The sequence below is a fragment of the Bacillus sp. T3 genome (assembly GCF_033449965.1).
In the GTDB taxonomy this organism is placed as follows: Bacteria; Bacillota; Bacilli; order Bacillales; family Cytobacillaceae; genus Bacillus_BU.
The window spans coordinates 4094677-4210019 of the sequence record NZ_CP137761.1; the positions used below are offsets into that span (position 1 = coordinate 4094677).

Consider the following 115343-nt stretch of genomic DNA (forward strand, 5'->3'; position numbering starts at 1 on the left):
TCCCTTAGTCCAAGTTTCAAGAATGCTGAGTAGGATCGATTTTAGTTCTCCATCTTTAAAGCTTTTTTCTGACACGATAGTAAACATGGTTTCAATCTTATCTCGAGTGATTTCAGATGAGCCCCATTTTTGATCCGCTTCTACCTTCTGATGAGTCATTCCATGAACCTCATTCAATAACTCTTTCTCAGACATTGATTCATATTTAGGCATATCCTCCTTTGGAGTAATTGCTTCAAAGCTTTGCTCCAATTCCAGCTTTGCCTCTTCTTGCTCTGCATGAGTGGCATCTGCTCCGGCCTTTGAATCAGAGCCCCACTTATCTAGATATATATATGTTCCAACATAAGTAAAAAATAAGATTCCAATCCCAATAAAAAGCATCCTTTTCAACATCTGTTCCTCCCACAAATAGCTATTTATATCCTCTTCTAAGCAAGAAATGATATTCACCAACTGAACTGACAATTATTTCATGAAAACAACTCAAAAATTATTATCATAATTTTTACCTTAATAATGTAAATTATAACAAAATTCAGAAAATAGTTTCAACCAAACAAGTAAGGGATCAAACCCTATCCCATTTAATAAATTATTTTCTTATAATTATCAATTTTCCATTTTTGTTAATTTACACAAAATAAATATACCCTAAAGAGAAATTTTTTTAGTGTTAACTCAATTGGGTACATTTATTTTATTGGTATTTTCTTACTATTTTCTGGCTAGAACCTAACTAATGTAGATTTATATTTTAAACCTTCCTATTAGCATTTTTAATTCTTGTGCCATTTTGGTTAAATATCCTGAGGCAGTTGTAATTTCTTGCATAGCAATCAATTGTTCTTTTGACGAGTATGCTACATTTTTGGAAGTTTCCGCCGAATTCCTGGCTATTGATGCAACTTCTTCCACCGAAGAAGAAACTTTATCTGTACTTTCAGTCATTTGAACTGTTACAGTTGATAGCTCATGTGTTTGAGATGCAACATCTTGAGTAGCTATTAGAATCTTCTTAAATACCTCTTCAACATTTTTAATTTGTTTGATTCCTTCGTTCATTTCATCTGTTACTTTATCTATGGATCGAATTGTATTAGCAGAGTCTTTTTTCATAATTTCAATTAATTGCGAAACTTGCTTTGCCGAATTGGAAGTTTTATCAGCTAATTTACGTACCTCGTCGGCTACTACAGCGAACCCTCTACCTTGGTCCCCAGCCCTCGCAGCTTCAATTGCGGCATTTAATGATAGTAAATTTGTTTGGTCCGCTATATCGGATATTAAAGACGCAATCTTAGCTATTTCATTTGAACTTTCAGCTAATTGATTTACATAATTTGCTGATTCATTAAATGACAAATTAATGTTTTCCATTTGTTGTGCCGTTTTCTTTATAGATTGGTTTCCTTGTTCAACTTGTACTTCTGTTTTAGTGGAATGAACGGAAATTACTGAAACGGTTTCCGTAACATTTCGAATGCCTTCTACCATTTCCTTAACTTCATTTAAGGATTCAATTGTACGTAAAAGTTGCGTCTCTGAACCACTCGCTACTTGTTCAACGGATGTTGATATTTGATGGGAAGCTTGCGTTGTCTCCTCAGAACTCGCAGAGAGTTGTTCAGCCGAAGTAGCTGCCTGTTCAGTTGTTTGAGCTACAGCTTTAATTAAAGCTTTGAAATTATTTATCATGATATTTATTGAATTACCTAATTGGCCTAATTCATCTTGCCGGTTGCTAACTTTATCCTTCACAAAATATGTAAGATTTCCATCTGATATCTCTTTTGATATGGAAACTAAGTACTTTATTGGTTTTAAAATTGATCGATTAATCAATACAGATAATAAAATTAACACTAAGATTAATATTAAACCAATATTAATCGTTAATTTTAATATTTCACTTTTTACCTTGGTAGTTGTTATGTGCTCTTGATTTAAATATAAAACACCAATCGGTTTACCAGATATATCTTTAAGGGTAGTACTCATTTCAGCATATTCCACGGAATTACGTTGAAATGTTTGAAATAACTTTTTCGTTGGATACTTATTTAATTCAGCTAAATTTTTGGAGAGTTTATCCAATGTAATATTATTAGAACTGGATAAGAAGGTCCCGTTATTAGTCAATAAAGCAATATTGTCTTGTAACGTATCCTGAATATCCCCTAACGCTTTATTATCAAGTATTCTTCCAAAAATCAATATACCAGTTGGTTTAGCATCCCCGTCTTCATTTGTGATTTTAGATGCAGCGATTACAGCTAAGCCTTTTTCCGTTTCCATTAATCCCGTAATTTCATTCTTAGTTTCTAAACTTTCAATAATTGTTTTATTAGATAACCTACCAACAAACTCTTTTACATCTCCAACTTGAGAGATGACATTACCCTTTAAATCAGTAGTGGTTATAAAGGAAACATTTGGGATAACCTCAACGCCAACATTAACATTTTCCTCAATCCAAGGAATATCTTTATTTTTCACAGCTTCTCTATTTTCTTCCCAATTGGAATTAGTCTTTATAACTCCAAGTAGATTTTCACCAAAATTTTCAAATATCTTTTGAGATATCTCGTTTGCTACAAGGACTCGTTCTCGTTCCATTTTAGTCAGATCTTTTTCAATACTGGTATGTAGAAAATACCCAAGAATTAATATAGGTATTACTAAAAATATGATAAAGAAACCTATCATTTTAGTTAGTAAAGATTGGGGAATTTTATTTTTTTTCATATACGCCTCCACATAATAATTAATTAAATAAAACTTACTTCTAATACTTTTTTATCATGATTAACTTAAACATCATTCATGCTATGCACGGAATTTTTAATTACCTTTATAAATGATTAATTTGAAATCACCTCATAGTTTAAAATACAAAGAAAATCCTTGAAATTTTATATTACAATAGTCCTAAAACAAATGTTATTCAATAGTGAATTTGTCATAGAATATTCGAATATTTTAAACTTTAAAAAGTTATTTATTATCAAATTAAGAAAAATCTAATTATAAATGGGATGTGTATCTATTCTCTATTGCAGATGAAAACTTGTATCAGCCTCTCAGGTCAATCATTTCCACAAAGGCTCCAGGGGATCGCGGTAGGGTTGTTGAAACGTTACAATGATCAGTTACTAAACAATCTTTAATCAGTTGAATTTAGGTCTTTTGTTGGGGAATTAGTAAATATGGATGTATGAGGTCTTAAATTTCTAATTTTGCGACCATCAAAAAAATTATGCACCATTTTATGTATACGATATTTTTGTAGGAATCAAACTTGAGATTAATAAAAAAACGTTTCTTACACATTGTAAGAAACGTTTTTTTATCGCAATAACATGCGATGAGTTGATACCGGTGGTCGGGGTCGAACCGACACTCCAGAAGGAACACGATTTTGAGTCGTGCGCGTCTGCCAATTCCGCCACACCAGGCGCGGTATTATTAACTTTTTAAATGCCGAGGGCCGGAATCGAACCGGTACGGTAGTCACCTACCGCAGGATTTTAAGTCCTGTGCGTCTGCCAGTTCCGCCACCCAGGCGTAAAAATCTAGCTAAAAGTTATTTATCAAATAAATGGAGGCGGCAACCGGATTCGAACCGGTGGTAAAGGTTTTGCAGACCTCTGCCTTACCACTTGGCTATGCCGCCATGTTAATTAAAATTGGAGCGGAAGACGGGATTCGAACCCGCGACCCCCACCTTGGCAAGGTGGTGTTCTACCACTGAACTACTTCCGCGAAAATGGCTGGGCTAGCAGGGATCGAACCTACGAATGACGGAGTCAAAGTCCGTTGCCTTACCGCTTGGCTATAGCCCAATATTAATTAATTATAATGGGGCGACTGATGGGAATCGAACCCACGAATGCCTGAACCACAATCAGGTGCGTTAACCACTTCGCCACAATCGCCACTATAAAATTTGGCAGGGGTAGTAGGAATTGAACCCACACCAAAGGTTTTGGAGACCTTCGTTCTACCTTTAAACTATACCCCTATAATAAATGGTGGAGGGGGACGGATTCGAACCGCCGAACCCGGAGGGAGCGGATTTACAGTCCGCCGCGTTTAGCCACTTCGCTACCCCTCCACATATAATAATCATTTTTATTTTAAGTCATATAACTATAAATGGTGGCTCAGGACGGAATCGAACCGCCGACACAAGGATTTTCAGTCCTTTGCTCTACCGACTGAGCTACTGAGCCATAAATGGCGGTCCGGACGGGACTCGAACCCGCGACCTCCTGCGTGACAGGCAGGCATTCTAACCAACTGAACTACCGGACCGTTATTGCGGGGGCAGGATTTGAACCTGCGACCTTCGGGTTATGAGCCCGACGAGCTACCGGGCTGCTCCACCCCGCGACGGTAAAAATTATTTATTCTTTTAAAAATATGGTGGAGGATGACGGGCTCGAACCGCCGACCCTCTGCTTGTAAGGCAGATGCTCTCCCAGCTGAGCTAATCCTCCACAAACATTTAGATAATGGTGACCCCTACGGGATTCGAACCCGTGTTACCGCCGTGAAAGGGCGGTGTCTTAACCGCTTGACCAAGGGGCCATATTGTTTAAAGTTATAATGGCGGAGAGCAAGGGATTTGAACCCTTGAGACAGGGTTACCCGCCTACACGATTTCCAATCGTGCTCCTTCGGCCACTCGGACAGCTCTCCAATATGGCTCCGCAGGTAGGACTCGAACCTACGACCGATCGGTTAACAGCCGATTGCTCTACCACTGAGCTACTGCGGAATAATAAAATTTTGTAACAGCCCAGGCAACGTCCTACTCTCACAGGGGGAGAGCCCCCAACTACCATCGGCGCTGAGAAGCTTAACTTCCGTGTTCGGTATGGGAACGGGTGTGACCTTCTCGCTATCGCCACCAGACTATTATTTTCATAAAGACATTATTTATTATAATAATGTTTTTATATTTTTGCAAGAGAATTTTTATTTCATTCCCTCAAAACTAGATAATGTAGAAGAAGTAAAACGTTTTTTGGTTAAGTCCTCGATCGATTAGTATCAGTCAGCTCCACATGTCGCCACGCTTCCACCTCTGACCTATCAACCTGATCATCTTTCAGGGATCTTACTAGCTTGCACTATGGGAAATCTCATCTTGAGGGGGGCTTCATGCTTAGATGCTTTCAGCACTTATCCCGTCCGCACATAGCTACCCAGCTATGCCTTTGGCAAGACAACTGGTACACCAGCGGTGCGTCCATCCCGGTCCTCTCGTACTAAGGACAGCTCCTCTCAAATTTCCTGCGCCCACGACGGATAGGGACCGAACTGTCTCACGACGTTCTGAACCCAGCTCGCGTACCGCTTTAATGGGCGAACAGCCCAACCCTTGGGACCGACTACAGCCCCAGGATGCGATGAGCCGACATCGAGGTGCCAAACCTCCCCGTCGATGTGGACTCTTGGGGGAGATAAGCCTGTTATCCCAGGGGTAGCTTTTATCCGTTGAGCGATGGCCCTTCCATGCGGAACCACCGGATCACTAAGCCCGACTTTCGTCCCTGCTCGACTTGTAGGTCTCGCAGTCAAGCTCCCTTGTACCTTTACACTCTACGAATGATTTCCAACCATTCTGAGGGAACCTTTGGGCGCCTCCGTTACTTTTTAGGAGGCGACCGCCCCAGTCAAACTGCCCACCTGACACTGTCTCCTACCCCGATTAGGGGTATGGGTTAGAATTTCAATACAGCCAGGGTAGTATCCCACCGATGCCTCCACCGAAGCTGGCGCTCCAGGTTTCTACGGCTCCTACCTATCCTGTACAAGCTGTACCAAAATTCAATATCAGGCTACAGTAAAGCTCCACGGGGTCTTTCCGTCCTGTCGCGGGTAACCTGCATCTTCACAGGTACTATAATTTCACCGAGTCTCTCGTTGAGACAGTGCCCAGATCGTTACGCCTTTCGTGCGGGTCGGAACTTACCCGACAAGGAATTTCGCTACCTTAGGACCGTTATAGTTACGGCCGCCGTTTACTGGGGCTTCGGTTCAAAGCTTCGCTTGCGCTAACCTCTCCCCTTAACCTTCCAGCACCGGGCAGGCGTCAGCCCCTATACTTCGCCTTGCGGCTTTGCAGAGACCTGTGTTTTTGCTAAACAGTCGCCTGGGCCTATTCACTGCGGCTCTTCTAGGCTTTAACACCCAAAAGAGCACCCCTTCTCCCGAAGTTACGGGGTCATTTTGCCGAGTTCCTTAACGAGAGTTCTCTCGCTCACCTTAGGATTCTCTCCTCGACTACCTGTGTCGGTTTGCGGTACGGGCACCTTTTATCTCGCTAGAGGCTTTTCTTGGCAGTGTGGAATCAGGAACTTCGGTACTATATTTCCCTCGGCATCACAGCTCAGCCTTTACGGAAACGGGATTTGCCTCATTTCCAGCCTAACTGCTTACACGCACATATCCAGCAGTGCGCTTACCCTATCCTCCTGCGTCCCCCCGTTGCTCAAACGATAATGAGGTGGTACAGGAATATCAACCTGTTATCCATCGCCTACGCCTTTCGGCCTCGGCTTAGGTCCCGACTAACCCTGAGCGGACGAGCCTTCCTCAGGAAACCTTAGTCATTCGGTGGATGGGATTCTCACCCATCTTTCGCTACTCATACCGGCATTCTCACTTCTAAGCGCTCCACCAGTCCTTACGGTCTAGCTTCAACGCCCTTAGAACGCTCTCCTACCACTGACATCGTAGATGTCAATCCACAGCTTCGGTGATACGTTTAGCCCAGGTACATTTTCGGCGCAGAGTCACTCGACCAGTGAGCTATTACGCACTCTTTAAATGGTGGCTGCTTCTAAGCCAACATCCTGGTTGTCTAAGCAACTCCACATCCTTTTCCACTTAACGTATACTTTGGGACCTTAGCTGGTGGTCTGGGCTGTTTCCCTTTTGACTACGGATCTTATCACTCGCAGTCTGACTCCCACGGATAAGTCTTTGGCATTCGGAGTTTGTCTGAATTCGGTAACCCGATGAGGGCCCCTAGTCCAAACAGTGCTCTACCTCCAAGACTCTTACTACGTGAGGCTAGCCCTAAAGCTATTTCGGAGAGAACCAGCTATCTCCAAGTTCGATTGGAATTTCTCCGCTACCCACACCTCATCCCCGCACTTTTCAACGTGCGTGGGTTCGGGCCTCCAGTTGGTGTTACCCAACCTTCACCCTGGACATGGGTAGATCACCTGGTTTCGGGTCTACGACCACATACTAATACGCCCTATTCAGACTCGCTTTCGCTGCGGCTCCGTCTTCTCAACTTAACCTTGCATGTAATCGTAACTCGCCGGTTCATTCTACAAAAGGCACGCCATCACCCATTAACGGGCTCTGACTACTTGTAGGCACACGGTTTCAGGATCTCTTTCACTCCCCTTCCAGGGGTGCTTTTCACCTTTCCCTCACGGTACTGGTTCACTATCGGTCACTAGGGAGTATTTAGCCTTGGGAGATGGTCCTCCCTGCTTCCGGCCGGATTTCACGTGTCCGGCCGTACTCAGGATCCACTCAGGAGGGAACGAAGTTTCAACTACAGGGTTTTTACCTTCTTTGACGGACCTTTCCAGATCTCTTCATTTACCCCGTTCCTTTGTAACTCCATGTTGAGTGTCCTACAACCCCAAGAGGCAAGCCTCTTGGTTTGGGCTATGTCCCGTTTCGCTCGCCGCTACTCAGGGAATCGCGTTTGCTTTCTCTTCCTCCGGGTACTTAGATGTTTCAGTTCCCAGGGTGTGCCTTCAATACCCTATGTATTCAGGTAAAGATACTACTCCATTACGAGTAGTGGGTTCCCCCATTCGGAAATCTCCAGGATCAAAGCTTACTTACAGCTCCCCGAAGCATATCGGTGTTAGTACCGTCCTTCATCGGCTCCTAGTGCCAAGGCATCCACCGTGCGCCCTTTCTAACTTAACCTAAAGGTTAATTCTCTTATTATTAAGAGAGAAAAAACTAATGTGGTGTTTCTTGTTTTCTTCTTTTACGATTATCTAGTTTTCAAAGAACGAAATGATACAGAGGAATTGATCCCTCAAAACTAAACAAACAAAGCGGTCAACAGTACAGACCAGAAGGTCTGCATTCCGATTGTCTTTACGACAATATCCTTAGAAAGGAGGTGATCCAGCCGCACCTTCCGATACGGCTACCTTGTTACGACTTCACCCCAATCATCTGTCCCACCTTAGGCGGCTGGCTCCTTACGGTTACCCCACCGACTTCGGGTGTTACAAACTCTCGTGGTGTGACGGGCGGTGTGTACAAGGCCCAGGGAACGTATTCACCGCGGCATGCTGATCCGCGATTACTAGCGATTCCAGCTTCATGTAGGCGAGTTGCAGCCTACAATCCGAACTGAGAATGGTTTTATGGGATTGGCTCGACCTCGCGGTTTCGCGACCCTTTGTACCATCCATTGTAGCACGTGTGTAGCCCAGGTCATAAGGGGCATGATGATTTGACGTCATCCCCACCTTCCTCCGGTTTGTCACCGGCAGTCACCTTAGAGTGCCCAACTAAATGCTGGCAACTAAGATCAAGGGTTGCGCTCGTTGCGGGACTTAACCCAACATCTCACGACACGAGCTGACGACAACCATGCACCACCTGTCACTCTGTCCCCCGAAGGGGAACGTCCTATCTCTAGGAGTGTCAGAGGATGTCAAGACCTGGTAAGGTTCTTCGCGTTGCTTCGAATTAAACCACATGCTCCACCGCTTGTGCGGGCCCCCGTCAATTCCTTTGAGTTTCAGCCTTGCGGCCGTACTCCCCAGGCGGAGTGCTTAATGCGTTTGCTGCAGCACTAAAGGGCGGAAACCCTCTAACACTTAGCACTCATCGTTTACGGCGTGGACTACCAGGGTATCTAATCCTGTTCGCTCCCCACGCTTTCGCGCCTCAGCGTCAGTTACAGACCAAAGAGCCGCCTTCGCCACTGGTGTTCCTCCACATCTCTACGCATTTCACCGCTACACGTGGAATTCCGCTCTTCTCTTCTGCACTCAAGTTCCCCAGTTTCCAATGACCCTCCCAGGTTCAGCCGGGGGCTTTCACATCAGACTTAAGGAACCGCCTGCGCGCGCTTTACGCCCAATAATTCCGGACAACGCTTGCCACCTACGTATTACCGCGGCTGCTGGCACGTAGTTAGCCGTGGCTTTCTGGTTAGGTACCGTCAAGGTACCGTCAGTTACTCCGGTACTTGTTCTTCCCTAACAACAGAGCTTTACGACCCGAAGGCCTTCTTCGCTCACGCGGCGTTGCTCCGTCAGACTTTCGTCCATTGCGGAAGATTCCCTACTGCTGCCTCCCGTAGGAGTCTGGGCCGTGTCTCAGTCCCAGTGTGGCCGATCACCCTCTCAGGTCGGCTACGCATCGTCGCCTTGGTGAGCCGTTACCTCACCAACTAGCTAATGCGCCGCGGGCCCATCTGTAAGTGACAGCCGAAACCGTCTTTCAGCTTTCCCTCATGAGAGGAAAATGGTTATCCGGGTATTAGCTCCAGGTTTCCCGAAGTTATCCCAGTCTTACAGGCAGGTTGCCCACGTGTTACTCACCCGTCCGCCGCTGATATCAGGGAGCAAGCTCCCATCAATCCGCTCGACTTGCATGTATTAGGCACGCCGCCAGCGTTCGTCCTGAGCCAGGATCAAACTCTCCAAGAAAGTTGATTTAGCTCAAAAATGTTACGTTGGCTAGTGTATTATAACCAAAGTTATAATCACTAAAATTTAATATTGTTGACGTTTGTTTGTTTAGTTTTCAAAGAACAATTTATTTGTTTTCGCTCGTAAGCGACTTTCTTAATATATCATGTGGTATCTATTAAGTCAACACCTTTTTTTAAAACCGCCAACCGCGAATGTCTTCGTTTTTAATTTCGTTCGCAGCGACGGTTATAAATATAACAAGGATTAAAAAAAAGGTCAATAGTTTTTTTGAAAAAAATTAAAAGAATCGATTAAACACGATAATAGCGATGGAAAATCCCTTGTCCTTTCGTTTCTTTCGTTACGACTGAAATGTATTTCTTTTCAATTAAATACTCAAGCATGACACCTAAATCCACAGAATACAAACTTAAATCTGGATGATTTAACATTTCATCAAATGACCAGACTTCCTTTTCTTGCAGTACATCAATGATATGAGTCGATCCAACTTCTGTCCGAGAGTGTATAAGGAATTCACCAGCAAGGAATAAAAGCTCTAATCTTTTTTCAATTGTTTCCTCACTTGTAATTAGCTCCTCGTACAATTTATAGATTTCAGGCTCCATTTGTTTGACTTGATTCCAAACTGTAACTTCTGGATGAAATCCATGTTCGATGACGGATAATCTTGCTAAATGATGCAATGAGTGAACGATGTGGTTATAGGCATCCATGTATTGTTTATTTTCAAAAAAGGTTTTGCCGTCTAAATAACGACGAATTAATTTTGAAAACTCGATACCCATTTTTATTTTTCGACCATAAAAAGGGAATTCTCTTAACTCTTGCTTTAAATTCTGAAAATAATCATTACGATCAAAAAGGATTTTTCCCGAGAATATCCATTCTATAACCTTGCGATTACTCCCCATTAATAGCCATTCGTTTAATTGGTCCTCTCTTACGATATTTAAAGCGGCTTTTTTATCTTCATAACTGTAATGTTTAATATGAAGTGGATGCTCAGCTTCCTTTACGATGATTAAAAGCACTGCATCGAAGGTATCTGTGCTTGCACTCGCTTTTTCTCGTTTTTCTATTAGTAAAACTCCGAGTGTATTGGTTTGGCTCGCTCGTTCTTGGTATATTGGCCGAAGAATGTGTTCCATAGTCATTCCTCCATAAAATTCAGATAGCGTATATATTTCGACAACTCCAAAAAAAATCCTTCCGTGAGAGAAACATTTTCATCGCGAGCAATCATTACCACATAAATCCATTACGATGATATAATAAATTGAAGCTTTAGGAGGGGAACGATGATGGCAAAATACTCAAGTAAAATTAATAAAATACGATCTTTTGCTTTGAGCTTAATTTTTATCGGCTTTATCGTTATGTATGGGGGAATATATTTTCGATCTTCTCCAGTGGTGATGACGATATTTATGTTAATAGGCTTACTTTTTATCATCGCAAGCACAGGGGTATATTTTTGGATAGGGATGCTTTCAACAAAAACAGTTCAAGTCGTTTGTCCTAATTGTGGTAAGCAAACGAAAGTTCTTGGACGAGTTGATATGTGTATGTATTGTAATGAACCATTAACACTAGATCGCCAACTTGAAGGGAAAGAGTTTGACGAAAAGTATAATCGAAAGAAAACTAACAATTAATATCCTCGATTACCTTTTTATTTTTCCAACAAAAAAGAAGGCTGCTGCATTTAAGCAACAGCCTTCTTTTTTTATTAATGTGTTTCCTTAATTGAACACTCTGGGCAACTTCCGTATACTTCTAAACGATGATGACTTATTTTAAAACCAGTTACATGAGAAGCTAGGTTTTCCACTTCATCTAATCCTGGGTAATGAAAATCGACTATTTTACCACAATTTTCACAAATCACGTGGTAATGATGAGTGGTTACGAAATCAAAGCGACTGGATGCATCTCCATAAGTTAATTCCTTTACAAGACCTACTTCACGAAATACTCGCAAATTGTTGTAAACTGTAGCCACACTCATGTTTGGAAATTTTCCTTCTAAAGCTTTATAAATATCATCTGCAGTAGGGTGTGACATTGAGTTTATTAAATATTCAAGTATCGCATGACGTTGAGGAGTAATTCGAACTCCCGTATCTTTTAAGGTATCCAACGCTTCTTTTAGCGGATTATGTGACACCGTCATGCACCTCTTTTCTAAAAGAATTTTTACTTTATAATATTTATAATTAGTGTACTCAATAACAATTACTTTTGTCAATATAACAAACTTGAAATACTATTTTTGTTCACTATTTTGATGCAAGGTCTTTTCAACTGCTCCTAGTTGATAGTTTACAAATCTTGCCGTAACAAATAGTAGGTCGGAAAGGCGATTTAAGTAAGCTAATACGAGAGGATTAACTTCTTCCTCCAGGCTAACCGAACAACGTTCTGCTCTTCTAACAATCGTTCTTGCTATGTGAAAAGCAGCTCCCGAAGGATGTCCTCCTGGAAGAACAAAATTGGTTAATGGCGGTAAGTCTTTATCCCATTGATCAATTAACCCTTCCATCTCGTCTATTTCTGTTTTCTCCAGCTTCCATTTCACTTCTTTTCCCTTCGGAGTTGCCAGTTCTGCTCCAACATGGAATAAAATTGTCTGTATTTTATGATATGCTGTTTCTAATGAATCTTTTCCTTGGAAATTTTCCCCTTTTAAATAGCTTAGCGCTAACCCAATCATAGAATTAGCTTCATCGCAAGTTCCGTATGCTTCTACCCGAAGATCGTCCTTCCGAACCCGTTGGCCATAAACCAGTGAGGTTGTCCCCTTATCCCCTGTTTTCGTATATATTTTCATTAGTATTATCCCCTCTCAAGATTTATTTTTATGTAATCTTCATTTTTCCCTAATAACATTTCTACTTATAATCACTATAATATCAGAAAATACAGAATTCGATAACATACTTTCACAGAATGTAAACAAAAAAAGAGCGAATCTGTGACGATTCGCTAAAGAACTTCTGAGGAGGTATGCCCTAATATAATGATATTCAAATCGAAAATGAATGAATTGGACAAATGCCTTTCTTGTAAAAAATAGGCTCTGCTAAATCAGGTATACTAAAAAACCTATAAGTTTTCCTTTATGTATTGCAAAGCCGCTTCGACATGCCCTTTCACCTTGACTTTACGCCATTCCTTTACGAGTACTCCATTCTTATCAATGATAAAAGTAGAGCGCTCAATTCCCATATATTCTTTACCAAAGTTTTTCTTAAGAGTCCAAACTCCATAGCTCTCCGCCATTTTATGTTCTTCATCTGCTAATAAATGAAACGGCAGTCCATGTTTTTCAATAAAAGTAGCATGGCGCTTAAGCGGATCAGGACTAACTCCGAGAATAACCGCATTTACTTCCTCAAATTGAGTGTGATAGTCGCGAAAATCACATGCCTCCGTTGTACATCCCGGTGTCATATCCTTTGGATAAAAATAAAGCACGATATTTCGGCCACGAAAATCTGCCAGCTTAACGGCTTTCCCTTCAGTAGAGGGCAGTTCAAATTCAGGCGCTGCTTGACCTACAGTTAATGACATTCACTATTCCTCCCAACAACCAAATTTGCTATGTTAAGCCTATCCCATTTTTTTAAACAAAGTCAAATGAAAGCCTGTTTATTCACGGTCAAATACAGCTCTTGCTACAAAGGCAGCAGCAATTGTATGCCCAATTAGCGCTTCTGTTATCGCAATTACCCTGCCGATCCCGATAGGGGTAATGTCACCATAGCCAACTGAAAACAATGTCATACCGCTAAAATAGACAAAGGTTTTTAGCCTGGTTAAAAAGCTAATGTGATCTATTTCCGGCAAGTCAATGATTAACGCAATTCCCTTCATCTCTAGCATCATATATAATAAACCAAAGCCAATCATAATCGTGGCATAGAGCATGGCTAGCATAAAAAAATTCTCTAATGAAACAGGATTGCTTCTAACATTCCGTGGCAAAAAAAGCACTCGTAAGCTCATCAAAATACAAAGGATGACACATATAAATAAAACGTAAAAGGCCATGGAATCCGCTCCCTTATCTTCCTAATAAAGAATACGCTCCATAGCCTAACTGTATGCTAGCCTGTCTTATTTAATATCATTAATTCCCTGCACCACGGTACCTCTTTACCCCTTCATTCCATACAAAAATAGAAAGGCTAAAAAATGCAATACCGATAAATGGTGTAATAAAGGCATAAAGGTACCATTCACTTTTCCCAAGGAAAAAAGAAGCTGGGTAAACTCCAACAAATGCAAACGGTAATATCCAGGTTAAGATAAACCGGATAATTTTGTTATAAATATCAACTGGATACCGCCCGTAGTTACTAATATTGTACATCATTGGCATAATCGAGGATTTCGCATCAGACCAAAAGCTGACACAGGCAATGAGTACAAAAATTCCCGCATAAACCATTACGCCGCCGATGATAAAAATCACAAAAAGAAGCGGATCATACCAGTGCAACTCTAATCCTAGTTTTCCACCTGCATAAAACATAATAGCTAAGCCAGTTATCCCACCAAAAAGCGATTCCAATTCCATCCGTTCTAAAATAATTTGAAACAAACTATGGATCGGTCTCGTAAGGATTCGATCAAGCTCCCCTTTAACTATATAACGTTCATTGAAATCCCAAATATTAAAAAAAGACGAAAATAATGCAAAAGGAATTAGAAAAAATCCATAGATAAAGATAATTTCCTCCCTAGACCAACCTGCTAACGCATGAGTATGACCGAAAACTATCAGGATAAAGACAAAATTTACAGCTTGTTGTAAAAAATCCGTTAAGATTTCGACGATTAAATTACTCCTGTATTCTATTCTTGTTTTCAAGTATTGGGCGACATATTGGAAAAAAATTGATACGTAGAACATGCGTCACCCTCCTTGGATAACCAATTGTTTTTTTGCGAGAACCCATAACAAATAAATTGGTAGTATCAAAATTACAACCCAAATAGCTTGCGATAAAATGGCATGGGTGGCCTGGTTATTGGTGAAGCCCCCAGTAAAAATCATACTAGGTAAGTAGCTAATACCTTGAAATGGAAGAAATTTCATTATGTCCTGTGCCCAGATAGGAAAAAAACTTATCGGCAGCAATAAACCAGAAAACAGATCAATTACAACTCGTTTAGCTCGAATTAACCCAGTATTATTATATAGAAAGAACGTTGCTAGTCCGGTCATTAAATTAATTTGCGTATTAATGAAGAAACTTAATAGGATCGAAACGAAAAATAACCCCAGGGTATAGGGGGAAATCGAAAAATCGAGCCGGAAAATAAACGCTACGATTACCATTCCGGGCATAGAAAACAGAAACAAACGGAAGATTCCTTCACCTAATCCCTGCATCACCTTCATTCCCAAATAGCTATAGGGTCGAATTAATTCTATCGCAACTCTTCCATCCATAATCTCCACCGCCATTTCCCGATCGAGATTATTAAAATAAAAAGCTCGTGCCATCCAGGCAACGGCGATATAGGTCGTCATTTGCGCAACCGTTAACCCTTGTATTTCCCCTTTATCCCCATAGATTCCATTCCACAAAAAATAATAAGCACCGATATTAATGCTATAAATCAGGATTCCCGTATAATAATTGGTTCGATATGCAAGCATCATTAAGAAGCGAATACGAATCATCTCTAAATATTTACCCATTCGAATCGCCCCCTTACGCTGTCCCTTTTTCATATATGTTTCGAATGATTTCTTCCGTTGATAACTCGTTAATTTTAAGGTCCTTAACTTTGAAAGCCGCAACGACCTTCGCAATAATTTGGGAGATCAACTCATCATTATCATCAGCAATGTGGACCGTATAAGTTTGACTCTCTTCATTTTCTTCCCACTTTAGCTCGTACTCTCTCGTTAGACTCTCTAATTCCAGTAAATTAACAGGCTGTAAAAATTGGAATTGTATATCCTTTCCATCGCCCCATTTTTCTTTTAGGCTGCGAAGTGCGCCATCATAAATAATTTTACCTTCATCTAACATGATTACACGTTCACATAAAGCTTCAATGTCGGTTAAATCATGTGTGGTAAGCAGAATCGTCGTATTGTACTTTTCGTTGATTTCCTTTAAAAACTCTCGAATCTTAAGCTTTACTAAAACATCCAAACCAATCGTCGGCTCATCAAGAAAAAGAAGCGGCGGATTATGGATTAATGCGGCAGCAAGTTCACAGCGCATTCTTTGTCCTAGCGATAATTTACGAACAGGTTTATCCAATAATGGCTCTAAATCTAGTGTTTTGATAACATGGCCCATATGCTCGTTATATTGTTCATCTGAAACTTTATAAACCTTTTTCAGTAGGCGAAACGATTCTTGAACGGCGATATCCCACCAAAGTTGAGAGCGCTGACCAAACACGACTCCGATTGTTTGCACGAATTTTTCCCGTTCCTTATGAGGGTTCATTCCATTTACTGACACACTTCCAGAAGTCGGGGTTAGAATTCCTGTTAACATTTTAATGGTTGTCGATTTACCTGCCCCATTTTCACCGATATAGCCAACCATCTCCCCCTGCTTTATTTGAAAGCTAATATCGTTAACAGCCGGAACTACTTTATAATTTCGCATTAACAAATCTCGAAAAGCACCTTTCAAACCTGAACGGCTTGAATAGGACTTAAATTCTTTGCGCAAATCGTTAACTAGTATGGCATCCTTCATCTATATTCTCCTCCAACATCATTCACAGTCCTAAATACATAGTGTAACGAAACAATTATACTAATACAACCTAGACGATTGATTACATACATAATAGATTCGAAAACCAATCGTCTTCATTCTTTTTCTGTTAAAATGAATAGGCAGTAACAAATGGGAGGTTTTTATAATGAATTTTACTAATTCTGAACGATTACATAATGAAGCATTACAGCATATTGTTGGCGGAGTTAACAGCCCGTCACGTTCGTATAAAGCGGTTGGTGGAGGCTCACCGGTTGTGATGGAACGTGGTCATGGGGCCTATTTCTGGGATGTCGATGGCAACCAATATATCGATTATTTAGCAGCCTATGGACCAATTATTACGGGACATGCGCATCCACATATTACAGAGGCAATAAAAAAAGCAGCGGATTCAGGTGTCCTTTACGGAACCCCAACTCCCCACGAAGTAAAGTTCGCGAAAATGTTAAAAGAGGCGATTCCTTCATTAGATAAGGTCCGGTTTGTGAATTCCGGAACCGAGGCCGTCATGACAACGATTCGTGTCGCTCGTGCCTATACGGGACGAGATAAAATCATTAAATTTGCTGGCTGTTATCACGGTCATTCCGATCTTGTCCTTGTCGCAGCTGGTTCAGGTCCATCTACACTTGGAACCCCTGATTCTGCTGGTGTGCCAAAAAGTATTGCTCAAGAAGTCATCACTGTCCCATTTAATGACATTGACGCTTATAAGGAAGCACTTGATAAATGGGGCGATCAAGTTGCAGCAGTACTTGTTGAGCCAATCGTTGGGAACTTTGGAATTGTCGAGCCTAAGTCAGGATTTTTACAAGCTGTCAATGACTTGACCCATGCTGCCGGGGCACTTGTTATCTATGATGAAGTCATTACTGCATTCCGGTTCATGTACGGTGGTGCGCAAGATTTACTTGGAGTAAAGCCAGATTTAACCGCCTTAGGAAAAATTATAGGAGGCGGCCTACCAATTGGTGCTTACGGTGGACGGATTGATATTATGGAGCATGTTGCACCGCTCGGTCCAGCCTATCAAGCAGGTACGATGGCAGGAAACCCTGCTTCTATTTTATCTGGAATAGCTTGTCTAGAGGTTCTCGGGCAAAATGGCGTTTACGAATATTTAGATCAATTAGGTGCATTGCTCGAAGAGGGAATTTTAGAGGCTGCAAAGGATTTCGAAATTCCAATTACGATTAATCGACTCAAAGGAGCATTAACGGTTTATTTTACAACAGAAAAAATTGAAAATTATGTTCAAGCTGAAAATACAGATGGTGAAATGTTTGGTAAATTTTTTAAGCTGATGCTCCATCAAGGAATTAATTTGGCTCCGTCAAAATATGAAGCGTGGTTCCTTACAATCGCTCATACACAAGAGGACATTGAAGCAACAATCCATGCAGTTCGCAATGCATTTTCCTCACTAAAGAATGAATAATTATACAAAAACCAGATTAATCCAGGAGCGATCCATTTCTCCTGGATTTCCTTTCAAACCCTTATGTAAGCGCTTTCCTTAAGCTTTTCCTTCTATAAAATGCCACTTTGTTTTCCACCTATTACTATGCATGGATAATTGATTTCTGAAAATTCCTATGATAATATTAAAATACAATTTTATTAAAAAATGCCATTCGTTCGCAACTATTATAATTAAATGATTTTAATGGTTCGTTACCATTTGTTCATTTGTAAATAAAAATTGAATGGAGCACTATTTATTACAGGAGGTGAAACGGCTTTTTGAGGTAACCCTTTAATAAAGCCGAAACACATGGATCAACAATGGAGTCCGTCTCTATTTACAGATTTTCATCGTCAAGAACACGATGCTTGCGGAATTGTTGCAAGTCTTGAAAAAAAGAAAATACCTACAAGGGAAAACATTTTCCATTGTATCGATGCCCTTGTCCTGATGAACCACCGCGCTGGCTTTATTAACGGCGAAGGTGACGGCGTTGGGATTCACATCGATATTCCACAGCAATTGTGGAAGGAAAAATTATCGAGTGCTGGCAAGGATCCAGAAGTAATCAACAGCGACCGTTTTGTTGTTGGTCACTTTTTCATTACGAAAAATGCCGGACCGAAAGCGATTATTTCCGAGCTACAATCAAAGCTTAACCAAAACGGATTTGAAATATTATTTGAATCCGATAAGGTGACCGATTCAGCTGCACTAGGTCCAATTGCAATTCAGGAAAACCCTGTATTTTGGCAAATAGCCTGTCTTGCTCCTCTTTCTGGAAAAGAGTTATCTCAAAAGCTGTTTAGCCTAATTGTTGAATTTGAAAAAAATGAAGCCGTTCATGTAGCCTCTTTGAGTCAATATCACGCAGTTTATAAAGTAATGGGTGCTGGTGACATCCTTCCAAAATACTATCAAGACCTTGCTAGCCCACTTGTTGCATCTACCATTACACTTGGGCATAATCGTTATTCTACAAACACATTATCCAGCTTCTTCAGAGTACAGCCATTCAGTGTACTTGGACATAATGGCGAAATCAATACGATTGCAAAACTACGTGATGAAGCAAGAATGATCAATGTACCACTTGTAAAAGATGGAAGCGACTCACAAGACTTAAGCAGAATTATTGAAACCTTTATCTGTCGTGAAGGATATTCTCTATTTGAGGCAATGGATGTTTTATTCCCGCCAATCGTTAATGAAATTAAAGCATTCCCTGAACATTTACAGGATTTATATACGTATATTCGTGAAGCATGGGGACATTTTGCGCAAGGTCCAGCAGGGATTATTTCTAGATTTGCCGATGAAGCAGTATTTAGTGTCGATTCACTCGGTCTTCGTCCACTTTGGATGCTTGAAACTGAGAAATCATACTTATTCTCCTCTGAACCAGGTATCATACCAACAACAGAATTCATGAATGATCCGAAGCCGCTTGCACCTGGCGAAAAAGTGGGCTTCAAATGGAATGGTGAAGATCTTGAAACCTATTTCATGAGTGAATTCCATGGTGAGGTATATAAGCGTTTCGCAAATCGAATTAGCTTTAAAGATGCTAGAAAGCGTATTAATCCACCTAAGGTTGAAAAGACGGTAACCGTTAATTATCCGTCAAAAATCACTAATGGTCAGTATAAGGCATTTGGTTGGGAAAGAGACCATGTACAATTAGTGGAGCAAATGGCTGAAAAAGGCGTTGAGCCAATCCGTTCACTAGGACATGATGCACCACTTGCAGCTTTAAATCTGGAACGTAAAAACATTCCTGATTTTATTAAAGAAAGCGTAGCGGTTGTTACCAATCCAGCAATTGACCGTGATCGTGAAACAGAGCACTTCTCAACACGAACAATTATTGGCAAACGCCCAACTCTGTTCGCTGCAGAAGAAACTAGTGTGGTTGTGGAGCTTAGCACGCCAATCCTTATCGAAGGAAAAGTTGGCTATGACTGTTCTGAAGAACTCAACCAACCAAGCTTTGATCAATTAGTCAACATTTTCCAAACCGCTAAATTAGTTTCATATTTACCAACAACATTTGCAAAAAATGAAACAATTCCTGAGGCATTAACAAGAATTACGGAAACAGCGATTGAAGCAGTGAAATCTGGAAAAACGCTTTTGATCTTAGATGATGCAGATGCACATCAACAGGATTCGTTCTGGATTGATCCACATCTTGTAACATCAGCTGTAGATCAGGCATTAGTAAAAGCAGGTGTGCGTAGAGACTGTTCTTTATTAGTTCGTTCCGCTGCCCTTCGTTCGTTACATGATATTATGATTGCATTTGGTTTAGGGGCAGATGTTGTTTCCCCATACTATATGTTTATTACTGTACTAGATGACACCACCTTAAAAACGGTGAAAAATTTATACAGCGCCCTTACAAAAGGGGTTGAAAAAGTCATTTCTACAATTGGAATTCATGAGCTGCGCGGATACGGCAGACTGTTTTCGGCAATCGGCTTTAATGACGAGATTGCACAATGCTTAAATATTACGAACTTCTTTGGTTCAAAGGATCTAGCTTTCAATTTCGAATCACTTAAAGAAGATTCTTTACTAAGAGCCATCGATTACCATAATGAAAAAGAGCGGATTGGCAAAACATTTAATTTGTTCCCAAGAATTTGGAAATCAATTGGTGAAATGGCTTCGACAGGAAGCTATGATGCTTACCGAGAAAAAATCACGGAGCAGGAAGAACAAAATCCTACAACCATTCGTCATTTAATCGAATTGAAGAAAACAAATCCGATTGGGACTGCTGATGAGGTCGATTTACATGTCGGTGAGCATGATTTACCGTTCGTCATCTCTTCTATGTCGTTTGGATCGCAAAATGAAATCGCGTTCCGCGCCTATGCAGAAGGAGCAGATCGTCTCAATATGGTCAGCCTTAACGGTGAAGGCGGCGAAATTAAGGATATGCTTGGAAAATATCCAAAGACACGTGGCCAACAGGTTGCATCAGGTCGATTTGGGGTAAATGCTGAGCTATTAAACTCATCAAATCTACTTGAAATCAAAATTGGTCAAGGGGCGAAGCCTGGTGAAGGTGGTCATCTGCCTGGATCTAAGGTTACAGCTAAAATTGCCGAAGCCAGAAATGCAACAATCGGATCTGATTTAATTTCACCATCAAATAACCATGATATTTATTCGATTGAAGACCTGGCACAAATGATCCATGAGCTTAAAACAGCAAATGATAAAGCAAAGGTTGCTGTTAAAGTACCAATCGTACCAAACATTGGAACAATCGCGGTTGGTATCGCTAAAGCAGGTGCCGATATCATTACTTTGAGTGGTTTCGACGGCGGAACTGGAGCGGCAAGAATTCATGCCCTTCAGCATGTTGGTTTGCCAGTTGAAATTGGTGTAAAGGCTGCACATAACGCTCTATTAGAGGCTGGACTTCGTCACCAAGTAGAGCTTTGGGCTGATGGCGGTATCAAGAGTGCGCAGGATGTATTAAAAGTTATGTTACTTGGCGCTAACCGTATTGGTTTCGGAACATTATCGATGATTGCAATTGGATGTACAACTTGCCGTGGCTGTCACTTAGATACTTGTCACGTTGGAATTGCCACTCAAATCGAATCTGAAGCACAAGCAAAAGCGCATGGTTTGCGTCGTTTTGTGCCAAGACAATCAGAGCTGGCTGTTCAGGCTATTATTAACCTATTTACAGCGATTGGTACTGAATTAAAGAGCTTAGCTGCCTCCATTGGCGTACGTAATCTCCAGGACGCAGTTGGTCGCTCAGACTTATTACAACAATTAAATGGCAATGATCAATTAGATCTAACCTATTTATTAAAAGCATTGGATATTAGTCCATTAAGTGCAAAAGAAGCCGTCGCATCAATCGAATCATCACAGCTTCAAGTTGCTGTAGGTGCGGAATATCTTGATGCAGACGTTGCTGATTTACAGCATTCACGCGAGTTCCATTCAGTAAGTTCAGAACAACGTGTACTTGGAAGCCGTGTTTCATGTCACCGTGTTCGTGGGCGTCTCGATGGTTCTTATCATGATCTGCCGCCGGTACACCTACAATATAAAGGATCTATTCCAGGTAACGGCCTTGGTGCTTACAACTGTGATGGAATCAATATTGATATTAGCGGTGGGGCCCAGGACGGAATCGGTAAAACTTCCTTCGGTGGAAAGATTCAAGTGTTCAAATCAAAAGGAAAAGACGGCAAATTCTATAATGGCTCTGTTGGTAAAGGCTTTGGCTATGGCGCTCAAAAAGGATTGCTTGTTGCTCAAGGTGATGCTGATGCCCGTGCAGGAATCAGATTATCCGGAGCTGACATGATTATTGGCGGTCAATTAAAGAAACCAATTCCACAGGATGAAGCTGGAAACATTGGTACGAACGCTAATATTAAAGGCTTTGCTTTTGAATACATGACCAATGGTCGCGGACTTGTTTTAGGTGACCCAGGTCCATGGATTTGTGCTGGGATGACCGGTGGGGTTGTATACCTACGTCATCAACCTGAATTAGGTTTTACAAAAGAAGCGATTCAACGAAGAATTGCTAAAGGAGCAAAGGTGACTGTCACTTCTCTAAATGAGAAAGGGATTGCTGATGTGAATGAATTACTTGGCTCCTATGTTGACGCACTTAAAGCTCAAGGACAAACTGAGGAAGCAGACAGCTTAGCTTTTCTATTGGCTAAACCGGAAGCACACTTTGTTCAGGTTGTTCCAGTAAAAGAACAAGCCGATCCATCTGTCTCTACAGAGTGATGATCGAAATGCGGAAGCTACTTGCTTGAGAGTTAGAGCTCTAAAATTTCATAAGACACATAACGAAAGTGCTCGCATAGTTTTGCGGGCACTTTTTTCTTTTTCGAAAAATATCCCTTGAACTTCTGAAATAATCATTGTATAGTACATAATTGTTTGGCTTTTACGAAAAGGTATAGACAAGGATTTAACCCCTTGGACGCCACTTAGAAAAATGTATATGAAAGGAAAATACCATGAAACTTGGTGCCCGCATTTTTAAAACGGGAATCGCAATTATTCTTGCACTTTTATTATCAGAACTACTTCAATTACCTTCACCAGTCTTTGCTGGAATCGCAGCCATCTTTGCCATACAGCCAACCATTTATCGTTCGTTTTTATCCATTATTGAACAAATTCAAGGTAATTTTATTGGAGCGGCTATTGCCATATCCTTTGTTTTACTTTTTGGCAACGAAATCATCATTATTGGCCTGGCCGCTATCATCGTCATAACGATCAATTTGAAATTAAAAATTGAAAACACGATTGCTCTTTCTCTGGTAACATTAATTGCAATCATGGAAACACCTGGGGATGAATTTATTCATTTTGCTATCATTCGTTTTTCGACCATTATGCTTGGGGTATTATCATCATTTATGGTGAATTTAATTTTTCTACCACCAAAGTACGAAAATAAGCTGTTTACAGGTGTGACTGAGGTGACAGCAGAAATCATCCGCTGGATTCGGTATAGCATTCGCCATGCATCAGAGCATCGACTTCTAAAGAATGATATCATCAAAATTAAAGATTCCATGATTAAAATAGACCAGTTGTTTCTCATGTATACAGAGGAACGGAACTATTTTAAAAAAACTACCTTAGTTAAATCCCGTAAGCTGGTCGTATATCGCCAGATGGTATCAACCGCAAAAAGGGCTCTTGATGTATTAAAACGTCTTCATCGCTATGAAAATGAGCTACAGCAAATGCCAGTAGAATTCCAAAATGCGATACAAGCCCAGCTTGATTGCCTAATTAATCATCATGAACAAATGCTGCTTCGATTTATTGGAAAAATTAAACCCAATGCTGCATTGGAGAAACAAGACGTTTGTATGAGTAAGCAGGATTTATTTGATCTGTTTTTAGCTCAGCAAAAAGGCATTGATGAACCATATGCGCCAATCCTATTTCATTCCATGCAGGTAATCGCCTCAATTATAGAATATAGAGAACAAATCGAGCATCTAGAAACATTAATCAATAGCTTCCAATCATTTCATAAAGGTGCAAACGAGGTTGAGTTTGAGGAAGCAAAGTAATAAGTGGCTGACACTGATGTCAGCCACTTTTTATTTTGCCTTACCACTTTACTTAGATGATGGGAGCGGAAATCAACGTTTAACAAGTCCTGTTTATTCAGTAAGGAAATTGCGAAGAATAACCGTTAAATTGTTGATAGGCTTGGTCAACTTTTTGTTGTTCTGCTGCTTCTAGCTTATACCAGCCTTCTTTAAACATTAAGTTAAACAAATCACGAGCACTTTGATGTGTTTCCGTCAAAATCTGCATAAAGTCAGCATGTAATTGAATATGACTTGCTTCACGTACGGCACTATTTAAACTATCAGTTAAATATTTGCATGTGCTTAATCCATCGTTAACAAAGTCACGATCGTTCATTTCTGGCCCTTTTACTTGAGGTAATTGTCCAGTTTGCGGATTAGCAATTTGATTTTGTTGATTTTGCATGGATTTTCTCCTCCATTCAAAAATTGGAATTACTGCATTTGTTGCATGCTAGGCATATTTGCTAGTGCGGTATTATTATCAACTTGTAGATGAGATAGTATTTTTTGATAATGGTTTTGGTGCATCTGCCCTGCTTTTTCAAGCGCTTGTTTAATTTCATTGTTTTGAACCTGGCTTGCTAAGTGGTGGAATTTTTTAAAGGCAAGCAGTTCCCATGATAAGGCATCCTTAATATAATCTAAATCCTTTGTTGTAATCGCAGTCGGAGGTGTCTGCATCTGTGCTTGATTTTGCATAATCATGCTCCCTTCATAAATGACTTGTGACATCCTATAGATTTTACTAATGGGTATATGTTTATGTAGATAAAAGTAGTAAAGTTGACGAAAAAAAACCAGACTCCTAAAAAGTCTGGGTTTCCTCGTGAACTTTCGGTTCCAGTTGTTGAACCTGAAATAAATTATAGTAGCTGCCCTTCTTCTTCATCAATTCATCATGACGACCCATTTCCACTATTTCTCCGTGTTCAATTAGAACAATACGGTCTGCATGTGTAATCGTTGATAAACGATGTGCAACGATAAATGTAGTTCTTTGCTCAGCAAGCGTTTCAAGTGCCGCCTGAATTAGGTGCTCACTTTCTAAATCAAGTGCTGAAGTAGCTTCATCCAGTACTAAAATTGGGGGGTTTTTAAGAAAGACCCTGGCAATGGCGATTCTTTGTTTTTGACCACCTGATAGCTTAACGCCTCTCTCGCCCACTTTTGTATGGTATCCTTCAGAAAGTCCCATAATAAAATCATGTGCATTCGCTTGCTTTGCTGCTTGGATAACTTCTTCTTCTGATGCAGTTGGGTTACCGAGTAAAATGTTGGTCATGACCGACTCGCTAAATAAAATATTATCCTGAAGCACCATGCCAATTTTATCCCGTAATGACCGAACCTTTATCGAGGAGATGTCCACACCATCTAGAAGAATCTTTCCTTTTGTTACATCATAAAATCGTGGTATTAGGCTAATAAGCGAGCTTTTCCCACCTCCACTCATCCCAACTAAAGCTAATGTTTCTCCTTTTTTCACATTGAGCGATATATCTTTTAGTACGTAATCCTCATTGTCATTATAGGAAAAGGACACATGATCAAAAATTAAGTTCCCTTCAACTTCTTTACATTCGACTGCATTAGCAGCGTCGACTATATCATATTCTTCATCCATGAATTCGAATACCCGATCCATTGATGCGATTGATTGTGTAATGGTTGTTGAGGAGTTCACTAATCTTCTTAATGGACTATAAAGCTTCTCGATATATGAAATAAATGCAACCATCGTTCCTAATGATAAATCATTCTGAATGACCTGATAAGCTGAAAAGCCAATTACGATTAAAGGAGCAACATCAGTAATCGTATTAACCACTGCAAAAGACTTTGCATTCCATCTCGTGTGATCTATTGCCTTTGTTAAGAAATTTCGGTTTTGTTTATCAAATTGCCCCTGTTCAAAATCCTCAATTGCAAAGCTTTTAATAACCGGCATCCCCTGTACACGTTCATGTAAATAGCTTTGAACTTCTGCTAAAGCTTGGGACCGAACTCTCGTAAGCTTCCTCAGGTTCCCAAAGAAATAACGAACAGAAAAACCGTAAAAAGGAAACAAGATAAGCGAAACTAGGGTTAAAGATATATCCATTGAGAACATAATAAAGATGGCAATCACGATTGTAGCTATGTCTAACCAAAGATTCATTAATCCAGATATAACAAATGTTTTGGTTTGCTCAACATCGTTGATGACCCTGGAGATCACTTCACCAGATCTTGTATTGGCATAGTATTTAAAGCTTAATTTTTGAATATGTGTAAATAACCGATCACGAATATCATAAAGGATGCGATTTGCGGTCCACTGGGCAAAATATTGACGATAGTATTCTACTGGCGGCCTGAGAATCACAAATACAACAATCATTAAAGCCATTAGGATGAATAACTGATCTAATTTTTCCTGTTTGGATAGAATTTCGCTACCAATAACATCATCAAGGACAAACTTAATTAATAGCGGGGTAATTAACGGAATGGAGAATTTTATTACGCCGATCAAAATCGTTCCAACAATTTGAAATCGGTATGGTTTGACAAATTGTAAGTATCTTAAAATGTTGTTCAAGTATTCGCCCCCCTATATGGCGGGAACTCATAGTAAAACCTGTTGATTAACATCAACAGGTCTTTATTTTGTACCCACTGTATTTATTTTAACATTAACGTCTGTAAGTTAAATACCTTTCATACCAAATATCAATAAAATCAGGTGCAAATGGGCCTTTTCTTTGACGGATCCATTGAATTAGCTGATCAACATTGCGTTTCAGAATTTGATCAATGATATCGGGATACTTCATTTCTTTACGATGACGTTCATACTCATCTTCATCCAGTAAATTAAAGGTCATATCTGGAAATACTTTAATATCTAAATCATAATCAATATACTTTAATGCTTCATTGTCAAAAATATAGGGTGAACTAATATTGCAATAATAATAAATTCCATCCTCACGGAGCATACCAATGACATTAAACCAATATTGAGAATGGAAATATACAATGGCAGGCTCACGTGTAATCCACGTTCTTCCATCTGATTCTGTTACCATGGTTCGATCATTGCCACCAATGACCAAGCTTTGCGTCCCTTTTAAAATGGTTGTTTGTTCCCAGACGCGATGGATGTGCCCATTGTGTTTATAGCTATGAATTTGTACTGTTTCACCTTCGATGGGAACGCCCAATAATCTCCCCTACTTTCGTTCCAGAACGCTTTGTAACCTAAACACTATGTTATCAATTATTTTTTATTAAAATAAAAAAGGTACAAAGAACAATTCCTATTTTCTATTATTATAACGGTAAAACACAGAATTTAAAACAAAGAGCCATTGAAAATGCATCAATGGCTTGATTTTGGTGGTATTTTTTAAAAGAATTGTACCTTTATTTACACATTACGTTCAATTCCTGATAGGAGCGTATCACTTCTTCTGTTTGCTGCTCAAATATTTGATGTATTTCCCTTAGCTCTTCCTTCATGCGGATGATATCGGCTTGAACATCTTCTATTTTTGTTTCTTCTTGAAGCTTTACCAGTTCTTGTTCAATTTCTTGACATCTTTCTAGCTCAGACTGAATCTCTAACAATTTATCCATTGTTTTCATTTGCTCCGAGATTAAACGGTTAAAGTTGTTCATTTTCCTCCACCGTCCTCATATAGATTGGTAGTTATATGAATTCGAGATGCTAGAGGAAAGTCCTTTGACTTTTTCTGTTGATTAACGGGTTGTTTTGTCGAAAAGATAAAAATAGATAAAAATATTTTTTGATGTGACTGATTTTTTCATTTAAAGGGGTTATGTAATCGTTAATTATGTTTGGATGGATTAAAAAAGGCACTCTTCACGAATGAAGAATGCCTCTTTGTTTAATCTGTTATTAGCTTTGGCCGCCAAATTGACCTGAGCCTTGAGATTTATTAGCTTGAGATTGTTGATTTTGACGTCTAACTTCAGCAGCATTTGTTTCGCTCGCAAACTCTGTTCCAAATTGGCCAGCGCCTGCGCTTGCACCTGCTCCAAAGCTTGATCCAGCTACAGAGCTTGCTCCTGACTTATTGCGTGCAGATTGAGCGTTTTGTTGTCTCACTTCTGCAGCGTTTGTTTCACTAGCGAATTCGGTTCCGAATTGGCCAGCTCCACCTTGAGATTGAGCGTTTTGTTGTCTTACTTGCTGAATATTAGTTCCAGCAGATGTTTTGTTTGGCTGATTGAAATTTGCCATTGATATCACCTCCACGCTAATTAATATAACCAGCGTAACAGGTTCAAATCATGGGATTTATTTCCAACCAAAAAACTAATTAGTCCTAAATATCAATTACAATAGTAATGAAATTCCACCATCAACGATAATAGTTTGCCCTCTAATCATATCGGCATTTCCTGAAAGTAAAAACATGACTGTGTTAACGATATCTTCTATTTCAACCATTTTTCCTGCAGGTGTTTTTCGTTTAGCCTCTGCTAACATCCATTCACGATTTGGAAAATGTTTTAGAGCATCTGTATCGATAGCTCCACCAGAAACTGCGTTAACAATGATATTTTTTGAAGCCAACTCAACCGATAAATATCGTGTTAAGGCTTCAACAGCTGCTTTTGAAACACCTACTACTGTATAATTTTCTAAAGCACGAATGGATCCTAATGAACTAATGCTGACGATTCTACCGCCGCCATTTCGTTCCATCAGCTTAGCTGCTTCTTGGGCACAGAAAAGCAATGCTTTACTATTAATATTTAAAGTCCAGTCCCAATGCGATTCTTCAAGCTCCATTAATGGGCGTTGAACACCTGAAGCCGCATTACTCACAAATACATCTAAACGACCAAATTCTTGATCTATATGCTCAAACATTGCTTTAATTTTGTCGACATCGCCGACATTTGCCCGTACGACTAATGCTTTCCTTCCCAATGCCTCAATCTCAGCAGCTACTTCGAGTGCAGCCGTCTTACTTCTTGCATAGTTTACAACAATATCATAGCCTTCTTTTGCGAGACGAAGTGCCGTTGCCTTTCCAATTCCTCGGCTACTACCAGTTACTAAAGCTACCTTTTGTGTCATTCTTTATTTTCCTCATTTCTAATACAGTGTCTTTTTTAATTTTAGCTTTTCCTAGTATAGATGACAATGATAAGAACAAACTAAATCGAAAATCATCCAAGTCGGAAAAGGGGTAATGATATGACAATTAGACGTGACATGACTGAATTGTTAATGATGTCTAAAACAGAATGGAATGACCATGAACTCTCCTTCTACCATCAATCACTGCAACAAATGGTGCCCTATTTAAATGTTGAGGGCCAATCCATCCACACTCAAATCATTAAAGAGATTGAGCGCCGCGGTAGCACCAACCATTAGCATTTTACCGCGATAAAGTAGCGGGGGACAGTCCCCCAGTACTGTGACGCGTTAATGTTGTAGGTGTTTTTGCAACATTTTTTGGTGGGAGACTGGGAATGCATATTGCTTTAGTTCTTCTGGTGTTACAAGAATTAGGTCGGGTCTTTCTAAAACAGGAGAGGTAATTTCTCCACGATAAATGTGAATATTCCACTCTAAATGTGAAAATACATGATCAATTTGGCCGATTGTTTCTGTTAGAATGGCATCTACAGAGTATTCATCCTTCACAAATTGCAGATAATGCTGTTTTTCATTTTTAAAGGAAAGATGGGTTTCAACATTCGGGAATTCCCATAAATTTGCTAACAAGCCTTCACTAGGGCGTTTGTGTATTAAATACCTTCCCTCCTTGTCAGTTAGCACAGCTGCAACGAGGGAAACAAGTCGTTGTTTTTTCTTTTTTGTTTTAATTGGCAGTTCTGTCTGTACCCCTTCGGCGAAAGCTTGGCAATGTTCTCTTACAGGACATAATAAACAGGATGGTGAAGTCGGTGTACAGATTAGCGCGCCCAGTTCCATAAGGGCTTGATTAAAATAAGACGGATTATCATGAGAGATAATCGACCTCACTGCTGCTTCAAAAATTTTTCTTACTGACGGCTTGGCTATGTCCTCCCGAATTAATAAAATACGTGATAGCACACGCATAACGTTGCCATCAACTGCTGGTTCTGGTACGCCGTAAGCGATGCTTAAAATAGCTCCAGCTGTATAGGGTCCAACTCCTTTTAAAGAGGATATATCTTTAGGAGAGTTAGGTACAGTTCCTCCATATTGTTGATGGACCTCCTTTACTGCACTGTGGAGATTACGAACTCTTGAATAATAGCCTAAACCTTCCCATGCCTTTAATACTTTTTCCTCATCCGCCTCAGCCAAGGCTTGGATTGTTGGAAATTGTTCGATAAAACGATTAAAGTAGGGAATAACAGTATCTACTCGCGTTTGTTGAAGCATGATTTCAGAGACCCAGACACGATATGGATCCTGGTTTTCACGCCATGGTAGTTGTCTTTGCTCTTTCTTAAACCAATTTATTAAATCAAACTGGAATACTTCTTGATCAAAATGCTCAAGGACAGTCAAGCTGTTATTCTTCACTATTGAACCTCCGTAGGTAATAAGATAATCGTAGTTGCATACTCTAAAAGGGAACGAGGACATCTCGATAAATATTTTTCCTCAGCCACAAAAAGGGAGCTTTCTTGCTGTTAAAAACTGTGTTTTATTGGTAAACTAAACGTGAAGGTTACCCTATCGTCCAAATGAGTATACAAGGAGGTCTTCCTTTTGGATACAGGTACTCATGTTGTAATGGGACTTGCTCTAGGCGGATTAGCTACATTAGATCCAGTTGTAAGTGCTAGTGCTGCAACTGCAACGAGCGTTTTCATTGCAACAATAGTAGGCTCACAAGCACCTGATATTGATACTGTCTTAAAGCTAAGGAATAATGCAGTCTATATACGGAATCACCGCGGAATTACCCATTCAATCCCTGCAGTATTATTATGGCCGATTGTGATTACAGCTGCAATCTATCCTTTTTTCCAGAAACAAATTTGCTTCATTTATGGATGTGGACGTTTTTAGCTGTTTTCCTACATGTGTTTGTGGATATTTTTAATGCTTATGGAACCCAAGCCCTAAGGCCCTTTTCATCAAAATGGTTAGCATTAGGGGTTATTAATACTTTTGATCCAATTATTTTTGGCTTACATGTAGTCGGTTTATTATTCTGGGCCTTTGGTAGTCATCCAGGTTACACTTTCCTAGCCATTTATGCAGTACTAGTTGCCTATTATATTATCCGATTTATTGCTCAAAGAAGAGTCATGCAGGAAGTGAAAAAAATCATCCCTGATGCAACCGAAATTATTATTGCACCGACGATGCGCTTTACTCAGTGGCGCCTAGCCATCATGAACAAACATCAATTTTTTGTAGGTAGAGCCCATAATAATGAGGTTCACATCATCGATCAATTTAACCGAATTCCTGTACCGGATTCACCGATTCTCGAAGCAGCAAAAAAGGATGATAATCTATCCGCATTTTTATCATTTTCTCCTGTTTACCGATGGGAGCTTGATGAATATGATGACTACTACGAGGTTCGATTCATAGATTTACGATATCGTAGTAATGATCATTATCCGTTTGTTGCGGTCGTACAGCTAAATTTAGAGCTTGAGATTATTAAATCCTATACGGGCTGGATTTTCAGCGAAGAAAAGTTAAGAAAAAAATTGGATTTAATACCTGGTTCTTGAATAAAAGTGCGCGACTGTCCACCCTAATCGGACGTTACAAAGAGTAAAGCGATGCTTTGAGGCATCGCTTTTTTAATGAAGAATTTTTGGTTTTTGGTTTAAGAAATCTTTATATTTAGGATTTTTTGCTACAAATTCATGCAGTTTTGTTCCGTATAGATCAATCCATTGCCGTACAATTCGTTCTGTTGTTTCACTTCCCATATACTCTTTACCGGCTTTTGCATAGGTTGTTTCAAAATCATCCCAAAGTAGCTCCACCCAAGTAATGGCCTGGTCATATGAAAGCTGATCGTTCTTTTCAAGTAATAACGTTGCTAGACGTTGATGATAATCATTCATTTCCCATTCCCCCTTTTCCAATGATTAAATGACATACATCGTTCATTTATCCAAATACTATGAATACGTGTGAAAAGGATCTTACATTCTTTTAACACGTTTCAATCACACACGTTTGAGGAGGGTATGATTATGCGAAATAAAGCGAAAGGCTTCCCCAATCAAAATAATCAAAAGCTCGAAGGTGAACCTCGAGCAAAAGCAGAATTTGCATCCGTAAGAGCTGATGGGACGATAAATACTCATCCTCAGGAGCGCATGTACGCATCCAGTCACCGCGAAAACGGTACAATTGATTTCAAAAATAAATAACAGGTTATGCTTTTGGCTTGAAGCCTGCCTTACAGGTTTCGAGCCTCTTCTCTTTGTAGCATGGATATTGGGATGCCTTCCTCTTTTCCATCACCACTGATTCGATATCCCCAAGCAAAAACTCCATTTAGATAGTCTACTTTAAAGAAGGAACCTGGCGCACCAATAATCTCATAAATTTTGCCTGGATGATAATCGTCCGGATTCAATAAGTATGCCTTCGCCATGATGGCTTTACGTTCTAATACAGCATATTCATTCACAATCCCCAATTGCTCAGCCTTTTTTGCCTTTTCATTTAGTAAAGCTATTTCCTGCCTTAATTCATATTCACTCATTTCACTATACCGTTTTTCCTGCTGCATTTTCCCCACCCCACGATTAAGTAATTCATACTTTAAGTATAGACATTTTTTGTCGATTAATAAAGAAAGTTGTCTTCATTTTATGATTCGTCATTTCCTTGATTTTCGGCTAAATACTGGTCAATTAGATCCATAGGAAAACCTTTACGATACAGAGCTTGTTTCATTTTTTGCGTAAACTCATAACCGGAGTAGCGCGAATACTTGCCAAGCAGTTTGTCACCCTGCTTCCTTAACGCCTCCATTTCCATATCTTCACCCTTATCAAAATCAATATCACGTATCGTTTCCTGGATAATATCAAATGGATAGCCTTTACGAATCAGCATTTGCTCAAGCTTTTGCTTTAGAAATTTGGCTGATTCCTTCTTGTTTTTTTCAACAAACTTCTTTGATAAATTGAAGCATTGTTCAAATTGACGCTCATAAGGATATTCAAGTAGGGATGTCTCAAGGATTTCATCTTTTATTCCTTTTTCCTTTAGCTCTTGACCAATGACGATGGTTCCTTTGTCAGTCGTATTCATTTGTGTCCTGACAAACGCTACTGCAAATTCATGGTCATTTAAAAATTGATATTGATAAAGTTTATGAATGACCTCATTGATGATGTTTTCATCAAGTTCCTTTTTCTGAAGATGCTGTCTTACTTCAAGCTCTGATCTCATTCTTGCCGCTAAGTATTGGACAGCTTGCGAATAGGCCTTGCGGATATCATCCTGATAAAATATCTCAGAAACCGCAAAATCATCTAGGTTTTGCCCTTTTTTCAGTTGGTACTTTATTAATACATCTTCATCTACACTAAATCCGTATTTTTCACCGTCGCCATTGTCGACAAAGATATTGTATCGATCCTTTTGTTTTTGCTGGACGGTAATTTTCGTAATGATTGTTGGCACATAAATCACCTCCTCCATACTGTACCATTTTTTTAAAAAAAATTAATATGTATGCTTGTTTTTAATTCGGGAAAAATAGGAAGTGTGTTTAAAATTTACCTATGGAAGGATGCATTCTAACATGGAAAAGAAAAAACGTGAAAAAATGAGAACCACTTTAACAAGTTCACAAGAGGTCAACTATCAACGGGAATTTAGAATGGCTGATCGTGCCGGTGGCTTTACTTCAAAGCGACCACGCTCATAATTTTTCCATTCATATCACCCATTCAATCAACAAATGCTATAGAGGGAAACAATTTGGTTTCTTAAACTTATGCATTGAGAGGGGTATGACGAATGGGCAGAATGCATGGCCGTCATAAAACACGTGATAGCAATTCAGGATCATTACCACAAACACCAAAAAACATGAAATCTGATGGTATTGATGTAGAGTACTCACAAGAGCTTGCTGATCAAGCAGACTTAGAAGCTCAAGCACGTGCAAATGCGGCAAATCAACGGGTTAATACGAAACGAAAAAAGAAATAACGCCTGCTTTATCCACAAGGAAACTGCAGAATTTGCCAAAAAATTAAAACCGGGTAATCACCCGGTTTCTTTTGTATTATTATAATTTATTTTTTATTCACAATTTAGTGAATTGTGCACAGCCTTATCCACAATACTGTTTATAATGTGGATATTTTTTAAGAAATCCTGTATTGAAGTACTCACTTCTGGCTCATGCATGTGGATAAACGTTGCTTAAACACACACAGAGGTTGTGGATATTGTGGATAAAAAAATTACCTGATAAACTGTTGATGATATTCTCAATTATGATATCCGCTTTTCACATTTCAATGATGTAAGGTGTTTCGTTTTCATTAATACATTTAAATAAACGATCTTTAAAATTTTTTAATGTAATTTTGCTCATTGCCTCATCATACGTGAAAAAACTTACAGCATCATTTTCAGCGGAAGTAGCAAGTGTTCCGCCAATCATCTTTCCTTCAAACACAAACACTGAAACGGACCGATTCATATCATGCTCTACTCCTAAAGTCCGTTTTAACTGAATATCTAGCCCAGACTCTTCCCTCACTTCTCTAATAGCCGCAGCTTTTATCGATTCTCCTCGATTAACATAACCACCAGGAAATTCCCATCCTCTTCTAAAGCTTTTTACCAGTAGAATGTTGTCGTCATCATCCAATACCATTACAGCAACAGCTAAACTATGACTATGAATTTGAATCACCACCTTTTAATCCATTTAAATAGATTTCAAGCAGGTCGATGAAACGTTCCATATCCTTATAGGTGATCTCTCCTATATTCGCGACACGAAAGGTATTGCGCTGATCGAGCTTACCAGGATAAATCGTAAAGCCTTTTTCGTAAAAGAAATTGTGCATATCGAGAAAATGATAACCTTTTTGCTCCGGTTCAATAATCGAGGTAATAATTTTTGAATGACTTGATTTCGGCACAATATAGTTGAGTCCAAGGCGGGTTACGCCCTTGATTAATGTTTCCCAAGAACGTGAATAACGTTCATACCTTCTCGGAATTCCTTCCCATTTTGTTTCAATTATTGCTTGCTTTAATGCATACAAGGTTTGGACTGGTGGTGTAAACCGCATTTGCCGATTTTGAACGAAGCTGCGGTACTGTTCATATAAATTTAAATAGAGGTTTCTTGGTTTAATTTGCGCTGTTTTCTCTAAATGATCCTTGTTTGCGATGACAAACGATACGCCGGCCATACCTTGGAGATTTTTATTAGAGCTAGCTGCTAAGTAGCTAATGTTCATTTGCTTTAAATCGATTGGAATAGCAGCAAACGAACTCATGGCATCCACAATTAGCGAAAGTTTATATTTTTGGCAAAGGTTACCAACTTCTATAATCGGATTAAGCAAACCTGTTGTTGTTTCGCAATGAACAATAGCAAGATAGGCTATTTTATCCGGCTTGTCATTAATAAAAGCTTCCAAATCCGAAATATTAAGGGGCTCATCTGGTGCACTTCTAAATTCAATAAAATTCAGCTCATAAATTTCGGCCATTTGGCACATCCGCTTCCCGTAAGCTCCATTATTAACAATTACAAGCAGCTCTTGCTCCGAAATAACCGAGCTTATGATTGCTTCAACAGCAGCTGTACCTGATCCTCCGAATAGAACAGTCGTGTACTGGTCCGGGCTACCTGCTAGTAGTGTTAGCTCGGTCGAGATGGTTTCCATAATATCGCCAAATTCCTCTTCTCTTGGACATATATCGGGTACAACCTGAGCAAATTTGACCGTATCAGTCGTTGTTGCTGGGCCAGGATTTAATAAACAATTTCGTTTAATTGATTGTCGAACCTGTTCTCGAGCTTTGATGATAGGGTAAACAACCGAAACTGCTCTTATCCAATGCTGTTCGTCATCAACCTCACACCAAGCCAAATTGTCATGTTTAAAAACCGCTATTTCCTCAGTTTTTGCTAATGAAATCAGTCCCTGTTCATAATCAATCTTAATATTTGTTGCAATCCACTTCTCGACTAGACGACAAAGCTGTTGAAAAGAGCGATAAGAAAGCTTTGTAATTCCTACTAATTCGGCATATATACGATTTAATACTGCTCTATCTTTTGACATTTGCAGTAGCTGTCCTGTCTCATCAACTTCAATAAATACTTCATCACCAGAATTGGTAAATTGGCTCCCTAAAATAACATTTGTCTTTTCATGATTAATGATTTCGCTTAATGCTTTTTTTTCATAAATTAAGTCAGATTCTAAAAGAAGAAAGTCTTCTTGGACCACATTTTTAAACTGATAAAGGGTGTACAAGCTTCCAGACGAAGCGTATTTCGGATTGTGGACACACTGAATTTGTGGATATTTTTGAGCAAGCTGCTCGTAATCCTCTTTCTTATAGCCTGTGCCAAGATAAATTTTAGTCATTCCAGCCTCAAGCAAATTCAGAATCGATAGCTCAATAATAGAGCAATTTTCAAGCTGCAAAAATCCTTTCGGATGTTCTCCGCTTCGTTCCCGAATCCGACTGCCTAACCCGGCTGCTAAAATGACGGCTGTTTTAATCACTCAAAAACACCTGCAATCTTTTTTTCACTTCGTAAGGTTTCATTTTAGGTCTCCCCAATTCTTTTTTTGAACCCTTCGCTATTTTTAAATAAATAAAAGTTAGCTTTTGATCAAGCTTCCAGTTTTCAATCGCTGATACCAGTTCATCAAGATTATGTGCATAGATCACATTGTAATAACCACATGCAGCTGCAATGTCCGTAAAATGGACATTAGGGGATACCGTCTGCTGACCACCAGTTGAATCGTGACTATGGTTATCGAAGAGGATGTGAAGTAAATTAGGCGGCGAATAAGACCCAATTGTTGCTAAATTTCCAAGTCTCATTAATAAGGCTCCATCTCCATCGATAGCAATAATGGATTTATTAGGTTTTGCCATTGCCATACCTAAACCAAGTGAGCTAATACAGCCCATCGAACCGACCATATATAAGTTGTGTTCCGAATCCTCAAGATCATACAATTCGCGGCCGGTCTTACCTGTCGTTGCCAGTTGAATCGTCTGTTCATCCTTTAAGGAGTTGATTACCGATAAAGCTTCATATCTCGTTGGTAGGTCATCCTCAGCACTTTTTATTTGCTTTCTTGCATTGCTTTTTTTCTCAATTGGCTGTTCTTGAAGTATGACCGTGTCAAAAGTTCCTTTTTTTACAACAAAGAAAAAGGATTCATTTCTTTCAATGCATTGGTTAGCTTGATCCAATTGTTTTTGTGCTTTTGTAAAATCAGCGGAAAGATAGTCCCATTGAATTTTCATGACAGAAAGCATTTCTGAAGTAATTTTCCCCATTAGCTCATGCTGTGGCTCATCTTTAAGTCCGGGTTCCCCGCGAAGACTGACAAAACCTAGAATTGGAATTTGAAATGGATAAGTGAGAGAAATTAGAGGGGAGGTTGCATTAGACAAACCTGAATTTTGCATTAACACGACAGATTTTTTTCCAGCTAAATTGGCACCAGCTGCGATGGCAACCGCATCTCCTTCATTAGTTGCCATTACATATTCACAATCATTAATCGCAAAATTTATTAGATTTTTTAAATAGGAGCACGGAACACCGCTAAAAAACTCAAAGCCTCGTTTCTTAAGTTCAGATCCAAAATCTTTTGTATCGATCATGATTGTTCACCAGTATTTTGAATTACATTATATGTGTCAAGGTCAAGCCATGAGCCTTTAACATATTTTACATAAATTTGATGGATGGGTTGAACATGATTAAATAGATCACAAAGCGTAAGATCTTTGAAATCATCTCGCTTAGATAGTTCTTCCAATGCTGCCTTTATTACCTTGGAACCATTTCCCGATACTTTCCAAAGGCCAATAAATTCACCATGAATGTTTTCATCTGCTGTAGCTTGGGTCATATTAATCAATTCAACATTTTTTGAATAAAGCATTTTTGAATAGGGACTTTGGGTAGTGACAAGGTTTTTCCCGTTTTGTTGTTTATCATAGTCTGGATCGACAATGATTGTAATATCACCTTGATCTTCCACAAGCTCACTAAGAAGGTGTGGCTTATAAATCATTTCACCATAGCTGATTAACGTATTCTCCCCAAATTTCTCACGAGCTTTGTATAATCCAGTTAGTTCGCCTTCATCCGTTTTTATATCTGTCCCGTCTAAACCATTCGTTCCAACCCCAATTTTTACGATATCACTCATACCATACTCCTTGAGACCATTCATTTGTTCAGTAATGAGTGGCTCTGCTTCTACGCGTCTGACAAGAATAATCGAGTTATGATTTTTGCTAGCGGTATTCAAGTAGATTTGTTCTGCACAGGCTAGCTCTTCAGCGCCTTGAAGGCGAAACACTTCCTCTAATGGAGTAACATTCTTCTCTACATTAACGAGGCTTTCATCTTGATAAATTTGACTAGTTGTTTGTTTAATGGCCTTAATTGAGGCTCGGAGGTTGTGATTGGCCCAGATACAAAGACCTACTCCCAATTCACGGAAACGATTTGTCGGTACCGAATAGTATTTAGTCGGCACGATTACAACTGGAAGCCTGCCAGCCCATTCCTTCATAAATGCCTCAATTTCAGTTAAATCTGACCGCTTACTGTGCATAAGGATGGCATCTGTTCCTGCCTGGCGATAGGCTTCTGCCCGTTTTAACGCTTCCGTTAGACCCCATCCGGCAATAAAGGCCTCAACACGAGAAACGACAACAAAATCGTCATCGTGCTGGCTATCCTTCATTGCTTTGATTTTTCCGCTAAATTCATCAATATCAGCTAGTGGCTGCGCTTCCCCTTTAATAAAAGAATTCGTTTTCGGAAAAATTTTATCCTCAATGCAGACACCACCGATTTGGCGTTGCTCGAGCTTTTTTACCAATCTCCGCGCATTATTAAAATTCCCATACCCTGTGTCCCCATCTAGTAAAATGGGAATGGAGGTTGCATCGCTCATAAACTCCAAAACATCTAAAACTTGAGTCCATGAGGCTTCGTTATTATCGCGAACACCCATAGAGGCTGATATCGATAATCCACTGCCCCAAATTCCCTTAAAGCCAGCTTCTTCCACGATTTTGGCAGACAAAGCATGATGTGCCTCCATGATGAATTCAAGCGGTTTACTTGTGATTAAGTTCCTAAGTTGAGTTGTTTTCTTCATGGCCTACTCTCCTTGATTTTTCACTTATCCTCAGCTGGGATTAGTTTTTTTCTAAGCTCTTGAAAGCTTGGTTTTTTCATAACGCGATGGGTAACCTTAAGAAGAACATTTGTATCATCCTTTAGGTGTGGTTCGATGACCTCAAACACTTCTTCACCCGTTTCGCAAAAATAAAGCTTATCTTGCGGGTACCCTAGTTTTAATGCAGATTCTCCGATTACACGCGCTTTTTCACCAACAATAACCAAGAGATCGATATCTGCCTCAAATGCCGCTTTTCCCATTTCACTATATTGTTCAAAAGCATGTGTCCCACTCCCTAACTGCGGCATATAGCCTAAGAGGGCAATCGATTTCTTATTAGTTGAAACATTTTTCAACACTTGAAGTGCCGAAATCATTGAAAGCGGAGCGGAATTCCAAGTATCATCGATCACGGTGCATCCATATACGCCATTATTTAATTCTAAATGCGATTTCACTTGTTTAAATGACGAAAGTCTTGAAATAGCAGTAGGAATCGTTATTCCCACATATGAAACTGCGGCGATAGCTGCTAAAGCATTGTATACATTGTGTTCTCCATAACCCGGAACAAAGGCATGGTAGCTCTGATCATCATGTTTAAAAGTGAAGTTCATGCCACCGGTACCAAAGTGAGATTTCTCAATTTTATAATGCGACTTTTGATCCTTTCCCACATAGATAACATTTTTATATGGTTGTGGATCAATCACCTTTTTAATATTTTCATCATCAGCATTCAGGATCAAGATGCCATTCTCACGATCAAGACCTTCGACGATTTCCCCTTTCGCTTTCATATAAATCTCAGGTGTTTCACAATCGGCCAAATGGTGAACCCCGATATTTAGAAGAATTCGAATTTGTGGTTTAAAGGCCCTACAGGCTACTCTTAAATAGCCCGGATAGGCGACTGGCATTTCAAAGACGGCAACCTCCGTATCCTCATTTATCCCGGTCACATATCGCAAATTAACTGACATTGAATTCATACTCTTCCACGTCGCCTTAACGTTAAAATCATCTTGGAGGATTTGCTTCATCATTTCCTTGGTCGTTGTTTTCCCACAAGTCCCAGTGACTCCAATGACTGGGATATCAAACATCCCACGATAATACTCAATAAAATTCCAGTAGGCTGCATCTAAATCTTCCGTCTCAATCAGCACTATTTCATTGCTAAGAGCCGGTACAAAGCTCTGGCTTATCTGTGATGATCACAATCGCTTTATTATCTTTCCAGGACTTACCTCTAATTCTTTCATGGTCCATATGAAAGACCAAAGTATGGTCGTCGATTTCTTTGGAAGTCCAATCCATTGCCCTTTTAATGATTAGGTTTTGGTCTCCTTGACCGTGAACGATATATTTACCAATCTGTGCTAGTATTTCTTCAAGGCTTAAGCTTTTCATTTGAAATCACCTCGCCATTTTATACTTTAAAATCCTCACCCTCATATCCAGCTAATGATGCCGCGTAATTTAGGAGTCGGACTCCAGCTAAATTCCGTAGTTGATATGCTCCTATTTGTGAAAAAAGATTATCGGGTTTTGAATTAATTTCAAGGAGTTTAATTGAATTATATTGGTCTATGCATAAGTCAACGGCCATTTCCCCAAAAGTTCCGATTTTATGTTCTACTGTTGTTACTATATTCCGAGCAATCTTGCCTAACATTAATGTCATCGCTCTACGCTCATTTGGGTCGATATATAACTGATTGAACACCTTGCTGATTCGAAGATTTAATTCCGTCTCTTCTGTCATTACGTCCTCTGTAGTTAGTCGTGTCACCATTCCTGTTCGAAACCATCTTTGCTGTCCGTTTTTTTGCATATAGACTCTAATTTCGAGATTTTTTCCATTGTACTGCTTTCGCCTTATCCCTTCCTGAATAATATAAGGTCTTTCATTTATTAAAGTGCTGACTGTTTGCTCAAGCTCTTCTATACTTTGAAGTGTATGGGTTTGCTTTTGTTTAATATTCATCCACAGTATTCCGGTTGGGCGCCTGATGACACGAATAACTCCCTTACTCAAGGAGCCACCGACTGGCTTTAGGTAAATCTCGCCATACTGATTTAGCATCATGGTTAATTCAACTGGATTTTCTAATAGACAAGTTTTGGGCAAATATTGTTCATATTCATTGATTAGTAGTTGATGAGTTTCCCATTTGTTACGAGTGAGAATGGATAGCTTGGTAGGATTAATAAAGGGAATATGGCAGGAATATTGAAGCTTAGCACGAATCTCATCGACTTTTTGGTTTTTTCCAGTTACTAAACGATCGTAGATAACAGCTGGAAATGGAAAAAGCCCTTCACCATAACTGGTTTCACCTTTAATCATTTGTTTTTCCCAATCAATGTCCTTTGGTTCAAACATGTAAATAAGCATTTGCTTATCTGTAGCAAGTCGTTCAAGGTGATGAAAATACGTTGTTTGGCGATCAAAAGGCCGAAGTGCAAGAATGCCAATAATCGGTCCGAGCGAAATCACTCCATTTTCAGATGTGATTTTCGGATTCCATCCGGCAGGGACAGATAATTTCTCACGAAGTTCCCTTGAAAGCTGTACCATGTTTGAATTACGGAAAGAAAATGGATAAGGGCGCACTATCGCTTGAGAAATTCGATTTCCTGCTCGAATATAAGTGGTCTCTCCTTCTTTTAGACCGTACTTCAATCTTGTTTTCTTCGGAATTAAGACTACCATTCCACGACTATATTGCTGTGTTGATATAGTAAGACCCCAATTAAGGCGGATGTCACTCGCTTCTGAATATGGATAGCCTTCTTCAATTGCCTCAAATAAAAATTGAAGCTCACTCTCAAATTTGTGATAACTAGATGTTTTTACTAAATTCCCCTTTATTTCTGGCCAAAATTCCTTTAGGAACACAGAGTTCCCATTGTAGTAGGCGCGTTGAATGATAGGGTCAAACAAAAAGAGATTCGGTAATTCTTGATAATTTTCCGCAACGAGTCTTGCTAAACTTAAAATTCCAAGCGATAATTTAGGATCGAGTATCCAAGAGCTTAATGAGATATACTCAAATCCATAAGGCTTTTCCCGAAATCTACCCAAGCCTCCATGATTGGTTCTTCTTCTTAGCTTTGCTGTTTTTGGATTTTCAATCATTGCAAACGGAATGGCCATATATTGATCCAGGGCTCGAAGCAAGGATAGTGATACATCCATCCCAAAATGAATGTGTCCCCCACACTGATATCCTGTAAAGGGCATACTTCCAGCCCTGAATTGTACATTTTCGTAAGGAATCATTTCAGATGCTTTTTTTATCACATTTTTAAGATGTTCGAACAGTTGCAGATGTGTATCAGCTTTTTCAGGTCTAATTTCAATTAATGCATAATCTCCACTATCCTGTTCAATTTGTCTCTCATCACACCCTATCTCTCCACCTGATGAGAAAAAGGTGGATGCAGGTAAAAGCTCATCATCATGACTTAGCATAAACTCAATATCTGCCCCCATTGTAAACGATCGTTTTGGTGTAAATTCAGGTTCGCGATAAGTGGTATCAGCTGGGTTAATGTCAGTAATAATGATAGATTCATTGTTTAATACCCCAAGCTTCACAAAACCATTGCTTAGTCCCGTCACATATAGTGCTCGTATCGCAGCTGAGCACCACTCAGCCGGAATAGTACTTTTGTCTACCCGCGTCCATTTCCACCCAAATGCTTTTGTACGAATTTGTATATCATGGAAGATAACCTGGTCGCCAACAGCCATTTGAACACCTTTTACAGATAGTCCCTCAATTTCTAACATGTATTCTGATCCAATTGCATACATTTTTGTAAAAAAATCTATATCCTCGCTTTCTGCTTGCTCCTTGGAATGGATAATCGTCACATCTTTTCCGTTATGGTCGCCAAACTTTCTTCCGATGATAGGAAACTTACATCTTTTTGGATCAACAAGTTCAATACATGGTACATTATTCAAAAGTAGAATTTGAAGCAATTGCTCTGTGTCTTTTACCATATAGAATCGCTTTCCCGTCAATTCCATATGTATAACCCCCAATTTGTAGAAAGTCACGTAAGCCAACTTCCTAGTTTTTACAATAACCAGTTAATTATTAATATATTATGAAACGGGTTAGATGTTTCACGATAGTTTTTTTATTGGATAAAAATTAAAAATGGCAAACTTTTTCGTTTGCCAAAATGCACTTATTCTATTCTTTGGCATTAATTAATCATTAAGCAAATGTTTGATAGAGGATTTGGAGGTATGTTTATGGTCATTCCGTATATTTTAAAATCCTATGTGAAATATCATAAAGGCAAAGGCTTTATTTGTGGTCATGTCGATGCTTTACACGCAACCCCCCCTGCCGCCGATAAATATACAGATAAATTGGTTGAAATGCTCATTAAGCAGGTGGGATGTGCTGGGATTATTAGTACAGTTTCAAGATTAGATTGTGACCTTAATCGTATTCCAAATCATGATAACCAAGCTGGCGTTGCAGAATATCGCAAAGCAATCAATGACATCTTACATTATCTGCACATCGTTGATTTAGATAATAAACTTACGACTCCATACTTGCACTTCTCTTTTCATGGAATGAAGGATATAAATTATGGTCCGATGGCGATGGAAATTGGAACTCAACGCGGACAATCCTGTTCACCTGAGGTTAGTACATGGTTAAAAGAGAAAGTAAAGGAAGGAGCTCTACATATTTCCCCAGAAATAATGATTGTGTTCGACAATAAATTCAAAGGGAATGAATCAATCAATGCTCATCGACATGGTGATCAGAACGGTTATACAGGTTACGGTCAGCACTTCCATTCCTTTCAAATTGAGCTATCTAAAACGATTCGTAGGAAATACTTATCTGAGCTGAGTATTTTATTTGCTAATATTATGCAGGACTTTCAAACTCATTTCGTAACCAATTCACTTTAAAAGCTTGTACAAAATAACGTAAATCAGCTTATTCCCCCAGAAGATCCTGAATATACCTTGGTAAAACAAATGAAGCTAAAAATATCTCTTTGGAAATGTATTTTGTATCCATATCCTGCAATTTGCTGAGGTCTGCAGTAATTGGATCATGTTTCTTGGAAGCAATCGTAAAACTCCATAATCCACATGGGAAAAGTGGTATGGTCATTATATAAGTACGAACTACCGGGAATAGCTCTCGTAGGCTATTAACCGTTCTTTTTAATGTCGATTGATTATAAAAGGGTGATCCTGATTGAAATCCAACTACACCATCTTCAGAAAGAGCATTGTATACAAACTTATAAAAGTCTGAACTAAACAACTTCTTTCCTGGCCCAACTGGATCGGGACGATCAATTAACAGAACATCATAAGCACCATCTTGCTTTTGTATCCATTCATAGCCATCATCAAAAATCATGTGAAGTCTCGGATCATTTTCATATGCAGTCGTGGGTGTTAACCATTTTTGACATAATTCAATCACGTGCTTATCAATTTCCACGACATCAATTTTTTCAATGTCTTTGTATTTCATCGTTTCACGTGCGTTCCCACAATCACCACCCCCTATCATCGCAACCCTCTTTGGATTAGGATGCGTCACAATCGGAACGTGACTAATCATCTCATTATAAATAAACCCATCCGCAGTGGAGATTTGTGGGGTCCCATCCAACACTAACATTCTTCCGAATCCAGCTGTATCAACAATACTAATTTGCTGAAATTCTGATTTTTTATAATCGAGTAAATCCTTCACCTTATAGTGTATTCTTAATTTTGCATTGGCTACATAATTCGATATCCATAAGACACCATTATCATCTTTTTTAAAACCTTTCCGCTCGGACATGTTCCCACCCCCTTCCATGTTTTTAATATAGAGTATGTAAATGCTACAAGCCTTGATATCATTCAAGTGCACATATTTACTAAGACCACAGAATCTTTAGTAATACCTTTTATTTAGTGAATAATTAATGTTATTCTAAAAATAGACATATTTATTATTTCTATAACTATCCATTGATTATCACAATAAAGAAGGAGAACATAAATGGATTTTCATCAGCTTTACGTTTTTACAAAAGTAGTAGAGCATAAAAGTTTTTCGAAGGCTGCAGATGCTGTTTTTTTGAGCCAATCGACTGTGAGTTCACACATCCAAACATTAGAAAAAACGCTAAATGTTCACCTGTTTGATCGGATAGGTCGTGAAAGTATTCCCACACCATATGGAGAGCGCTTGTACGTTTGGGCCCAAAAGATATTATTAATGAAGGATCAAGCGTTACTTGATTTAAATTCCGGTATGGCGGAATTCCAAGGGATTATGAGAATCGCAGTCAGTTCCGTACCTGGACAATTTATTTTACCGCGGATGGTCAAACGGTTTCGTGATGAATTTCCTAAGGTGACGTTTGATATTAACCAATCCTCCTCCAAGCTTGTAGCTGAACAAGTTTTAAATGGCTCAGTAGATTTTGCTGTTTTAGGAGAAAAATACGAAAATGATCGGTTGCACTACATCCCATTATTAAAAGAGAAATTAGTCCTCATTACCTCTACCGAAACAGACCTTAACAGTCCTGTTTGTATTCGCGATATTTTACATCTGCCATTTATCATGAGACATGCCGATTCGGGAACTCAATCAATTTTAGAAAAGTCACTTAAAAGCCATCAGATTTCAAAAGATAATCTAAATATTATTGCCTACACCGATGATGGCCAAAGCCTGATTCAGTTTGTCATTCAAAATGTTGGCATTTCGATTGTTTCTGAAATTGTTGCTAAGGATTATGAGGCCAAAAAGCTTATTAACCTTTATGAAATTGAAAATTTTAATGAGGAACGCTATTTTTATCTCGTTTATAACAAAAATAAAACACTATCCCTGACATCAAAATTATTTATTGACCAAGTTTCAAAATGGCTTTAATGCTCACAAAAAAACAGTACAATTCCTGATTCGCAAGGAATTGTACTGTTTTTTAGTCTTTTAAAATTCTCCGGGCTTCAAGCAGTCTTTGTAATCCTGTTACGATTTCGACAACTATGAAAACGATTGTCCATAGGACTAGCTGATTCTGAAACAGGGCTAAAAATGAAAATAAAATAAAACCTTCTGTCCGTTCAGCCAGACCAGGCTGATAATAAAATGATTTCATACTCTGCTTGTCTGATACAGCCCCAACGGTCAAAAAGATTGTCATTGTAAAAATGATCGAAATCGCTAATATCAAAAACAGAAATAGGATTTTTGGATCTGGATACTTTAACGCTAGGGCGAGTAAAATCCCAGTCTCCACAACCCGATCAAAGGTGACATCAAGTACCGTTCCCCATGCTGAGGTCGTTTTACTTTGTCTGGCCATGCTCCCATCAACAGCATCTAAAAAACCTGAAATCCAAAGAACGATGACACCGAAAATCGGCATATCATAGTATATGAGCATACTTGCAGATACACCGACAAGAAAGGCCATAACTGTTACTTGATTAGCAGATAAGCCTCGATTCAAGAAAAATTGAGCGGTCGACTGAATCGATGGTTGGACAAGTGCACGTCCATGTGTATCTAGCATTTTCGCCACACCTCTTCCTTTAATTAAACAATTATTCTATCCATATAGTTCCTATATTTAGATTATCTCTACATCATCCACTTGGGTACCAAATGATTTTATTTGGAGGGACGCCGACTTCGATATGATCCTGAATATTCGGAAGGCCGTCCCAAACTGCCAGTTCAACCGCCAATGTGATTCCAGCAGCTTCTATTAAAACAATATTTCCTTTTGGTTCATGCTTTACTCGAGTAACGATTCCTTCTCGCCAAACTATGTCTGGATCGTTTTGATCTACCGTTTTTATTGTCTCCGCATGATTACATTTAGTTCGGATTTTTAAAGCATTCGCCTGGATCCAACCCATCTCTTTAGTTTCATATGTGTACAATGAGCTTTGAAACCATTGTTGCCAGCTTTGTAAGTGAAAACGATTTGTTAACGAAAAAAATGCAGCAATGTTTTCTGAAGCTGGAGCATGATAAAAATCAAGCGGTTTACCTGTTTGCAGAATTTCCCCATCCATCATAACACCAACCCTGTCTGCTACAGAATAAGCCTCATCTATATAGTGCGTAACCCAAAGAATCGAAAATCCTTGCTTCCTTTGAAGCTGATACATCCATTCTGTTAGTTGTTTCCGAAGTGGTGTATCTAATGATGAAAAGGGCTCATCTAATAGCAGCAAATCTGGTTTCATTACGAGTACCCTCCCTAACGAGACACGCTGCTGCTGACCTCCTGAAAGCTGATGAGGATAGCGATTTCCCAATCCTTCAAGCTGCAAAATTTTTAAATACTCTTGTGCTCTCATTGTTCGTTCTTTCACTGGTATTCCTTTTGCCCGGAGACCAAATGTCAAATTTTCAATAACCGTCATATGAGGAAAAAGACGTGGCTCCTGAAAAACAAGCCCTGTTGTTCCCTTTCCATTTTTCCAGGATATTGTTCCAGCCGCTAAAGGTACTAATCCAGCAATTCCTTTTAGCAACGTCGATTTTCCGCTGCCTGATGGTCCCATTAACACAAATATTTCACTTTCAGCAATTTGCAAATCACACTTTTCGATAATCATTTGCTTTCCATAGGTCATACTTATCTCCTTCAGAATCATGACTTCACCCCCTCTTTTCGATGATGTAATTTTGCTAAAAGCAGAAAATAAACAAGGACAAAAGCCATAATTGGGATAAACAGCCAAATGCTATAGGCCGATACCATCGAGGTATTACTGCTTGAGGCAAATGGAAAAATAATTAACGGTAGCGTCAGCAGCGTTCCTCCACTCATAATCCATGTAGGTAAATACTGACAAAACGAAATAATTATCACGAACAAACACGACAATAAAAGAGCCGGAAGAATCTGGGGCAATTCAATCCAAAATATGATTTGCCAAAAGCCGGCTTCCAAACTGCGCGCTGCTTCTTGCTGACTTAAGCCGAGCAGCTTATACTGATAGGCAACCATCGCAATAAAGTATGGTAACGTAACGAGAATATGGGCAATTGCTACACATAAATATTCATTGAGAAACTTTAATCGAATCGTAACATCATACAATCCCATGACCGATACAGTTAATGGGATAAACAACGGACATAGAAGCGTGATAAACACAAAGCCTTTGCCAAAGAATTGCTTTTGACTAAGGATCCTAGCTGCCGGTAAGCCTAGCGCTACACATCCGAACACGGTAATGAAAGCAACAGTCACACTATTGATTAAACCTACTACTGCCTTGCCGGATGGTGAAAAAAGGTAAGTCCATGAATCATTATTCATGACATCTGGAATCAAGGCTGGCCACGGCCATAGCTTGGTAAAGCTCCATATAATAATCGACAAGAAAGGAAGAACAAGGAAAAAACTAACGATGCTAAAGTACAACCAAATCGGGATTTTTTTTAATATTGCTAGTCTCTCCATCCTCTTCGCCCCTTTCGATACCAGTTCATTTGCAGATAAATAAGGATGATGCCAATCAACAGTGAGATCATCGCCAGTACTATATTCATCGCAATTGCCATTGGTTGTCGCTCTAGACCAAATTGAGTGTATTCCTGCCACGCGATAACCGGAACAAATCGTAACGATGTTCTTGCTAGTAGTGCAGGTATCTCGTATGCTCCGATAGCAAAGGCAAACACTACCCACATTCCTCCTACCCACAAGGGCATCACAAGTGGAACGATGACCCAGCGAATCATTTGCGAAAAGCTGGCACCTAATCCATTCGCAGTTTCCCTCCATTCATTGATTAATTTTAATAAATAGGGGTAGGTTAATAAAACAATAAACGGGATTTCCTTCCACATATAGGCCAAGATAACACCGATTCCAAATTGATCATGGACAAGCTCAGGAAATTGTTCAAACGAGTCAATCCAGCCCATAGAGTAGGCAATTCGTGAAAACCAGCCAGTTTGCATAAACGCTTGCATCAGCATATAACCAGCTAGTAGGTGGGGTACACCAAACGGGAGCTGCAAGATAACATGAATCCATGTTCTTTTTGATGAAGAGGCCGCGAGTAAAAGCGCCGTTACCAAACCGATGATTCCTGACAAAAGGGAAATGATAAGCGCGATTCCAACAGTTACCAGGAAGGAACTTAAAAAACTTGGGTCGATTAATTCCTTGTAGGCACTCGCAAATTGACCATTCCCATAGAATTCGGATTCAATTCCGAAGCTGATCAACAGCGATCTGAAAAAGCCGCCGCCAAAAAAGAATAAAACAAATAAAAAGGCTGGTAGGATTCCCAACAGCCCTTTATATTTGTTTAAAAAATTTGTGACTTTATTCTTTTGATACATAATCCATCCAACCTCGTTCAAGCAATTGAACATAATCTGCCCCAATTTCAGGAATTCGATGCTTCATTAATTCCTCTTCAGGCAGTGTTGCCGAGCCTCGATCAATTTGTGTAAGCTTTTGTTTATATTTTTCTGGTAAACGTTCCACCGATAAAGACGTATTTTCGCCCCAATATTTTAAGTCCATTTTCGCAAGTTGTGCATCAGGAGATAATAAATAATTGATCAATACAAGTGCACCACTTGGATTTGGTGAGTTGAACGGAACAGTTAAGAAATGGGTATTAGACAATGTTCCTTTTTCTAAAACGAAGGTTTTTGTCGTTTTGGGAAATTCACCGCTGGCAATAAGATTCGATGCTCCTGCTTCATCATACCCCATCGTCATCCAAACTTCACCATTTTTATAAAGCTGGTCAAGCTGAGCCAAAGATTGTGGATACGATTTTCCTTCCTTCCAAAGGTAAGGTTCGATTTTATTGAGGTAATCCCACATTTTATTGGCATCTTTCTCCATTAATGATTCATCATATTCTTTTAGATACTCAGAATAGTTTTCGCTTTTTTCATTTAACACGTGACGGATAAACGCACTGCCTGTAAAATCAGGTGGTGCAGGATAGGTGAATTTGCCTGGATTTTCTTTAACCCATTTTTCGAGCTCATCCATTGATTTAGGTGGACTTGCTACTTTACTAGAATCATAGCTAAACACAAATTGGACCTTTCCCCATGGAGCCTCATAACCCTTAGTTGGAAAACCAAAATCGTATTGCACCTGCGGGCTATCATCATCTACATACTCTTTAAAGTTCGGTAATTTTTCTGTAATAGCACCAAGCAGCAGGTCTTTTTCCTTAGCTGTTTTAAAATTTTCTCCATTTACCCACAATACATCCATCTCACCTGTTGCTTTATTGGCCTTTTTTTCGGAAAGAAGCTTATTAATAAATTCAGTTGCATCCATTGGATAGCGTTTCACTTCAATTTCATATTCCTTCTTTAGCTTCGGAGCGATATATTCGTCGATATAGGCATTAATTCCTTCATCCCCTCCCCACATGTAAAAATTGACTGTACTCCCTTTTGCTTCGCTTACAATTTGATCCCAGTTTTGATTGAATACGTTCTCGCTCTTTTCTGTTTGTTTATTCGATGTTTGTTGGTTTTCTTCTTTAGATGAACAGCCACCTACAAATGCCAGTAATACTATAAGTAATAAACTCAAACTACGCTTTAGCTTTAGCTTTTTCATTCCATGCTCCTTTCTTTAATCGAACAGCTCGATATACACGTAAAGTAATTCTCCCATAATCCTAGAAAAACATAAAAAGCCAGTAAAAAGCCGTGAACCATCAGCCATTTGTCGAGCTGAAAAGCTGTAAAGAAGAAATACAGATTGTAAATCATTAGTAATAGCAGTAGCATCCATCTAAAATGCCATACAATTTTTTGCCATTTCACTGCAGTATCTTGTTTCATTTACCTTTTACGTCCTTTCCATTTATAAGGGAGCTTCATAATCGTTTCTGCCTGATTGATTTCTCTTAAATAATGAATACAATCCAATAAAATTTGTCTTTGGATGTCTTCCTCGAAAGCTCTGCCAAAGCTACGGCCAAGAGGAAACCGAAGATGCAGTGCTCTTGGAACACGCACTTTTTCCGTTAAATCAACTAGATGGGTAATTGATATGGTAGGAATCCCCGCTTTTTCAATCTCATATTGAATCAATCCCACGGATTGATGACATATATATCAGCCAGGATTTAAGATGACGGCGTCAACTGCTTCTTCTTTAAGTCTTTTCAAAATAAGAGGAATTGTTTCATCGACAAGCGGTTTTGTATTCGGAATATAACCCATTAAGCCATAATGGGTCGATGCTACTCCCCCAATCATACCCTCAGCTTCTAATTCTTTTAGACTAATCAAAGGAAAGACACAATTGATATCTTCATCCGCATCTGTCCGATCAAAATGGGTATGGCTGATCATCAGCTGATCCTTACTGACATCGGCTGGAATGTAGCGTAAACTTGCGTCTCCTGCTTCTACATCAAAGATTGGCTGGGTTTTCAAATGAACACCAGATGTTGTGATGAGAGCAAACACGGCTTCCTTTGGGTCTTTTTCAAACTTTTGGAGTGGAATATCCCCTTTAATTGGATAAACCATATGCTTTGCTTTTTGAGCTACAATCGATTCGATCAAGCGATTCCCTGAAAGCTTCAATTGGGATTCCTCCTTTCAAAAAGCAAAAATAAACCACCGCCTAAGCTTGAAATAGTCACCTGAATGAAAAACAATAATGAAACAGCCACGGCAATTTCATCTGGTACACCTAGTTCCTTAAAGAATAAAATATAGCATGTTTCACGCACTCCCATACCATTTAAGCTAACTGGAAGCATCGTTATAAAGGAAATGAGCGATATAATTACGATTAAATCAAGCCACGGAAGGACTATGCCAAATCCTAAAAATAATAGCCTATTAATCCAGGCGAGTCCAATCTGGAACAGCAATGATAGAACCCCAATAATAAGCCACCATATCCGGCCTTGATAATGGTAATTCTCCGCTTCATTTCCTATTCTGCATAAGGCTTGTATTACTTTATTTATCCCTACTAATAGACGATTAGCTTGGTTGTCATCAGTTCCTACTAATCCACTATCGACTTGTAGCGTCTGTCGCTTCATCCACCAACTTAGAATGACCATCATCACAACTATTATAGAAACGACAACAAAAATAGGAAGCATGAACGGTCGGACACTCTCCATAAATAGGGATGAGATTAAAACAATCACTGTTAATGCAATGCCACTCGTTAGTCGTTCAAATGCAACAGAGGCTGTAGCTTGTGGCATCCCAACCCTTTTCCCTAAATAAAAAATACGCATAGCATCTCCACCAATACTGCCTGGCATAAAATTATTAAAAAACAGCCCAATATAGTAATATCGCCACAATTTAAAGTAGGAGGTGTCATGTCTTTCATTATCTTTCAAGGATGAATGAACAAGGAGCTGCCATTTCCAAACACTTGAAGCTACCGTTAACTGAATTGCAATAAAGGCTGCGATAAAAAAAACAAGGTTGCCCCCCTTCATCAACTGGAGGGCACTTTCCCACTGAATTTTATAAATGAGCCAAGTAATCAAACTACCACTGATTACTAATCGAATAAACATTTTGAGCTTTGGTCGAAATAAATGTTTTTGTTCAGAGATTTCAGCCTCCATTAGCTCTTAGCTCCTCTTTTGTTAGCGATGAGTTTGCTGTGTTTCGGTCGTAACAGCATGCCAATCACGGCTAATGCAACGATAATCGTGAACAAGAAGAATAGGATTTTCACCGTGTTAGTCGCATTTTGTCCAAGATAGGAGTATAGAATTGTTGCTGGCAGTTGTCCTAAACCAGTTGCCCAGAAAAATTGCCAAAATGAAACAGATGTAACACCAGCCGCATAGCTAACTAAATCAAACGAGACAATCGGCAGTAGTCTGGCAATAAAAATCGAGTGTTTTCCATACTTCGCAAAAAACTGATCCCACCATTCCAGTGCTCTTTTTGTTACGATTTTTTCAACCACCGGACGACCAAAAAATTTAGCAAGATAGAAGCAAAGGACTGCACCTAACATTGCACTACCCCAGGAAAGGATCGCCCCAAAGAACCACCCAAAAAGGAGTCCATTAGCAAATGTAATAACGAAAGCTGGAAGTGGTGCAATAACTGATTGAAACACCATTATCAAGCCCGACACAACTGCAGCTAATGGTCCAAATGATAACAAATAGTCACAGAAGCCTTCAACATCGGCATTTTTCAGATAGCTAACAGAATGATTAATCGTATCGTGAGGGCCGCCTTGACCTAAATAGATTAGAAAAAATAGGGATAAAAAGATAAAAAGTGATATCATCCCAATCCGGCTCCCGCGAGAAAGGCGATTCCATTCCATTTTTGTATGCTTGTTTAATGTAATTGGATATTTATGAGCCAAAAGGAGCATGATGAAGCCCATAATGAGACCAACAATTAAGTACGTGTTCATACTGCTAAGCGTTAAGCTGTTTTCTAAAAATAGAGCTTTTCTTGCCAAATAAGCTGGCGAGATAGCGATACTTTTTTCGTTAACAATACTGATTGACACTACGGCAATGCTAACAATAGATAAGATAGTGCTTATACGTTTTTTTTCCCATAACGCAATTGAGCTTGCATTCATAAACACCCTTGCAAAATAAACCCATATGCCCGTTACAGTCATAACGGTTATCATCATTTCGCTGTCAAAACGCATATCGACGAACTGACTTTGAATCATTAAGAGGGATAATGCCATTCCGACTATAAAAAACAGGAACACAGCCGCAAAAAAATGGATTACTCCGCTTAATACTTGTTCCATGCTTCTTTCCCACCTCTATTTCTTTCTATTGTAAGATTGAATACATTAACACAACTGGACTGCCATCTGCAGGTAACAAGTCTGGATTACCACGGAATTCTGCAAGGCCACCATCAAATGTGTCAACTATGTGAGAGGCATTTGAAGTAATACCTGCCTGGACAAGAATCAAAGCACATGTTGCAGCCTGTCATCTTTTGACTTTGAGTGTCATAGTTTCCTCAATTCGTGCAACGCTAGAGGGTCTGTCCCCCAGTGCTTTGCTGGCTTAAAGTGTTTCCTATTTTGTACTTATAATAAATGCTTTTACATATTGAATTACTACGACTGCCATGATGACTAATAAAAAGAAGTGATAGGCTGCTAATTCTGTATTGAACAGTAATATAATCACACCGATGATATTTGCTACTATGGCAACCAAAAATAATCCTGTTTTCCCATTTCTTTTAAAACGTCTTACTAGATTCCCTAAACATATGGCAACGCCTAAAATAAAAATGAAAAGGTATAGATGATTGAGTGAAGGTGTAAACATCTTGTTTTCAAACCACATCTTTTTATAAGTTAAATACCTTGCAACCCCCATTTTCTGAGTTGAATATCTTTCTAATAAAACCACCGCTGAAATTATAACCATTTGGAGGATTGAAAGTGCCATATTAAAGATGGACCTCATTTTATTTTTAACCATTCAACCACCTCCTTTAGTAAGAAGAAAAGACAATATAACTTATATCATATTGTCCTTTCACTCGAATATTAAGATTATTTTGGTTCCCCTGTTTCAACTGGATTGGAAGGATCCATACTCCACTCATTCCAACCGCCATCATATAAGGTTATATTTTTCAATCCTAAAACATCAGCATAGAACAATACTTCTGCAGCTCTCCAGCCTGTTCCACAATAGAAAGCGAGCTGGTTTTCAAGATTGATTCCATCATTTTCCCACATTTGTTTGATTTCCGACCCATTCCGCATCGTGTAATCGATATTTCGGAAATCTTCAAGATTGCTATTGTCAGAACCAGCATGTCCCCATACAGAACCAGCTGGACGACCCTTTGGTTTAATATAGTCATATCCGGAAGTTTTTCCGATGAATTCATCCCAGCTTCTTATATCCACCAGAGTACTTGTTTTATTATCATCTGCAGCAATCTCTTTTGCCTCAGCTAAATCGATAATATAGTCTGGGTTGGCAGGTACCTTCACTCCAAAGGAGGCTACAGATTCCTTCGCATTTTCTTTTGTTTCTACATCAAATCCGGCATTTGCCCAAGCACTATACCCGCCGTTAACAACTCTTACATCCTTAACACCCATATACTTTAAAATTACAGCCACACGGAAAGCTGGCATTGAGTCACTTCCATATAGAATAACAGTTGTGTCTGCGGTAATCCCATTTTTCAGCGCGAATTTTTCTAGCTCCGCATCCTTTAATCGATTCCAAACTGGTCCTTCTTCTACTTCATCGGTGTTGATGTGTACAGCTCCAGGAATATGTCCTTTTTTATAATCTGGAGCTTCCTCACCCCAGCTTGCTTCAAAAATTTTGTATGATTTTCCGTCATTATCCTTTTTGATGACTTCATTCACCCATGAAACTGGAACAAGCATTTCATAATTAGGGTAGCTTTCCATTGGTAATTCAGCCTTCGCTGCCCAATCTTTAATATTATATTGATATAATTTACCGAAGCCATTTTCTGCTAAAAAGTCAGCAACTTCCACGGCATCTTTTCCATTCGCATCATAAAGAACAACATTTTTATCTTTTGTAATCTTTTTATCCTTCAGAAGTTGTTGAAGCTTTTCATCTAATTTTTCTTGCTCAACATTTAACCATTCTGCTGAAAAATCAACCGCACCTTCAATATGGCCTCCTCTTTTCACTCCATCTAATGGCCAGCCATTAAAAGCATCATTGGATCTTGTATCAACAATAATCCAGTCTTCCTTTTCCAGATTTGACTTCAAATCATCTGTACTAATCTTTTCCACATCAGCTGACACATTGTTTTCTTGTTTTTTGCTATCATCTGCTTTATCGTTATTTCCACATGCTGACAATAACAACAAGCATCCGATTAATAGTATAAAAACCTGTAGTCCTTTACGAGTTTTCACCATGTTGCCATTCCTCTCTATAGTTAGATACCATTTAATTATAAAAAAATGATATTCTAATATAAATACAACTTATCTATAGAAACGCTAATAACTTATCGAAAAAATCAATAGTTTTTAACACAGTAAAGCACTAGAGAACTATCACATGGCGTTGTACGACTTGAAAAATATGTAAAGGAAAACAAATTCATATCATAAAAACAAAAAACTCCTATTGTAGAAGAGTTGGACCATACTTGTTCCCTCATCTTCTTCAATAGGAGCCTACACAAGAGTAAACGTATAGGTGGTCAATTTAGTCCGTTAAGCTGTTTCTGGTTCGAAGTTTCCTGTGGTAAATTGGCTGTTGTATAGATCTGCATAGAATCCACCTTGTTGTAATAGTTGTTCGTGGCTACCTTGTTCGATCACTGAGCCTTGATTCATCACAAGGATTAAATCAGCTTCCCGAATCGTTGATAGACGGTGGGCGATTACAAAGCTGGTTCTTCCTTCCATTAAAGCATCCATTGCATGCTGAATCTGAATCTCGGTTCTTGTGTCTACACTACTCGTTGCCTCATCAAGAATCAGAATTTTTGGATTGGCTAAGATCGCACGAGCGATCGTTAATAATTGCTTTTGTCCCTGAGAAATATTCGAAGCTTCTTCGTTTAAGACCGTGTTATAGCCATCTGGTAAGGTCCGGATAAACTGATCAGCATGCGCAGCCTTTGCTGCTGCAACAATTTCTTCCTCCGTAGCTCCAATTCGTCCATAACCAATATTGGCACGAATCGTTCCATTAAATAACCATGTATCCTGTAAAACCATGCCAAACATTTTTCGCAACTCAGTATGGCTCATCTCATTAATGTCCACACCATCAATCGTTATTTTTCCACCATTAAGCTCATAAAACCTCATGAGCAGGTTGACTAACGTCGTCTTCCCTGCGCCTGTTGGACCGACAATCGCGATCGTTTGCCCAGGTTTTGCCTCAATATTCATATCCTCAATCAACGGAGCATCCATTTTGTAAGAGAAGTCAACGTGTTCAAACTTAACTGCGCCTTTAGGATACTCCAAAACTGTTGCATTTTCCGTTGCGATGATTTCTTCTTCATCTAACACCTCAAATACCCGCTCAGCAGAAGCAATCGTCGATTGCACAATATTGGCAATCTGTGCCGTTTGTGAAATCGGTTGAGAAAACTGACGTGCATATTGGATAAATGCTTGAATATCCCCAATTTCAATTGTACGTTTGGTTACCAATATTCCACCGATAACACAGATCAGAACATAACCAATATTGTTAATAAACATCATGGCTGGCATGATGATTCCAGAAATAAATTGTGATTTCCAACCGGAATCATATAATCGTTCATTAATACCCGTAAAGGTTTGAACAGATTTCTCCTCACGACCGAATGCTTTAACGATTGGGTGACCGGTATACATTTCTTCAACATGGCCATTTAGCTCACCCAACGTTGCCTGCTGCGCTTTAAAATATTTTTGCGATTGCTTGGCGATAAGGATTGTGCCAACAAACGTCAACGGCAAGGTCAAAATACAAATCAATGTTAATAACGGACTGATCGTTAGCATCATAATAATGACACCTATGATTGTGACCACAGCCGTAATCATTTGCGTTAAGCTCTGTTGTAAAGTATTACTAATATTATCAATATCATTGGTGATACGGCTTAAAATCTCTCCATGTGTTTTCGTATCAAAATACTTAAGTGGCAGTTTTGCCAACTTAACGTTTACTTCTTCTCTTAGTTTATAAACCACTTTTTGCGCTACTCCAGCCATGACGTACTGCTGTAGATACATAAACAGAGAGCTAATAATATAAAGTCCCACTAAAACTAGCAAGATATTGCCGATGTATTCAAAGTCGACCTCAGCACCAGGCACACCTTTGAACTTCGCTATCATCCCTTCGAACAGCTTCGTTATTGCCTTTCCTAATATCTTAGGGCTAGCAATGGAAAAAATAGTACTTAAGATGGCTGAAGCAAAAACGATTAACAGTTGGACTTTTTGCGGCTTAAAATAAGCTATGAGTCGCCGAAACGTCCCTTTGAAATCCTTCGCCTTTTGTACAGGCATCCCCATGCCACCATGACCACCTGGTCCAAATCCCGGTCCTTCTGGCTGGTCTTGGCTTCTTCATTTTATCACTCATGCTGACTCCTCCTCTGACATTTGAGAAGCTACAATTTCACGGTATACTTCACTTGAATCTAACAACTGCTTGTGGGTTCCGATGCCAGCAATATTCCCATCTTCCAAAACAATAATTTGATCAGCATCCATAACTGTACTTACCCTTTGTGCAACAATAATCACCGTTGCATCGGTTGTTTCTCCTTTTAAGGCTGTACGCAACTTTGCATCTGTCTTCAAATCTAACGCTGAGAAGCTATCATCAAATAAATAGATTTCTGGTTTTCGAACAAGAGCTCGTGCAATCGCTAAGCGCTGCTTTTGCCCACCCGAAACGTTCGTTCCACCCTGTGCTATTTTGGTAGCGTATCCGTCCTCTTTTTCGGAAATAAAATCTGACGCTTGCGCAATTTTAGCTGCATGACGAATTTCATCGTCAGATGCATCCTCTTTTCCATAACAAATATTTTCACTTATTGTGCCACTAAAAAGAATAGCTTTTTGTGGAACATATCCTATTTTCTTACGCAAATCTCCCTGAGCCTGCTCTCGGATATCAACGCCATCAACTAAAATCTTACCGTCTGTTATGTCATAAAAACGCGGAATTAAGCTTAGCAGCGTCGTTTTACCTGAACCAGTACCGCCGATAATGGCCGTCGTTTGACCAGGTTTCGCCGTAAAGGAAATATGGGACAAGGCCGGGAATTCCGCACCTGGATAGCTAAATGTAACGTTCTGAAACTCAACTCGTCCTCTAACATTCTTCGCCAGATTAGGCTGATTCGGGTTTTTTATGATTGGCTTTGTTTCTAGAACTTCGTTAATTCGGCTCGCCGATACGGAGCCACGCGGTACTAAAACAAACATAAACGACACCATCAAAAGTGACATCATAATTTGCATTGCATATTGGATAAATGCCATCAAATCCCCGAGATCCATCGCCATCTTATCGATACGGATGCTGCCAAACCAAACAATTGCAACGATGGCTACATTCATGATCAGCATCATGACCTGGCATCATAAACGCCATGATTCGATTCACTTTTACGGCTGTGTCTGTTAAATCCTTGTTGGCTTCACTAAATCTTTGTTTTTCATAATCATCCCGATTAAACGAACGAATAACGCGAATGCCCATTAATTGCTCACGTACAACTTGATTTAGGCGGTCTAACTTAACCTGCATCGCTTTAAAAAATGGAACACCTTTTTTCATGACGGCAAAAATAACCAAGCCAATCACGGGGATAACACCAGCAAACACCCATGAAAGCTGAGCATCCTCTTTAAACACCATAATGATCCCGCCAATTGCCATAAATGGTGCCCAAATCATCATCCGCAGCATCATTACGAGTACGTTTTGAACTTGGGTAATATCATTGGTTGTTCTCGTAATAAGTGAGGCTGTCCCGATTTTATCGAATTCCTGGAGGGAGAAATTCTCAACATGAGTAAACACCTTTTCCCTTGTATCACGTCCAAAGCTGGCAGAGACGCGAGCAGAATAAAAGCTTACTAGAATCGAGCACATCATTCCTAATGCGGCGACTAATAGCATAAGCCCGCCAATTTTCCAAATATAGTCTGTATCGCCTTTAACGACACCATTGTCAATAATATCTGCCATTAATCTCGGCAAATATAAGTCTGTATATGCTTGACCAAACACAAATAGAAAAACGAGTGCTACTTGAAATTTATATCTTTTTAATAGCCTGAATAATTTCAGCACCTTGCGCCAACTCCAATCGATCTTGATAAACTGTTTACATTTTATGCTAAATTATTGTTTAGTAGGTTAATGAACCTATTCCTGTTTTTCTTTTTCAAGTTTTTGAAGTATATATTCGTGAATTTTTTTTAAGGTTGAAATTAAGTGAACGGTTTCCTCTTCCCCGATATAATCAATTATCCCGCTATAAGTAGTATGCATTTCCTCCTGAGCAAGAAGAATCGCCTTCTCGCCCTCCTCCGTCAGTCTTATCCAAACGGAACGACGGTCAGTGGAACGTGTAATACGTTCTACCTGGCCTTTACTTTCCAATCCATTAATTAATTGAGTCACAGTCGGGGCTTTGACATTTAATCTGCGACTAATTTCTGATACCTTCATTTCACCATGCTCGGATTTTTTTATGCTGAAAAGAACCATGATTTCGCTGCGCTTTTGTGTTAAGTTCTTTTGCTTTGCCATAACCTTGGGAAACTGTCTAACAGTCGAAACAAACTCATGCACTAAGTCCTGATGATTCTTATCTATTTTAAGCACCTCCATTATGTTTAGGTTAAATAATAATTAGGTTACCTAATATTTAACTTACCTAATGATATTCCTGATTAGACTGAATGTCAACTTGCCTTTTTATTCATAATTTTTTTGATGCTTCGCGTCTTTTATAACCTCTCCTTCGTACTTTTGAACGAATTGATATAAAATTATAGTAAAGGCTTTCCATTTACATATTTATTCATTCTCATTGTGAGTAAAATCTAAGGAGGGATCAGTTATGGGAGTATTAATAGCGGTTCAAGTATTAATAATCATTCTGTTCTTCACCCTAGGCTGGGCTATACGATCAAAAAAGGCGTATTTCCTTATTTCTGGGTTTGCCTTTAGACCAAAGGAAGAGCAGCAGAGGCTGATTGAAAATGGCTACCCACAAAAAACTGGTGCTTTATTACAGCTGGTTGCGATAGGAATGGTGCTCATTCTCCCTTTACTATTCACAGATTTTAAATTTGCCATCGAATGCCAATTCGGATTTATGCTCGTTTCCTTACTTGGCGGATTTATTTACTTATCAAAGTTTGAGATTCCGAGGAAACGAAAGCGCAGTTATATTATTAGCACGAGCCTTTTTGTCGTGACCTGTAGCTTGGTGGTGGGGCTTTACATTGTCGGATATCAAGATTATGAGCTGGTTTCGAACGATAATAGCTTTGAAATTACCTGGAATTTACGGTGATGAATGGTTAACAGATGACATCGTTCAAGTACAGCTAATGGAGAAAATGCCAGAGGTTACATTTAAACAAAACGGCTTCGGCTTACCCACACTTGCAAAAGGGTATTTCAAGGTCAAAAATTATGGAACCTGCCTGCTGTTTATAAAAAAAGACGTTTCACCGTACCTCTATATTGAATTAAAAAACAAAAAAATCTTCATCAATCACGAAGATCCTGATCAAACTCGTGCTTGGTATAAAGAACTTCACAACGGACTTTAGCACAGTAAAGCACTGGGGGACAGTCCCCCAGTGCTTTACTGTGTTAAAGAAGAAACGCCGGCAAAACGCCGGCGCTAGTTATTCATACTATTTAGTTTTCATTACAGGGTGCCTGTGTCAGTTTGTGACACCTTAATACCAGAAATCAGGAATTCTTCGCCCACTTTTTTAACTGTGTAAGAATTCTTGAAAGTCTTTTTGGACCCAGTGTAATCCTCGTACCCTTGGTAAATGTTGTAGTCTTCCACTGTATTAACTACATAAACACCTTCAGCAGTTTGATTGATACTCTCAACCTTAAAGTCTTCTAAATCCTCGGTAATATCTTTCTCATATGAACTTTGGATGAAGCTTACCTGCTCATTATAGAAGCTACTATTAGGATCCATATAATCTGTTATATACTCTTCGTCCCCATAGTTGACTGCATAAGTAAATTTTGAGATATAATTATCCATCAATCCACTTATTTCTTCCTTATCCTCTTCCAGCTGGATCTTTTTGGCATATTCATTTGCTTCAGCTTCGGTAGATTTTGTAAATGAATTTGTAGTATCATCCATCGTTATCTGTAAGGTTTTGTCCTGCCCTAATGCAAAGCTAATTTCAGTACTCTCAGATTCAGAAGTCGCATTCAACGTACCATAGCCAGAATAGTCCAACTCCAACTTTTCAGTGTAACCATATACTACATAGGTCAGTGTACCATCAGCATCAATTTTCAAATAATAAGAGCCCTCAGAATCTGATGATTTCCATACTCCACTTATATCCTCGAAGCTCAAATAGTTATTATAAATCGTCTTATTATGAAAGGATGCATTCGAAAATTGATTCATATCTCCTTCGACAAGCTTCTTCTCGCCCATATCCTTCATCAAATACAATTTATCATCCTTCGTTGCAAATGCCACATTTCCATAGTAATGTTTAAACCCTTGTACATCACTAGCGATTTTTTTATTATTTACAAACAGATCCATATCCTCAGTAGAATAAACAATCTCACCATTTGGCGTCACAGAAAAATCAGATACAGAACTTGCTATTTTCTTTGACTTTTCTTCATTCTTTTTTGTAAAAAGTTCATTATCTGTATTTAAATAAACAATTGTACCTTTATTGATTTTTATTTCTAAAACATCACTTGCTAATTTAGTAGAATTTTCATCCTGCTCACTTTTCATATACAGGTTATTATCATTGTTTATATAATAAAAGTTTCCTTGATAATATTCGTAATACCTAATATCACTCGCAATTTTTTGAGCTTGTCCACCTTCAGTTATTGGAGACTCGTATAACTCTGCAGAATCGCCATCATCTATGTTTAGATAAACAAGGTTATCTCCAATTTTCTTAATGAAATCAGGTAAAACCTCGTCACTTGTGATTTTTATACTTTCCTCTTCTCCTACTTTTTTATAATACAAAGCACTGTCATCGTCCAAATAAGCAATTTCATCTTCATGATTTAAGTCAATAAAAGAAGATACATCACTTGCTATTTCTGATTCCTGTTTATCCTTGGAATTAAACATGGAGAGGTCCCCATCTTCTTCTAGGAAATATATATAATCACCGACAACCTCATATTGTAGAATGCTTGAGGCAATCTTTTCATCTTCCTCTTCGCCTCTAATAATGTACAAATCATTATCCTCTTTTTGATATGTGACGATATCTTCAGGATAATCCCCTTCAAATCCAATAACGTCCTTCGCTAACTTTTCTTTTTCTTTCCCAGGCTCATATTCATACAATTCATTTTCTTCATTAATAAACAATACTTTGTTCTTGCTATTTATATAAACATAGCTGGTATCTACTACATCACTAGCAATTTTCTCTTTTTCTTTTCCTTCAGACATAATATATAAATTGCCTATACTAGTACCTTCATCATTAACGTACTCTTCCTCGTACATAAGAAAATCATTATGAACCTCTTTTGGCTTTTTCTCTGTACCCGCTTCTTTGTCATTACAACCAACTAAGGTCATCATGAATAATGAGAATAATATTGTGAATATAAATCTTGATGCTTTTTGAAATTTCATTAATAGACTCCTCTTCTATGTATTTTCTCAACATGGTGTGCTATAGTAGTCATTTATTTTCATAATCTCTTTTTTATTCCAATATCTTCAAGACTAAAGCACTAGTAAATTTCCATTTATCTCAACTTCAATATTATACCAGAAAACAATTTTCGAAGGTGACATTAAGTTTAGAATTCCCTATATTTTACTAAAAAATATACTATACCAAAAAGCGCCGGCAAACTGCCGGCGCGGTCGAACTGTTTATTGATTTTCTGTACCGTCTGAACCAGTCTGTTTCTGTAACTCTGTCACTGCTGAAACGTCCGATTCGATATTTATTCTAGCTGGTGTTGCTTTTCCAGAAAAGTTCTCAATTAGTTCTTTTACGTCGATTCCCGAGGATGCCTTGAGAGATTCCTGTAAGGTGGCCATCAGGTTAGTCGCATATCCAGTCACCTTATTGGCTCCACTATTCGGACCGCTTGCACCTGTATCAACAACAGTGATTTTATCAATATTGCCTAATGGTGCTGCGACCTGCTTCGCATATTCAGGCAGCATTTTCATGATCATATCGAGAATAGCCGCTTGGCCAAACTGCTCGAACGCTTCGGCGATTTTCTCCTTTGCCTCGGCTTCAGCTATCCCTTTTAACCGGATAATCTCTGCTTCCGCTTCCCCTTGAGCCTTTTGGGCTTCCGCTTTTGCTAGTCCGTCAATCCGAATTCTTTCTGCCTCAGCCCGAGCCATCGCCTCTATTCGATATTTGTTTGCATCCGCATCAAAAATTTGCTTGGCTTTTTGCGCTGCAGCTGATTGCTCTAACGCATACCGGCCTGCATCCGCTTTTTTCTTAACCTCTGAGTCATATTGCTTTTCACGACGCAAAATTTCTTTTTCTTCTAGTTCAATTTGCTTTTGCCGCTCAATAATTTTTACTTGCATTTCTTGTTCTGTAACATCTTGTTTGGAGCGAGCTGTTTCCAGATCATATGCTTGGTCAGCACGAGCCTTGGCAATATCCTGCTCACGGCGGAATTCAGCAATCTTTAACTGATTGATTTTTTCAGCTTCAGCAATTTCAGTGGCTCTTTCAAGCTCTGCCTTTTTCGCTTCCTTAGCAGCTTCAGCTTTCTTGATCCTTGTTTCTTTTTCAGCTTCTGCTGTGGCAATATCAGCATCACGCTTCACCTGGGCGATTCTTGGTTTACCAAGTGAATCCAAATAACCATTTTTATCACGGACATCTTTAATGGTAAAAGAAACAATGATTAAGCCCATCTTTGCGAGATCCTGAGAGGCTACTCGTTGAACCTCTTGCGAAAATTTATCACGATTTTTATAAATCTCTTCAACCGTCATCGAACCGAGGATCGAACGAAGATGGCCTTCAAGTACTTCACGGGCCTCGTTTTCCCGGTCCTGTTTTGTTTTTCCAAGGAATTGTTCTGCCGCAGTCGCAATTTCACTAATTGAACCACCAATTTTGATAATGGCTGTTCCATCGGCCATCACAGGTACACCTTGCTCAGTATAGACTTCAGGAGTCGTGACCTCTAGTTTACTAGACAACAAGCTTAATGGCCGCGCTTGTTGGAAGACTGGAAAAATAAACGAGCCTCCACCACGAATGATTTTGATTTTATTGCCTGACTCATCAACATGAACGTTTTTGTTTCCTAAAATACTCCCGGTTACAATTAACGCCTCATCCGGTCCAGCTGTTTTATATTTCGTAATAAATACCCCAATTAAAGCAAGAAGTAAAAATACAACAATGCCGACTACAATTAAAATAACGTTTAATTCCATTCGCATAACCTCCTAGAAAATAGTTTCATCTTCCTCGTTAAGCTCAACCTGTAGTACCCCATTTACCACGTCTATCACAAGTACTTTTTTTCCATTCGGTATTTCTTTATTCTTAAAGCTGACCGCCGGCTTGGAGATTCGCCCGCTAATACTTTCAATCAGAACCTCACCATAACCATCTGCCGGCACAGATGTAATGACTGTGCCAATTCTTCCCCTTAGGTCACTTTCCTTATAAACAAGTGACTCTTCAGCATTAGCAATCGGGATCAAAATAAAAACATTCAATAACGTTACAAGAATTAGAGCGATTGCAGCGTTAAAGGCAGCAATCAACGCGCTATTAACCGATGTAAACATCTCTCCTAAATAGCCACCAGCCGAAAAGACCGTAATAAATGAGAAGATTAATGTCGGATTCATGAATCCATCAAACATTGCAGTCAGCACATCACCAAAAAGCAGGTAAAGAACTGTCACGGCACCGGAAATAATTAGCGCATATAAATAGATTGTTTCTAATGATATTCCTGACATCGGTCATCTTCCTTTTTTGATCCGACTTTTTTGAACTAGGAGATACATAGATTCAAAAATTTCCATAATATTTCTATTCTCTAAATTCAATAAAATAACCTTTCCTTCTCCATCCCTTTCACAATATCTCCATTTTTATGCTTTAACGCGCTGGGGGACAGTCCCTCAGCGCGTTAAATGGATGAATTAATAAGATGAATTAATAAATTGAATCTATTTAATTTATAACATATTAATTTAATAAATAGTGGGGACTTAGTGTGTGAGGAGCAACTTGCTTCAGAAGTGTGCAATCATCCAAAAGTTGAAGAAGCAATACTGTGGTCAGCCCCGCCAAAGCCATTTAGATTAACGATACTGTGATGGAAAGGCTCTTCAAATTCTTCGGTACTTAAAGTTCTGGCATCTATTAGTAGCTGTTTTATTTTTGAGACCACTTGACTCGGACTAAAGGGCATTAACATATACTCATTTGCCCCCATCTCAAGACTACGTTTTTGAACATTGTCTCCACACAAGGCTGAAATCATCAACACTGGAGTTGTTTTCGTCCTCCGATATTCCTCAAGAACAGTAAAACCATCTTTTAAAGGTAATAAAACATTGATAATGACTAAATCATAATGATCAACCAGTGCATGGTTTAAACCTACTTCTCCGTTATTATCAATATCAATTTCAAATAACTCTTTTTCTAAATACAATTTTAACAATTGGCTCATTCTCGTCTCATCTTCAATGATAAGAATTTTTATTGGCATCCTCCATCCTCCTACCTTTGAATTATGTTCGATGGTACGTCTTTATGAACATAATAGATACACAATGGGTATCCATACTAATGAATCCCATCCATTTCCCTTATCTCCATAATGTTGTTGGTTTGTCCTTTTTGATACTGTAGCTGAATTTCATAGATTAATTGATCTAACTCTTGGCTACATTTCACTACTAGATGGTCAGTTAACCCATTTTTGGCTACAAGATTAATTAACTCAACTCGCTTGATTTTAATCAAACTTAGTAATCTCTCATTATTACGTTGGATACATGTATTCAACATACTAAATACCCCCCCTTTAACACCTTGCGTGTGTTGTTATCTATTATTATGAGAAATAATGATAGAATAATAAATCCCCTTCCTTTCTCATTTTTTGTCGAATATTCAGAATAGGAGGGTATTCCTAGTGTTTAAATGATTTTAACGCTAGGAATACGAACTTTCCTATTCGAGATCTGCTTATATGATTCCACTTTAAAATAACAATTCTTCTCCTCCACAAAAAAAGGATGTTTCATCAAGAAACATCCTCAGGCAAAAAACCCATTTGATAAATTTTTGCAATCGCTTGGGATCGATCCGTAACAGCTAACTTTTGGAATATATTTGTCATGTGATTTTTCACAGTATGCTCACTAATAAACAACGTTTCGGCAATAGCACGATTATTTTTACCATCAAGCACTAACCTTACGACATCCATTTCCCGTTTAGATAGCTTCAGATCCTTGCTTATATGTGGTTCGTTTCCTATTGTCTTGTTCCGTTCCAGTGAAATTTCGTTTTCATTAACATTTGTATAGGCTAAAAATGTTATAAATTCTTTTAACAAAGTCTGATTTATTCCGTCAATTGTATAAAGTGTTTGGATATCATTATTACAATGGATATAAGTCCAGACTATTGATAGAACTTGTACATTTATTGAAGCCTGTTCCATTTTGATTTTATTGTTTATCACTAATTTATATTCTCTTAAGATTTCTAGGATATGCTTATTGTTTATTTTTTCTTTGATAAATTGTTCTTCATAAAGAATAAAATAACAGGAATAGTTCACCTCGAATGAGCTTATTTTAGCTTGAGGAAAGTATTCACTAAATTGTTTAATAAGGTCCCCTGCACGTGAAGCTTTTTTGAAATGATCTGGATCAATATATTCTTGAAGATCCACTAATAAATCGATAACCGTTTGCTCCATTTCTAACTTATTCGTCGCTTCAAAAAGATGGATCGCCAATCCACCTGCAATCGTAAGACTCTTTAAAAAAGATAGTTCATCTTCCTTCAACCTTATCTCACTTAAGCCAATACAAAGATACCCCAAATTGTGCTCCCTGTATGCAATTGGAAATTCTAATACTTTATCCTTCCAATTTGTTATTTGTTCAACATGTTCTTGGCGTATGCTTTTATTTTGTTGACCATCGAGATAATATCGATTCGTAATATCTATTGAGTATTGATCGATTTGATTAGCAGTTAATCCTCTTGAAAAAAATTCAAATGATTTTCGGGATGGTTGATCTAAAACAACTGCCACAAAAGGACTCTGTAACAGATTGATACTCATATCCAACATAATGAATAATATTCTTTTTAAGTCTCGCACAGCAATCATTGCTTGAAATATTTCATTTAATGCGGTCATTTTCAATAAATTATTCTTTGCCTGCTCCTGCCAAATTCTTTTATTCTCAAAGACCCTAATCAGTAAGGAAGACATTCTACCTTCCCAGCTAACTGCTTTTTCTAAATTATCATATTGAGTGCTGCCTCCAAAAAACACCCCTATCACTTCTTGTTCTTGAATAATCGGATAGCAAAAGATAGATTTAGGATAGATTCCTCTTTGATGAAAAAATTTTGTCCGTGGGTCCCATTCCACTTGATTCCAGAACCTTGCTGTTTGGATTGCAGCTGCCTGACCTAAAATACCTTCACCAGTCGAAAAGACTGTCCCTCTAAGAGTACTATCTACTGACGTAACGCTTTCTTCTATAACAAATTTGTCCGAACCTTTTTTTCTAGCATAGCCGACAAAATCAACCTTTTTGTTTTCGTTAAAAAAGCGATGCAGCAGCGTGGTCATTTTAATATTATCTACTGCCATTAGTTGGAGGATTTCATTAAGGTTTTCCTCTTGTTCTATTAAATGCTTATTTAGTTTCTGAGTTTTCAGCCGCTCATAAAGTAAATCTGCCATTTTTTTTATTTTTGTAATCTTAGCCTGGATATCATCTGGGGAATATTCATTAACATAGGACAAAATAGTCTCTGCTCTTTCTCGGCTATTCAACAATTTTTTCAAATAGGTTTCTACTGAATTTCTAGTAGTGTGCTCCAGTAAACAACCCGCAAAAACAAAAAACTCTATTTCACCTTGTAGATAAATCGGATTCATGATTACTTTAATTCCAGGTAACTCATCATAAATAATCGGTCCCGTTATTTTTGCAAAATCTTCTGTTCGCTGCGCTAATACCTCTGCTAGTGATTCTCCCTCATAAATTAGTGCAAAGATATTTGGAGAGCCAACAATTGGCGTAACGAGATTTCCCCTTTTATCCGTCATAATGCAATTTAGTTTTGTTAAAGTGGCATAGACATTTAGGACATCACGACAGTATTCAATATCAGGACCTAGCATGGTACTTGCCTCTTCGTGCAATAATCTGGCTGGTTGTAACGGTAAATGGCACGATCGCCTTCACCAATCATTTCAAGGATTGAACTCGACAGAAGATGCTCAATTGCCAGTTTGATATCTGCTGGATCCCTGCCTAGTCGCGATGCAATTCCATTCAATGTTTCATAAGTATAGGGATTTTCTTGAAAGAAAAGAGTACATTCAATTTGCAATGCCATGTTCATATTTGACGTCCTCCCTATACTAACCTGATAAATGGTTTTGTAATAATGTTTTCAACAAGTAGTGGATAGGATATATTCCCTTGCGGCGATTTTACCACTTGTAAATATTGATAACTTCCGTCAACCCATGTTTTTATGACTCCGTGGGAAGTCCTTTCTAGAAAGCTGGACGTATTACTGCCAATTTCAGTGAAATTAGCTAAGGCAACCATCGTCATTCCTGCGGAGCTTATCGTCGATACTTGTTCTGCAAAATAATTTTCGAGGAAGTCTTTTCCTCTTTGCGAAATAATAGTGTTTAAGTCATAATAGATAAACCATTTCTCACCTTTTTTGAGGCTAGAGGAAACAAGTGGACTTAATCTTTCTTTTATAATCATTTTAAATTCATCGTTCTTAATATTGGAAACACAGATTCTAGCATTTTCGTACCCCTTTGGAACCTGGCGATCATAATGATCAATAAACAAAACCTTTCCTTTTTCTACATATTGATCTAGTTCAACTCCAAACAATCGGTATAAATGCTTCAAATCAAATAGATTCTGTAAATTTGATAATAGTAATATGACATTTTCGCCAGCAATTAATCGATTTACAATAATGGACACCAGTAGATATTTGTAGTTCGCTTTACTATTTGTATCGAAAAGAAAGCACGAACCGTTCGGAATACCGCCTGAAAGTAGTTGATCCAATTTAGCAATTCCAGTGTTACTAAATGTTTCGTGCTTGAGTAAAGCTTTATCTTCAATAAGGGATAGTGCTGGAACTAAGTGAATTCCCTGGTCTTCAATTCGATAAATGTGCTCCCCTTCTATAAAACGGCAGCCTCTCATTTTTAAAACCTCTAACGTTCTTTTTCTAAAATCATTCATGTGGTCCTTTAACGAAAGTCTCATCACACCATCCACTAAGTAATTCACAAAAGGAACATTGCTCTGACCAGAAGAGTTTGATTCCTGAATGAGCAAAGAAGTAATGTTAAATTTTCGAAGAGTGTTTCTTAATGAATAAATGATTTTACGACTCTGTTTTAAGTCTTCCACTCCAAACTGAAATAAACTGACACTATCTATTACGATTCGTTTGCAGTCTATTTCATTTATAATTTGTTCAATTAATCCATTTGGCTTTTCCATTTGTTCTATTAAAATTTCTGGAGCGAGACAGATGACCCGTAATTTATTTTGTTTTTCTAAATCTCTTAAATCCCAGCCGAAATCCATCAGTTCGTTGTAAAGCTGCGAAGGTAATTCTTCGAATGTAATAAAGATGCCAGATTCATTCTCATCAACTGCACCATGATAAAGATATTGCATCCCGAGGATCGTTTTTCCTGTTCCAGGTAAACCCTCAACTAAAACAGTAGAACCAGTTGGAAATCCCCCATTTAAAAGGCGATCCAATCCATCAATTCCACTTAAGGTCCTGGTATTCATATACACAATCAGCTCCTCTTCTTTGTTTGCCAAATAAATATTATTTCATTAATTAACACCGTATCGGTGGAGTTAATTGAATTATCTTTATTATGACAAAATATCTTTAATATCGGTAGTTATTCGACAAAGTTAGACAAATACAACATTTTGTCTAAAATGTGGCTAGGAACAATCCACACATGTTAATATTCGAAAGCTTTGAGGAATAAGGGAATGAAAGATGTTAATTTGGAAAAATTAAACATAATCAACAAAATCCAAATGTGAATAGGTGGGGTTAAATCGATAATTTACGCTTGAAATCTAACGACAAAACGAATATTATAATTATTGCACTAAAATATCGTTCGTATTTTTTGGAGGAACTTCGATGTTTAAGCTAAAAGAAAATAATACTAACACAAAAACCGAACTTATGGCTGGTCTCACAACCTTCTTTACAATGGTGTACATTGTTGTGGTCAATCCAATTATACTCGCTGATGCAGGTGTACCATTTGAACAGGTCTTCACCGCAACGATTATTGCCGCTGTTGTCGGTACACTATGGATGGGACTTTTCGCAAATTATCCGATTGCTATTGCACCAGGAATGGGGTTAAATGCCTACTTTGCCTATTCGGTTGTTGGGGGTCATCAGGATATAACGTATCAAACCGCTTTTGCAGCAGTTTTTGTCGCTGGAGTTATATTCCTTATTTTATCGTTAACACCATTCCGGGAAAATTGATTGAAGCAATCCCTGAAAATCTCAAATATGGGATAACAGCTGGGATTGGATTATTTATTGCTTTTATTGGACTTCGCCTCACTGGAATTATTACAGACCACCCTTCAAACCTTGTTGCACTCGGTGATCTGCACTCGCCTTCAGCTGTGCTTGCACTCGTAGGTCTTGCTATTACGCTTGTCTTACAAGTTCTTGGCGTTAATGGAGCGTTATTTTTTGGAATGGTCATTACCGGCGTGATTGCCTACTTTACCGGTAATCTTTCCTTTGACCAAGGATTTATGTCACTACCAACGCTCCCACATGGGCTAGTCGTTTCAAACCCACTTGCAGCATTTGGTGATGTAATTAGCCATAGTCTTTATGCAGTTGTCTTTTCATTTATTCTTGTAACGATTTTCGATACAACTGGAACGATGATCGGCGTAGCCCATCAAGCTGGTCTAATGAAAGGAAAGTCGTTGCCTCGTGCCCGTGAAGCCCTTTTATCCGATTCAATAGCCACAGCTGTTGGCGCAATGTTTGGCACAAGTCCAACCACTGCATATATTGAATCAACTTCTGGTGTTGCTGCAGGTGGTCGAACAGGCCTAACCTCTGTTACAGTTGCCGTGTTATTTTTATTATCTGCCTTCTTTGGTCCGCTTGTGAGCGCCGTTTCAGGCCTTTCGGCGATTACGGCACCTGCCTTAATTATTGTTGGAAGCTTAATGATGGGCAGTATTTCAAAAATCAAATGGGATGAACTAGATGAGGCCTTCCCTGCATTCTTAATCATTTTGAGCATGCCGCTTACTTCCAGTATTGCAACAGGAATTGCGTTAGGATTTATCAGCTACCCATTACTTAAATTAGTTAAAGGAAAAGGACGCCAGGTTCATCCACTTCTTTACGTTTTTGCCGTTCTATTCTTCATTCAACTAGCCTTTTTACCACATTAAAGCGGTGGGGGACTGTCCCCCACCGCTTTAATGCGTTGCACTACTGATTATTTTTGTTTTTGTTTTTGATTGTGTTAATAGGCTTCCTAGCACGAATGCAAGTAGTGAAAGCAGGATTGGCAAGACGACGGTATGCATGCCCCATGCATTTGGATAAAACCGATCAAATAGTATATAAGATCCCATTCCCACCAACATCGAAGTTATCGCCCCGTATTTATTCCCCTTGCTCCAATATAGGCCAAAAATAATTGGCCAAATAAAAACTGATTCCAATCCTCCAAACGAGAATAAATTCAGCCACACGATTAAATCCGGCGGCTGCAACGCAAACAAAACGACCAGTATTCCTATTAGAGCAGTAACGCTGAAGCTTACCTTTTTAATATGATCTATTTCGGCATTTGGCTTGATGTAATTTAAATATATATCCTTTACAATCGTTGAGCCGACTAAAATCAATAAAGCATCTACCGTTGACATGATTGCTGCCATTGGTGCAGCAAGGACAATGCCAGCCATAAATGGCGGTAGGACTTTCATCGATAATGCCGGCATCACTGTATCGCCGATTGCAATACCAGGAAGAATCGGTCTAGCAAATACGCCAATCAGATGCATTCCCAGCATAATAAAACCTACGACGATCGTTCCAATCACAATACCACTGTGCATCGCTCGCGAATTTTTATAGGACATCGCCCGCACAGAAATTTGCGGGAGACCAACTACGCCAATTCCAACCAAAATCCAAAATGAAGATACATATGCTGGCGATAAATCGTGTGCTGCACCGAACGGAGTAATTAAGTTTGGATTCTCAGCAGCTAAACTGGAGATAATCTTAGGAATTCCTCCACCTGCCTTAATTGTTGCAACGAGAAGAATTAGTGTCCCTAAAAACATCACAATCCCCTGGACTGCATCCGTTATCGCGACCGCCCGAAAGCCACCGACAACTACAAACACTAAAACAGAACCAACAAAAATTAGCAGTGCCGTTGTATAAGGCAAGCCAGTTAAGGACTCTACTAAGCGCGCACCGCCAATCCACTGGGCAATCATCGACGAAAACAGAAAAACAATAATGCTTACTGCTGAAAGTAACACGACGACCGTACTTTGATATCGTTCTTTTAAAAAATCAATTAAAGTGATTGCTTCATACTTTCGGGCCACAATCGCAAATTTTTTCCCAAGCACCATTAATGTGAAATACCCTGTAGAAAGTTGAGCCATTGCCAGAAAAACCCATCCCAACCCTTGGGTATAGGCTACACCTGGTCCACCAATAAAGCTCGAAGCACTTCCATAAGTAGCGACCATTGTCATTGCTAACACAAACCCGCCTAGCTGTCTCTCGCCTAAAAAATATTCCTTAACGAAGGAATCAGATTGGAGTACAAATTTGTTAGACCAAAAGCCCACCACGAAAATGATCAGCAAAAAAACTAGTAATGGAGTAATGACAGCCCAATTCATTATACGTCCCTCTCTTCATCGTCAAACGGTACGTCTTTAAATAAATATTTCACTGTGACAATTACAAGAGCAATGATGATGATTGGCCCGACAATACAACTATAAAAAAACCACTCCGGCAAGCCAAATATGTAATGATACTGCTCCACTTCAGCAGAACCGAATCCGTAGCCAAATCCATACCAAAAAAGAAAATTAAGCAGGACAATTATCACACCAATTATCGCTTCACGATGTGCAATTTTAAACCGTTTATCTTCGGTTTTTCCCATTTTTTCCAACAATTATTCCTCCCTTGAAAGATCCAAATGATGCCACAAAAAAAGAACCATTATATCACGGTTCTTCTTCATTCTAACAAAATGTCACTATTTACAGCATTATTTTTCAACTAAACTGTGCATTTCATTCTTATCACAGGAAATTTACAACAACCATGATGCTCCTATCCCGAAAACAAAATAAAAAGCCCTAAAGATAGGACTTTTCGACAATCAACTATATTAAATGTCTAAATACAAAACTAACTTTATCATAGTCCATTTTATCTTCATAAAACCGATGAGCGTCTATTCGCTGTAATCCAGAAGACAGTGCAACACTCTCATAATGATGACCATCCGCCCATTCATGAATAAAATTAAGCAATTTTTCACCGTAGCCCATTGAACGTTTACTTGAATCAGTAACCAAATCACAAACCCAGACAAATCTACCATAATAAAGGGTAATCATCGGTTTGAAGCCAGTAACAGCAACGATTTCTTTCCCATCCAATAATGCGAACAGTTTGTAACTGTCTTTTGCTTTTGCCTCTAAGACTAATTCGAGATAAGTCTTTTCGTCAAGATGTGTTCTTAACTGCTTCATTACCGTAAAACCAGAGATAATTTCATCTTCCGTCTGCAATTCTTTAATAAAAATATCAGTCATACCGTTCACCTGTTTTCTAAATTTTTAGATTATTCATTTTACCACATACTACCAAAAATAAGAAATAGGCAAGAAGGCAAGCCTGAGTTGTATAGGCTTGCCTCGATATGATGATATTCAAAAATGAAGCAGATTACCCTCTTCTTCCGCCTCTGCCACCGCGTTTTGTTTCGGTGTTGCGCTTTAGAGAGGATAAATTCTCTTCACTTGCCTTTAAGAATTTAGCCATTTTATCTTCAAAGCTTTCTTTTGGTTTAAAGTTACCTTTTGAACGAAAGTCTTTTGAACGGTTATCGGATCTCCCCTGACGTGCTGGACGTTGAGAATAAGAAGAAGTTTGCGCTTCTGGTTTATCAATAGCTTTTTTGATTGACAAGGCAGTTTTTCCGTCTTTTTCACTAATTACCTTAACTTCAACTTGGTCGCCTACTTTAAGATGGTCATTCACGTCTTTTACATAACTGTCTGCTACTTCACTAATATGCACTAGACCTGTTGTTCCACCTGGTAATTCGACAAATGCTCCAAAATTGGTGATACCTGTTACTTTTCCTTGTACCTTACTGCCTACTTCGATTGACATAAAAAAATGATCCTCCTCAATAATCATAAAAACACTTCAAACTATATTATAACAAATCTAGAGTGATAATTGCTCTATAGGAATTATTTTCCCTATAAGATTTTTTATTCCTTAAAACCAAAAATTCCCAACACCAACCAAAAATAACTTAAAAATTAAGGTCGCGGTGCAAACAGCATGACTCCCACACCAACTAAGCATATCACTGCACCAACCCAATCATACAAATCAGGCGTTTTTTTATCAATGCCCCATCCCCATAATACAGAAAGAACGATAAAAACGCCACCGTAAGCAGCATAAACTCGTCCAAACGATGGAAAGGTTTGAAAAGTTGCAATTACACCGTATAAAGCTAGTGCGATTCCGCCAAAAATCCCCCAATAAAATGGCCTACCTTCTCGTAACCACTGCCAAATAAGATATCCGCCGCCTATTTCACCAATCCCTGCTAAAATAAATAATAAGACTGAATAAACGATTCTGACCACTTCCTATAGCTATTACTAGAAGTATACAACATTTCCATTGAGAATTGCTCTCATATTTTAGCGATTAGAAACAATTCTTCATTGAAAAAGGAACTATTTCATTTAATAATAAAGAAATAAGAAAAACTCAACTAGAGAAAACACACATAATAGAGGAGGAGCTTTTTTGACTAGCAATTTAAAATTAGTCATATTTGACATGGATGGATTAATGTTTGATACAGAAAGAATTGGCCATACTGCCTGGGAGCGTGTAGCCGAAAAATATCAATTCTCCTATTCAATCGATATTACGAAGCGTTATATTGGCAAAAATCGTGCTGCGATTATTTCCTTGTTAAAAGCAGAATATGGTGAGCATGCCCCAGTTGAAAAGTGGCATGAGGAAGCATGGGAGGTGCGCAAGGAAATTTATCAAGAAAATGGTACACTAGGACTGAAACCAGGTTTAGTTGAGCTATTATCATTTCTACAAAATCTGAACATTAAAATGGCCGTTGCATCTTCTAGTCTCCATTCCGATATTATCCACCATTTACACCATGAAGGACTATCTCAATACTTCGATTTTGTTGTCGGCGGAGACCAGGTAGCAGTAAGCAAACCTAATCCAGAAATCTTTTTGAAGCCCTGCCTTGCTCTAGATGTATCACCAGAAAATGCTCTAGTCATCGAAGATTCCTATAACGGATTCCTTGCCGCTAGAACAGCTGGTATTCCTGTTATCGTTGTCCCTGATCTTGTTGAACCTTCGCAAGAGGTTTTAAAAGACGCCACGGGTGTATTCCCTAGCCTACATGAAGTGAAAGGCTTTATCGAATCAAGCCTCAGTTTGGTACCATAGCGGTAATGCTATGGTATTTTTCTATACTGCAATCGCCTCGGTGTTTCCTAGCAATCACTCTTTCGTAAAATATCAATACAGTTTAAAACAGCAAAAATGGGAGGTCCCCCTCCCATTTTTGCTGTTTTATTATTCTGGATCTACCTTTGTATTAAATACTTGCTTACCATCTTTGTATTCTAATACAGTTGCTGATTTGATTGGATTATGATTTTTATCAATGGTTACAATACCAGTTACAAGTGACAAGTCTTTTGTTTCTGCTAAAGCATCTTTAATCTTTTCAGAATCAGTGCTTCCTGTACGTTTAATGGCATCCGCTAATAAATAGACGGTGTCATAACCAAGCGCGTTAAATGCGTTAGGTGAAGTGCCTTCGTTCTTGTCTTTGAACGTTTCAACGAATGTTTGGATCTTTTTATCTGGGTCTTCAGAAGAATAGTGGTTTGTAATAAATGTGTTGTTAAGCGCATCAGCGCCAGCTAATTCAACTAGCTTTGGAGAATCCCAACCGTCAGCACCCATTAATGGTACATCGATTCCAGCTTCTCGAGCTTGTTTTACGATTAAGCCCACTTCTTCATAGTATCCCGGAATAAAGATGAAATCTGGATTTTTCCCTTTAATACGAGTTAATGTTGAACGGAAATCTGTATCTTTACCTACATAAGCTTCTTCCGCAACGATTTTTCCACCAGCCTTTTCAAATGTTTCTTTGAAAGAATCTGCTAGACCTTTTGCATAATCACTAGCACTGTCAGCAAAAATGGCTGCTGTTTTTACTTTTAATTCCTTTGCTGCGAAATTTGCTGCAACAGTTCCTTGGAACGGATCAATAAATGATGTACGGAACGCATATTCATTCAGTTTCCCATCTTCATTTACTGTTACGTTTGGTGCTGTTCCAGATGGGGATAATAAAACAGTCTTTGTATCATTTGCGATTTGTACCTGTGCTACTGTATTACCACTCGTTGCAGCTCCAATTATAGCTGTAACCTTATCTTGGCTTGTTAATTTAATGGCTGCACTCGTTGCTTCTGCTGCCTCTGATTTATTGTCTACTTTTACAAGTTTAATCTTTTTGCCATCTATTCCGCCATCTTTATTAATTTCTTCAACTGCAATGTCGATTCCTTTTTCTAGTGATTCTCCATAGGATGCTACCCCACCAGATAACTCAAGGTTTACGCCTAATTTAATCGTATCTGCATCTTTAGTGCCACCTGAATCTTCTTTTGCACCTGAACATCCAGCTAGAATACCAGCTACCAATGTTGATGCCATCACAAGCTTTGTCCATTTTTTCTTCATTTTTGATGTCTCCTTTTACTGATTTTTCTGACAAATTAACATAAAAGATATTTTCGTTTCCTTCTAAAAGAAACTGATGAAAACTACTTTTTAATTAATAATTAGTATTTTAAAACAATTCCATCTATTCGTCTAGTATAATATTTTTATTTTTTAATATTTCTGAAATATATTCATATTTTCGTAACAACTATTGAAATATTCGTAATAAATTTTTATTTTTTTATTTACAATATTTCAATACTTCTAAAACATTATAATGTGTTATTATTTCGATATATAAAATTAGAAAAAATTAACAGAGATCTTGAACAATGATTGCTATAATAACTAGGTTTTATTCCAGTATCATTTTATTTTCTAATTCATATCGATTTTTTCAATAAGTAATCTCCTTTTTAATCGATTTCATCCGTTGGTACTGTGGTTATTATTGAGGTAACATGAATATCGTACGAAACTTAAAAAGGAGACTACCAATGAAAAGACAAATAGCTATTATTCTAGGGATATTTATGCTTTTTCTGCTCGCAGCCTGCTCAGGTGATTCTGAAAAGGATACGGCCAATAAAGAAACGAATACGAAAGAAAAACAAATTGAGACAATTAAAATCGGTATGATTCCGGACCAAAATACTGCTGATTTAAACAGAAGCATGGATGATTTCGCAAAAGATCTTGCAGAAAAAACAGGTCTTAAAACTGAATTTGTCCCTTCAGTTGATTATGCAGCACTAGTAACTGCGTTCGAACGCGGAGAAATACAATTAGCGTGGTTTGGTGGATTAACAGGTGTGCAAGCTAGAAACTTAGTCCCTGAAGCAGAGGCAATTGCTCAAAGACCAATTGATACACAGTTTAAATCTGTTTTTATCGCTAATAATGATTTGGATATTGATTCTTTAGAGGATCTTAAAGGAAAAACTTTCACATTCGGGAGTGAAAGTTCAACATCCGGCCATTTAATGCCTCGTTATTTTATGACGGAAGCTGGAGTCAACCCTGATAAAGATCTTGATGGAAATCCTAACTATTCAGGTTCCCATGATAAAACCTATAAATTAGTTGAATCTGGTGCATTCCAAACTGGTGCTCTTAACATTTCAGTATGGGAAGCAGCGGTAAATGAAGGCAAAGTTGACACAAGTAAAGTAAAGGTTTTTTACACAACTCCTGAGTACTATGACTATAACTGGACCGCCAACAAGATGGATAAAGAAACAAAAGAAAAGATAAAGAGTGCGATTCTTTCAATGAAAGCTGGGGACAATGAAGTTATGACCCTTCTTTCAACAGATAAGTTTATTGAAGCTAACAATAATAATTACAAGGCAATCGAGAAGGTTGCGAAAGAACTAAAGATTATCAAGTAGGTGACACTGCGTGTCTGAACAGAATATGATCGAAATCAATCAAATATCGAAACAATTTGAGCGGAAGATAGCATTATCTTCCCTTTCTTTTGCTGTAAAAAAAGGAGAATTAATTGCCCTGATTGGACCAAGTGGAGCAGGTAAAACGACCTTGCTTAATATTCTTGCTGCAATTCTCAAGGCTGATCAAGGGGAATTGCTCGTTGATGGAAAAACGTTGCAGCAATACGCAAACCAAAAGGACCGCGCAAAAAAAATTGGGATGATTCGGCAGCAGTTTGATTTAGTTGGCCAGCTTGCTGTTATCCATAATGTCCTAGCAGGCAGGCTCGTTGATTGGGGCTTTTTCAAATCACTGTTTTCTTTATTTATCCCACAGGAAAAGCAAACAGCACTCCATGCTTTAAATCGGGTAGGACTTGCAGATAAGCTATATGAACGAACCGCAAATTTATCTGGTGGAGAACAGCAGCGTGTTGCCCTAGCTCGCCTTCTCATGCAAAAGCCTGAAATCATTCTTGCGGATGAACCAGTCGCTTCACTTGATCCATCAAGAGCTGAAGATATTCTTAGAATACTGACGACACTTGCTAGGGAAGAAAATCAAACGGTCATTGCTAGTCTGCACTCAGTGGAGTATGCCAAAAAGTATTTTTCAAGGTTGATTGCCCTTAAAGATGGTCAATTGTTCTTTGACCTACCTGCTGATTCTGTCACAAACGAGCAGCTTCAGGAGCTATACCAGCTAAAGGAGCTGAATTAAATGCTCTCGTTTGATTTGCATAAGAGGAAGATCTTAACTTTGTTTCTGATTCTCGTGTTTGTCTGGAGCCTTTTTGCAGTGGAGTGGGGTCCAGAAGTTATGCATGCAAGCGGATTAAGTACAGCAATAGAAATTTTTGCTGCGATGATTCAGCCTGATCTTTCTTCTGAAATTATAGCACTTTCGATTCAATCTGCTTGGCTAACCCTCGCCTATGCCACGGCCGGCATGAGCCTAGCCCTTATCCTTGCTTTAATAATCGGAATTCTCGCATCAGGCGTATTGACATCACGGAAAGGAACGCAATCCTTTATGAGCGGATTTTTCCGTGGTGTTCTTGGTTTTATGCGTGCCATTCACGAGCTTGTTTGGGCTTGGCTGTTTGTGGCTTCATTTGGACTTTCCCCTTATGCTGCTGTTTTTGCCCTAGCGATTCCATACGGCGGGATTCTTGGAAGAATTTTTGCCGATATGCTTAATGATGTTCCCGAAGAACCAATTAAAGCACTTAGAGCAGCTGGTGCTTCTAAACTTCAGTGCCTTTTTTACGGGTATTTACCTAGCGTAAAAGCAAGTATGATTAGCTACACAATGTATCGTTATGAGTGTTCAATAAGATCCTCCGCTATTATGAGTTTCGTTGGGCTTGGCGGGCTTGGCTATCAAATTCAGCTTTCTCTAAATGATCTTAACTATCAGGAGGTTTGGACCTTCATGTATTTCCTTATTATTCTGGTCCTTTTCATTGATGGCTGGAGCAATATGATTAGAAGGCGGATGGCGCTATGAAGAAAAAACGAAAAATGACTTTTCTTTCTTTTTCTATCTATTTGTTTTTTCTCTTAATTGCAGCATCATGGTACTTCATTATAGGGGTGGAAAAAGCAAGTCTTGTTGACTTATTTTCAGGCGAGAATGTTCAGTATGCTAGCAAGTTTTTTAAAGGGCTGATCGGAATCGGTGAAGATGACATTGCTTTTTTAAATCGTGAAAGCTGGTCGGATGCGGCGAAGTTAACGATTGAAACATTGAAAATGAGTATTATGGCCATCGGCTTTTCTACAATTGTTATGTTCTTAACCGTTATTCCTGCTGCACGTAACATGGCTGATGGAACACTCACATTATCGCGAAAATGGTATCACTGGTTTATTTTTGGTATGATTCGCGTTACCTACCTTTTTAGCCGCTCCGTTCCTGAGCTCGTTTGGGCGATGATTATTATCTTTATTTTTAAACCAGGAATTTTGCCAGGTGCGATTGCACTTGCCCTTCATAATTTTGGGATATTAGGAAAACTATGTGCAGAGGTAATCGAGGATATGGATTCACGACCCATTCGCAATCTAGCCAGTGCCGGAGCTGGACGGGCACAAATTCTAATGTACGGCGTCCTGCCGAGCGTGTTGCCACAGTTTCTTACCTATATTCTGTACAGATGGGAAGTCATCATGCGGACGACGATAGTGGTTGGTTTTGTCGGTGCTGGCGGCCTTGGCCAACAATTTAAACTGAGCATGAGCTTCTTTCACTATACCGAAATTACCTTGATGCTTATATGCTATATCATCCTTGTCGTTTTCGCTGATTTTATATCAGATAAATCGAGATTTTTTGTAAAATAATGAACTTTTCTAGAACGTTAAAAAATGTTTGAAATCGTGATAGTTGTGGTATTCTGAATAAGAGAATTTTCCACTAAGGGTGTGGTCGGATGCGATTGAATAAATTTATTAGCGAGTCTGGAAAGGCTTCTAGACGCGGTGCAGATAAATTGATTAGTGAAGGACGCGTTAAAATCAACGGGAGAGTCGCAAAAATTGGCGATCAAGTAAAGCCGGGCGACGAGGTTCTCGTCAGTGGTGACCGTATTACTGTTGCCCGCAATAACGTGTATATTGCCTTAAACAAACCAGTAGGTATTACGAGTACAACCGAAAAAAATGTAAAAGGGAATATCGTTGATTTAGTTAACCATCCATTACGGATTTTCAATATTGGACGGTTGGACAAAGAATCAGAAGGCTTAATCCTTTTAACAAATGATGGCGATATCGTAAATGAAATCCTTCGTGCTGAAAACAAGCATGAAAAAGAATATATCGTGACAGTCGACAAGCCGATTACGCCTGAATTTTTGAAGAAGATGTCTGACGGCGTAAAAATATTAGACACAAAAACACTACCATGTGAGGTTACACAGCTGTCAAAATATGTTTTTCAAATTATTTTAACGCAAGGGCTGAATCGACAAATTCGCCGGATGTGTGAAGCACTTGGTTATGAGGTATATCGTCTGCAACGAACGAGAATTATGAACATTCAACTTGGCAATCTACCTGTTGGCCAATGGCGTGATTTAACAAAAAAGAAAAGGCCCAGCTCTTCAAAGAATTAGGCTACGAACCAACTGATTGGTAAAATCTACTTCTGACGCTGACCTTTATGAAATGAAGAAATCCCACAAGATTTTGTGGGATTTCTTCATTTCTTTTTATTTTTGGGAATCAAGATTAAAACACAGACCTAATCAACTATTACTTACTCTCTTTGCAGTCTGCGGCTTATCCTTTTCCAATAAAACAATTAAAGCGGGCAACAGGATACCTCGAATTAAGAAGGTATCCAGAAGGATTCCGACGGCGACAATGAAGCCGAACACAAATAATAATTGAATTGGCTGGGTCATTAATACCGCAAACGTTGAGGCAAGAATAATCCCCGCAGACGAAATGACACCACCTGTATTGGCAACTGCAATTTCCACCGACTTTTTCACAGGATGGTGCACTCTTTCCTCCATGTACCTCGAAATTAAAATGATATTGTAATCAATACCTAATGCGACTAAAAAGACAAATGAATATAGAGGTACACGGTTGCTTATTGTATTAATATCAAAGAATAGGTTCGTTAAGAACATTCCTAAACCTACAGCCGCAAGGAATGAAATTAAAATGGTTCCCATCATGTAGATTGGCATTTTTACCGACTTCGTTAACACAATCAGCAGTGAAAAAATCAATAGTGATTCGAGTAAAACAATCACGATTAAATCGCGATTATTTGTAGAGCGGTCATCCACTTTCTTTGCTGTTTCCCCCGCAAAGTGAAGTTCCCCATCAAGGTTTACATCTCTGACAAGCTTATCTGCCTTATCCCTCATCTTTTCGAGAGCATCGATTGTCTTAGAAGCATACGGACTTTCAGCAAAGGTAAGACTATATTGAATGACCTTTTGATCCTCCGTCATTCCGTTAGGACGAACATTGCTCACTAGAGGCTGATTGGCTAATACTTTTTGTAATTTGGCTTGTTGCTCGCTTGTGACTGGTTTATCCGCTTCAAACAATACGGTCGTTTGCGCTAAGTCCCCTTTTTCAAACTTTTCTTCTAAAATTTCATAACCTACTCTTGATGGCATATCTTTAGGGAACGATTTCATCGTATCGAATTCATAATTTATGTTCAGCATATTTAATGCAGACAATAGCAGGACAAATCCGATTACAGTACCTGCAACAACTGGCTTTCTAACCACAAAACTTCCGATTTTTCCCCATATCGTGTTCGTTTTTTCCGTTGCTTCCCCTACCTTTGGAATTTTTGGCCAGAAGGATTTCCGCCCAAAAAGTGTAAATAAGGCTGGAACGAGTGTGATCGATGCGACCATAATAATCGCCATTGCTGTTGCAAAAATTGGAGCAAAATTTCGGTAGTCTCCAAACTTCGCAAAGAATAGAACAAGCATCGCCGCTAATACCGTTCCCCCTGAGAAGAAAACTGGCATCCCCGTTTCTCTCATTGCACATTTCATTGCATCGTATTTACTTTCATTCTTTTTAAGCTCTTCACGGTAACGCGAAAAAACAAATAATGAATAATCAATAACCGCGGCAAACAATAGAATCGACATAATCGATAGTGTTTGATTGTTTAAAAGTAACCCCGCCTTCCCCATGAGACCTAGCGTTTGATTCACCACTTCATAAACAAAGCCTGCTGCTAGAAGCGGGATAAGGGCTAGTAATGGTGATCGGTAAATTACAATTAATAAAACTAGGATTAAGCCTACAGTCGACAGAATCAAAACGACATCAGCTCGAGAAAAAAGATTAAGTGAATCAACAGCAATACCGGTCGGACCTGTGATATTTAGAGATAAATTAGTAGAATCCTTGATGATTTCGCTTATTTTCTCTTGTGATGTTCTCATTTCCTTCGATTCCAGTGATGACTCGAAGGTTAACGGAAGAATCAATGTAGTTTGGTCCTTTGAAAAGAAGCTACTGGTTGCTTCGGGCGGCATCTTTGTTAAAGGAACAATTTCTTTAATTCCTTCAATCTCGTTTATTTTCGTAAATAACGGGATTAGATCTGCGACTTTCACTTTCCCTCCATCCTTCGCTTGGAAGACTAGTATCGCAGGGGTTCCATCGTTATTTTCAAAATACTGATCGAGCTTATTTTGAGCAATGGTTGATTTAGCATCGGCTGGAATGGAATCGATGCTGGATGATTCATAGTCCTTTGCACTAGGTGCCAGCGTTGCTAATAATATCGTGGCTAATAGCCAAATACTGAGCGTAATCCACATTCCTTTACGGGACGTTACCTTGTCAGTTATGGACTGTAATAATGATTTCATTTTCCCCTCCTGCTAGTGTATTAATTTTTTAACATTATCTATTTATTATAATACTTTCTATCACCAAACATTATTATTTAGTAATGAAGCTTCGGTTACAAAAAAAGAACCAGAGCTAGGTTAGCCAATAGGGCAACTCATAGCTCTGGTCCTTGGTAGATTATCCTATTTGCTACTGTAACCATAAGGTTTTGGCAATCCAGCGTCCATGCGTAAAACCTAAATTTACAATTCCATATACAAAAAAATCAGTGCCAAATCCGGCAAGGATTCCTGTAATGAGCCGTCGTATGTTAGTACTTACATAGTTTGTTCGAAACTGGACCATACCATCAATAATTAATGGAATAAGCAACAGAAGAGCAAACCAAAGTTCAAGACTCCCAAAAGTAAAGGCATAAAGAAGCCCAACCATATAACCTATGAAAATACCAGTACACCGAGCACACAATGGTAATTGCTTTCCTCGAAAAAGAATGAACGTTCAGGTAGCCGATGGCACATAAATAGTAAACTCATAACCTTCTCCATATGATTATATCCAAACTAAAAGTATAGAATGGTTTCAGCAAATATCCCTAATACAATCGAAAGAACATATAAAAGCACACTAATTCCAAAACCAATTAACGCCCATTTCCCAACTGATTTTGCGGATAGCGGTTTGTCATCTTTCCAAACGAAATAAAGAATAAGGCCCACTATTGGAAAACAGCAGGCCACAAGATTTAACAATGTTGACGGTTGATCAATGCCCGCACTTATTTTTTGTGCCAAGAAGGAACCACAATTCGGACAAGCCTCAGCACGATTGCTAAGCTCACTTCCACATTCATTACAATACATAATTAGCCTCCCATTCTGGTTTCTGTGCCAAACTTTAGGATGTATTTCCCCCTGTTTAAGCATATTCTCTTGTTTGTACGGCTTCATTTTAATAATTAAGATCAAGACAGTTAGCTTTGTTACTCATGGGTAATTATATTTTGCAGAAAGTGAAAACATACCTGAAAACACACAAAACCCTAGGAGGGGTTTCCTACCTAGGGTTTGACAAATGATTACTCTGCTCCTTTTTTCATATCGAGCTTTGTTGTGGTGATAAGTTCTTTCGTTTCTTTATTGATCATTTCTATTTTTCCATCTGTTATTGGAAATCCATCTTCTACATACCATATGTACATATTTTCTAGCCTATATTCTTTCACTTTACTAGAATCAAGCATGTTCAAATTCAACAAAGTGGCTTCTTTCCCATTTACCTTAATGATGGGTTGAACTTCACTGCGAACGAGTCCATAAACAAAATAGTCGTCATGAACCACATACTTGTCCAACGTTAAATAGTCTGCTTCCTCACCCATTGTCGTATACAAAAGATTACCCTCTGTTTTCCAGCCAAAAATCCCATGCTCGAGAAAGGTTGCTCCCATTTTCTTACTTTCCTTCATAAAAAAATATAAGGAAACATTATTTTTCTTATAGCCTGGAATGATTAGTAAGTTGGGTTCTAGATCCAATAAAGCATCACTTGGCTCCTCGAACGACCGTGCTTTTTCACTTGTATACCAATTGAACCCGACAAATAAGATTAAAATAACAAAAATACTGACTGACAGTCGGGCTTGTGCAAGTTTCCCCAAAACTTTCTCCTCCCCTTTATGAATAGAATCAAATAAATAAAACTCCCCCAACTAAATTTTCCATTTTCTATAGATAAACATCAAGAGATCAACTCGATATTTTTTCACAAAGAAAAAAACAATACTATAGAGAACTACTCCAAAAACAAAGATATTTATGATCATTCCAATAAAAAACACCTTTGTGACCGTGCTCCCCGCGTGAAAAATATCGTGCATATGATTAATATGACTGATGTGAACAGATACGATCGTTTCACCAACGATAACATTCAAATAAAACAAAAACGGAAATACCCATAGGAAGACAAGTCCTCCCAAAAGTCCTGCAACTATATTTCCCTTACACAACCTTGCACCTAGAGCTGATAGTACAGGCCCTAAACCAAATGTTGGAACAAAGTGGACAAGTGCCCCTACTGTAAATCCAATCGCGATTCCATGAGCACTATCATTAAGTCTTAAAAGCCTTAACAATAAAAATTTCAAATTCCTTAGTTGTTTGATAATCATTAGCACCCGTCCTAATTTTTATATGGTGTTTAAATATTATATTTAATTATTTTCTTCAATTTAGGTTATCATTTAATATGTGTGATGTGAATTTAATAAGAGACTAAAACAGTATTAATGTTAAGATAAGAGTTATAGGAATTGTATAACCATGTTCATTATTTTACTAAAAGCTTGCACTTTACATCCATCAAAGTTGTTATTGCAAGAGAAAGAGTTGAAAACAATGCGATTTACAAAAATGATACCAAACATGTTTACACTTGGAAATTTATATTGCGGCTTCCTTTCAGTTGGATTTGCCGCAGTTGGCCATTACAAAAATGCTGCTATTTTGATATTAATTGGAATGATGTTGGATAGTATGGATGGTCGGCTCGCACGGATGTTAAATGCTGATACAGCCCTTGGGAAAGAGTTGGACTCTCTTGCTGATATTGTCACGTTTGGAGTGGCTCCTTCTTTCCTAGTATATTACACATATTTTTTTCAATTTGGACTACTAGGTTTAATGGTGGCAGGATTGTTTCCATTGTTTGGGGCTTATCGTCTTGCTAGATTTAATATTAGCACTAATAAATCTTCTTTAAATTATTTTATTGGTGTTCCGATTACAGCCGCAGGAGGAATCATTGCTCTACTAACTTTATTTGGGGATCGAATTCCGCAGATCGTGACCACGGTTATTTTTACAGCAATGTGCTTTTTAATGGTAAGTAAAATAAGAATTCCTAGCTTTAAGGAAATTCCACTTCCGAAATATGGGACAATCGTGACAATCTTCCTCGGTTGTTTATTATATGTTAGCTATGAAAGTACATATGAGCAATTTCCCTATCTAATTTATATTGCAACACCATTATATTTTGCCTATTTAGCTTATCGATTTGTAAAGAGTAAGAATCGCAAGGATATTGACTAAAGTAAGATTCCAGTTGGTTTTCAACCACTGGAGTTTTTTTGTTTGTGGAGCTGAATGAAAGATGTCAGATTGACTATTATTGAAAATATGATATATTAATATAACATTAACTCACTTTAACGCATAAAAGCTTAAAAGCATTTAAGCAATGTTAAGCGATCATATTTTTTAATAGAAAGGTAGTTACTGATGGAAACAAATCAGCATGAATTAAAAAAGGGCCTCTTACCAAGGCATGTTCAGTTTATGGCTTTAGCAGGAATGATTGGAACAGGAATCTTTAAAGGAAGCTCAGAAACATTAAATATGGCAGGCCCAAGTGTTATATTAGCCTATTTCATTGGCGGACTTTTGCTCTTTATTGTTATGGCGGCGATGGGCGAAATGGGTAGTGTTTATCCAAACGTGAATGTTCAAGGACTTGTTTATAAAGCCTTTGGCTACAGACCCTCATTCATTGTTGGCTGGCTTTATTGGGTTAACTGGATTCTCGTTATTACTGTTGAATTAATTGCGGCAGGTAGCTTCCTCCAGTATTGGCTTCCCTCCGTACCATTATGGGTTTTAAGCTTATTATGTGCCGGGTTCATTGTTGCGATTAACCTATTTCCAGTAAAACACTTTGGTGAGATGGAATTTTGGTTTGCCGGAATTAAAATATTAGCATTAACACTGTTTATTATATTAGGAGCACTTATTATTTTTGGTGCAGTGCCAAGTTCAATGGAAAATCCGATAACGAATTTGACTGGAAATGGTGGATTTTTCCCTAATGGCATTAGTGGTATGTTCGCTGCTTTCCTCGTTGTCATTTTCTCCTATGGTGGAGCAGAGTTAATAGGTGTCGCTGTATCAGAAACTAAGGATGCCAAACATGTTTTACCAAAAGTTGTGAAGGGTACTGTTTTTCGAGTAGTTATTTTTTATATGTTGCCGATCTTGATTATTTGCAGTATTATGCCGTGGAATCAGGTAACCGGAGAATCAAGTCCGTTCGTACAAGTTTTTGATTTAGCTGGAATCCCAGGGGCAGCCAATATCATGAATTTTGTCCTCATTACTGCCGTACTTTCAGCAGCAAATTCAGGAATTTACGCAACATCACGAACATTACACTCATTAGCCAAAAATGGTGAAGCCCCAAAGAGATTTTTGACCATCACGAAACATGGAATTCCATTAAACGGCATCTTGTTCGGGATGTTATTCATCTTAGCAGGAGTAATTTTATCGTATGTGACACCAGGCAAGGTCATTGGTTACCTTATGTCTATTCCTGGATTTACGGTAAATCTTGTTTGGATGGCCATATGCGGAGCACAGCTTAAGCTTCGAAAACAATATAAAAACACAGCAGATTTTAAAGTAATATGGCATCCCTATACAACCATTTTTGCGCTCGTCTCATTAGCATTAATTTTCGTATCATTCTTATTTAATACGAAAAATATTATTGGATCACTTGTCTGCGTCGTAACAATGATAATCATTACACTCCTATCGTTCGTTTATCATAAGGACAAGACCTCGAAACAAAAAATGCAAGTCAATCAACAATCTAAACAAATAATTTAACACAGTAAAGCGGTGGGGACAGTCCCCCACCGCTTTACTGTGTTAAAGTTTTATATATTACTTCACAAAAAAGTATTTATAAATTTGAATGATGATTAAAGGCAACATGCTAAGTCCCACAATTGAGAAATATTGATTACCAGACAGTTGTGCAATCTCAAACACTCTCATTAACGGAGGAAACCATAATACGAGATTTAGCAATGTAATTCCCAGTATGACAGCCAACCAAACTGATCGATTGGTAAACAATCCGATTTTAAATATGGACAACCTTGATCTTGAATTAAAGCCATGGAGCAGTCTAGAAAGGCACAAAGTTGCAAAAGCCATTGTGCTAGCAACAGCACTGTTTTCGGCTAAGCCAATATGGAATGAGATAATCGTGGTCAAAGCGATAATCATTCCCTCTGCAATAATTTCAGTTGCAAAATATTTATTGAGAATTGGTATATTTATATTTCTTGGTTTTTCCTTCATTACATTTTTATTATGGGGTTCAAGGCCTACTGCGATAGCAGGAAGACTATCTGTCAAAAGGTTAATAAATAACAGGTGGACTGGTGCAAATGGAACAGGCAATGCTCCTAGTGATGCATAGAGGACAGAGATGATTCCAGCTGTATTTCCCGATAAGAGAAATTTAATAGAGTTTTTAATATTGGAAAAGATGCTCCGTCCATTGTTAATGGCTTTTACGATTGTAGAAAAGTTATCATCCGTTAACACCATTGCTGCAGCATCCTTGGCAACCTCGGTCCCTGAGATCCCCATGGCAATTCCAATATCAGCTTGTTTAAGTGCCGGTGCATCATTTACACCGTCTCCTGTCATGGCAACAATATTTCCTCGAGCTTGCCAAGCCCTGACAATTCTTATTTTATGCTCAGGTGATACTCTTGCGTAAACAGACAGTCTCGATACACGTTCATGGAGTTCTTCATCGCTCATTTCTTCAAGCTCTGCTCCTTCAATCGCATCTTCATTATTTTGTAAAATTCCTGTTTGTCTTGCAATCGCACTTGCCGTGATTTTATGATCACCTGTGATCATGACAGGTTTAATCCCTGCTATGATGCAGTTTTTTACCGCACTTAATGATTCCGCTCGCGGTGGATCGACCATCGCGATTAGTCCGACAAAAATTAACTTATCCTCATCCTCAACGCCAATTTCATGTCCTGCTTCAAGCTCCTTATAAGCAAAACCAAGCACACGTAATCCTTCACTTGAAAACCTCCTGTATGCTTGTTCAATTTCCTGTTTATGCTGTTGTGAAAGCTCGATGATGCCATCTGATGTTCCAAGTCTGTCAATTCTTGATAAGACGATATCAGGTGCACCCTTTGTCAACATCAGCAATTGACCACGGACCATGTTCACAGTACTCATAAGCTTACGTTCTGAATCAAACGGCACCTCACCAAGACGCAAATAATTATCTCTCATCACCAATTCATCCATGTCATACGCTTCCCCAAGATTAACTAGAGCGACTTCTGTTGGATCACCTATTTCCTTATTTTCAATCGTCACGGCATCATTACAAAGAATAGCCATTGATAGTAGCCTGCGATCGATCTCCTTATCAGTGTTCAGTTGATCATGCTCAATCGCCTGACCGTCTACCCAAACTTTTTTCACCGTCATTTTATTTTCCGTTAAGGTTCCTGTTTTATCAGAACAAATAACTGAAATGCTGCCGAGGCTTTCAACCGCATGAAGCTGTCTGATAATCGCATTTTCCTTCGCCATTTTCTGTGTCCCAATCGCAAGAACAATTGTAACAATCGAACTCAACGCCTCTGGAATCGCTGCAACTGCGAGAGAGACAGCAAACATAAATGAATCCACCACATCGCGGCCTCTTACAATATCGAGTGCGAAAATGAACATCGATAAAATAATGATGACAAGCGCAAGTTTTTTACCAAAATGATCAAGATTTGTTTGCAACGGTGTTTTCTTTTCTTTTGCCGTTTCCATTAGGGTTGCAATTCGCCCAATTTCGGTTTTCATCCCTGTTCCCGTAACAAGGACGATCGCTCTTCCATACGTTACAAAGCTTCCGGAAAACACCATATTTTTCTGATCCCCAACAACCAGGTTTGCTTGATCAATAGGTTCAGAGGTTTTTAATACACTTTCAGATTCGCCTGTTAAAGAGCTTTCGTTCACTTGTAAGCTGTAAGTTTCGAGAATACGGCCATCACCACTGACATAGTCGCCTGCATCTAGATAAAGAATATCACCAGGCACCAATTCTTTTGATGGAATTTCCTGTTTTCGACCATCTCGAAACACCTTTGCAGTCGGCGATGAAAGTGCCTTTAAGCTTTGTAATGACTGCTCGGCCTTCAAATGTTGGATCGTTCCAAGGATTGCATTGATCATCAATACAATTAGGATGACGATTGTACTTTCTGCCTTACCGAGGAATGCCGAGACAGCAGCTGCTACCATTAGGATGATGACAAGAAAATCTTTAAATTGACTGAAGAACACCATCATAAACGTCCTTCGTTTTACTTCAGTCAGTTCATTCCAACCGTAATTCTCTCTTCTCTTCACTACTTCTTCAGATTGTAATCCATCTTCTGTAACCCCTAATGCTGTCATTGCTTCTGTTGATGTCTGCCTGTAAAATTCCTCCATTATTCTTTCGCCTCCAATACAAGCACGCAATATGTAAGACAAACACAGCATGGTGAGCTAAAAACAAAAGACTCTGCAGCAAATAAATCCTCGCTGCAGAGTCTCACTTAACTAGTTAAAGCTTTTCAAAGCCGGGTTAATGATTAACCGCAATGACGACTTTGAATCCTTTTTGATAAAAGGCAAGTTACTCCCTCTGGGAATATTTAATTTTTTTAATATTTACTTTATTCTATCATAAATCGTTAATGATTTCCATTTGTTTAGGACAGCTTCTAGGCCAATTAATCCTTCGTCTTAATATCGATTAAATAAACATAGCCGTTAAACACCTTTGCCCTGGCGACTATTTCACCCTTGGCAGATGCCTTTTCCCACTCTGTTCCGGGTATTGTCCTCTACAAAATATTTATCGATGCTATATTGAATAAAGGCCACTTCTTCTGTCTCCATTTGCTTAACAGGGTCCCATGCTCGACCAAAGTATTGTAGATTACCCTTTAAATAAATTCCCTTATCAGGTTTATCAAGTGAAACTCTTGTTGGTACGTACACACCATCCTGTTCCTTTAAGGAAACATATACCCTTGCATCATAAAGCTCATCCTTTTGGTCAAGAATGTCTTTATCCACTAAACCTGTTGGTACTTCTTCTACCGCAAATCTTAACGAAACATAATCACCACGAAATGGATCAGATGGGTCCACCTGGTATGGTTTGAAGCATAATTTCTTTCCCTTTGTAAAGGGTGTAGAGCGGTGTAACCGTCATCCCTATTAATATTAAAACTGGAACTAAGGAGGCGAGAATCAAATACTTTATCCGATTATTCATACAGACTCCCTCCTTTTTTCGTTGCTTTTCAAAGTAAAAACCGAAAGCAAGCAGGATCAGTCCGCCGAGGATAAAGACAATCGATTTATCTAAAAATACTAAGGATAGATCGATATAGAATCGGAAAATCATGATGCAAAGAATAACGATGTTCAACAAACTTCCTTTTTTAATTAAATATAAAACAAACAACATATAAAGAATCGAAAACGGAATATAGATCCAATCAATTGGCCATGAACCCTCAAAGGATAACAACAGCGCCGCTCCACAATGAACGAGGTGGCCCAAAAATACGTAAACCTCTCTAATTTTCCCTTGGAAATAGATGAGAGCTAACCCAATTATTAAATAGACTAAACCGTATATATATTGATTTTCGAATACACCATTCATTAAATGCGTCAGGACGGTCCAGACAAATTGCAGTTGTAGCAGTCCCAAGATAAAACCGGTTAGATTAGAAAAGCCAATTTGATCATTAATGACATAAATAGCAATTAACCATAGGATGACCCAGAAATTAATCATTTCTCCGCGATCGATAAAAGCACCCTCGGACATATAAATCATCATAAATAGAGAGGCTGCTAACAATAGCCATTTGTCCTTCAAAACCCATGCCAATGGTAATATTCCTAATGCCCACCAATAAAAGGCAGTTTGGAAATTCCCACCAAGATGAAACATTTGCCCGATTAGGAATATTCCTGCTCCGAACACAATTCCACCAAGATAGTAAAGACTCCTTGATGTTTTTGGATAATTCTTTTCCATCAAGAAACCACTTGTCAGGCAGCCAGTATATAGAACCAAGATAAACAAAAATTTAAATAGCTTTCCCATGTCAGCCCAATTGCTTGCCACAAAGCTTAAAATCCCAGCTCCGATAAGAATCGATCCTATATACAGTAATGTTACGGTATAAGACAGCTTTTTTTGTTCTTCATAAAGGTCTTGTATCTCAATAGCTTTTTCTGGCGTAATGACTTGAGTATTTTCCAAATGCTGGAGTTCGCGCTTTAAAATCTGAAATTCATGCTTTTTTATTGCACGTTTAGCCATAATCTCACTCCTCTCATTTGTTTCTACTATTGTTTTATTATGTGTGCAAAGAGCCTATTCTTTGTAATGAAAGAAATTGTTCACTCATTCCTTTCACTTTTATTTTATCAATAATCACGTGAAAAAGTTGGATTTTTCTGCGAACTTTCATGATTCATTTTAGGCCTTCTCAAGTTTTTTACTTTACGTGATTTTCATCACAATAAACTAATTTCTGATATGGTACATTGTGATTGAGAAAAATTATCATTATTTTTCAGAAGAAAGGCTCTGTTAAATTTGTGTGTTGATTTCCGCTGCAGGTACTCCCTTTCCGCGGGGAGTCTGGGAGCCTCCTCGGCGCTTTAGCGCCTGTGGGGTCTCCCGTGACACCTTCTCCCGCAGGAGTCTCGCACCTTCCGCTCCAATCAACAGAGTGCTCAAAAATCAATAACATTCTTTAACATAGCCAAAAGAAAACAGTCCGTGATCTAATGGATTGAGATAGATTTCATTTGTAACGCAAAATCCTTAAATATACCAAAAATACAGGTAGAGGAGAATGACCATGAGCGAAATGATTAATAACCGTGAAGTTGGAACTTTAAATAATACAGAGCGTCAAGAAATATTAAAGAAAATCATTAAAGATTTGCATAATGGAAAAAGTGTTGATGAGGTAAAAGCTGAATTTGAGGATGCAGTTGGAAGTATTAGTGTGGCTGAAATTTCACAGCTTGAACAGGCACTAATGGAGGAGGAAGGTATTCCTGTTGCTGAGGTGCAGCGTTTGTGCTCCGTTCATACAGTCATTTTTAAAGGCTCGATTGAAGAAATTCATCGTTCCGATAAAGCTGAGGATCAGCCTGGACACCCAATCCATACGTGGAAGCTAGAAAATAAGGAAATTGATTTGTTGGTTAATTTCAAGCTTCAGCTTCATTTTGAGCGGTTCCAAAAAGAAGATTCTGATGAAAACGTGTTTAAATTAGTTGATGATTTGAATCTATTACTTGATGTCGATAAGCATTACAGCCGCAAGGAGAACTTGCTGTTTCCTTATTTAGAGAAATACGGTATTTATGGTCCAACACAGGTGATGTGGGGAATCGATGATCACATTCGTGATGGAATTAAATTAGCAAAGAGAAAATTAATGAACTATTCAACCGACCAAAAACAAGCGGTAATCAGTGAGTTGAATTTTGTCATTCGCGAAGTTAGTGAAATGATTTTTAAAGAGGAAAATATTTTATTCCCGATGGCCTTGTCTGTCTTGACTGAGGATGAATGGATAAAGATTGCTCACGAAAGTGATGAAATAGGGTTTTGTTTAACGAGCCCAGCGGGAGTTTGGAAGCCAGCGCGGAAAGAAGTAGAAACCAACGCCATTTCTGAAGGGTTTATCAAAATGGAGACCTGCGTTTTGTCTCTTAAGCAATTGGAGCTAATGTTGAACCATTTACCAGTAGATATTACGTTTATTGACAAGGATGATGTCGTCCGTTATTTCTCTCATGGCAAAGAGCGTATCTTTGCTCGCACTAAAGCAGTCATTGGTCGAACAGTCCAAAACTGTCATCCGCCGAGAAGTGTTCATACAGTTGAAGAGCTCCTAGCTGACTTTAAAGCAGGTCGCAAAGATGACGAGGATTTCTGGATTAAATTTAAGGATAAATATGTGTACATTCGCTACTTCGCTGTTCGCGATGAAAACGGAGAATACATCGGTACACTTGAATTCACACAAAACATCAGTCCAATTCAAGCAATTGACGGTGAAAAGCGTATTCTTTCATAAAAGGAAAGCTTCGAAAAGGTGCATGATGCCACAATCATGTGCCTTTTTTGTGTCTTTTTTACAGAAGTGTCATTTCTTCGATTCCATTCATAATTTTCTGTTATATTTAATATATAAAGTTTTTTTAAATTATGCTTTAGTTGGAGGGTATTATGACTCGTCTAACGAACCACCTCATTGTTATCTCATTTGATTGTTTGTCTGCTTTAGATTTTCCGATACTTCAAGAGCTTCCGCATTTCCGCGAGCTGCTTGCATATGGTTCATACTGTAAAAATGTTGAAAGTATTTATCCTTCCGTGACCTACCCATGCCACGCCACGATTGTAACAGGGAAATACCCTAATCGACATGGAATAATAAACAATACCCTTCTCCAGCCCGGTCGTCCTTCACCTGATTGGTTTTGGCAGCGCAGGCATATTAAAGGGACAACGCTATATGATGAGGCCAAAAAGGCGGGATTTTCCACGGCAGCACTGCTTTGGCCAGTTACAGCCAAGGCGAAAATTGATTATAATATGCCTGAAATTTTTGCTAATCGACCTTGGCACCATCAAATTGCCGTCTCTCTTTGCAACGGTAGCCCCCTCTATCAGCTCGATATGAATCGACGTTTTGGGCATATTCGCAATGGACTTCATCAGCCTGAGCTAGATGATTTTGTCCTAGAAACTACCGTGCAAACCATTAAATCCAAAAAACCAAACCTACTTCTCGTCCATTTTACTGATCTTGATACCCAAAGACACTATCATGGCTTCTCTTCTCAAGAAGCAATCAATGCCATTCATCGGCATAATACACGACTAGGAAGAATACTTCAAGCCATAAAAGAAAGTGGAATGGAAGAGAATTCAACTATTATTGCTTTAGGCGACCATAGTGCACTCGATGAGTCTAAAGCAGTAAAGCCTAACGTTTTATTGCATGAGCATGGTCTGATCGAAATCGATCAGCGCGGGCAAATGATCGATTGGAAAGCTTATTGCAAAAGCTGTGACGGAAGCGCATATATATACGTCAAGCACCAGGATGATTTTGAAACTAAAGAGGCCGTTGGTGAGCTTCTCCACTATTTAGTAAAAGACAAACGGAACGGAATTGAAACTGTGTTGACTGGCAAGGAGGCTGGTGCCAAAGGTGCAGATCATAACGCCCTTTTTATGATTGAAGCACTGCAAGGATTTTATTTTAAAGAGGATTTTCAGGGTGAATATATTGATTCAATCACGGCAGGCGATGTGAAAGCGCACCGTTATACCTATGCCTCACACGGCTATTCACCAGAAAAAGAAAATTATGCAACAATGTTGATCGCAGCAGGTAAAGGGATTCGAAAAAATGCGATCCTTCCACATATGCACCTTGTTGATGAAGGACCCACCTTCGCTAAATTATTAGGACTCCATCTCGAAGACACTGACGGGCGGATAGTCGAGGAATTGTTAGCAGACTAAATCTCTTAAACTTTTATTCTCATTTGTAACCTTCTTTTTTGAGCATCTTAATAAAACAAATAGATTATTAGGAGGAAAAATCCATGAAGGGTTTTACAAAGGAAGAGAACAGCTGGATGCTCTATGATTGGGCAACGTCTGCCTATTCAATCATTATTTCAACAGCGGTCTTTCCACTGTTTTATAAGGCATCAGCTACCAATGCTGGCGTGAGCGCCGCCAATTCAACCGCATACTTAGGCTATACCATTTCGTTTGCAACATTTTTATTAGCAGTCCTATCGCCGATACTAGGAACGATTGCGGATTATCAAGGCTTTAAGAAACGTTTTTTTAGCTTCTTTTTTGGAATGGGTGTCTTGTTTACCGCACTACTAGCGCTAGTGCCTCATAATCAATGGCTGCTTTTATTAATCATTTATACCGTTGCAGTTATCGGTTCATCAGGTGCGAATATTTTTTACGACGCCTTTCTTGTTGACGTTACCGAAAAGGAGCGGATGGACCGGGTATCCGCACGAGGCTTTGGGATGGGATATATCGGCAGTACGATTCCGTTTATTATTAGTATTGCAATTATTATTTTAGCGCAAAATGGTACATTGCCACTGTCGGTGACAACTGCCAGTCAAATCGCCTTTTTAATCACAGCCATATGGTGGGGCGCTTTTTCAATTCCAATGTTTCGCAATGTCGAGCAGCGCTATTATATCCAACGTGAGCCGAAGCCGATTGTTAATAGCTTTAAACGAATTGCAAAAACGTTGAAGGAAATTAGAAAATATCGCGCCTTGTTTTTATTCCTACTTGCTTACTTCCTTTATATCGATGGTGTCGATACAATTATTACGATGTCGACAGCATATGGAACCGATCTTGGTATAGATTCGACTAACCTGTTAATCATCCTGTTTGTCACCCAGGTTGTCGCAGCTCCATTTGCCATCCTTTATGGACGGTTAGCGAAACGCTTTACTGGGAAAAAGATGCTTTATGTCGGCATTATCGTGTATATTATTGTTTGTATTTATGCCTTTTTCCTTAAAACAACAACGGATTTCTGGGTGCTAGCGATGCTAGTCGCCTCTTCACAAGGTGGGATTCAAGCATTGAGTCGCGCCTATTTCGCTAAGCTAGTTCCAAAGCAGAACGCAAACGAATTCTTTGGCTTTTATACGATCTTCGGCCGCTTTGCCGCAATTTTAGGCCCGCTTTTAGTAGGCGCTACAGCTCAGATTACCTGGAAATTCAGGCAGCGGCGTGTTCAGCTTAGTCATCCTATTCGTGCTCGGACTGATTATTCTCTCCCGTGTTCCGGAACCCGAGCTCGACTCAGCAGAACCAGAACTAGAATAGGATAGTGAAGTAAGGGGTTTTGCAGCACGACATCTTTCGCTACAATAAAGATACAAACAACCAATCCACTAAGGAGAACACCATGTTTAAGAGAGCGCTATCGATTGTCATCATGTTTATATGTTTTAGTCTTTTAAGCGGTTGTGAATCTGGTCCAGACATTGACAAACTCATTCAAGAGTATGTAAAAGACAAATATAACTTTACTGTAGATATTATTAGCCGCGAAAGTAAGAATGAAGGGAATATGGGCGATCGCACCTTCACTGTTCAGCAAACAAACCCACCGAATATAAAATTTAACATCCTTCTGTCCTGGAATGCTTCATTCAACCGTCGAAGGCGATAATTATCGAAAGCAAAAGGAAGCCTACAGTTATACACAGCCTTTCCTTAGTGAAAATAAACAAACATTACACCAACTCGGATTTGATCAAATTGTCTTCGCTGCTGCTGAAGATGGCCTAATAGTAAGTGCAATTTCAAAAAAGCCGATATCGTTACATGATACTTTGTCAACTGAACATTTATTTGGTTTAATAACGACTCTGAATCGCTATCAAGCTAAATTTCTGCAGAATGAATCAATAGCATCCGTAAAAATAACTCATAATCAAAGCAAGCAGTCCATCTCCATTCCTAACATTCACATGATAACCGACCAGAAAGCATTGATGGACAAATTAAATCAGAATCCCGATCTTGTGAATGATTTTTTGTTTCAACGCGATTATGCTACCTTCCAAGCACTAGAAAAAGCACTAAACAAAATCAGCTATAAGTTAAAGAATGGCTTAACGGTCGGGATGATCGATGAATCGTTTTATTGCTATGGCAAAAACATCAAAGACGGTAAGTGTAGCGGTGGGTATGAAGTTAAACTTAGTGGACCAAAAGACGCAACCAATTTATTTAAAGCTGTTGAACTCCTGAAAAAGCAGGAAATCAACATTAAAGATATTGTTATTACAGGAAAACCCATGATTATGCTCGAAAACATCGACGCCATCACAAGCGTCCAACAAATCAAACTCATCCTCAAACAGTAAACTTTAACACAGTAAAGCGCTGGGGTCAGACCCCCAGCGCTTTACTGCGTTAAACATTTAAATCGCGTTTTTTGAAAAAAATGTACGTGAAAAATGCTAGAACAGCACTCAATCCAATTGAAATACCGACATAGATGGTCTCAATTCCATTGCCAAACATGACGTTTGCCGCTTCAAAATATTTAAACGGCGTAAAATATTTTAACGGATCGAGATCCTCGTTCAAATCAATGATGATTGATAACAAATACGTCAATAAAAGGATACCCGTTGCGACTGATGCTGCCGTCTTTGGTTTCTTTTTAATTGAAGCAAGAGCCGCTCCGATTGTCATAAATAGTACTTGCAAAAGGAACATTCCAAGCATAGTAAGGACAATGTCTCCATTAACGTCCTCACCATTTTTGTTAAAGAGCCCTAATATCAAAATCAAAGATGTCAGCGTTACGAGATTAAGAACTACCACATTCGTAAACGCCACTGATAGCTTTGCTGTAATGGCCTTTGTTCTTGAGATGGGCTTTACAAATAAAAACTCGGAAGTTTTATCACGTTCCTCTTTCGCTATAATCGTTGCTCCGAGCATCGCCGCATGAATCGTTGCCATCAATAATATGTAAAGAAATAAAATAGAATAATAACCAGCCAGTGTTGATAAATCAACCTCTCCAAATCCCAAAACAGCCTTTATCGACTTCGGCATATCCTTCATCAGGTCGTTGATTGATTGACCTGGAATGAGGAATACGCCTCGTATTTACCCATTCCAGAATAGACCATTAATATCATCCCGATACTCCACAAAATGAGAGACTTTCGATGAGCCTTCATTTCTCTCCAAAACAGATTCATTCACGAATCCCTCCTTCTCAACTCCAAGCTTAGCTAAAATCCTTATACAGAATGGACATCCTTTTTAGCATAAACAAAATAACTTAGGATAACGGAAACCAGAATAATCAAGCCGCCTGCAATCAAAAATTTCGCTTCAAAGCTAGAATGTTTCATAATGTAGCCCGTATCGAAATACTTAAAGGGTGAAATAAATCGTTTCGCTTCTTCACTTGTCGTGTCACTTAGCATCCCAAGGAAGTAAAATGCAAAAACAGTCGCTAATGACACCGTCAAAACTGACCTTACTTTTTGAAAGATAACAGAAATAATAAATCCAATTGCTAAGAATATTAATTGAATAAAAAATAAAGTAAGTGAAAGCATGAAAAATAGTTTGAAGCTAAAATCATCAGTCTTTACTTGAAAAGCCATGAAGCTCGCTGCTATAAAATATAAAATATCCGTGATAATAATCGAAACAAATGCCGCCAACAGCTTTGAAGTTATGACCTGCTTACGAGCAACCTGGTTAGTAAGTAGAAAATCGGCTGTTTTCTCACGAACCTCCTTATTGACGATCGAGGTACCAAGATTCATAGCCTGTATCGCTCCACAAAGGGTAATAAACGCTAACGGAAAGCAATAGAAGCCAAGTAACGAAAAGAAATTGGCATTGTTTACACCTAACGCATTTCTAATCGCCTCTGGATAACCCTCCATTATCTTAGTAAACTGCTCCGCATCCTTTACAAAAGAAGGATAAAACGATAAATATAAAATCGCAAGCATCATTAATGATAGAGACCAGACGATGGTCGACTTCCGATTCGCTTTCAATTCATGCATGAACATATTCATAGCGTTCTATGCCTCCTTTTCATAGTAGTGCATAAAAATCTCCTCAAGATCTGGCTCTTCAATCCATAGGTTGGTGACCTCGATATTGGCAATCTTCTGTAAAATTGTATTGATATTGCCTCTAAACAAAAAGCTAACAATATTTTCCTTTACCTCTAATTTAGTCACGCCCTCTAAATTAAAGTAATCATTTGCAAGAGTAGCTTTTGTATCAATTTTAATCTTTTTATAATTGTTTTCTTGTAAAGTACTAATCTTCTCGACTGTTACCAACTTACCTTCTTTAATAATCGCTACACGATTACACAATTTCTGAACCTCACTTAAAATATGTGATGAAAAAAGAATCGTGGCACCTTTTTTATTTTCAAGCTCAAGCAGTTCAAAGAATTTTTGCTGCATGAGCGGGTCGAGTCCACTCGTTGGTTCGTCCAGAATAATCAGTTTTGGTTCATGCAGGAGACCTTGAACAATCCCCACTTTCTTTTTGTTTCCTAATGATAAATCATCAATTTTCTTCGTTAAATCAAGATTCATGATTTCTGCCAGTTCCTTGATTCTTTTTGTGCAATCCTTTTTATAAAAGCTAGCTGAATATTTTAATAGGTCGATTACTTTCATGTTGTCATAATAAAACACCTCAGAAGGTAAATAACCAATTTGTTTTTTGATTTCAGGACCAAATTGAACGCAGTCTTTTCCAAATATCTTAGCGCTACCGCTTGTTGGATAAATTAATGATAGCAGCGTTCTAATCGTCGTGGATTTACCTGCTCCGTTCGGACCAATAAACCCAAAAATCTCACCCTCTTCAACATTAAAGCTGATATCTGTAATCCCTCTTGATTTTCCATACATTTTGGTAAGATTGTTAATCTCGATTACATTCATGCTAGAACCTCCCTTTTCAATCCAAATATATAGGTAAGCAGATTAAGTTTTCTGCGTACTTTAAAAATTGACGTAACGATAATTGAACTTATTTATAAAACGATTTTCTTAAGATGTCACAATAAGCATCCATTTCTCGAAGCACTTCATCTAAATAATCTTGATTAAAATCTACCGAAAGTGCTTTATCCTGCTGGCGATATGCAAAGCCTTCCATCGCCCAAAATATGATATTGACTGTTTTTTCAACATCAAGATTTTCTTTGAATTTTGAAAGGTCAACATCCCCAAATAAATCCTTATAACCATTTTCTAATAGTTCTTTACTCTTTTGGTCAATAGCCCCTTTTACCTCTGGAGAGTCTTCTTTATAGACAGTTTTAATAAAATTAAACATTTCAGGATATTGATTAAATAATTCAAATTTCAGGGCTGCGATTTGCCTGTAGCGTAAAAATATATCTTTTTCCTCCCAATTCACTTTAGTATGAATGTCTCTAATCATAAGATCGATAAAATGGTTATATAAAAACACAAACAGGTCCTTTTTGTTATTAAAATAGTGGAATAACAGCCCTTTTGAGATCCCAGCTTCCTTAACAATTTCATTCGTTGATGCCTTTTGAAATCCTTTATTTGCAAACTCCTTTAGGGCAGCATTTAAGATTCGGTCTTGTTTTTCCTGATCTATGCTTAAAAATTTTGAAAACACTGGTATCATCTCCAACTAATTCATTCCCATTTATTAACTTTGACCATCTAGGTCAATTTCATTATATGCCCGTTGACCCCGTTGGTCAACATAATCATTAGCTATTATTTTACACAAGTATTTTTCTTCCAAACACTTCGTCTAATTAAGACATATATAAAAAAGCTTATTCCTTTGTTCATATGGAATAAGCTTTTTTGTATATGTTTTGTTTGAGTTTCAACATGAATTTTAATTTTTGTACAATATCGTTTTTCCTTCATGCAGGCTTCTTTTCACATCAATGATCCGTTGATTACGACTCCCTTTATATAAAAGGCTTAAGTCACGCTGTTCAATGTCAAATTCCCCATCTACTAGCACATTTACTTGTTCTAACAAACTTAAATGTACCGGGTTTTGAAGTAATTGTTCGAATTCATATCCAGTATAACACCATATCGTTTTTCCAAGTGTATGGATTGATTCAGCTAACTTTGCAACTTCCGTGCTTTGCAGAAATGGCTCACCGCCACTTAAGGTGACGTTGGTCAGTTCATTACCGCTAATTTCTGCCAGAATCTCATCCCTTTTCATCACAGTACCATTTTCCTCGTTCCAGGATTGCGGGTTATGGCATCCTTTACAATGGTGCGGACAACCAGCAAAAAAGACAACAGTCCGAAATCCTGGTCCATCGACGATACTATCATGGACAATATTCATGACCTTCAATATCCATTCCCCTCCTTTCTAGACAACAGAGTTTCCACGATTAATAGGGAAAAGTGTTGGCCGAGTGCGACCAACACTTTTAGATTAATGGTGATGAACTCTATCCCGTTCCTCACTGCGCTTACTGTTATTCCACTTATCCAAGCTTCCTACTAGGTACCCAGTAATTCGGCGAATTCGTTCAATTTTGTTATCCTCATGGTTGCCACATTTAGGACATTCATTCTCGATGATGCCTTTATGATTACAGTCTAAGCAACGATCAACTGGGTGATTGATGCTTCCATAACCAACACCATATTTTTGCATGGCTCTTACAATTGTATCGAGTGCATCAAGATTTTTGCTAGCATCCCCATCAAGCTCAATGTAGGTGATGTGTCCCGCATTGGTTAACTCATGGTAAGGCGCTTCAATTTTAATTTTATCAACAGCCTTGATGTTGTAATAAACCGGAACGTGGAAACTGTTCGTGAAGTATTCACGGTCTGTGACACCTGGGATCACCCCATGCTTCTCTTTTGCTTTCTTACAGGCTTTTCCGGCAAACGATTCGGCCGGTGTCGCGAGTAGGGTGTAGTTCATTCCATATTCTTCCGTTGCACTATCCATTTTAGCACGCATGTATTGGATAATGTCATAGCCTAATTGGGCAGCCTCTTCACATTCACCATGATGCTTGCCAGTTAGCTGCACTAAAGCTTCTGCTAGGCCAACAAACCCAATCGATAATGTCCCCTGCTTAAGAATTTCTTCAAGCTTTTGATGTGGATGCAGCATTTCTCCATTCCACCAAACGCCTTGTCCATACAGGAATTTGAAATGGGATGCTGTTTTTTGTGCTTGATAAAGAAAGCGCTCATGTAGCTGCTTATTTGTTAAATCGATGTAATGATCCAGTTTGCCAAAGAAATCCATTACCCCATCTGACTCAATTGCGAGCAATGGTAGGTTGATGGTTGAAAATGAAAGGTTTCCTCGCCCAACTGGAGTTTCTTTCCCGTTGACGTTTGAGATTGTGCGCGTTCGGCACCCCATTGTCGCGATCTCTGACTGTGGCGTACCATCGTAATATTTTAAATTAAACGGTGCATCCAGGAACACATAGTTCGGGAATAACCGTTTCGATGTCGTTTCTAATGATAGTCTGTAAAGATCATAGTTCGGGTCACCTTCATTAAAATTCACGCCCGTTTTCACTTTAAAGACGATAATTGGGAAAATTGGTGTTTCACCGCCACCCAATCCTCCTTGTGTTGCTAAAAGGAGATTTTTGGTGATCATTCTGCCTTCTCTTGAAGTGTCAGTGCCCAGATTTACGGAGATGAATGGGACTTGTCCCAAATTTGTTATCGTATTGGCTTTTTATCCAGTACTTCTAGAGGTTTCCCTCATCACCAACCAACCCATTCTAATTGGCGGCTACGGTCGGTCTTTTCCAACCTAGTTCAGCATATATTTTCACCCTTCGTTTATTCCGTTAGGGTGGCAAAGGCTCTTGGAGGTATTTTTGCTCTCATATCGCTCAACCTCTATGCGTTACACGGGTATACGATTTATTGGTAAATATATTCCTTTAAAAACTTTCTGTTTAGGCATGGAACTAGATTATAGAATGGTTCAATAATATCCATAAATCTTCTAGTCTTACTTGCGTTAAAATACAAAATGTACCCGTTTTGTTTACGATTTATATTCGGTAAAATTCCATATTTTTCGCTAAACCACTTTTGGATAATCTTCACTTCATCCAGTGTAAAATTCATAGTATAAAGAAACAGCCTATATTCTTTTATTTTTGTAGTTTCAGGGTAATACCTTACATTCAAATAACCGTCATCAAGATACCATAGGAACAAACCCAAATCAGTTAATGAGTTTAAGATTTTTTCATTTACTATCTTTACATTTTGACAATAACACTCTTCATATAAAGACGTAGCATACCCATTGTTATTGCTATGACATTGGTATTGTTCATAATATTTATTTGTTTTCTCTAAGAAAGTTTTTCGGTCATAGAATTTCATTTTTACAACTTCCTTCATACAAAGGATATTGGCTTTGAAATTCATATAATCTTTTTGTTCCTTAGAGTGTGTCATTTGAAAGTAAGCATTTTGGTTCCCTCGTTTAGTTATGCAAAGATCACCCATTAACATACCAATTATTGCTCCACGCAATTCAAAGTTATTTGGAATAATTTTTTTTAGGTTCAAGACCCATCATCCTTGTTACCAATATTTCGTATTCTACTATTAGCAGAATGCTGATTACAACCCGCTCGGTATTAGCTGTGCCTGAAATCAAACACTTTACACCTCCACCGATTTCCCTCGCTCCTTAATAATATGTTTCCATATTACGCGGCAAACAGTTTACCGCCTCTTGAATGCATCGAGTTACTATTATGTATAAAAGCTTCACACGATTGGAATACCTCATGATCGGTTAATTCCCATGCTTTCTCTTCGATGACTTCCTCTGCCATTTCACCAACCATCAGCTCTTTGATCATCTTTTTCTTTTTCTCAAAGGTCATTCGCACATACGGTGCTAAATCATAATCAAAGGTTGGGATTGACTGACCACCATGCTGATTGTTTTGGTTGGCTTGAAAAATAATACTTGTTAACGCTAATGCACTAGTAATGCTCTTCGGCTCTCTCATATGACCATGCCCAGTGTTAAATCCGCCCTGCAAAACCTTTGCCAACGGTATCTGACTACATGTTGTTGTGCCACTTGCGTAAAAATCGAGATCATGAATGTGAATATATCCATCCTGGTAGGCTTGCTTAACATCGTCTGCGAGCAGATGATCGATTACAAATGATTTTGCAGAGGATGAAGCGAACAACATCATCATTCCCATTGGTGACAATCCATCTACGTTGGCGTTTTCTTGCACCAAATCCTTATTACTGCTGTTAACAATTTCCTTAAATTCTTCATACAATTTTGACTTCATAGTTTTCCCCTCTCGGTTAAAACCTATATTTAGTATACCAGGTGTAATCTTATCACAACATGTGGTATAAAAATGTGAAAGATTGGTTTAATTTTTATGACATTTTGGAAATTTTACGTAATTATTTTTCATTTTTTCTTGATTTTTTTTAAAACTACTCCTTTAGTAATTGGGATTATACGCTAAATTTGGGTTGGTTGATTTTTTGCAAACAGTTCACATTCGCTAGGTTCATTGCTTGAAGCTCCTTTCATTTTTATATATAATATGGGAAATTGCATAACTTAAAAGTTTTCTAGGGTTCCGCAGTATGTTCTTGCTGGACAGGTCCGAGAGAAAACGCACAGTTTGACTGTGACACGGAAGGATAAAAGCCTGGGAGATACTATTAACAGTATGTCTCAGGCTTTTTTTTATGGCTATGTGCTAAAGATTGGGAGGGATTTATAGCTTGAGCAAGGATTGGGCTAAGGTTTACATTGGGGCATTATTTGAGGTGTGCTGGGTGTCAGGATTAAAGCATGCAGACGATTTCTGGACTTGGGGAGGAACATTGATTTCGATTGTCATCAGTTTTTATGCGTTCATTATGGCAGGACGCAATCTGCCAATGGGGACGGTTTATGCTGTTTTTGTAGGGCTAGGAACAGCTGGGACAGTCCTAGCTGAAATCATATTTTTTTCTGAACCAATTCTGCCTGCGAAGCTGTTTTTTATCCTGCTATTATTAGCAGGGGTAATCGGTCTTAAATTCGTTACAGACGACCATGACCTAATCGAGAAAGAGGGTAATCGTTAATGGCCTGGATTTCGTTAATTTTGGCAGGCTTGTGTGAGGTATTTGGAGTGGCGATGATTAATAAATATCATCTTGATCGAAAATGGGCTTCTCTATTGCTCTTAATTCTTGGTTTTGGGACCAGCTTTTTTCTTTTATCCTATGCAATGGAAACAATCGCGATGGGAACTGCCTATGCAATTTGGACTGGAATTGGTGCCTCTGGTGGTGCCATCATCGGTATTCTTCTTTACAGTGAATCAAAGGATTGGAAAAGACTCCTTTTCATTACAATTATCAGCATCTCCGTCATCGGCCTAAAACTCGTCTCATAACACACTGCAGCACTTTAAAGGAGTGGGGACAGGCCCCACTCCTTTAAAGTGTTAATGTGGTTTGACTTTTGGAAATTGGAGGGTGAAGGTTGTGCCTTGTCCAAGTTCTGACTCAATTGTGATTTTTCCTTTCATGGCGCGAATGAGCTGAAACGAGATCGTCAGTCCAACGCCCGTTCCTTTTTCCTTCGTCGTATAGAAGGGCGTTCCTAGCTTTTTCACTTGTTTTTTTGACATCCCTTTGCCACTATCCATAATTTGAATGATGACTTCTCCATGTTTTCCATACGTATTGACGGTCAGGTTTCCCCCCATCTCCATTGCTTCAATCCCATTCTTTATGATATTAACCAATACCTGTTTCATTTCGTTCTTGTTACCCTTAATATATAACTTGTCTTGGATATTCGTATTAATAGTGATGTTTTGAATATTAGAATAGGATGTCATTAATTCCACCGTTTTTTTAACCTCATCTGAAATGTTAAGCGGTGATAGGTCGCCTGTATATGGCCGAGCTAGTGATAAATAATCATTAATAATAGCTTGTGCATGATCCAGTTCATTTAGTGCAATTTCAATATAGCTCCTCTGCTGACTTTGGAGATTGTCATCATCAACCATTAACTGCATGAAACCACGGACGGAGGTCATTGGATTTCTTACCTCATGAGCCACTGATGCAGCTAGCTGACTAATCACGTTTAATTTCTCTGCCTGCTGCAATTCTTCTCGTAATAGGATGCGCTGATCAACGTTTTCAATAATTACCATTACGAGCATCAAACACACCCACGTGATCACATAAAACATTAACATAAATTGGATTTGACCTACCTCTTTTTGTGCAAACAAAGTAAACAGAACAATAATTGTGTTTGCCCAAAATACGATGCTAGCAAAAATAAGCTTTTGATTTTTTAGTAGTCCTTCAATCTTTTTTTCTAAAAAAACAAGAAAAATACTTGATAAAGTATAATTTATTAAAATAACAAAAAATCCATCTCCTCCAATCAAAAATCGATAAAATATCAAGGCGGCTGCGGTAATGATTCCAGGTAGTGTTCCCCCATAAACAAAAGAAATGATAAACGGTATGAAGCGAAAATCATATACATAGCCCTCTGAAAATTTAATCGGGAACAACATCGCCAAGGTTAAGATGACAAGCATCATAAATATTAGTATAGGTCGAGGCTTTTTCCTTTCACTTTTTTTCTCATTAAAAAATAAATGATAGACAAGTATCGGAAAGAGCACGATAAGTACTTGAAATAAAACGACTTCAGCGTTTATGAACATACACATAATCCTCCAACATTATCGAAAAAAAACATTTTAATAAATAATAGTATACATTTTCTCAAAAAGTATTATATTACATTTTCCTTATTTTCTAAAAATTATTAAAGTTGAAAATTCGACATATTTCCCCAACAAAAAAACGCCTTGATCTAATAATAGTCTCCAAGGCGTTTCTCTCGTCTATTAATCCTGTTAGTTTATCCACTACAAAATGACTTCAACCTCATGCTCTTTTCCATCATCATGTAATTCAATAAAAGGTTTTTCATCCATGAGAAATATCTTTTTCTCTCCATTTATGGACAATGAAGATTCTCTATTTCCCTCATTCTTTACAGTAATAGTATATTGTGATGAACCAAAGCGGTAGTTTACGGTAAATCCAGGCCATTCTCTTGGAATAATTGGATCTATTATAAGCTTTTGATTGTGACGACGGATTCCTAGTATCCATTCAATCCCTGCTTGGTAGAGCCAGCCTGAGGCACCAGTATACCAAGTCCACCCTGCATGGCCTTCATTAGGGGCGGCTGTGTATACATCCGCAGCAATCGCATAAGGCTCACCTGTGTAAATCATCACTTCTCGATCGGTCCGCGTATGAGCGATTGGATTAAGCATCGAAAACATTTCATGAGCCTTATCCCCTCATTAAGCATACACCAAGCTACAATTCCCCATATCACTCCATGAGTATATTGTGCACCGTTCTCTCTAAGTCCTGGTGGATAACCTTGAATATAACCAGGGCTAGGGTCGGTGTTATCAAACGCTGGCGTCAACAAGCGAACCACTTTTAACTCACGTTCAACGAGCTCCTGATCAAATGATTTCATAGCCTGAGCTGCACGATCACTAGGGGCACCACCTGAAATGACGGACCATGACTGAGCGATGGCATCGATTCTACACTCTTCATTTTCAACTGAGCCGAGCCAACTTCCCGAATCCGTAAATGCTCTACGATACCACTGACCATCCCACGCATGTTGGTTCAGGGCATCGATTAATTGTTGGCGTGATTTCGCAAAGCTTGCCACACGCTCTGTATCACCAAGCATTTCACCCAGCTTTATAAAGCGGTTCAATACATCACAAATAAACCAGCCGAGCCAGACGCTTTCGCCTCGCCCCTTTACACCCACCTGATTCATCCCATCATTCCAGTCACCAACACCCATAAGTGGCAAACCATGCTCTCCAATCCGACTTAAGGCTTTATCAATTGCTCTTAAGCAGTGGTCGTAAACTGTTCCAGTTTCTTCTGATTTTACGGTCGGTTCATAACGTTCATGCTCCTCAGGTCCTAAAGGTTCACTAACAAGATAGGGAGCTTTTTCATCCAATATAGATTGATCTCCCGTATGCTCGATGTAGCGAGCCACTACATATGGCATCCACAATAAATCATCGGAGAAGGTGGTCCGAATTCCTCGCTCTGTTTCTTCATGCCACCAATGCTGTACATCTCCTTCTATGTACTGGTGGGAAGCATGAAGAATAATTTGCTCTCTCGTTTTTTCTGGCATAGTGTGTAATACCGCGAGTGAATCCTGTAATTGGTCTCGGAAACCGAATGCACCTCCAGCCTGATAAAATGCCGTTCTTGCCCACATTCGACAAGAGAGTGACTGATATAATAACCAGCCATTTAGCATAAAATCAGTTTCTTGTGATGGAGTTGAAACTTGGATTTGCCTTAAATGATGCTCCCAGAATTTCGTAACCTCTTCCATTGCCTGTTCACAAGCCTCCGGCTGACGATACTTCCTTACTAGATTAACAACAGACTCTTGGTCATCCTCACAGCCTAATAACACATAAATGGTTTGTTCGTCATTTGGTTGCAACTGTATCTTTGCTTGAACAACACCACATGGTTCATAGAGAGAACCAGTCCTCCGAGATAATCCGACTCGTCCTAATGCAGCTGGATGCTCAATTGTGCCATTACGGCCAATAAATTCATTTCGGTCACCTGTCCATGTTACTTCATAGACGTTTTCAGTAGAAAGCTCGCTAGAATTCAACGTATTCCCTTGACCTGCCTCAGCTGCTGGAAAAATCCCCAGAAAGGCCGTGGCATCGCGAAACGTTTCTTGATAGGTGTTGCGGGCAGTCATGAACTGTTCGGACTCATTCCATTCCGTAACGATATAAGGAGCTGTAGCTTGCCGTTGCACACCAAGAACCCATTCTGCATAATACGTTAACGAAATCGTTCTAGTCTCCTCCGTCTTATTCTGCAGCTTTACTTTGATGATTTTAACAGGTTCCTCAATTGGAACATATACGGACATTTCACTTTGAATTCCGTTACGTTCATGATTAAAACGGCTAAAGCCTTTCCCATGTGTGACTTTATATGGTTCAGCAGTATGCTTTGCTGATGGAGTTGCCGACCAGACCTGTCCACTATCATCATCTCTTAAGAAGGTCGCTTCTCCAGGTGGGTCCAAAACAGGGTCATTAGACCAAGGTGTTAACTTACATTCGCGGCTATTTCGCCACCAAGTGTAACCTGTCCCTAGCTCCGAAATGAGAAAGCCAAAGCTTTTATTTGCCACCACATTAACCCAAGGTGCCGGCAAATGATTCCCATTTTTTATGATGATTTGATATTCCTTGCCATCAGAAGAAAATCCTCCCCAGCCATTGAAATATAACCAATTCTTTGTCTCATCAAGCAAAGCTTGACTTGAAGTAGGATATTCTTTTCGTTTTGTTTCTGTTGTTTCAAGAAGTTCTGGTAGTTCAAGCGCGGTAGCTTGCTTCGGTAATCTCAATTGCGCACCGATGCTTGGGCCACCTGCCCGTAATTCAATTCGTGCTACAGCCTGCAACAGATTTTTATCTTCGTCTGCCAATTGGTTACTTGCAATCACATATACACCTGACAATCCTGCGCCAAAACGGTCTACCCCATGTTCGGCCGCTTGCTGCAATGCCTCTTGTAGGTGCTGATGGTAGCCTTCCTCTGATTCATTTAAAATGACCAGGTCAAACAATAGCCCGAGCCTGCGCAAATATTCATGGCACGTGAGCATTTTGACAACAAATGGAAGGTGACTTCGATTATCAATACGGAGCAGTACAATTGGTCGATCTCCAGATACGCCAAAGCTCCATAAACCCGATTGTCCCTTTGCATTCGTAAGAATGCTTTGCTCTCGTTCCTTCCTAAATGGAGGAGTATACAAAACTCGGCCAGCGAGTGTTTGGAATACCATTGCCTCACGATTTTTCAAGTGAAGGTTTCGAAGTTCAATTTGGCCGCGGTTCCAGGCCAATTGAAAGGCCCTTTCGACCATTTGTGACGAAGAAAATCGGCTGACAATATCAATCGCTTCCTCCCTCGTTTCACTAACGGACGTTACAGCAGCAAGCACTACCTGACCATCCGGCTTGATCGTGATGCGGCGACGCATGACAAAGGCCGGATCTGCAACCGAACCAACTTTACCTTGCAGACGAGATTTAATTCCCTTTGGTTCTGAGAGCCTATAACCACGTCCAATAAAACTAGATCGATTTGTTTCAAATTCAATTGTTCCGAGTGAATCCTCTTCTACAAATAGTGAATGAGCGGCCCATAGGACTTGATCCTTTTTTTCGCGTGGTCGTCTTCCGGCGACAAGACAACCTGACGCGGCATCGAACGCAGTGCGAATAAATAACTTACTAAAAGCAGTATGAGCGATGTCCGCAATCGGATTAGCTAGTCCCAATTCAACAAATGTGGTAACCTCCATTACCTTCGTCTCGGATCCAGAATTACTTAGCGTTATTCTTCTGATTTCTGCGTTCCAATCTGTAGATACGCAGATTTCCATACACGTTTTAATATCCCCATCAACACGCATGAAGGTTGCATGATCCAACCCAAACTGAACGCGTTGTTCATCTGATTGTACTTGACATGGCTGATAGGAAGGTGACCAAAGCTTATCCTTAGATAAATCCCGAATGTATACATAGCTACCCCAAGAATCCATTACAGGGTCTTCGCGCCATCTAGAAACCTGTAGACCTTTATATTGGCTAAATCCACTTCCAGTTGTTGATACGACTGTAGTGAAGGAACTGTTTGAAAGAACACAAACCTCTGGAACTTTGGTATGTGGGGATACATATTCCCTTATGGTTGCGCGATCCTGAACAATCTTCGTAAACGGCTCATGCACTCGTGTCATTGCCTGATGGTTAATCAGTTTCGGCTTTTTCGGTATTCTTTCTTGAAGAAGTAGCTCTGCTGACCTAATTTGTTTATTGCGATGAAATCTACCGATTATTGTTTTAGGTAAAAGCAAATTTGCCAGCGTTAGCATACTCATCCCTTGGTGATGGGCCATAAAGCTACGAATGACAACATGCTGCTTATCCTTTGGAAGACGTTCCTGTGTGAAATCAATTGCTTCATAAAAACCATATTTACCACGGCCGTTTAATTTTTCTATTTTTTTAAGAGTAGTAATGGCTTTATCTTTTGCAAATGGTAAAGCCATTACAGTTGCATATGGAGCAACCACTAAATCATCTTCAAGCCCACGTTTAAATCCTAGCCCAGGAACACCAAATGCCCGATATTGATAATTCATTTGGAAATCAAAGGCGTAATAACCTGATTCCGAAATACCAAACGGTACCTCGCGCTGTCTTGCATATTCAATTTGACGTTCAACAACCGCGGAATACGTATTGTCCCACAACGTATTTCGATACGTTTTCATTAACAGCCACGGCATCAAAAACTCAAACATCGTTCCAGACCAAGATAAGAGAACTGGACGTTTCCCTACTTTCGCCATTGTCCGTCCAAGCGCATTCCAATGTGCAACAGAAACCTGTCCTTGGGCGATGGCAACATAGCTTGCAATCCGCGCCTCGGAGGCCATGAGATCGTATAATACCTCATCTCGCTCATTACGGTCTGCATGATAACCAAGTGTAAATAATTTCGTGTCATGATCAAAAAGCGGTCTAAAATTCGTTTCTTGAATTAATTTCTCCAACAGTGAAAGCAATTCGCTGCCTCGATTACCCCAATTTGTCCTTGATTGTTGGCCAACAACCATCTTCCCAGATGAGATTGGCGTAATTTCCTCAGAAAAGGCAATCTTTAAAGAATCTGCTCGGGCATTTTCTTCTAATGGGTTCTCAAGCTCCGAGTAAGCTTCAAGCCATTCTGCCAATCCTTCCCTTACAGCAATAAGACACCCAATCAGATTACCAGAATCTACTGTCGATACATATCGTGGGTTTAAGGGCTTTAATGTCCTTGTATCATACCAGTTGTATAGGTGCCCCTCCCACTTTTCCATTCGCTCAATCGTCTTCACGGTTCGTTCTAGCCGGATAATTAACTCCGGAGTATCAATAAACTCAAAATCCCGCGCTGCTAACGTACAGGTAAGATACAGCCCAATATTTGTGGGTGAGGTTCGATGCGCCACACCATTTGCAGGTTCAATTTGAACATTGTCTGGTGGTAACCAACTTTCTTCCTCAGTTACAAAATCTTCATAAAAAGACCAGATTTCTTCTGCCAGCTTTCGCAATTCTACAGCTTCCTGTTCAGTAAAGGATATCTGTTCGTGTTCATACGGTTGATTAAGCCAGCGAACAATAAATGGTGCAACAACCCAAAGGACACTGAGTAGAACTCCCA

At 38.8% G+C, this 115343-nt stretch carries 99 protein-coding genes, 15 tRNA genes, 3 rRNA genes, 8 pseudogenes and 1 riboswitch (2 of these 126 only partly in view); of the genes and pseudogenes, 29 read left to right on the plus strand and 96 right to left on the minus strand.

All coding sequences use genetic code 11. The annotated features are described in order from the left end of the window. The 22 genes and pseudogenes from RGF10_RS20910 to RGF10_RS21010 form a co-directional block, all read right to left on the minus strand. A protein-coding gene (locus RGF10_RS20910; RefSeq protein ID WP_318505486.1) for a DUF6241 domain-containing protein crosses the window boundary here: on the minus strand, window positions 1-396 show its 5' portion. It extends 126 nt beyond the left edge of the window; only the first 396 of its 522 coding nucleotides appear in the window; the start codon lies at window positions 394-396; its stop codon lies beyond the left edge, outside the window. 354 nt (window positions 397-750) lie between these two features. Continuing rightward, the gene (locus tag RGF10_RS23985) at window positions 751-1698 is read right to left on the minus strand and encodes a methyl-accepting chemotaxis protein (RefSeq protein WP_412176752.1); all 948 of its coding nucleotides are present in this window, start codon (window positions 1696-1698) and stop codon (window positions 751-753) included. Then, window positions 1699-2748, minus strand: a pseudogene (locus RGF10_RS23990) (CHASE4 domain-containing protein); the annotation flags it as partial. A gap of 628 nt (window positions 2749-3376) precedes the next feature. Next, window positions 3377-3458, minus strand: a tRNA-Leu gene (locus RGF10_RS20920). 23 nt (window positions 3459-3481) lie between these two features. Beyond that, window positions 3482-3567 (minus strand) — tRNA-Leu (locus RGF10_RS20925). A 35-nt stretch (window positions 3568-3602) separates the two neighbouring features. Beyond that, a tRNA-Cys gene (locus RGF10_RS20930) sits at window positions 3603-3676 on the minus strand. A gap of 14 nt (window positions 3677-3690) precedes the next feature. Beyond that, window positions 3691-3765, minus strand: a tRNA-Gly gene (locus RGF10_RS20935). A gap of 5 nt (window positions 3766-3770) precedes the next feature. After that, a tRNA-Gln gene (locus RGF10_RS20940) sits at window positions 3771-3845 on the minus strand. A gap of 17 nt (window positions 3846-3862) precedes the next feature. Continuing rightward, a tRNA-His gene (locus RGF10_RS20945) sits at window positions 3863-3938 on the minus strand. A 12-nt stretch (window positions 3939-3950) separates the two neighbouring features. Then, window positions 3951-4024 (minus strand) — tRNA-Trp (locus tag RGF10_RS20950). A gap of 8 nt (window positions 4025-4032) precedes the next feature. Next, window positions 4033-4117, minus strand: a tRNA-Tyr gene (locus tag RGF10_RS20955). Window positions 4118-4159: 42 nt separating this feature from the next. Beyond that, window positions 4160-4235, minus strand: a tRNA-Phe gene (locus RGF10_RS20960). Window positions 4236-4240: 5 nt separating this feature from the next. After that, window positions 4241-4317, minus strand: a tRNA-Asp gene (locus RGF10_RS20965). Window positions 4318-4321: 4 nt separating this feature from the next. Next, window positions 4322-4395: transfer RNA gene (locus RGF10_RS20970), tRNA-Met, on the minus strand. A gap of 31 nt (window positions 4396-4426) precedes the next feature. Beyond that, window positions 4427-4502 (minus strand) — tRNA-Val (locus tag RGF10_RS20975). A 16-nt stretch (window positions 4503-4518) separates the two neighbouring features. Beyond that, a tRNA-Glu gene (locus RGF10_RS20980) sits at window positions 4519-4593 on the minus strand. 19 nt (window positions 4594-4612) lie between these two features. After that, window positions 4613-4704, minus strand: a tRNA-Ser gene (locus RGF10_RS20985). A 4-nt stretch (window positions 4705-4708) separates the two neighbouring features. Further along, a tRNA-Asn gene (locus RGF10_RS20990) sits at window positions 4709-4783 on the minus strand. Window positions 4784-4803: 20 nt separating this feature from the next. Further along, window positions 4804-4920: ribosomal RNA gene (gene rrf, locus RGF10_RS20995) — 5S ribosomal RNA — on the minus strand. A 112-nt stretch (window positions 4921-5032) separates the two neighbouring features. Further along, window positions 5033-7971, minus strand: a 23S ribosomal RNA gene (locus RGF10_RS21000). A gap of 195 nt (window positions 7972-8166) precedes the next feature. Then, window positions 8167-9719: ribosomal RNA gene (locus RGF10_RS21005) — 16S ribosomal RNA — on the minus strand. The 16S, 23S and 5S rRNA genes sit together here with 15 tRNA genes alongside, the layout of an rRNA operon. Window positions 9720-10015: 296 nt before the next feature. Then, window positions 10016-10876, minus strand: coding sequence for a nucleotidyltransferase-like protein (locus tag RGF10_RS21010; RefSeq protein WP_318505490.1), 861 nt, complete (start codon window positions 10874-10876; stop codon window positions 10016-10018). A gap of 150 nt (window positions 10877-11026) precedes the next feature. Between RGF10_RS21010 and RGF10_RS21015 the strand changes: the two genes are divergently transcribed. Then, complete coding sequence (locus RGF10_RS21015; RefSeq protein WP_318505492.1) at window positions 11027-11383, plus strand: YgzB family protein; 357 nt, start codon at window positions 11027-11029, stop codon at window positions 11381-11383. 74 nt (window positions 11384-11457) lie between these two features. Here the strand turns inward: RGF10_RS21015 and perR are convergent, their stop codons facing one another. From perR to RGF10_RS21050, 7 genes are all read right to left on the minus strand, one after another. Further along, window positions 11458-11901, minus strand: coding sequence for a peroxide-responsive transcriptional repressor PerR (perR, locus tag RGF10_RS21020; protein WP_412176652.1), 444 nt, complete (start codon window positions 11899-11901; stop codon window positions 11458-11460). Between the two features lie 93 nt (window positions 11902-11994). Next, window positions 11995-12558: a cob(I)yrinic acid a,c-diamide adenosyltransferase gene (locus RGF10_RS21025; protein WP_318505496.1), complete on the minus strand. Its 564-nt coding sequence runs from the start codon at window positions 12556-12558 to the stop codon at window positions 11995-11997. A 275-nt stretch (window positions 12559-12833) separates the two neighbouring features. After that, window positions 12834-13301, minus strand: coding sequence for a thioredoxin-dependent thiol peroxidase (bcp, locus tag RGF10_RS21030; protein WP_318505498.1), 468 nt, complete (start codon window positions 13299-13301; stop codon window positions 12834-12836). A 78-nt stretch (window positions 13302-13379) separates the two neighbouring features. After that, window positions 13380-13781 carry an ion channel gene (locus RGF10_RS21035; RefSeq protein ID WP_318505500.1) on the minus strand — a complete coding sequence of 134 codons (402 nt, stop codon included), beginning with the start codon at window positions 13779-13781 and terminating at the stop codon, window positions 13380-13382. 79 nt (window positions 13782-13860) lie between these two features. Continuing rightward, complete coding sequence (locus RGF10_RS21040; RefSeq protein ID WP_318505501.1) at window positions 13861-14646, minus strand: ABC transporter permease; 786 nt, start codon at window positions 14644-14646, stop codon at window positions 13861-13863. A gap of 3 nt (window positions 14647-14649) precedes the next feature. After that, window positions 14650-15441 carry an ABC transporter permease gene (locus tag RGF10_RS21045; protein ID WP_318505503.1) on the minus strand — a complete coding sequence of 264 codons (792 nt, stop codon included), beginning with the start codon at window positions 15439-15441 and terminating at the stop codon, window positions 14650-14652. 13 nt (window positions 15442-15454) lie between these two features. Further along, entirely contained in the window at window positions 15455-16465 is a 1011-nt protein-coding gene (locus RGF10_RS21050) for an ABC transporter ATP-binding protein (RefSeq protein WP_318505505.1), read from the minus strand. Between the two features lie 169 nt (window positions 16466-16634). On the opposite strand from RGF10_RS21050, the gene RGF10_RS21055 reads away from it, so the two are divergent. The 3 genes from RGF10_RS21055 to RGF10_RS21065 all read left to right on the plus strand — a co-directional run bounded on the left by RGF10_RS21055 (window position 16635) and on the right by RGF10_RS21065 (window position 24049). Then, on the plus strand, window positions 16635-17930 hold the full coding sequence (locus tag RGF10_RS21055) for a glutamate-1-semialdehyde 2,1-aminomutase (RefSeq protein WP_318505507.1): 1296 nt from the start codon (window positions 16635-16637) through the stop codon (window positions 17928-17930). Between the two features lie 336 nt (window positions 17931-18266). Further along, the gene (locus RGF10_RS21060) at window positions 18267-22736 is read left to right on the plus strand and encodes a glutamate synthase-related protein (RefSeq protein WP_318505509.1); all 4470 of its coding nucleotides are present in this window, start codon (window positions 18267-18269) and stop codon (window positions 22734-22736) included. 236 nt (window positions 22737-22972) lie between these two features. After that, on the plus strand, window positions 22973-24049 hold the full coding sequence (locus RGF10_RS21065) for an aromatic acid exporter family protein (protein WP_318505510.1): 1077 nt from the start codon (window positions 22973-22975) through the stop codon (window positions 24047-24049). A gap of 97 nt (window positions 24050-24146) precedes the next feature. Here RGF10_RS21065 and RGF10_RS21070 read toward each other — a convergent pair whose 3' ends face one another. The 7 genes from RGF10_RS21070 to fabL form a co-directional block, all read right to left on the minus strand. Then, complete coding sequence (locus RGF10_RS21070; protein ID WP_318505512.1) at window positions 24147-24479, minus strand: spore coat protein; 333 nt, start codon at window positions 24477-24479, stop codon at window positions 24147-24149. Window positions 24480-24508: 29 nt separating this feature from the next. Further along, window positions 24509-24781 (minus strand): ferritin family protein, encoded by a 273-nt coding sequence (locus RGF10_RS21075; protein WP_412176653.1) that lies wholly within the window; start codon window positions 24779-24781, stop codon window positions 24509-24511. 100 nt (window positions 24782-24881) lie between these two features. Further along, entirely contained in the window at window positions 24882-26657 is a 1776-nt protein-coding gene (locus RGF10_RS21080) for an ABC transporter ATP-binding protein (protein WP_318505516.1), read from the minus strand. Between the two features lie 94 nt (window positions 26658-26751). Continuing rightward, complete coding sequence (locus tag RGF10_RS21085; protein WP_318505517.1) at window positions 26752-27282, minus strand: nucleoside tri-diphosphate phosphatase; 531 nt, start codon at window positions 27280-27282, stop codon at window positions 26752-26754. A 202-nt stretch (window positions 27283-27484) separates the two neighbouring features. After that, window positions 27485-27739, minus strand: a complete 255-nt coding sequence (locus RGF10_RS21090; RefSeq protein ID WP_318505520.1) for a YgaB family protein — start codon at window positions 27737-27739, stop codon at window positions 27485-27487. Between the two features lie 241 nt (window positions 27740-27980). Further along, a complete protein-coding gene (locus RGF10_RS21095) occupies window positions 27981-28325 on the minus strand; it encodes a gamma-type small acid-soluble spore protein (RefSeq protein WP_318505523.1) in 345 nt (114 codons plus the stop codon). Between the two features lie 96 nt (window positions 28326-28421). Further along, window positions 28422-29171: an enoyl-[acyl-carrier-protein] reductase FabL gene (gene fabL, locus RGF10_RS21100; protein WP_318505525.1), complete on the minus strand. Its 750-nt coding sequence runs from the start codon at window positions 29169-29171 to the stop codon at window positions 28422-28424. Window positions 29172-29291: 120 nt separating this feature from the next. On the opposite strand from fabL, the gene RGF10_RS21105 reads away from it, so the two are divergent. Further along, on the plus strand, window positions 29292-29474 hold the full coding sequence (locus tag RGF10_RS21105; RefSeq protein ID WP_318505526.1) for a hypothetical protein: 183 nt from the start codon (window positions 29292-29294) through the stop codon (window positions 29472-29474). Window positions 29475-29525: 51 nt separating this feature from the next. Here the strand turns inward: RGF10_RS21105 and mutY are convergent, their stop codons facing one another. Next, window positions 29526-30620 (minus strand): A/G-specific adenine glycosylase, encoded by a 1095-nt coding sequence (gene mutY, locus RGF10_RS21110; RefSeq protein ID WP_318505528.1) that lies wholly within the window; start codon window positions 30618-30620, stop codon window positions 29526-29528. Window positions 30621-30809: 189 nt separating this feature from the next. Between mutY and RGF10_RS21115 the strand changes: the two are divergent. Next, window positions 30810-31792: pseudogene (locus RGF10_RS21115) on the plus strand (metal-dependent hydrolase). A gap of 72 nt (window positions 31793-31864) precedes the next feature. Here RGF10_RS21115 and RGF10_RS21120 read toward each other — a convergent pair. Further along, window positions 31865-32134, minus strand: coding sequence for a YfhJ family protein (locus tag RGF10_RS21120; protein ID WP_318505529.1), 270 nt, complete (start codon window positions 32132-32134; stop codon window positions 31865-31867). 132 nt (window positions 32135-32266) lie between these two features. On the opposite strand from RGF10_RS21120, the gene RGF10_RS21125 reads away from it, so the two are divergent. Next, a complete protein-coding gene (locus RGF10_RS21125) occupies window positions 32267-32446 on the plus strand; it encodes a small, acid-soluble spore protein K (protein ID WP_318505531.1) in 180 nt (59 codons plus the stop codon). Window positions 32447-32475: 29 nt separating this feature from the next. On the opposite strand, the gene RGF10_RS21130 is transcribed toward RGF10_RS21125, so the two are convergent. Together RGF10_RS21130 and recX are read right to left on the minus strand one after the other, a co-directional pair. Beyond that, entirely contained in the window at window positions 32476-32811 is a 336-nt protein-coding gene (locus RGF10_RS21130) for a YfhH family protein (protein ID WP_318505532.1), read from the minus strand. 80 nt (window positions 32812-32891) lie between these two features. Then, window positions 32892-33731: a recombination regulator RecX gene (gene recX, locus RGF10_RS21135; protein WP_318505534.1), complete on the minus strand. Its 840-nt coding sequence runs from the start codon at window positions 33729-33731 to the stop codon at window positions 32892-32894. Between the two features lie 103 nt (window positions 33732-33834). Here recX and RGF10_RS21140 point away from each other — a divergent pair, with 103 nt between their 5' ends. Together RGF10_RS21140 and RGF10_RS21145 are read left to right on the plus strand one after the other, a co-directional pair. Then, complete coding sequence (locus RGF10_RS21140) at window positions 33835-33960, plus strand: YfhE family protein (RefSeq protein ID WP_318505536.1); 126 nt, start codon at window positions 33835-33837, stop codon at window positions 33958-33960. 92 nt (window positions 33961-34052) lie between these two features. Then, on the plus strand, window positions 34053-34247 hold the full coding sequence (locus RGF10_RS21145) for a YfhD family protein (RefSeq protein ID WP_318505538.1): 195 nt from the start codon (window positions 34053-34055) through the stop codon (window positions 34245-34247). A gap of 304 nt (window positions 34248-34551) precedes the next feature. Here the strand turns inward: RGF10_RS21145 and RGF10_RS21150 are convergent, their stop codons facing one another. Genes RGF10_RS21150 through RGF10_RS21180 form a run of 7 tightly spaced genes read right to left on the minus strand, consistent with a single transcriptional unit; the run spans window position 34552 to window position 43511 of the window. Beyond that, window positions 34552-34962: an NUDIX hydrolase gene (locus RGF10_RS21150; protein ID WP_318505540.1), complete on the minus strand. Its 411-nt coding sequence runs from the start codon at window positions 34960-34962 to the stop codon at window positions 34552-34554. Next, a complete protein-coding gene (locus RGF10_RS21155) occupies window positions 34946-36802 on the minus strand; it encodes a 2-aminoethylphosphonate aminotransferase (RefSeq protein WP_318505542.1) in 1857 nt (618 codons plus the stop codon). The genes RGF10_RS21150 and RGF10_RS21155 overlap by 17 nt, the downstream gene beginning before the upstream one ends. Further along, window positions 36795-37925, minus strand: a complete 1131-nt coding sequence (gene aepY, locus RGF10_RS21160; RefSeq protein WP_318505544.1) for a phosphonopyruvate decarboxylase — start codon at window positions 37923-37925, stop codon at window positions 36795-36797. Before aepY ends, RGF10_RS21155 begins: the two co-directional genes overlap by 8 nt. Further along, complete coding sequence (aepX, locus tag RGF10_RS21165) at window positions 37922-39442, minus strand: phosphoenolpyruvate mutase (protein WP_318505546.1); 1521 nt, start codon at window positions 39440-39442, stop codon at window positions 37922-37924. Before aepX ends, aepY begins: the two co-directional genes overlap by 4 nt. A gap of 20 nt (window positions 39443-39462) precedes the next feature. Then, window positions 39463-40635, minus strand: a complete 1173-nt coding sequence (locus tag RGF10_RS21170; RefSeq protein ID WP_318505548.1) for a UDP-N-acetylmuramoyl-tripeptide--D-alanyl-D-alanine ligase — start codon at window positions 40633-40635, stop codon at window positions 39463-39465. 10 nt (window positions 40636-40645) lie between these two features. Continuing rightward, complete coding sequence (locus RGF10_RS21175; protein WP_318505550.1) at window positions 40646-40879, minus strand: hypothetical protein; 234 nt, start codon at window positions 40877-40879, stop codon at window positions 40646-40648. Window positions 40880-40898: 19 nt separating this feature from the next. After that, a complete protein-coding gene (locus tag RGF10_RS21180) occupies window positions 40899-43511 on the minus strand; it encodes a putative amidoligase domain-containing protein (RefSeq protein ID WP_318505552.1) in 2613 nt (870 codons plus the stop codon). A gap of 231 nt (window positions 43512-43742) precedes the next feature. On the opposite strand from RGF10_RS21180, the gene RGF10_RS21185 reads away from it, so the two are divergent. Then, on the plus strand, window positions 43743-44423 hold the full coding sequence (locus RGF10_RS21185; protein ID WP_318505553.1) for a hypothetical protein: 681 nt from the start codon (window positions 43743-43745) through the stop codon (window positions 44421-44423). 28 nt (window positions 44424-44451) lie between these two features. On the opposite strand, the gene speE is transcribed toward RGF10_RS21185, so the two are convergent. Next, window positions 44452-45321, minus strand: a complete 870-nt coding sequence (gene speE, locus RGF10_RS21190) for a polyamine aminopropyltransferase (protein ID WP_318505555.1) — start codon at window positions 45319-45321, stop codon at window positions 44452-44454. A gap of 204 nt (window positions 45322-45525) precedes the next feature. Between speE and RGF10_RS21195 the strand changes: the two genes are divergently transcribed. Then, complete coding sequence (locus RGF10_RS21195) at window positions 45526-46410, plus strand: selenium metabolism-associated LysR family transcriptional regulator (protein WP_318505557.1); 885 nt, start codon at window positions 45526-45528, stop codon at window positions 46408-46410. 52 nt (window positions 46411-46462) lie between these two features. On the opposite strand, the gene RGF10_RS21200 is transcribed toward RGF10_RS21195, so the two are convergent. The 15 genes and pseudogenes from RGF10_RS21200 to RGF10_RS21270 form a co-directional block, all read right to left on the minus strand. Then, window positions 46463-47056 (minus strand): CDP-alcohol phosphatidyltransferase family protein, encoded by a 594-nt coding sequence (locus RGF10_RS21200; protein ID WP_318505559.1) that lies wholly within the window; start codon window positions 47054-47056, stop codon window positions 46463-46465. 73 nt (window positions 47057-47129) lie between these two features. Further along, window positions 47130-48152: an ABC transporter ATP-binding protein gene (locus RGF10_RS21205; protein ID WP_318505561.1), complete on the minus strand. Its 1023-nt coding sequence runs from the start codon at window positions 48150-48152 to the stop codon at window positions 47130-47132. Next, complete coding sequence (locus tag RGF10_RS21210) at window positions 48149-48967, minus strand: ABC transporter permease (protein ID WP_318505563.1); 819 nt, start codon at window positions 48965-48967, stop codon at window positions 48149-48151. The genes RGF10_RS21205 and RGF10_RS21210 overlap by 4 nt, the downstream gene beginning before the upstream one ends. Beyond that, window positions 48955-49857 carry an ABC transporter permease gene (locus RGF10_RS21215; protein ID WP_318505564.1) on the minus strand — a complete coding sequence of 301 codons (903 nt, stop codon included), beginning with the start codon at window positions 49855-49857 and terminating at the stop codon, window positions 48955-48957. Before RGF10_RS21215 ends, RGF10_RS21210 begins: the two co-directional genes overlap by 13 nt. Continuing rightward, window positions 49841-51112: an ABC transporter substrate-binding protein gene (locus RGF10_RS21220; protein WP_318505566.1), complete on the minus strand. Its 1272-nt coding sequence runs from the start codon at window positions 51110-51112 to the stop codon at window positions 49841-49843. The genes RGF10_RS21215 and RGF10_RS21220 overlap by 17 nt, the downstream gene beginning before the upstream one ends. Next, the gene (locus RGF10_RS21225) at window positions 51109-51339 is read right to left on the minus strand and encodes a hypothetical protein (protein WP_318505568.1); all 231 of its coding nucleotides are present in this window, start codon (window positions 51337-51339) and stop codon (window positions 51109-51111) included. Before RGF10_RS21225 ends, RGF10_RS21220 begins: the two co-directional genes overlap by 4 nt. Beyond that, entirely contained in the window at window positions 51340-52092 is a 753-nt protein-coding gene (locus tag RGF10_RS21230) for a glycine/sarcosine/betaine reductase selenoprotein B family protein (RefSeq protein ID WP_318505570.1), read from the minus strand. It abuts the gene before it with no gap. Next, window positions 52089-53108: a lysylphosphatidylglycerol synthase transmembrane domain-containing protein gene (locus tag RGF10_RS21235; RefSeq protein ID WP_318505572.1), complete on the minus strand. Its 1020-nt coding sequence runs from the start codon at window positions 53106-53108 to the stop codon at window positions 52089-52091. The genes RGF10_RS21230 and RGF10_RS21235 overlap by 4 nt, the downstream gene beginning before the upstream one ends. Then, complete coding sequence (locus tag RGF10_RS21240; RefSeq protein ID WP_318505574.1) at window positions 53108-54280, minus strand: TVP38/TMEM64 family protein; 1173 nt, start codon at window positions 54278-54280, stop codon at window positions 53108-53110. The genes RGF10_RS21235 and RGF10_RS21240 overlap by 1 nt, the downstream gene beginning before the upstream one ends. A gap of 25 nt (window positions 54281-54305) precedes the next feature. Then, window positions 54306-54452: a hypothetical protein gene (locus tag RGF10_RS21245; RefSeq protein WP_318505575.1), complete on the minus strand. Its 147-nt coding sequence runs from the start codon at window positions 54450-54452 to the stop codon at window positions 54306-54308. 108 nt (window positions 54453-54560) lie between these two features. After that, entirely contained in the window at window positions 54561-54974 is a 414-nt protein-coding gene (locus RGF10_RS21250; RefSeq protein WP_318505577.1) for a hypothetical protein, read from the minus strand. A 74-nt stretch (window positions 54975-55048) separates the two neighbouring features. Next, on the minus strand, window positions 55049-56419 hold the full coding sequence (locus RGF10_RS21255) for a rhodanese-like domain-containing protein (RefSeq protein ID WP_318505579.1): 1371 nt from the start codon (window positions 56417-56419) through the stop codon (window positions 55049-55051). Window positions 56420-56722: 303 nt separating this feature from the next. After that, window positions 56723-58528: an ABC transporter ATP-binding protein gene (locus RGF10_RS21260; protein ID WP_412176654.1), complete on the minus strand. Its 1806-nt coding sequence runs from the start codon at window positions 58526-58528 to the stop codon at window positions 56723-56725. Window positions 58529-58600: 72 nt separating this feature from the next. Beyond that, a pseudogene (locus RGF10_RS21265) lies at window positions 58601-60329 on the minus strand (ABC transporter ATP-binding protein). A gap of 75 nt (window positions 60330-60404) precedes the next feature. Continuing rightward, window positions 60405-60833, minus strand: coding sequence for a MarR family winged helix-turn-helix transcriptional regulator (locus tag RGF10_RS21270; RefSeq protein ID WP_318505584.1), 429 nt, complete (start codon window positions 60831-60833; stop codon window positions 60405-60407). Window positions 60834-61104: 271 nt separating this feature from the next. Between RGF10_RS21270 and RGF10_RS21275 the strand changes: the two genes are divergently transcribed. Together RGF10_RS21275 and RGF10_RS21280 are read left to right on the plus strand one after the other, a co-directional pair. Continuing rightward, entirely contained in the window at window positions 61105-61563 is a 459-nt protein-coding gene (locus RGF10_RS21275; RefSeq protein ID WP_318505586.1) for a DUF3784 domain-containing protein, read from the plus strand. Beyond that, window positions 61538-61825, plus strand: a complete 288-nt coding sequence (locus RGF10_RS21280; RefSeq protein ID WP_318505588.1) for a PH domain-containing protein — start codon at window positions 61538-61540, stop codon at window positions 61823-61825. The genes RGF10_RS21275 and RGF10_RS21280 overlap by 26 nt, the downstream gene beginning before the upstream one ends. 101 nt (window positions 61826-61926) lie before the next feature. On the opposite strand, the gene RGF10_RS21285 is transcribed toward RGF10_RS21280, so the two are convergent. The 8 genes from RGF10_RS21285 to RGF10_RS21320 all read right to left on the minus strand — a co-directional run bounded on the left by RGF10_RS21285 (window position 61927) and on the right by RGF10_RS21320 (window position 71319). Next, window positions 61927-63885: a TcaA NTF2-like domain-containing protein gene (locus tag RGF10_RS21285; RefSeq protein ID WP_318505590.1), complete on the minus strand. Its 1959-nt coding sequence runs from the start codon at window positions 63883-63885 to the stop codon at window positions 61927-61929. A gap of 246 nt (window positions 63886-64131) precedes the next feature. Then, complete coding sequence (locus RGF10_RS21290; RefSeq protein WP_318505592.1) at window positions 64132-65682, minus strand: flotillin lipid rafts scaffold protein FloT; 1551 nt, start codon at window positions 65680-65682, stop codon at window positions 64132-64134. Between the two features lie 12 nt (window positions 65683-65694). Further along, window positions 65695-66219, minus strand: coding sequence for an NfeD family membrane protein (locus RGF10_RS21295; RefSeq protein ID WP_318505594.1), 525 nt, complete (start codon window positions 66217-66219; stop codon window positions 65695-65697). A gap of 293 nt (window positions 66220-66512) precedes the next feature. After that, window positions 66513-66980 (minus strand): response regulator transcription factor, encoded by a 468-nt coding sequence (locus RGF10_RS21300; protein ID WP_318505596.1) that lies wholly within the window; start codon window positions 66978-66980, stop codon window positions 66513-66515. Between the two features lie 77 nt (window positions 66981-67057). Then, on the minus strand, window positions 67058-67282 hold the full coding sequence (locus RGF10_RS21305; RefSeq protein WP_318505598.1) for an aspartyl-phosphate phosphatase Spo0E family protein: 225 nt from the start codon (window positions 67280-67282) through the stop codon (window positions 67058-67060). 238 nt (window positions 67283-67520) lie between these two features. Next, window positions 67521-69653, minus strand: a complete 2133-nt coding sequence (locus tag RGF10_RS21310; RefSeq protein WP_318505600.1) for a LuxR C-terminal-related transcriptional regulator — start codon at window positions 69651-69653, stop codon at window positions 67521-67523. Beyond that, window positions 69647-69877, minus strand: a complete 231-nt coding sequence (locus RGF10_RS21315; protein ID WP_318505602.1) for a hypothetical protein — start codon at window positions 69875-69877, stop codon at window positions 69647-69649. The genes RGF10_RS21310 and RGF10_RS21315 overlap by 7 nt, the downstream gene beginning before the upstream one ends. Before the next feature lie 14 nt (window positions 69878-69891). Continuing rightward, the gene (locus RGF10_RS21320) at window positions 69892-71319 is read right to left on the minus strand and encodes an ATPase domain-containing protein (RefSeq protein WP_318505604.1); all 1428 of its coding nucleotides are present in this window, start codon (window positions 71317-71319) and stop codon (window positions 69892-69894) included. Window positions 71320-71692: 373 nt separating this feature from the next. Here RGF10_RS21320 and RGF10_RS21325 point away from each other — a divergent pair. Then, a pseudogene (locus RGF10_RS21325) lies at window positions 71693-72993 on the plus strand (NCS2 family permease). A gap of 27 nt (window positions 72994-73020) precedes the next feature. On the opposite strand, the gene panF reads toward RGF10_RS21325, so the two are convergent. From panF to RGF10_RS21350, 5 genes are all read right to left on the minus strand, one after another. Beyond that, window positions 73021-74475 carry a sodium/pantothenate symporter gene (gene panF, locus RGF10_RS21330; protein WP_318505606.1) on the minus strand — a complete coding sequence of 485 codons (1455 nt, stop codon included), beginning with the start codon at window positions 74473-74475 and terminating at the stop codon, window positions 73021-73023. Further along, on the minus strand, window positions 74475-74747 hold the full coding sequence (locus tag RGF10_RS21335) for a YhdT family protein (RefSeq protein WP_318509633.1): 273 nt from the start codon (window positions 74745-74747) through the stop codon (window positions 74475-74477). The genes panF and RGF10_RS21335 overlap by 1 nt, the downstream gene beginning before the upstream one ends. A 226-nt stretch (window positions 74748-74973) precedes the next feature. Then, complete coding sequence (locus RGF10_RS21340; protein ID WP_318505607.1) at window positions 74974-75408, minus strand: GNAT family N-acetyltransferase; 435 nt, start codon at window positions 75406-75408, stop codon at window positions 74974-74976. A 133-nt stretch (window positions 75409-75541) separates the two neighbouring features. Next, entirely contained in the window at window positions 75542-75991 is a 450-nt protein-coding gene (locus RGF10_RS21345; RefSeq protein WP_318505609.1) for a S1 domain-containing RNA-binding protein, read from the minus strand. Between the two features lie 155 nt (window positions 75992-76146). Then, a complete protein-coding gene (locus RGF10_RS21350; RefSeq protein ID WP_412176655.1) occupies window positions 76147-76482 on the minus strand; it encodes a YnfA family protein in 336 nt (111 codons plus the stop codon). A 166-nt stretch (window positions 76483-76648) separates the two neighbouring features. On the opposite strand from RGF10_RS21350, the gene RGF10_RS21355 reads away from it, so the two are divergent. Beyond that, on the plus strand, window positions 76649-77326 hold the full coding sequence (locus RGF10_RS21355; RefSeq protein WP_318505611.1) for an HAD family hydrolase: 678 nt from the start codon (window positions 76649-76651) through the stop codon (window positions 77324-77326). A gap of 129 nt (window positions 77327-77455) precedes the next feature. Here RGF10_RS21355 and RGF10_RS21360 read toward each other — a convergent pair whose 3' ends face one another. Next, entirely contained in the window at window positions 77456-78640 is a 1185-nt protein-coding gene (locus RGF10_RS21360; RefSeq protein ID WP_318505613.1) for an ABC transporter substrate-binding protein, read from the minus strand. Between the two features lie 479 nt (window positions 78641-79119). Between RGF10_RS21360 and RGF10_RS21365 the strand changes: the two genes are divergently transcribed. From RGF10_RS21365 to rluF, 5 genes and pseudogenes are all read left to right on the plus strand, one after another. Beyond that, window positions 79120-80013, plus strand: a complete 894-nt coding sequence (locus RGF10_RS21365) for a putative selenate ABC transporter substrate-binding protein (protein ID WP_318505615.1) — start codon at window positions 79120-79122, stop codon at window positions 80011-80013. A 10-nt stretch (window positions 80014-80023) separates the two neighbouring features. Beyond that, on the plus strand, window positions 80024-80776 hold the full coding sequence (phnC, locus tag RGF10_RS21370) for a phosphonate ABC transporter ATP-binding protein (protein ID WP_318505617.1): 753 nt from the start codon (window positions 80024-80026) through the stop codon (window positions 80774-80776). Beyond that, window positions 80777-81565, plus strand: coding sequence for a PhnE/PtxC family ABC transporter permease (locus RGF10_RS21375; RefSeq protein WP_318505620.1), 789 nt, complete (start codon window positions 80777-80779; stop codon window positions 81563-81565). Further along, entirely contained in the window at window positions 81562-82401 is an 840-nt protein-coding gene (locus RGF10_RS21380) for a PhnE/PtxC family ABC transporter permease (protein WP_318505622.1), read from the plus strand. Before RGF10_RS21375 ends, RGF10_RS21380 begins: the two co-directional genes overlap by 4 nt. A gap of 89 nt (window positions 82402-82490) precedes the next feature. After that, window positions 82491-83197, plus strand: a pseudogene (gene rluF / locus RGF10_RS21385) (23S rRNA pseudouridine(2604) synthase RluF). A gap of 109 nt (window positions 83198-83306) precedes the next feature. Here rluF and RGF10_RS21390 read toward each other — a convergent pair. The 5 genes from RGF10_RS21390 to RGF10_RS21410 all read right to left on the minus strand — a co-directional run bounded on the left by RGF10_RS21390 (window position 83307) and on the right by RGF10_RS21410 (window position 87580). Beyond that, window positions 83307-85424 carry an MMPL family transporter gene (locus RGF10_RS21390; protein WP_318505623.1) on the minus strand — a complete coding sequence of 706 codons (2118 nt, stop codon included), beginning with the start codon at window positions 85422-85424 and terminating at the stop codon, window positions 83307-83309. 172 nt (window positions 85425-85596) lie between these two features. Beyond that, on the minus strand, window positions 85597-85902 hold the full coding sequence (locus RGF10_RS21395) for a DUF2085 domain-containing protein (protein WP_412176753.1): 306 nt from the start codon (window positions 85900-85902) through the stop codon (window positions 85597-85599). A 68-nt stretch (window positions 85903-85970) separates the two neighbouring features. Continuing rightward, window positions 85971-86270, minus strand: coding sequence for a zinc ribbon domain-containing protein (locus RGF10_RS21400; RefSeq protein ID WP_318505625.1), 300 nt, complete (start codon window positions 86268-86270; stop codon window positions 85971-85973). Window positions 86271-86485: 215 nt separating this feature from the next. Next, the gene (locus RGF10_RS21405) at window positions 86486-87067 is read right to left on the minus strand and encodes a hypothetical protein (RefSeq protein ID WP_318505626.1); all 582 of its coding nucleotides are present in this window, start codon (window positions 87065-87067) and stop codon (window positions 86486-86488) included. A gap of 51 nt (window positions 87068-87118) precedes the next feature. Next, complete coding sequence (locus RGF10_RS21410) at window positions 87119-87580, minus strand: DUF2062 domain-containing protein (protein ID WP_318505628.1); 462 nt, start codon at window positions 87578-87580, stop codon at window positions 87119-87121. A gap of 226 nt (window positions 87581-87806) precedes the next feature. Here RGF10_RS21410 and pssA point away from each other — a divergent pair, with 226 nt between their 5' ends. Beyond that, window positions 87807-88502 (plus strand): CDP-diacylglycerol--serine O-phosphatidyltransferase, encoded by a 696-nt coding sequence (gene pssA, locus RGF10_RS21415; RefSeq protein WP_318505630.1) that lies wholly within the window; start codon window positions 87807-87809, stop codon window positions 88500-88502. 189 nt (window positions 88503-88691) lie between these two features. Next, window positions 88692-90077: an amino acid permease gene (locus tag RGF10_RS21420; protein WP_318505632.1), complete on the plus strand. Its 1386-nt coding sequence runs from the start codon at window positions 88692-88694 to the stop codon at window positions 90075-90077. A gap of 57 nt (window positions 90078-90134) precedes the next feature. Here RGF10_RS21420 and RGF10_RS21425 read toward each other — a convergent pair whose 3' ends face one another. From RGF10_RS21425 to RGF10_RS21435, 3 genes are all read right to left on the minus strand, one after another. Beyond that, a complete protein-coding gene (locus RGF10_RS21425; RefSeq protein WP_318505634.1) occupies window positions 90135-92732 on the minus strand; it encodes a cation-translocating P-type ATPase in 2598 nt (865 codons plus the stop codon). Between the two features lie 351 nt (window positions 92733-93083). Next, window positions 93084-93440: a GDYXXLXY domain-containing protein gene (locus RGF10_RS21430; RefSeq protein ID WP_318505636.1), complete on the minus strand. Its 357-nt coding sequence runs from the start codon at window positions 93438-93440 to the stop codon at window positions 93084-93086. Next, window positions 93427-94632, minus strand: a complete 1206-nt coding sequence (locus tag RGF10_RS21435) for a DUF2157 domain-containing protein (protein WP_318505637.1) — start codon at window positions 94630-94632, stop codon at window positions 93427-93429. The genes RGF10_RS21430 and RGF10_RS21435 overlap by 14 nt, the downstream gene beginning before the upstream one ends. A 547-nt stretch (window positions 94633-95179) precedes the next feature. Here RGF10_RS21435 and RGF10_RS21440 point away from each other — a divergent pair. The 5 genes and pseudogenes from RGF10_RS21440 to RGF10_RS21460 all read left to right on the plus strand — a co-directional run bounded on the left by RGF10_RS21440 (window position 95180) and on the right by RGF10_RS21460 (window position 100277). Then, the gene (locus RGF10_RS21440) at window positions 95180-96412 is read left to right on the plus strand and encodes a DUF438 domain-containing protein (RefSeq protein WP_318505638.1); all 1233 of its coding nucleotides are present in this window, start codon (window positions 95180-95182) and stop codon (window positions 96410-96412) included. A 152-nt stretch (window positions 96413-96564) separates the two neighbouring features. After that, complete coding sequence (locus RGF10_RS21445) at window positions 96565-97872, plus strand: alkaline phosphatase family protein (protein WP_318505640.1); 1308 nt, start codon at window positions 96565-96567, stop codon at window positions 97870-97872. Between the two features lie 83 nt (window positions 97873-97955). Continuing rightward, window positions 97956-99228, plus strand: a pseudogene (locus RGF10_RS21450) (MFS transporter). A gap of 82 nt (window positions 99229-99310) precedes the next feature. Continuing rightward, entirely contained in the window at window positions 99311-99577 is a 267-nt protein-coding gene (locus RGF10_RS21455; protein WP_318505642.1) for a hypothetical protein, read from the plus strand. After that, on the plus strand, window positions 99549-100277 hold the full coding sequence (locus RGF10_RS21460) for a hypothetical protein (protein WP_318505644.1): 729 nt from the start codon (window positions 99549-99551) through the stop codon (window positions 100275-100277). Before RGF10_RS21455 ends, RGF10_RS21460 begins: the two co-directional genes overlap by 29 nt. Window positions 100278-100326: 49 nt before the next feature. Here the strand turns inward: RGF10_RS21460 and RGF10_RS21465 are convergent, their stop codons facing one another. From RGF10_RS21465 to nrdD (RGF10_RS21505), 9 genes and pseudogenes are all read right to left on the minus strand, one after another. After that, a complete protein-coding gene (locus RGF10_RS21465; RefSeq protein WP_318505646.1) occupies window positions 100327-100980 on the minus strand; it encodes an ABC transporter permease subunit in 654 nt (217 codons plus the stop codon). A gap of 8 nt (window positions 100981-100988) precedes the next feature. Next, complete coding sequence (locus RGF10_RS21470) at window positions 100989-101129, minus strand: hypothetical protein (RefSeq protein ID WP_318505648.1); 141 nt, start codon at window positions 101127-101129, stop codon at window positions 100989-100991. Between the two features lie 42 nt (window positions 101130-101171). Then, window positions 101172-101969: an ABC transporter permease subunit gene (locus RGF10_RS21475; RefSeq protein ID WP_318505650.1), complete on the minus strand. Its 798-nt coding sequence runs from the start codon at window positions 101967-101969 to the stop codon at window positions 101172-101174. 6 nt (window positions 101970-101975) lie between these two features. Then, a complete protein-coding gene (locus RGF10_RS21480; protein ID WP_318505652.1) occupies window positions 101976-102860 on the minus strand; it encodes an ABC transporter ATP-binding protein in 885 nt (294 codons plus the stop codon). Between the two features lie 88 nt (window positions 102861-102948). Continuing rightward, window positions 102949-103572, minus strand: coding sequence for a TetR/AcrR family transcriptional regulator (locus tag RGF10_RS21485; protein WP_412176656.1), 624 nt, complete (start codon window positions 103570-103572; stop codon window positions 102949-102951). Window positions 103573-103803: 231 nt separating this feature from the next. Then, the gene (gene nrdG / locus RGF10_RS21490) at window positions 103804-104286 is read right to left on the minus strand and encodes an anaerobic ribonucleoside-triphosphate reductase activating protein (RefSeq protein ID WP_318505654.1); all 483 of its coding nucleotides are present in this window, start codon (window positions 104284-104286) and stop codon (window positions 103804-103806) included. An 84-nt stretch (window positions 104287-104370) separates the two neighbouring features. Continuing rightward, window positions 104371-105639, minus strand: coding sequence for an anaerobic ribonucleoside-triphosphate reductase (gene nrdD / locus RGF10_RS21495; RefSeq protein WP_412176754.1), 1269 nt, complete (start codon window positions 105637-105639; stop codon window positions 104371-104373). A 203-nt stretch (window positions 105640-105842) separates the two neighbouring features. Beyond that, window positions 105843-106505 carry a hypothetical protein gene (locus tag RGF10_RS21500; RefSeq protein ID WP_318505656.1) on the minus strand — a complete coding sequence of 221 codons (663 nt, stop codon included), beginning with the start codon at window positions 106503-106505 and terminating at the stop codon, window positions 105843-105845. Window positions 106506-106666: 161 nt separating this feature from the next. After that, window positions 106667-107257 (minus strand): annotated as a pseudogene (gene nrdD / locus RGF10_RS21505) (anaerobic ribonucleoside-triphosphate reductase); the annotation flags it as partial. 284 nt (window positions 107258-107541) lie between these two features. After that, a riboswitch (guanidine-I (ykkC/yxkD leader) is annotated at window positions 107542-107641 on the plus strand. A gap of 67 nt (window positions 107642-107708) precedes the next feature. Here nrdD (RGF10_RS21505) and RGF10_RS21510 point away from each other — a divergent pair. Both RGF10_RS21510 and RGF10_RS21515 read left to right on the plus strand, forming a co-directional pair. Beyond that, window positions 107709-108056, plus strand: coding sequence for a DMT family transporter (locus tag RGF10_RS21510; protein ID WP_318505658.1), 348 nt, complete (start codon window positions 107709-107711; stop codon window positions 108054-108056). Then, complete coding sequence (locus RGF10_RS21515; protein ID WP_318505660.1) at window positions 108056-108370, plus strand: DMT family transporter; 315 nt, start codon at window positions 108056-108058, stop codon at window positions 108368-108370. Before RGF10_RS21510 ends, RGF10_RS21515 begins: the two co-directional genes overlap by 1 nt. A gap of 51 nt (window positions 108371-108421) precedes the next feature. On the opposite strand, the gene RGF10_RS21520 is transcribed toward RGF10_RS21515, so the two are convergent. Both RGF10_RS21520 and RGF10_RS21530 read right to left on the minus strand, forming a co-directional pair. After that, window positions 108422-109672: an ATP-binding protein gene (locus tag RGF10_RS21520; protein ID WP_318505662.1), complete on the minus strand. Its 1251-nt coding sequence runs from the start codon at window positions 109670-109672 to the stop codon at window positions 108422-108424. A 207-nt stretch (window positions 109673-109879) separates the two neighbouring features. Next, window positions 109880-115343 (minus strand): annotated as a pseudogene (locus RGF10_RS21530) (GH36-type glycosyl hydrolase domain-containing protein); it runs 2800 nt beyond the window's last position.

Excerpts from the sequence above, each read along its gene's own strand:
- RGF10_RS21295 (WP_318505594.1), bottom strand. The coding sequence starts at position 66,219 with ATGTCAGGAATATCATTAGAAACAATCTATTTATATGCGCTAATTATT.
- recX (WP_318505534.1), bottom strand. The coding sequence starts at position 33,731 with ATGGAGGAGGTGATTTATGTGCCAACAATCATTACGAAAATTACCGTC.
- panF (WP_318505606.1), bottom strand. The coding sequence starts at position 74,475 with ATGAATTGGGCTGTCATTACTCCATTACTAGTTTTTTTGCTGATCATT.
- RGF10_RS21365 (WP_318505615.1), top strand. The coding sequence starts at position 79,120 with ATGAAAAGACAAATAGCTATTATTCTAGGGATATTTATGCTTTTTCTG.
- RGF10_RS21130 (WP_318505532.1), bottom strand. The coding sequence starts at position 32,811 with ATGCAGCAGGAAAAACGGTATAGTGAAATGAGTGAATATGAATTAAGG.
- RGF10_RS21070 (WP_318505512.1), bottom strand. The coding sequence starts at position 24,479 with ATGCAAAATCAACAAAATCAAATTGCTAATCCGCAAACTGGACAATTA.
- RGF10_RS21410 (WP_318505628.1), bottom strand. The coding sequence starts at position 87,580 with ATGATTATCAAACAACTAAGGAATTTGAAATTTTTATTGTTAAGGCTT.
- RGF10_RS21210 (WP_318505563.1), bottom strand. The coding sequence starts at position 48,967 with ATGGAGAGACTAGCAATATTAAAAAAAATCCCGATTTGGTTGTACTTT.
- RGF10_RS21480 (WP_318505652.1), bottom strand. The coding sequence starts at position 102,860 with ATGAATGTAATCGAGATTAACAATCTTACCAAAATGTATGGAAAATCA.
- RGF10_RS21010 (WP_318505490.1), bottom strand. The coding sequence starts at position 10,876 with ATGGAACACATTCTTCGGCCAATATACCAAGAACGAGCGAGCCAAACC.
- aepY (WP_318505544.1), bottom strand. The coding sequence starts at position 37,925 with ATGATCGATACAAAAGATTTTGGATCTGAACTTAAGAAACGAGGCTTT.
- RGF10_RS21310 (WP_318505600.1), bottom strand. The coding sequence starts at position 69,653 with ATGCTAGGTCCTGATATTGAATACTGTCGTGATGTCCTAAATGTCTAT.
- RGF10_RS21200 (WP_318505559.1), bottom strand. The coding sequence starts at position 47,056 with ATGCTAGATACACATGGACGTGCACTTGTCCAACCATCGATTCAGTCG.
- RGF10_RS21315 (WP_318505602.1), bottom strand. The coding sequence starts at position 69,877 with ATGAACATGGCATTGCAAATTGAATGTACTCTTTTCTTTCAAGAAAAT.
- RGF10_RS21215 (WP_318505564.1), bottom strand. The coding sequence starts at position 49,857 with ATGTATCAAAAGAATAAAGTCACAAATTTTTTAAACAAATATAAAGGG.
- RGF10_RS21375 (WP_318505620.1), top strand. The coding sequence starts at position 80,777 with ATGCTCTCGTTTGATTTGCATAAGAGGAAGATCTTAACTTTGTTTCTG.
- RGF10_RS21225 (WP_318505568.1), bottom strand. The coding sequence starts at position 51,339 with ATGAAACAAGATACTGCAGTGAAATGGCAAAAAATTGTATGGCATTTT.
- fabL (WP_318505525.1), bottom strand. The coding sequence starts at position 29,171 with ATGACACAAAAGGTAGCTTTAGTAACTGGTAGTAGCCGAGGAATTGGA.
- RGF10_RS21105 (WP_318505526.1), top strand. The coding sequence starts at position 29,292 with ATGACAATTAGACGTGACATGACTGAATTGTTAATGATGTCTAAAACA.
- RGF10_RS21025 (WP_318505496.1), bottom strand. The coding sequence starts at position 12,558 with ATGAAAATATATACGAAAACAGGGGATAAGGGGACAACCTCACTGGTT.
- pssA (WP_318505630.1), top strand. The coding sequence starts at position 87,807 with ATGCGATTTACAAAAATGATACCAAACATGTTTACACTTGGAAATTTA.
- RGF10_RS21095 (WP_318505523.1), bottom strand. The coding sequence starts at position 28,325 with ATGGCAAATTTCAATCAGCCAAACAAAACATCTGCTGGAACTAATATT.
- RGF10_RS21055 (WP_318505507.1), top strand. The coding sequence starts at position 16,635 with ATGAATTTTACTAATTCTGAACGATTACATAATGAAGCATTACAGCAT.
- RGF10_RS21515 (WP_318505660.1), top strand. The coding sequence starts at position 108,056 with ATGGCCTGGATTTCGTTAATTTTGGCAGGCTTGTGTGAGGTATTTGGA.
- RGF10_RS21205 (WP_318505561.1), bottom strand. The coding sequence starts at position 48,152 with ATGATTCTGAAGGAGATAAGTATGACCTATGGAAAGCAAATGATTATC.
- RGF10_RS21250 (WP_318505577.1), bottom strand. The coding sequence starts at position 54,974 with ATGGTTAAAAATAAAATGAGGTCCATCTTTAATATGGCACTTTCAATC.
- RGF10_RS21240 (WP_318505574.1), bottom strand. The coding sequence starts at position 54,280 with ATGGAACAAGTATTAAGCGGAGTAATCCATTTTTTTGCGGCTGTGTTC.
- RGF10_RS21290 (WP_318505592.1), bottom strand. The coding sequence starts at position 65,682 with ATGGAATTAAACGTTATTTTAATTGTAGTCGGCATTGTTGTATTTTTA.
- RGF10_RS21305 (WP_318505598.1), bottom strand. The coding sequence starts at position 67,282 with ATGTTGAATACATGTATCCAACGTAATAATGAGAGATTACTAAGTTTG.
- RGF10_RS21120 (WP_318505529.1), bottom strand. The coding sequence starts at position 32,134 with ATGAATGATTATCATCAACGTCTAGCAACGTTATTACTTGAAAAGAAC.
- RGF10_RS21440 (WP_318505638.1), top strand. The coding sequence starts at position 95,180 with ATGAGCGAAATGATTAATAACCGTGAAGTTGGAACTTTAAATAATACA.
- RGF10_RS21015 (WP_318505492.1), top strand. The coding sequence starts at position 11,027 with ATGATGGCAAAATACTCAAGTAAAATTAATAAAATACGATCTTTTGCT.
- RGF10_RS21220 (WP_318505566.1), bottom strand. The coding sequence starts at position 51,112 with ATGAAAAAGCTAAAGCTAAAGCGTAGTTTGAGTTTATTACTTATAGTA.
- RGF10_RS21145 (WP_318505538.1), top strand. The coding sequence starts at position 34,053 with ATGGGCAGAATGCATGGCCGTCATAAAACACGTGATAGCAATTCAGGA.
- speE (WP_318505555.1), bottom strand. The coding sequence starts at position 45,321 with ATGTCCGAGCGGAAAGGTTTTAAAAAAGATGATAATGGTGTCTTATGG.
- RGF10_RS21465 (WP_318505646.1), bottom strand. The coding sequence starts at position 100,980 with ATGCCGAAGTCGATAAAGGCTGTTTTGGGATTTGGAGAGGTTGATTTA.
- RGF10_RS21360 (WP_318505613.1), bottom strand. The coding sequence starts at position 78,640 with ATGAAGAAAAAATGGACAAAGCTTGTGATGGCATCAACATTGGTAGCT.
- RGF10_RS21185 (WP_318505553.1), top strand. The coding sequence starts at position 43,743 with ATGGTCATTCCGTATATTTTAAAATCCTATGTGAAATATCATAAAGGC.
- perR (WP_412176652.1), bottom strand. The coding sequence starts at position 11,901 with ATGACGGTGTCACATAATCCGCTAAAAGAAGCGTTGGATACCTTAAAA.
- RGF10_RS21275 (WP_318505586.1), top strand. The coding sequence starts at position 61,105 with ATGGGAGTATTAATAGCGGTTCAAGTATTAATAATCATTCTGTTCTTC.
- RGF10_RS21445 (WP_318505640.1), top strand. The coding sequence starts at position 96,565 with ATGACTCGTCTAACGAACCACCTCATTGTTATCTCATTTGATTGTTTG.
- RGF10_RS21090 (WP_318505520.1), bottom strand. The coding sequence starts at position 27,739 with ATGAACAACTTTAACCGTTTAATCTCGGAGCAAATGAAAACAATGGAT.
- RGF10_RS21045 (WP_318505503.1), bottom strand. The coding sequence starts at position 15,441 with ATGGGTAAATATTTAGAGATGATTCGTATTCGCTTCTTAATGATGCTT.
- RGF10_RS21140 (WP_318505536.1), top strand. The coding sequence starts at position 33,835 with ATGGAAAAGAAAAAACGTGAAAAAATGAGAACCACTTTAACAAGTTCA.
- RGF10_RS21425 (WP_318505634.1), bottom strand. The coding sequence starts at position 92,732 with ATGGAGGAATTTTACAGGCAGACATCAACAGAAGCAATGACAGCATTA.
- RGF10_RS21470 (WP_318505648.1), bottom strand. The coding sequence starts at position 101,129 with ATGAATCTGTTTTGGAGAGAAATGAAGGCTCATCGAAAGTCTCTCATT.
- RGF10_RS21420 (WP_318505632.1), top strand. The coding sequence starts at position 88,692 with ATGGAAACAAATCAGCATGAATTAAAAAAGGGCCTCTTACCAAGGCAT.
- RGF10_RS21125 (WP_318505531.1), top strand. The coding sequence starts at position 32,267 with ATGCGAAATAAAGCGAAAGGCTTCCCCAATCAAAATAATCAAAAGCTC.
- bcp (WP_318505498.1), bottom strand. The coding sequence starts at position 13,301 with ATGTCATTAACTGTAGGTCAAGCAGCGCCTGAATTTGAACTGCCCTCT.
- RGF10_RS21195 (WP_318505557.1), top strand. The coding sequence starts at position 45,526 with ATGGATTTTCATCAGCTTTACGTTTTTACAAAAGTAGTAGAGCATAAA.
- RGF10_RS21285 (WP_318505590.1), bottom strand. The coding sequence starts at position 63,885 with ATGAAATTTCAAAAAGCATCAAGATTTATATTCACAATATTATTCTCA.
- RGF10_RS21255 (WP_318505579.1), bottom strand. The coding sequence starts at position 56,419 with ATGGTGAAAACTCGTAAAGGACTACAGGTTTTTATACTATTAATCGGA.
- RGF10_RS21040 (WP_318505501.1), bottom strand. The coding sequence starts at position 14,646 with ATGTTCTACGTATCAATTTTTTTCCAATATGTCGCCCAATACTTGAAA.
- RGF10_RS21235 (WP_318505572.1), bottom strand. The coding sequence starts at position 53,108 with ATGGAGGCTGAAATCTCTGAACAAAAACATTTATTTCGACCAAAGCTC.
- aepX (WP_318505546.1), bottom strand. The coding sequence starts at position 39,442 with ATGAAGAAAACAACTCAACTTAGGAACTTAATCACAAGTAAACCGCTT.
- RGF10_RS21520 (WP_318505662.1), bottom strand. The coding sequence starts at position 109,672 with ATGTTCATAAACGCTGAAGTCGTTTTATTTCAAGTACTTATCGTGCTC.
- RGF10_RS21400 (WP_318505625.1), bottom strand. The coding sequence starts at position 86,270 with ATGTATTGTAATGAATGTGGAAGTGAGCTTAGCAATCGTGCTGAGGCT.
- RGF10_RS21300 (WP_318505596.1), bottom strand. The coding sequence starts at position 66,980 with ATGCCAATAAAAATTCTTATCATTGAAGATGAGACGAGAATGAGCCAA.
- RGF10_RS21050 (WP_318505505.1), bottom strand. The coding sequence starts at position 16,465 with ATGAAGGATGCCATACTAGTTAACGATTTGCGCAAAGAATTTAAGTCC.
- RGF10_RS21340 (WP_318505607.1), bottom strand. The coding sequence starts at position 75,408 with ATGACTGATATTTTTATTAAAGAATTGCAGACGGAAGATGAAATTATC.
- RGF10_RS21180 (WP_318505552.1), bottom strand. The coding sequence starts at position 43,511 with ATGGAATTGACGGGAAAGCGATTCTATATGGTAAAAGACACAGAGCAA.
- RGF10_RS21380 (WP_318505622.1), top strand. The coding sequence starts at position 81,562 with ATGAAGAAAAAACGAAAAATGACTTTTCTTTCTTTTTCTATCTATTTG.
- RGF10_RS21335 (WP_318509633.1), bottom strand. The coding sequence starts at position 74,747 with ATGGGAAAAACCGAAGATAAACGGTTTAAAATTGCACATCGTGAAGCG.
- RGF10_RS21460 (WP_318505644.1), top strand. The coding sequence starts at position 99,549 with ATGCTTCATTCAACCGTCGAAGGCGATAATTATCGAAAGCAAAAGGAA.
- RGF10_RS21345 (WP_318505609.1), bottom strand. The coding sequence starts at position 75,991 with ATGTCAATCGAAGTAGGCAGTAAGGTACAAGGAAAAGTAACAGGTATC.
- RGF10_RS21390 (WP_318505623.1), bottom strand. The coding sequence starts at position 85,424 with ATGAAATCATTATTACAGTCCATAACTGACAAGGTAACGTCCCGTAAA.
- RGF10_RS21435 (WP_318505637.1), bottom strand. The coding sequence starts at position 94,632 with ATGGCTAAACGTGCAATAAAAAAGCATGAATTTCAGATTTTAAAGCGC.
- RGF10_RS21175 (WP_318505550.1), bottom strand. The coding sequence starts at position 40,879 with ATGAAAAGCTTAAGCCTTGAAGAAATACTAGCACAGATTGGTAAATAT.
- RGF10_RS21065 (WP_318505510.1), top strand. The coding sequence starts at position 22,973 with ATGAAACTTGGTGCCCGCATTTTTAAAACGGGAATCGCAATTATTCTT.
- RGF10_RS21455 (WP_318505642.1), top strand. The coding sequence starts at position 99,311 with ATGTTTAAGAGAGCGCTATCGATTGTCATCATGTTTATATGTTTTAGT.
- RGF10_RS21035 (WP_318505500.1), bottom strand. The coding sequence starts at position 13,781 with ATGGCCTTTTACGTTTTATTTATATGTGTCATCCTTTGTATTTTGATG.
- RGF10_RS21060 (WP_318505509.1), top strand. The coding sequence starts at position 18,267 with ATGGATCAACAATGGAGTCCGTCTCTATTTACAGATTTTCATCGTCAA.
- RGF10_RS21075 (WP_412176653.1), bottom strand. The coding sequence starts at position 24,781 with ATGATTATGCAAAATCAAGCACAGATGCAGACACCTCCGACTGCGATT.
- RGF10_RS21260 (WP_412176654.1), bottom strand. The coding sequence starts at position 58,528 with ATGCCTGTACAAAAGGCGAAGGATTTCAAAGGGACGTTTCGGCGACTC.
- RGF10_RS23985 (WP_412176752.1), bottom strand. The coding sequence starts at position 1,698 with ATGATAAATAATTTCAAAGCTTTAATTAAAGCTGTAGCTCAAACAACT.
- RGF10_RS21475 (WP_318505650.1), bottom strand. The coding sequence starts at position 101,969 with ATGAATATGTTCATGCATGAATTGAAAGCGAATCGGAAGTCGACCATC.
- RGF10_RS21320 (WP_318505604.1), bottom strand. The coding sequence starts at position 71,319 with ATGAATACCAGGACCTTAAGTGGAATTGATGGATTGGATCGCCTTTTA.